The following is a 115,087-nucleotide window of genomic DNA, read 5'->3' as shown; positions in this document are numbered from 1 at the left end:
TGCACGGCAAAGCCTGGCGAAAATCACCGCACGCCCCGAATTCGCTCCGCTGCGGCCGATACAGGCTGGACAGGCGCATGGCTTGTGGCATGACTTCTACAACTCGCCATTCAACATCCTGGCAGTCGAAGCCATGGCGCGCTGGGTGCACCCGGCGCGCTTCAAGGATGTAGACCCGCAGGCGACCATGGGCGAAATCAACCGGATGCTCAAGGTGGGGCTGGACGGCCACTACTGGATCGACGCCCAGTGACCGCACAGGCTTTGCCAGGTGCTGCGCAGGCCGCGTGGCACTACCGACGGTTGCTATGGCGGCGCACCTGGCTGGTGGCGGGGCTGGCGCTGCTAGTGCTGTTGTCAGTATTGGGTGACCTGGCCAGCGGCGCCTCTGGCATGAGCCTGGGGCGGCTGCTGCAAGGGATTTTCGATCCGCAAACGCTCAGCGCCACCGAACGGGTGATCATCTGGAACGTGCGCCTGCCGTACACGCTGATGGCCGTGCTGGTGGGTGCGGCACTGTCGCTGGCGGGCGCCGAGATGCAGGCGATCCTTGATAACCCGTTGGCCAGCCCGTTTACCTTGGGCGTGTCGTCGTCTGCAGCGCTGGGCGCATCATTGGCGATTGCTTACCCGCTGGGCATCGCCTGGCTGGCACCCAGTGCGCAGGTGACGGTGATGGCGTTCGTTTTCGCCTGCCTGTCGGTGGTGCTGCTGCAGGCCATGTCGCGCTTGCGCGGCGCCGGGGTAGAAAGCCTCGTGCTGTTCGGCATTGCCTTGGTGTTCAGCTGCAACGCGCTGGTTTCGTTGTTGCAACTATTGGCCACCGAGGACGTGCTGCAGCAACTGGTGTTCTGGACATTGGGCAGCCTGGCGCGCGCCGACTGGCAGAAGCTCGGCATCCTGGCGCTGGTGCTGGCGCTGTCGCTGCCGTTCTCGCTACGGGCGGCACCGGCCATGACCTTGCTGCGCATGGGGGAGGACAGGGCACGCAGCTTTGGCGTGGATACCCGGCGCCTGCGTCTTGCTTCGCTGCTGCGTATCAGCCTGTTGTCGGCAACGGCGGTGGCGTTCGTTGGCACCATCGGTTTCGTTGGCCTGGTCGGGCCGCATATCGCCCGTCTGCTGGTGGGTGAAGACCAGCGTTTCCTGCTGCCGGCCAGTGCGCTGGTGGGGGCGTTGATGCTGTCGCTGTCGTCGATTGCCAGCAAGGTGATCTTGCCTGGGGTGATCGTGCCGGTTGGCATCGTCACTGCGTTGGTGGGTGTGCCGGTGTTCGTGGTGTTGGTGTTCCGCCGGGGGAGAAGGTTGTGAGCCTGTTGATCGAGGGTGTTTCGGTGGCATACGGCGCCCGGCAGATCCTGCATGGGGTGAGCCTGCCGGCATTGCCGGCGGGTAGTCTTGTGGCGCTGGTCGGGCCCAATGGCGCGGGCAAGTCCACGCTGCTACGCGCCCTGGCGGGGCTGGAACGGATGCGCGGCGGGCTGAGCCTGGATGGGCAGGACGTGACGCGGCTGGGCTTTGCCGAGCGCTCGCGGCGCTTGGCCTACATGCCTCAGCAATTGCCACCTGGCATTGCCTTGGGCGTGCTGGAAAGCATTGTCGCGGCCTTGCGCGTGAGCGGTAGCGACGACCTGCTGGGCAGCGCCTATGAGGCGTTGCGTCAGTTGGGCATCGAGGGCCTGGCCGAGCGCTCGCTGGACAGCCTGTCTGGCGGGCAGCGGCAGTTGGTGGCGCTGGCGCAATTGATGGCGCGCAACCCACAGGTGCTGTTGCTGGACGAGCCGACCAGTGCGCTGGACCTGCATTACCAGTTGCGGGTGATGGGCGCGGTGCGCGAGCGGGTACAGGCGCACCGGTTGCTGGCGGTGGCGGTGCTGCATGACATCAACCTGGCGGCCAGCCATGCCGATTGGCTTGTGGTGTTGCGTGAGGGCAGGGTGGTGGCCTGTGGGGCGCCTGGGGACGTGCTGCAGCCGGGGTTGCTGGCTGAGGTGTATGGCGTTGAGGCGCGGGTGGAGTGTTGCTCGCAGGGGCGTTTGCAGGTGTTGGTGGACCGGGCGTTGGCCTGATTTTTTGTTGGTACACGTTTCCTGGTGGGAGCGCATCAGGACGGATGGCAGTGCACTTCCTGTCAATCCGGCAACAGGCGATCACGGCTGTTGGACAGATGCAGGCAAATAGCCGCCCGCGCGGCATCCGGGTCTTGTCGGCGGATGGCATTGAGCACCGCCTCATGTTCAAGATTGGCCAGGTAGGCCTGACGCGCAAGCTTCGCCCCGCCACGTTCGGCCAGGGCCATGCGGTTGCGCGGGATCAGGCTGTTGCCCAGTTGCAGCAGCATCTCGGTGAAATACAGGTTGCCGGTGGCTTCGGCAATCAGCAGGTGGAAGCGCCGGTCTGCTTCGATGCAGCTGTCACCGGCGGCCGCCAGGTCCTGGTAGTCATCCAGTGCCTGGCGCATCCGTGCCAGGTGCCCCTCATCACGGCGCAACGCGGCCAGGGCAGCAGCTTGGCCTTCCAGTCCAATGCGCAGCTCCAGCAGGTCGCGCACATTGGCTGCGCTTTCCGCACCTATACGCAGCCCAGCCTGGGCCTGGCGCTCCATCACGAAAGTACCAATACCGTGGCGCGGCGCCACCAGCCCGGAGGCCTGCAACTTGGACAAGGCTTCGCGGACCACCGTGCGGCTGACCCCATGCTCGCGCACCAGGGTGTTTTCCGAGGGTAACTTGTCCCCAGGCCTGAAGGTGCCCAGCAAAATCTGTTGAGTCAGGCTGGAGACCAGGTCATGAGCGCGGCTATGACCGCGTTTGCGCGCGTGTTCGGGGTCCATGGTGTGATCCATTTCGTGTTGTGCTTGTACGACAAGTTAAACCATAAAAATATTCTTTGCGGATTTTTCCTGTGTTCAAGGCAACGCGTAGCTTGTCTGTTTTTGCAAGATCGCAGCATTTTGGCATTATGACAGCTTGTATTTTGCGCTTTTGCCGACATTGGTGATCTTGTCGTACAACCCTGTCAGGCATATGCTCATCCCCACTGCCATGTCAGACAACCAAGACCCGCACAAAAACAATTAGTGGGAGATCCGCAAGTGAACGACACCCTCGCTCCGTCTGCCCGGACTGAAGGCGACGCGTTGGCCAGTGCCGTGGCCAAGGTCAAGCGCCACGTCCTGCCGCTGTTCGTCATCATGTTCATCGTCAACTACCTCGACCGCGTCAATATCGGTTTCATCCGCCCGCACCTGGAAAGCGATCTGGGCATCAGCGCCGCGGCCTATGGCTTTGGTGCCGGCTTGTTCTTCATTGGCTACGCATTGTTCGAAGTGCCTTCGAACATGTTGCTGCAGAAGGTGGGGGCACGGCTTTGGCTGACCCGCATCATGTTCACCTGGGGGCTGGTGGCCACGGCCATGGCCTTTGTGCAGAACGAAACCCAGTTCTATGTGCTGCGCTTTCTGCTGGGTGTTGCCGAAGCGGGTTTCTTCCCTGGTGTGATCTACTACTTCACCCGCTGGCTGCCAGGTGCCGAGCGCGGCAAGGCGATTGCCATCTTCCTCAGCGGCTCGGCGCTGGCTTCGCTGATTTCCGGGCCGCTGGCCGGAGCATTGATGCAGATCCAGGGCCTGGGTATGCATGGCTGGCAGTGGATGCTGTTCATCGAAGGCATGGCCTCGGTCGCATTGTGCTTCTTCGTGTTTTTCTGGCTGGATTCCAAACCGCAGGATGCCAAGTGGTTGAGCCAGGCCGAGCAGGACGCGCTGGTGTCTACCATCGACCGCGAACAGCGTGAGCGTGAAGCCGTTGGCGCGGTCAAGACGTCGGCCTGGAGCCTGCTCAAGGATCGCCAGATCGTGCTGTTCTGTGTGATCTACTTCTGCATCCAGCTGACCATCTACGCTGCCACCTTCTGGCTGCCGAGCATCATCAAGCGCATGGGCGACCTCAGCGACCTGCAGGTCGGCTTCTTCAACTCGATCCCGTGGCTGATCTCGATCCTGGCCATGTATGCCTTCGCGGCAGGCTCTGCGCGCTGGAAGTTCCAGCAGGCGTGGGTGGCTGGGGCGCTGGTGGTCGCCGCCATCGGGATGTTCATGTCCACCACCGGCGGGCCAGTATTTGCCTTTGTCGCCGTGTGCTTCGCGGCCATCGGTTTCAAATCGGCATCGTCACTGTTCTGGCCGATTCCGCAGGGTTATCTGGATGCCCGCATCGCGGCGGCCGTGATCGCCCTGATCAACTCGGTCGGCAACCTCGGTGGCTTCGTCGCCCCTACCACCTTCGGCCTGCTGGAGCAGCAGACCGGGTCGATCCAGGGGGGGCTGTATGGCCTGGCCGTGACCTCGGTGCTGGCAGCCATTGCCATCTTCTTCGTACGCACTCGCCCAAAGGGCGCCCCTACTGACGACCTCAAGGCCCGTTCGGCCCTGGGCCAGACCCATTGATGACTGCGAGACAACAACCATGAATATGCAGACCAATCCCGCCGTTCACACCAGCACCCCAGTCGTCACCGACTTGCGCGTGATCCCCGTGGCTGGCCACGACAGCATGCTGCTCAACCTCAGTGGCGCCCATGGCCCGTTCTTCACCCGCAACGTGGTGGTGCTGCGCGACAGCGCTGGCAACACCGGGCTGGGTGAGGTGCCGGGTGGGGAAAAGATTCGCCAGACCCTCGAAGACGCCCGCAGCCTGGTGGTCGGCCAGCCGATCGGCCATTACCAGCGCGTGCTCAATGCCATGCGTCAGACCTTCGCCAATCGCGACGCGGCGGGTCGCGGCCTGCAGACGTTCGACCTGCGCATTACCGTGCATGCGGTAACGGCCATCGAGTCGGCGCTGCTCGACCTGCTCGGCCAGCACCTCAACGTGCCCATGGCGGCCTTGCTGGGTGAAGGGCAGCAACGCGATGCAGTGAAAATGCTGGGTTACCTGTTCTATATCGGCGACCGCCAGCAGACCGACCTGGCCTACCGCAACGAGGCCGATGCCGATGACGACTGGTTCCGCGTGCGCCACGAAAAGGCCCTGACCCCGGAAGCGGTGGTGCGCCTGGCCGAAGCCGCCAAGCAGCGTTATGGCTTCAGCGACTTCAAGCTCAAGGGCGGCGTGTTGCGCGGCGAAGAGGAGATGGAGGCGGTAACGGCCTTGGCCGAGCGCTTCCCCGAAGCGCGCATCACCCTCGACCCGAACGGTGCCTGGTCGTTGAAGGAAGCCATTGCCCTGTGCCGCGACAAGCACGATGTGCTGGCCTACGCCGAAGACCCGTGTGGTGCTGAAAACGGTTACTCGGGCCGTGAGGTGATGGCCGAGTTCCGCCGCGCTACCGGCTTGCCGACCGCCACCAACATGATCGCCACCGACTGGCGGCAGATGGGCCATGCAATCCAGTTGCAGTCGGTAGACATCCCGCTGGCCGACCCGCACTTCTGGACCTTGCAGGGTTCGGTACGGGTGGCGCAGATGTGCAATGACTGGGGGCTGACCTGGGGTTCACATTCCAACAACCACTTCGACATTTCGCTGGCGATGTTCACTCAGGTGGCGGCTGCGGCACCGGGTGAGATCACGGCGATCGACACCCACTGGATCTGGCAGGACGGGCAGCGCCTGACCCGCGAGCCGCTGCGCATTGTCGACGGGCATGTGCGGGTACCGGCACGGCCCGGGCTGGGGGTGGAGCTGGATGAGGACCAACTGGCCAAGGCGCATGAGTGCTACCGCAACATGGGCCTGGGCGCGCGGGATGACAGCGTGGCGATGCAGTTCCTGATTCCGGGGTGGAGCTTCGACAACAAGCGGCCTTGCCTGGTGCGTTAAAGCTGCCGGCCTCTTCGCGGGCAAGCCCGCTCCCACAGGATTGATGCAGGCCTGAGGCCTAGCGCAGTACCTGTGGGAGCGGGCTTGCCCGCGAAGAGGCCATCACCTTTTATCCTGCTTCAAAGAAGGCCCGCGCCATCTCTACAAATGCCCCCAGCACCGGGTTGGGATTGTCTCGGCAATACGCCAGGAAAATCTCCGCCTGCTGCTCCATCCCCACCAGCGGCCTGAACACCACCTGCTCCAGGCGCAGCGCCTGCGCCGAAGCCGGGACCACCGCACACCCCAGCCCGACATTGACCAGGCCCAGAATCGAATGGGTCTGCCCCAGCTGATGCAGGTACCTCGGCTGCACTTCATGCCGTGCAAACAGGTTGGCGATGCGGTCATGGAAGTAGCGCCCTTCGTTGGCGCTGTACATCACGAACGGCTGTCCATCGAAGTCGCTCGGCCTGATCCGCTCGCGCGATGCCAGTGCATGCCCGGCTGGCAGGGCGGCGACGAAGGGTTCATGGTGAATCGGCAGGTACTCCACGCGCGCACTGGGCAGCACCTGGCGCACCAGACCGACATCGATCAGGCCGGCTTCCAGGTCATGCACCTGGGTACTGGAAACCCGCTCGCTGAGTACCAGTTCGATATCCGGCAGCGTCTGTCCGGCATGCACCAGCAAGCGCGGGATCATGCTGTAGGCCCCCACCGCCGTGAAGCCCAGGGTCAGCCGGCCTGCTTCGCCATGGGCGATGCGCCGTGCCGAGTGGCTGGCCGAGTCGGCGATTTGCAGGATGCGCCGGGCGTCTTCAAGGAAGCTCTGGCCTGCCAGGGTCAGCCGCGCCTGGCGGTTGTTACGCTCAAGCAGCAGTACACCCAAGGAATGTTCGAGCAGTTGTATCTGACGGCTCAAGGGCGGTTGGGTCATGTGCAGGCGGGTGGCGGCGCGGCCGAAATGCAGCTCTTCGGCAACGGCCACGAAGCAGCGCAACTGGTGCAGCTCCATGATTCAATTCCTGAATTATTCGATCCAGTATCTATATTAGACCTGTATCAATTGGGGGCCTAGCATCGAGTCATGTCCTTGAACTGCCGGATGCTCAACATGAACGAAAACGCCATCGAAGTGCTGCTGACCCAGCCAGTCCCCGAGGCCATCGATGCCCAGCTGGTCAGCGCTTATCAGGTGCATCGACTGTATCAACAGCGTGACCCGCAACAGCTGATCAACGACGTTGGCCCACGTATTCGCGGTGTGGTCACTGGCGGTGCCAAAGGGCTGTCCAATGCGCTGATGGATCAGCTGCCCGCGCTGGAGATCATCGCCATCAGCGGCATCGGCACCGACGCCGTGGACCTTCGCCATGCAGCCAGCCGCAGCATCCATGTCACCACAACGCCAGGTGTGCTCACCGCCGATGTGGCTGACCTGGCGATGGGCCTGGTCATCAACACCTTGCGCCGTTTGGGCGAGGGCGAACGGCTGGTGCGCGATGGCTTGTGGGGCAAGGTCGACCTGCCGCTGGCGCGGCGGGTCAGTGGTATCGAGCTGGGCATTGTCGGGCTTGGCCAGGTGGGCAAGGCGATCGCCCGGCGTGCGGCGGCATTTGACATGTGCATTGCTTACAACGGGCGGCGTGAACAGCCGGAAACGGGCTACCGCTATGAAGCTGACCTGGTCGAGTTGGCGCGGTCGGTAGACGTGCTGGTGATCGCCGCTGCCGCCGATGGTGGGCAGGTGTTGGTAACGGCCGAGGTGCTGGAGGCACTGGGGCCGAATGGCTACCTGATCAACGTGGCGCGCGGCAAGTTGGTGGATGAAGACGCGCTGGTCGAGGCGTTGCGCGAGCAGCGTATCGCCGGTGCCGGGCTGGACGTGTTCGTCGATGAGCCGCATGTGCCGCCGGCCTTGTGGGACCTGAACCAGGTCAGCCTGCAGCCGCACCGGGGCAGCGCCACGTTGCAGACGCGGCTGGAGATGGGGCGCATGGTTTTGCGCAACCTCGAAGCCTGTTTTCAGGGTGAGTTACCGCCGAATCGTGTGGTTGACCGCTAGGGCCCTTTCGCGGGTTCACCCGCGAAGAGGCCGGTACAAGCAACACAAAGGCCCAAGGGCCACACCTTCTCTTCACAAGAACAATCGCTTCCATCGAGAAGCAAGAGGGTCCACATGAACAGCAAATCCGCCGTCGCCGCACCGCAGGCCGTGGCCGGGATCGGTCGCCATCGCTTCCTGGTCCTGGCGCTGATCTTCGTCATCACCGTTATCAACTACGCCGACCGCGCTACCCTGTCGATCACCGGCACGGAGGTGCTCAAGGACCTCGGCCTGGACCCCGTCATGCTGGGCATGATCTTCTCCGCTTTTGCCTGGGCCTACGCCTTGGGCCAGGTGCCCGGCGGTTGGCTGCTCGACCGCTTCGGTGCCCGCCGCGTGTACGGCATCAGCCTGATCCTCTGGTCGCTGTTCACGCTGTTGCAAGGGACTGTAGGCTGGATGGGCCTGGCCGGTGTGTCCGCTGCGGTGGCGCTGTTTTCCATGCGCTTCATGCTGGGCCTGGTGGAGTCGCCTGCGTTCCCGGCCAACTCACGCATCGTCAGTTGCTGGTTCCCCACCCGTGAGCGTGGTACCGCTTCGGCCCTGTTCAACTCGGCGCAGTATATGGCCGTGGTGGTGTTCGCCCCGCTGATGGCGTGGATGACCCATACGCTGAGTTGGGAGCAGGTGTTCATCTGGATGGGTGTGTTGGGGCTGGTACTGAGCGTGGTGTGGTTCCGCCTGTATCACGAGCCGCACAGTGCGCCAGGCTTGAGCCGCGAAGAGCTGGAATACATGCGTGAAGGCGGTGCGCTGGTCGATCTGGAAAAAGAACGCAAGGCGACCCAAAGCAAACCGACCCGTGCCGAAGTGATGCAACTGTTCACCAGCCGCAACCTGTGGGCGGTGTACCTGGGCCAGTACTGCATCACGGCGCTGACCTACTTCTTCATCACCTGGTTCCCGATCTACCTGATCAAGGGCCGTGGCATGACCATCATGGAGGCTGGCTGGGTGGCCGCGTTGCCCGCCATCTGTGGCTTCACGGGTGGCATCCTCGGCGGGTTCGTCTCCGATTGGCTGATCCGCCGTGGTGTGCATCCGTCCAGGGCGCGCAAGACCCCGTTCATCATCGGCATGGCGCTGTCCACCAGCCTGGTGCTGGCCAACTACATGGACAGCAACGCGGCGGTGATTGCCATGATGACCCTGGCCTTCTTCGGCAAGGGCCTGGCAGCGGTGGGGTGGGCGGTGCTGTCGGATGTAGCGCCGAAGAAGATGGTCGGCCTGTGCGGCGGTGTGTTCAATGGCATTGGCAACGTCGCCGGTATCGTCACCCCGCTGGTGATCGGCTATGTGGTGGCCAGCACCGGCTCGTTCCATAACGCACTCTGGTTCGTGGCCGCCCATGGCGTGCTGGGGATCCTCGCTTACCTGTTGCTGGCCCGACGCTTCGAGCGCACCGGGCAGGCGTAGGCAGACGCCTTGGCAACAGAGGCCCCGGGAGACCGGGGCTTTTTTGTATCTGGGCCAAGAGGTTTTTTGCCTGTGCGGGCCTCTTCGCGGGTAAACCCGCTCCCACAGGTTCACCACAGGCTTGCAGATTGTGCGGTCCCTGTGGGAGCGGGTTTACCCGCGAAGAGGCCAGTACAGGCGATACACATCCGAATGAAAAACAAAAGCTTCAGACGGCCCGATGGCGCGATCGGGCATGCCATTCGCGACATCTGGCGTTAATGGAATTGCCCTGTCGTGATCGAACAGTTCCGGGGCGTTCTCGTGTAATTTCCCACAGCCTTACGGGGCTTAAATGAAGCCCGAACCGCAATGACACCTTGCTCTGTGATGCGTGCCAAAGATCAACAACAGCGCGCGAGCAACCTGTCGACTTATTGATTTGAAAGGAGATATTTTCGCCTACGCCTGCCCGTCCATCCTTGTGTCAGCAAAAAGAGAACAACATCAATGAACACCGTGGGATCTGATGGCAACCTTGCACAAGGTTTCAAGCCTCGTCATGTAACGATGCTGTCCATCGCCGGCATTATCGGCGCCGGACTCTTCGTAGGTTCTGGTCATGCCATCGCGGCGGCCGGGCCAGCTACCATAGTTTCTTATTTCGTGGCCGGAACCCTGGTGGTGCTGGTCATGCGCATGCTCGGCGAAATGGCCGTGGCACACCCTGACACCGGATCGTTTTCCACCTATGCCGACCAGGCCATCGGCCGTTGGGCCGGCTACACCATCGGCTGGTTGTACTGGTGGTTCTGGGTGTTGGTAATCCCAATCGAAGCGCTGGCTGCCGGGCATGTGCTGAACGCCTGGTTCCCACAGGTGGACAGCTGGATCTTCGCCCTGGCCTCGGTGCTGCTGCTGGCCTGCACCAACCTGTTCAGCGTGGCCAAGTACGGTGAGTTCGAGTTCTGGTTCGCCATCCTCAAGGTGACAGCCATTCTGGGTTTCATCGGCCTGGGCTTTGCCGCGCTGATGGGCTGGTTGCCCAACCGCGAGGTCAGCGGCCTGAGCAGCCTGATGGCCGAGCACGGCGGCTTTGCGCCGAAGGGCTGGTCGGCAGTGGTGGGCGCGTTCATCACCGTGATGTTCAGCTTCATCGGCACCGAGGCGGTGACTATCGCCGCTTCCGAGTCCAGCGACCCGTCGCGCAACATCGCCAAAGCCACCCGCTCGGTGATCTGGCGTATCAGCACCTTCTACATCCTGTCGATCTTCGTGATCATCTCGGTGGTGCCGTGGAACGATCCGCAACTGGCCGTGGTGGGCTCGTACCAGCGTGCGCTGGAAATCATGAACATCCCCAACGCAGCGTTCATGGTCGACCTAGTGGTGCTGGTGGCCGTGACCAGCTGCATGAACTCGTCGATCTACATTGCTTCGCGGATGATGTATTCGCTGGCCAAGCGCGGTGACGCCCCGGCCTTCCTCAACAAGACCTCCAAGGTTGGCGTACCGCGCGCTGCAGTGTTTGGCAGCACCCTGATCGGCGCGGCCATCGCCATCCTCAACTACTTCGCGCCGAAGGGCGTGTTCGAGTTCCTGCTGGCCAGCTCTGGCGCCATTGCCCTGCTGGTGTACATGGTCATCGCCATTTCGCAGCTGCGCATGCGCCGCCGCCTGGAGCGGGAGAACACCGAGCTGAAGTTCCGTATGTGGCTGTTCCCGTACCTGACCTGGGCGGTGATCATCTTCATCGCCGGGGCGCTGGCGGTGATGATGTACACGCCCGAGCACCGGGCGGAAGTGAGTTCGACATTGGGCCTGGCGATCGTGATTTCCTTCCTGGGGATCGTGACTTCGCGCGGCCATGCGCAACCGGTGGGGGCGCGTTCGATGGGGTGATTGAGTTCACCTGGCGGTAGGGCAAAGGGCACCAGTGGATGGGTGCCCTTTGTTTTTTTGAAACACTTGTTTGGCGCCGCCAGCGGTTGGAAGGCGGCTTACCAGGCGTAGACTTCCTGTCGAATTCAAAAAGGGAGTCGAGGCATGAGCGCAGAACAACAATCCCAAGCGTCGGCGACCCTTCCTTCGGTCAAGGATGACCGGTTCGAGGAAGTGCTCGGGTTAATTAGGGACGCGAGGCAACGTGCGGTGCAGGCGGTCAACACCCAGTTGATCGAATTGTACTGGCAGGTGGGGGCCTACATCAGTCGCAAGCTGGAGAAGGCTGAATGGGGGGATTCGGTGGTCAGTCAGCTGGCGACTCACCTTGCTGAAACGCAGCCGGGGTTGCGTGGGTTTACCAAGCGAAACCTTTTCCGTATGCGGCAATTTTATGAGGCGTATCGAGGTGATGAGAAAGTGTCAGCACTGCTGACACAATTGCCTTGGACACATAACCTGACCATTCTGACCTTGAGCAAATTGCCAGAGGAGCGAGCGTTTTACCTGCGTTTAGCTATCCAGGAAAAATGGTCCAGCCGCGAATTGGAAAGGCAATTCAAGGCTTCGCTTTTCGAGCGGACCGTCGCAAGCCCGGCAAAGGTGTCAGAAAGCCTGAAGCAAAATTATCCAGCTGCCATGGATGTGTTTCGAGACGCCTACATGGTCGAGTTCCTCGGTCTCCCGGGTGGCCATGCCGAAGCGGATCTGCAAGGTGCATTGATGGATCGGCTTAAACAGTTCCTGATCGAATTAGGCCGGGACTTCTGTTTTGTCGGCTCTCAATACCTGCTCCAGGTCGGCGGCCGTGATTTCGCACTTGACCTGCTGTTCTTCCACCGTGGCCTCAACTGTCTGGTAGCGATAGAACTGAAAGTAGGCCGCTTCGAACCTGAGTACCTTGGCAAGCTCGATTTCTATCTGGAGGCACTGGATCGCAACGAGCGCAAGCCTCATGAAAACCCCGCCATCGGCGTGTTGCTATGCGCCAGCAGGGACGACGAGGTGGTCGAGTACGCGCTGAATCGCAGTTTGTCTCCAGCATTGATTGCAGAGTATCAAACGCGCCTGCCGGACAAGGCGCTGCTGCAAGCCAAATTGCATGAGTTCTATGCCTTGGGCGCTACCGCGCAAGAGGACACCTGAGCATCGATCATGCACCGCATTTCACGCCTTCCACATAGCGCTTCACCGCCGGTGCTTTTTCGAAACGCCTGTGCAGCAGACTGAGCCAAGAGCTGGCTTGGCAATCGACGATACGCCGGTAATTCACCTGTGGCAGGTTGATGCGCTGCACCACCGACTCCGGGACCACTGCGATACCTTGCCCGAGCGATACCAGCGTAATCACCGCCACCAGGCTGCCGGGCTGCGGGCCAAGCCGGGGAACGAACCCACCCTGTGCCGCCACTTCCAGGGTACCGGAAATCTGCTCCGGCAGGATGAAGGTTTCATTGGTCAGGCGCGCGGCCGGAACTTGCGGCACTTCGTTGATGCGTGAGCTGGCGGGCAGGGCGAGAACAAAGCCCTCCTGATGCAACGCGATGGCATCAAGCTCTTCCGGCAGCTCCATTGGCGAGCGCACATAGGCCAGGTCGAGCAGGCCATCGCGAACCATGCCGGGCAATTCGGCCATGGGCAGTTCGCGGATGTTCAGGCGCACGCCGGGGCAGGTTTCGCTGTAGCGGGCGACTTGCTGCTGGAGCATGCCAGAGTAGGCGGCTGAAGCCACATAACCCAGTTCGATGCGCCCGCTTTCACCACGGGCGGCCCGTTGTGCGCCCAATTGTGCGGCGTCGAACTGGCGCACGGCGTGCTCGGCCTCGATCAACAAGGCCTGGCCGGCAGCGGTCAGGTTGACCTCACGCTGGTTGCGTTCGAACAGGCGCACGCCCAGCTCGCGCTCCATGTCCTGGATCTGCCGGCTGAGGGTAGGCGGGGCGATGCCCAGTTGCTCGGCGGCACGGGTGAAATGGCCGTGGCGGGCAACGCAGAGAAAATAGCGGAAATGGCGGATTTCCATGGGTGTTACCTACAGGGTAATGACGCAGGCCCCTGGGGCTAACAAGGCCTGGGGTTGGCGGCGTTATGGTGAGGCCAACACTACAAGGCTGGCGCTGCGGCGACCAGCCCGCATCTGGAGCCTGCCATGCCTGCCCCCTCTGCACGCTTTACCCTGTTCACCGCCTCCCTGGTCTGCGCCCTGATCATCCTCGACACCAATATCGTCGCCGTCAGCCTGCCCAGTATCGCCCGTGACCTGTCCGGCTCGTTCGCCGACATCGAATGGGTAGTCAGTGCCTATCTGCTGGCCTTCGCTGCCTGCCTGCTGCCCGCCGGCAGCCTGGCCGACCGCTTTGGCCGGCGGCGAATGCTGCTGCTTGGCCTGGCCCTGTTCGGCCTCGCTTCGCTGGCCTGCGGTGCGGCGCCCAACCTGCTGTTCCTCGACCTGGCCAGGGCCGCCAAAGGTATTGGTGCCGCGTTGCTGCTGACTTCGGCCCTGGCTGCGATCGGCAACCGCTTTCATGAACCACAAGAACGCATGCGTGCCTGGGCCTTCTGGGGTGCTTGCATGGGGGCCACCATCACCTTTGCGCCGCTATTGGGCGGGGTGATTGCCAGTACCCTGGGCTGGCGCTGGATCTTCTACATCAACCTGCCGTTGGTGGCGTTGCTGGCGGTGATGGTCATGCGCAGTGTCGAGGAATCTCGCGACAGCGCAGCGGCGCGGCTCGACCCCTGGGGCAGCCTGACCTTCGCCAGCAGCCTGGGCTACCTGATCTGGGCGATGATCGATGCCAACCAGGTGGGTTGGGGCAGCGCGCAAACCCTCGGCCGACTGCTGATCAGCGCCTTCCTGTTTGGCCTGTTCATCATGGTGGAGCGCAGCCAGACGCGGCCGATGATCGACCTGCAACTGATGCGTAGCGGGCGTTTCGTTGGCGCCTTGCTGGGCATGTTCGCCTACGCTGCCTGCGCCCAGGTAATGATGACCCTGCTGCCGCTGTACTTGCAGAATGGTCTGCAACTGTCGGCCCTGGCCGCTGGCGCAGGCATGTTGCCGTTCGCCATCGCCATGTTGCTGACGCCGCGCTTGGGTATGCGCCTGGCTGCCCACATGAGCCCGGCGCAGGTATTTGCACTGGGCCTTGTGCTGGTGGGCACGGGCAACCTGCTGTGTGCATGGGCCACGCACCAAGGGGGTTACACGGCATTCGCCTTGGCCAGCCTGGTGCTGGGCGCAGGGGCCGGCCTGCTGAATGGCGATACGCAGAAGAACATCATGGCGTGTGTGCCGCGCGAGCGAACCGGCATGGCATCGGGGCTGAGTACCACCACTCGGTTTGGCGCGATCGTGCTGGCTATCGGCGTGCTCGGTGGTGTGCTGGCCGCCCGCAGCGGGCAGTTGCTTCACGCGTCCATGGCTGTTGTAGCGCCCGCGCAATCGGGCCAGGTTGCGGCGATGGCCGCGCGGGTTGCCGCAGGGGACCTGCAGGCGGCGCTGGCGTTGCTCGAGCCTGGTTTACATGAAACGGTAGCCCCCCTTGCGCGCGAGGCTTTCATGGGGGGCTTCCAGGCCGTGTTGCAGGTCGCGGGTGTTGCCGCGCTGCTGTTTGCGGTGGTGGTTGGCGTGTTGCTGAGCCGCCCGCTGCCCGCCCGGCAAGACGTGCTGATAGCATCGTAAAATAAATGAGGTGATTTCTCATTCTCGTCCGGCCTGTTGATAAGGCCGGATTACAGGCCACCCCGCCGACCCCCTCCACGGAGCGAGAGAATGAGTTCGACCCCGGTTTCACAGCGCCATCCATTGAGCCGTGCTGTGCACGCTGCTTTCCTGGGCCTGGTTGTCAGCAGCTATGCGCTGCCTTCACTTGCGCAGTCCGCAACCGCTGAGCACAACAACCAGCTCCAGCAATGGAACATTCCTGGTGGCCCACTGGCGCCGGCGCTTGACCACTTTGCGCGCCAGGCCGGTATCAGCCTGTCCTTCGATGCACAGAGCGTCGCCAACCGCAACACGGCGGGCGTGCAGGGTACGCTGGGCACCTCGGCTGCACTCTCGTCGTTGTTGCAGGGGACCGAACTCCAGGCCGAGCAGCAAGGCCCGGGTGCCTACCTGGTGGTACCGCAACCCAAACCTGCTGGCCCGCTGGAACTGGGCGCGACCGAGGACTATCGCCTGGCACCCGTTATCATCAATGCCAAGGTCAAGGCCAGTGCCGATGATGACACCAACTCGGTGGTTGCCAAGGAGCTGTGGGTAGGTGGCAAGGTGGCGACCAGCATCCTCAACACGCCAGCGTCGGTGTCTGTGGTCACCAACAAGGAAATGCAGCAGCGCAGTGTCAGCACCACGGAAGAGGCGCTGCTATACACCCCTGGCGTGGTCAGCGACTTCTACGGCTCGGACGACCGCAACGACTACTTCCAGATCCGCGGCTTCCAGGCCACCACTTACCGTGATGGCCTGACCTTGAGCTCGATGCGCGGGGTGCGCGAAGACCCTTACGCCTACGAGCGCATCGAGATTCTGCGAGGCGCCAACTCCACCCTGTTCGGCCCGGCAGACCCAGGCGGCTCGGTGAACTTCGTGACCAAACAGCCGCGCTTCGAAAAGTTTGGCCAGGGTTATGTGACCTATGGCTCCTATGACCATGCCGAGACCGGTATCGACGTGGGCGATGCGCTGAACGACGAACAAACGCTGGCGGGCCGCTTCACGGCCAAGATGCAGAACAGCGACCGTGAGTACGACCATTCGCAGGACGACAACCGCTTCGTGATGGGCGGCCTGACCTGGGCACCCACCGACTTCACCTCGGCCACGGTGATCCTCGACTACCTGAAGACCAACAGCTCGCCAAACAGCGGTGGCTACCCACTGGACAAGGAATACGACCGCAGCGACTTCTACGGCGAGCCCGGCTACAACTTCCACGATGTCGAGCGCACCAGCCTCAGCGGCAACATCACCCACGACTTCGATAACGGCTTCACGCTGCGCGGCAACCTGCGCTACAGCGAGTTGAGCGATGACTTTGGCTATGTCTATCTGAGCGACAGCGCTTCGCGGGTGGGTACCACCCTACCGCGCTATGTATTCGGAACTGACAGCGATGCCGATCAGCTCAACGGCAACCTGATGCTGCAGTACGATGCCCAGTTCGAGCACGTCGACAGCAGCACCCTGGTGGGTGTGGAATACCTCGACTCGACCACCAAACAGAGCTCCGTCTACAGCCTGGCGCCCTCCATCGATATCGCCAACCCGGTCTTCACCGGCGTGCCGGGCGGCATCACGCCCTATACCCGCAAGAAGAACGACGCCACCACCAAGGCCGTGTTCCTGCAGCAGAACCTGTCCTTCTATGACCGCCTGATCGCAACAGCGGGTGTGCGTAACGACGCCATGGACCTGTCCAGCACGGAGTACGTCGGCGGGGTGAGCAAGCAAAGCGACAACTTCTCTGAAACGTCCTACCGTGGCGCGCTGACGTACATCGTCAACGATGAAGTCTCCACTTATGTGAGCATGGTGGAATCGGTTTCGCCTCCGCAGGTTGGCGTAACGCCGCAGACCGGCAGGCAGTACGAAGTGGGCGTGAAGTACTCGCCACTGGGCATGGATGCGTTGTTCTCTGCTGCCGTTTATGACCTGACCCAGGAAAACGTCACCATCGCCGTCGTGCTGCCGAGCGGCATCATCGAGCAGCAGACGGTGGGTGAGTCACATGCACGTGGCCTGGACCTGGAAGCCAAGGCGCAAGTCACGCAAAACCTCAGCCTGATCGGTGCCTATTCCTACATGGAAACCGAGGTGCTACGCGGTGCGCTGTATGACGGCACTTCGCTCAAGGGCAAGGAATTCACCGTGGCGCCGAAGCATACGGCTTCGCTGTGGAGCTACTACGACATTGCCGACACGGATGTGAGCGTTGGTCTGGGGGCTCGGTATGTGGGGGGCTATTACATGGATGCTGCCAACACCAAGAAAAGCGACGGCACCACGCTGTTTGACGCGGCGCTGAACTACAAGATTGCCAAGGGGACGGACCTTGCGCTGAATGTGAGCAACCTGTTCGACGAGCAGCATGTGGTGGGGTCGGGGACGGCGAACTACTACAACCCAGGGCGGGAGGTTACGGCCAAGTTGAGTTATAGCTGGTAAGGCGAGGGGAAACCCTCGATTGTTATACCGATCTCCACAGTGAACTGAATGATCGCCAGGAAGGGCGTTACATCGAGTTCGCCGCCCCCTCCAACCTATCGAGGCACACAACTGGCATGGGTTACCCGCCAGTTGTGTGCTTCGGTTGTCACCTATAGCCCGCTAAAGATTATCGAACTCGCGCCGATAGCGGATTGCCATCGTGCTGCTTGCAGGCAGGCGAAGCTTTTCGACCAGCCAGCTTTTTTGCGGCTCGCTCACCTCTTCTGTACTTGACCTGCCAAAGGTTTTACCCGATGTCATCGAATGACTACTTGCGCAGCAAAATCCGGCCGCACTTTCTAGAAGGGCTAGACGAGCAACCTACCGCGAAGCCTGCGCCTGTCGAGGCGGAGTTTCGTTGCGTCGATCCGCGTTTCACGCTGGAGCGTGACGTCGTGATGTCGAGCGACTTGCAGCAACAGCTGGCAGAGGCGGTGGCCAAGATCGAGTGCTACCAGACCATCTATGTGGATTGGGGATTTGCTGCCGTGGACCCAAGCGGCAAGGGCACGATCCTCAACTTCTATGGCCCTCCTGGTACTGGCAAGACGCTCACTGCCGAAGCATTCGCTGGGAGCCTGGGCAAGAAGATCATGCTGGTCAGCATTGCCGACCTTGAAAGCAAGTTCATGGGTGATACCTCCAAGAACATCGCGGCCGTGTTCCGCAGTGCCCAGGCCAAAGATGCAGTGCTGTTCTTCGACGAAGCAGACACGCTGTTGGGCAAACGCCTTTCATCCGTCACTCAAGGCATCGACAACGAAGTCAATGCCATGCGTTCGACGTTGTTGATCGAGTTGGAGCGGCACGAAGGCGTGGTCATCTTCGCCACCAACTTCGCCAAGAACTATGACTCGGCATTTGTTAGCCGTATCTCCCAGCATGTGAGCTTCGAACTGCCAGGGGAGCAAGAGCGACAGGCCATCTGGGCAAAACTGCTGGTGCCAGGCATCCCGTTGGGCGCTGAGCGTGACCTGCTGCTGAGTGCTGCAGCGCAAGCTTCACAAGGGTTGTCGGGGCGTGAGATTCGCACCTGTATGCGCCTGGCTCTCGCCAAAGCGGTGAAAACCGTAGAAAGGCCCGCGTTGGCATTGGTCCACCTGCAGGACGCCATTGACCAGGTTGTCAGCGCCCTTGCGCATCTAAAAACCAACAACAGCAAAACCAACACACCATCATTGGACGCCGCGCGGAAATTACTGGGCGTTAGCTGAGGAGCAAGTCATGGGTTTATGGGATCGATTCAAGTCGGCAGCCTCCAGTGCCATCAACGCGGTAAAGAAAGCCGCCGTCGCCACGGTCAACTGGTTGGCAGACAAGGCTGAAACGTTCGTCGGCAACGTCAAGAAAGTCTGGAAGACAGTAAAGCCCTACATCAGCCATGTGCGAGTCGCCCTCACTGTGTTGGCCCAGTGTTCCCCTTGGCCCATCGTGACCAGCATGGCACTTGCCCTGGAGAAGGGCCTGGGGTTCCTTGAGAACCTCGACAAACACCCGATGATGGAAAAACTGCAAAAAGCCATCGACTGGGTCATCAAGACCGCGCGGGAAATTCGCGACAAAGTCCTCAACGATGTCGAAATCGCTGAGGCCGAAGCACGTGCCCGCACGTTCAAAGAAGCCATGGATAAAGTACCGGCGGCCGAACTGGCAGCCATCAGGGTGGCAGAGTTGATCAATGCCTACCTGCTGACCAAGGCCAAAATCCTGCGGGTGGTCGAGAATGAGCAATTCAAGGACTTCAACCACTACCTGCGTGTGCGCGCGGCTCAGAAGTTGCTGAAGTTCTACGAAAAACGCATGACCTCGATTGAAACACTGAGCGACATGGACTCGGACATGCTGGCGCTGATGGATATCTCGACCAGCCTGCTGGACGAAAACCCGACGCTGACCGTCGAGCAGACCGAAACCCTGAACGAGCTGACCACGCTGCACTTCGGCAAGCCGGTGGTGCCGTTCGTGTTCGAAGAAATGACCATCGCCTGGAACGTGGAGCTGGAGCTGCTTGAAGAGCAGTGGAAGCAGCTTAACCAAAGCCTTTCGCGTGACAAGGTATTGGCCAAACGCATGGCCATGGCCAGCCGTACCGAAGCGTTGACGGCGCAAGAGCAAGTGGTGCTCAACGATCTGGAGCGCAACCTGGGCCGTGATAGCGAGCGGCTGGACAACCTGGATATCAGCATTCGGGAAAAGCGTGCTTATGTGTATGCCTCCGAAGGCTTCCTTCAGTTGCTGGAAAAAGATGAGCAGCAGTTGATCGACGACGGCCAGGAATACCTCGCCGATCGCAGCGAGGAAGTGGGTGCGCTGATCGCCCGATGTGCTCAACAGGATGTGAAGTGGGAGGCGTTGAGCGAGGACGAGCAAGCCCTGTTGATCGACTTTGGCAACATCTTCGAGGATGACTGCCGCGCGCGCACCGAATCGTTCAAGGCTGTTGAGGTTAGCCTGTGAACAGCGAAATCATGAGTTTTCTGCTGCCGCAGCCTGAACTGCTGCAGATGAGCTTTTTTGCGTTCATCTGGAGCGCGACCATCCTGACCGCACTGATGGTGGCCTTGCACGCCAAGCCTAAGGGTTGGGAGAAAAAGTGGCGTGGCGGTAACCTGGAGTCATCGGCTCTGCAAGCGGACCATGGGTCGGTTCATGATTTGAGCGAAACGGTATCCACCACCGCTGAGAAAATTGCCGGCATCATGCCCGGCATGCTTTTGGTAGTGGGCTTGCTCGGCACGTTCCTGGGCTTGGGGATGGCCCTGGATCATGCCTCGACCATTCTGCAGAAGAGCGGCAATGCATCCGTCGGCGCCATGGGCGGTGCCATGCAAGACCTTACCGCCATGATGCAGGGCCTGGGTACCAAGTTCAAAACCTCTACCTGGGGCATCATGGCCTTCATACTGTTGAAGGTGTGGGACTTGCTTCTGGGCTACGAGAGCCGACGGTTGGCCTGGTGCATTGGCAAGGTGAAGGACCAGCTGCAGCAAAGCCAACAGCAACGCGAAGCGGCCAGTAAAGCGCACGACGTCTTCCTGCAGAACTGCATGGCCAGTGCCGCTAAGTTCCTGAGCGGCGCCATGGGCAAACAGGCCGATGCGCTGAGAGTGCAATGGCAGCAGCAACTGAAAATTCAGCAACGTACCGAGAGTGAGAAAAAACAGTTGCTGCAAGCTGGCATCAATGGCCTGAACACCCATATAGCGGGTGTAACGCAGGGCATCGCGGCGTTGATGCAAAGCAACACGGCTAACCAGCAAGCCATCATCAGCGAGATTGGCAGTGCTGCCGAGCGCAGCGAAAGGGCGCTGAGTGAGTTTGCCGACAGCAACAGCCGTCACTTGCAGGCCGGTTTCGAGGGGCTGAATACCGGCATCGCCGGCGTCACCCAAGGTATTGATGCGCTGCTGCAAGGCCAGGCTGACAGCCAACAGGCCGTAGTCGGTGAAGTGTCGCGCTCTGCTGAGCGTACCGAGCAGGCACTGAGCGCGTTTGCGGACAGTAACAGCAATAGCTTGCACATCGGCTTTGAGGGCCTGAACACCGGCATCGCCGGCGTCACCCAAGGTATCGATGCGCTGCTGCAAGGCCAGGCTGACAGCCAACAGGCCGTAGTCAGTGAAGTGTCGCGCTTTGCTGAGCGTACCGAGCAGGCATTGAGTGCGTTTGCGGACACCAACAGCAATAGCTTGCACATCGGCTTTGAGGGCCTGAACACCGGCATCGCTGGTGTCACCCAAGGTATTGATGCGTTGCTGCAAGGCCAGGCTAACCACCAGCAAAGCATTGTCAGCGAGCTGTCAAACGCTGCCGAACGCACCGAGCGGGCGATAGGTACGTTGGCCGACAGCCACCACAGCGACTTGTTGGCCGGTTTCGAAGGGCTGAACAGCAGCATTGCCGGTGTCACACAAGGCATCGACGAATTGCGGGAAGGTCAGGTTCAAAGCCAGCAGCTCGCTCGCGACGGGCAGGCGATTACGCGTGAAATTGCCAGCTTCAGCAAACGTAGCGAGCAGGCACTGACCGAGTTCACCGACAGCAGCCGTGACAATCTGCAAGCCTTGCAAGTGGCTGCGCAGACCATGGGTGAAGCGGGCAGCAAGGTGTCGAAATCCGCCTCTGAGCTGCAAGCGGTTGTGGATAACCTGAACGTGCGCATGACTGAAGTGATGGAGGGCGTGAAAGCCGACCTGAACGGCACGTTGACAGCCATGAACAGCGACTTCAGCCGTAACCTGAGCACCATGGGTGAGCAGCTGGAAATTGCCACGGGCAACCTGGGCAAGGTAATGGAGGCGGTCAAGGTCGATCTGGGCTCGACCATTGGCACCATGAACAAAGATTTTGGCACTAACCTCGTCAACATGACCACGAACCTGGACGTGGCAACCCAGAACATCTCCACGGCCATTGGCGAAATGTCGATTGCGGTGAACACTGCCATGCAGAACGTGGCCGGGAACATGAAGGCTACCGCCGACGCGCAGAAACGGACCACTGAAGAGTTCGAGATGGTCAGCTTGAACCTCAACACCAACATCATTGCGATTGAAGGTGTGGTAACGAAGTTGTCCAAGGACATCATGGCCGGCCTCAAAGCCGTGTCCGAGAGCGGGCAGCGCATGGTGTCGCTGGACAAGCGCTACGACAAGGTTTCGGAGATGCTCATCAAGGTGCCCGAATCACTCGACGCGCTGGCCACGGTTGCCGCCCGGCCACCCCTCGACCTTTCGACGCTGCAGCAGTCGCTCAAGCAATTGACGGATGTTGCCCACACCATCAATGAATCGGTGAAGGCCAGAAAAGCCGTAAACGCCTGAGTGTGACCATGAAAGAGAAACCAAGCGAGTGGGTATCGATCTCTGACCTGATGGCTGGCGTGATGGCTGTCGTGATGTTGCTGCTGGTCGTTTCGGTGTTGCAAAACCAGTTTGCGGAGCTCAAACGACAGGAAGAAAAGAATCAACGTGCGGTGACCGAGCAGGAGAAAGTGACCGGCCTGTTGCAAGAAATGAAAGCGGCACTGGATGAGCAGGGGGACACCGGGCTTGTGTCCTTCGACCTGGCGGGTAACAAAATGACCTTGGGTGACAAGATGTTCGCCCGGGGTAGTGCCTGTTTGACAGAGGAGGCGCAAAGGCAATTGCGCCTTGTCAGCCCACGGATTGCCCGTTTTTTCGAGAGTTCCAGCCAGGCGCAGGTACTGGTGGAGGGGCATACCGATAATGTTCAAGTGTCTCGGCCAGTCACTGACTTCGCCAAGTTTTGTACGGTGTATGACGATAACTTCACGCTGTCTGCCGCGCGGGCGCGGGAAGCTCGCAAGCTGCTGATTGAAGTGTTGGAGGCCGGGCAGGCTAAACGCGTGATTGTGGCGGGATATGGGGATTCGCAGCCGTTACCGAATGTGGACCCGGCGGATGAGCATAATCGGCGGGTAGAGGTGCAGTTCATCAACCGGGCGGAAGTCAAGACGCGTGGTTGAAGGAAGGAATAGCTACAGCCGCCGTTGAACGCGGCTGTGCCAACCACCGACCCGGGCATCAGGCCCCTCATCCCAAGCCCCGAGCGTCAGTACTTCATCAACCACGGCTCCAGTTCCTGGAGGTTGCTGACCACCAGTTGCTGGGCCTCGGGCAGTATCGCCATGTTGCGGTGGTCGATCTGATACCGCTGCAACACATACTTCACCAGCGCCCTGCGGCTGGACACCACCAACTGCCCCTGCGTCATGCCGAAGTCGGTTTCGATGATTGCCTTTTGCGCCGCGTTCAAGCGCCAATCAGGCTCGAAGATGATCGGCACTTCGACATTCCAGTCTTCATCCTGCTCGCGCGTGTTCGGCGAGGCGTCGAGCAAGTCCGGCTGCCCACGCAGGCGGCTGAGGACGAAGTCGCGGTACTGGCCGTTCTTTTCGCAGTAAGCCCGCACATGCCAGCGCATGCCGGTGTATACCAGCGTGTGCGGGGCGATCAGGCGCACCTCGACGTTGGGGGTGTTGAAGGACACATACTCGGTTTCCAGGCGCCGGCCTTCACGGCAGGCCTTGAGCAAAGGGCGCAGCACCTCGGGCCGAATGGGCCGATCCGGCACTTCCAGCACCCGGGTGTGCGCATAGGCCAGTGCCAGCCCATCGATGTGCGGGGCGCGCTCATTGTTCTGGTACAGCAGGTGCAGATAGGCGCTGGCGCTGTTGTCGATGAACAGCGGCTCGAACTGCTCGCTCGGGACATAGCCCTTGATCTGCTTGTCATACGTCAAGTTTTCGGGCGCATGTTCGGTGATGTAGGTGTTGATGTCTTTCGACGCCTGCTGGCGGCTGATGCCAAAGCTCTGCATCAGGTGGCCCGTGGTCAGCCGGCCTTCCCACCAGGCAACGGTTTCGATCAGGCGATAGCGAAGTGCCAGGTCCCAGCGTACCTGCTCGATGGATTGCTTGCGTTTCATACCCTCTCCATGTGCGCGATTACTTTACCTGTATGAGTCTACATTCTAGACGTGTAGTTTTGCATTACATATCTTTTGGTCGTCTTCGGAATACATCGGGGGCAGCAAAGGACATGAGCATGACGATGCCGGAAGTGGTTGCGACGGGGGCCCTGGTGGCGATGGGGGTCATTCTGCTGGTGCTGGTACAGCATGGGTTGAGGCTGGGTGAGCTTGGGAAGAAGGTCGAGCACTGCCAGCGGGATTTGCGCTGGTTGCAGATTTGGGAGATGGAGAACCGCGAGCTGAGGGCGGCGTTGCGGGCGGAGCAGGAGCATGTGGTGCAGTTGCGGCGCAAGGTGGTGATGCTGCAGGACCTGGCGGCTGCGGATGATCGTCAAGCATGAACAGAATTGAACGGATCAGAGGCTGCCTGCTTGGGGGCGCCGCCGGAGATGCACTGGGCTGCGCCGTGGACTTTCTTGAGTGGCCCGTGATCGAAGCCAGGTTCGGGACGCACGGTATCATTGATTTTGCCCCCGCTCATGGCACTGCGGGTGCAATCAGCGACAGCACACAGATGATGCTGTTCACGGCAGAAGGCTTGCTGCGGGCTTATGTGCTAGGCAGTTCACGACTGGCCTGTCATGTGCCCAGCATTATCCACCACGCGCTACTGCGCTGGCTGACGACCCAGGATTACCCCTCGCTGATACAGGTAGCCGCAGATGGCTGGCTGATCAGGCAAATGGAGCTCTGGTCGCGTCGCACCCCTGACACAACCTGCCTGAATGCGCTCAAGGTCAGCACGCGGTTGGGTGCAGTTGCCGAAAACTACAGCAAAGGCTGCGGCGCCCTGGTAAGGGTCGCACCCTGTGCATTCTTTGCCAATGCATTCGACTACGCATCGCAAAGCGGGCGGCTGACGCACGGGCACCCGACAGGTTACCTGGCGGCAGGGCTGTTCGCCGACATGCTTCAGCGTGTTGTCGACCGGCAATGCAGCCTGGAGCACGCCGTGACGCAAAGTCTGGCCAGGTATGGGCAAGTGCCTGGTATGGAGGAAACGCGCAGCCTGATCGAGCGGGTGATGTTCTTCTATTACGAGGGGTACGCACCCACCCCACAACGGATTGACGATTTTGCTGGCGGTTGGGGCGCTGAACAGGTGCTGGCGATTGGGCTGTGGTGTGCGTTGACTGCGCGGTCTGTTGAAGAAGGGGTGATTGCGGCAGTGAATCACAGTGGCGACAGCAGCAGTACAGGGCTGGTTGTTGGGTACTTGCTGGGCGCGATGTATGGCGCTGGCGCTATTCCTGATCGCTGGCTCGAGCGCTTGGAGCTGCAGCAGGTGATTGCGCAGGTGGCTGAAGATATCGAGCGTGTTCCGCGAGAGTATTGCGGGGTGGGTGGCGAGTTCGATGAGCAGATTGAACTGGCTTATCCCGCGAGTTGACGGGGTGGCGGTTTTGATCGGATGTTGGGTGAGTGCCGCGCCCATTCGATCGAGTAATCTTTCCGCACCGCGCGCGGTGAGGGCCTGAGTAGGGCTGGCAACAAAATGCAGACCTGGAGTCTTGGCTAAGCCCAGGCCCGCACCTGTTCAACGGCAGCGCCTCACACCGCCTGTGAGGCTTCTGCGTAGTGTGGGTCATAGTCCTTGGCGGGTTTTACGGTCACTTCAATCACATCGGCGCCATATTTCTGTGCCAGAAAGCGCTCGCGATAAAGGTAGAAAGCCGCGTCGCAGACTTTCATGGTGAAGTAGGCGTTGAAACCGCCGCCTACAGCCGCACCCACAGCGGGAATGGTTTGTGCGAGCTTTGCTTTTGTAAGGCGAATACCCAGGGCTTTTGCAATCTCCTGGATGATCTTCACGAAAACGCTTTTCTCCAGTTCCTGCCACGTCGCTTTCTTGGCGACATCCTGAGAAATCTTGATCAGCTGAGCCATGGCGAGCGCCTTGGAGCTATCGGTGGGAGAGGAGGCGAGGCCAAGCACGTTGAAGGCGAACAGTCGCTCCTCCTGACGTGAAGTATCAAAGCCGTAATAGGCCGCGTATTCGCCGATCGCCCGAAGGTTAAGCGTGATCAACGCCGGGATGTCGACTGCCAGCCCCGCGATGCCCACGGCTCCGGCCCCAGCGCCTTCTACCAGCGCGATGCCCTTGTATTTCGCGCCAAGGAAACCTACGACCTTGTCGATTTGTTCCAGATCAAGGTCGTGGATGTCTTTGTGCGTATTGATCGTGCTGTGCCCATCACCACGAAACTCTTGAAAAATGGCCTCTGGCCTTACGCTCCACTGGGCGGCGTCATGGCATACGCTGGTCAGACCTTCGATTGCATTCTGGATCACGGGGCCGACGCCCGGCGTTTTAAAGAGAAGATCGCCCGCTTTGTCCAGCGGCTGGTTTATCACTTTAAGCGCCTGGCCGAACCAGCCGATGTCTGGTTCCTTCCAGCTGTGAATCTCCTTGAGTGCGTGTTTCTCGTATTTGCTCAGCGCTGGCATGCAGAGTCCTTGGGGGTGATCGATCATCAGTGATTGTGAAATGCCATTATGCCGTGAGCGAAGCGATTTCTGTTGGCGGTGTACGAGTTTTTGCGCGTGTGATGCGCGCCAGGCATCCCTGTGCAGGTTCAGGGCAAGGCATGTCATGGGTGCGTGGCCAATTGCGTAGAGCCTGGTGCTTCGGTCTCACCGATTCAACGTGCCTAGGTGGTGTTCATTCGTGCGCGCCGACGGGATCAGGCTCATGATCGCCGCCGCCCGTTCGAGCGCCCGAGTACCCAGCGTTTCCCGAGCCTGGCGCTCAACCTGATACAAACCACCTGTACGGTCCCGGAATGAGATGGAGCGCTTTTGGGAGTATATTGCGTCAATCATTAGGGAAGGGCGGCATTTTGGCTGCAGGTACCCGGTTTCACTGGCCTACTGTGTTGGTGGCGGTGTAAGCACCTCATTGAGGTAGGTATGCAGATCACGCACATGCATGTGCGCCAATTGCTTCAGCGATGCTGAGCCCATTCGCTGAGGTTCGAAAAGCAGTCCATTGAAATTCAGCGACGCACAATGTAGACTATAAGTATCGATTTAGGGTGTGGATAATGAAATCTGTTAGTCTTTTTGCCTGTGGTGGGATTGGTGATCTAGGATTACGCCACGCTGGTTTTGATGTAATTGTTGCCAATGAATTAGTAACCGACCGTGCAGAAGTGTTTAAGCATAACTTCCCGGAAACCACTATGGTCGTTGGCGATATCTGGGAAAAGCAAGACGAAATACTGGCTGAAACCAGAAAGCTGTTAGGGTCGGATAATTTAGATTTAGTGTTTGCAACCCCGCCTTGTCAAGGGATGTCAAAGAATGGGCGCGGTAAATTATTAAATTTGTCGCGCGCTGGCTTACGTCCTGAAATTGACCCTCGTAATCTGCTCGTATTACCAACCATTGCGATTTTTAAGCGGAGTGGGGCACATACATTAATCATGGAAAATGTGCCGGAAATGGACAATACATTGATACCAGATCCTGAGCATGAAGGCGAATTAATCAACATCATTGATTTGATTGTTAGGTCCTTGGGGGCGGAGTTCGTTCATTCCGTAAATGTTGTGGAGTTTGCTGATTATGGTGTGCCCCAAAGTAGGCAGCGCCTTATCTCAATTTTCACAAAAAACGAAAACTTGAAATCGTATTTCGAAGCGCATAAAACATTGCTTCCGCCTACGACTCATAGCAAGCTTGGGGAAGGGAAGTTTAAGTGGGTAACGGTGCGTGATGTCATCTCTGATGTCCCGCCACTCGATGCCTCTTCTCTCGCGAAAGCAGAATGCAATAAAATACCCTATCACAGGGTGCCATTGCTTGATGAGGAGAAGTACCTTTGGGTCAGCAACACAGGTGCAGAGAAGAGTGCATTTGATAATCAATGCATAAATCCTGATTGCCGGTATGATAGCAACCCTACTCATAAAGCTTCAAAGAACCTTGAAGGTGTCAATCGTGCGAGTACCGAGACGCCTATTTACTGTTTGAATTGTTCTTCGTTACTTCCCCGCCCTTGGGTGAGGAAGGAAGGCGAATATCGATTGATGAAAGGGTTCACTAGCGCTTATAAGCGAATGAGTTGGGACGCGCCTGCGAGTACCTTGACACGGAACCTCTCGTACGCGTGCAGTGATAACAAGTTGCACCCTGAGCAAAATAGAGTTTTGTCTCTTTATGAGGCAATGAAGTTGCACACAGTTGCCGACTACTCATTTGAATGGCAGCGGGCTGATGGGAAAAAGGTGTCTGATAAGCTCATAAGAGAGCTCATTGGAGAAAGTATTCCGCCTAAAGGGCTCGAGCAGATATTCTCGTTTATTGCTTCTATTTCCAAAAAGGAAAAAACAACAGGCGAGGATTCCAAAAAAGCTCTTACTGAGAATTGTCAACAAGAGCTGGTTTTTTAGCGTTAGATGAGATGGTCGCGATTATAGTTGTTGATATAGTCAATGTATCTGCGGTCGTTTTCGATCGCAATCCAATTTCGATACATTTTCGTTACTCCGCCGCGATTCATGATCGAGACGCTCGTGGTTCTTCCTCCACCCTCACGGGGTTGGACGATAGCTCCCCACTCTTCAGTCGTAAGGTCTGAGCTGAAAAATACAGCTACGATTTTAGGGGCGCCATTGATAAAATCCCAAAGAATCCCAACTAAATTGTTTGTTTCTCTGTGATGCGCTTTCCAATTGTAGCCGGTCATGACGTCTATTCGAGTATCCCCTATGTGTGGTTTAGGGATTTTCAGTCTTGAACATTGTGCCGGCGTTGGTACTGAGCCACATGTTGCTTTTACTTCCAGCCCCCCATTGGCAAATGGGCTAAAAGGAAGTTTGTCTCTTAATCCGTTATTGTTCTTTATGGTTTCCCATAACTGCTTTCCATGATCGTCCATGAGTAACAGGTCAGGGTACCCATCTTGATGCGGGTTTCCAACATATCGCCCATTGGATTCTTTTACAAGGCTTTTGGCAAAGAGCTCGCCGATGAATGCTGATAAGTTTCGCATTCCGAGGATTGCAAAGATATCAATCGGAATATCTTTCATTGAATCTATAACCAGGTGGACGTCAGCCAGCGCTCTTTCAAATATCTCAGTCCCAACGGTTTCGGTTTGTCCGGATGCGGTTGTGAATCGGGTGTTGGCTTCCGGGTTAATTAGATAGGTCACTGTTTGCCTCCTGCAATACATGCTTGAAGAAAATATTGATATCTATATCAAGTGCTGTGATTATTTTATCTAGCGACTCTAGCGTGATGTTTCTTCGCCCTCGCTCTATTCCTGATATATATGTTCTGTCCAGGCCTGCTTTTTCGGCAAGTCTCTCTTGGCTAAGGTTGCTTATGGTTCTGAAGTGTTTTATTGCTTTTGAAGTTCTTAAAACAAGAGTTTCGCTCATGGTATTAGCTCAATTTTTATGAATTATCATATGCTTGATGACTATAAGTACACGGACTATAAGTCACATTTTGAAATTGTTTAGCTTGGGATAATTGCCGATTTGATCATTTACTTAAGCGTTTCCTATTCGAAAATAAGAAGCCTGCTATAGAAATGTTAATTCATGCGTTAGTGCGGCATGGTCATCTCCAGGCTCTGTACGAAAAGAGATGTCGAAAACACTGCATGGAACAAGCCAGTGAAACCATGGCGGCGTAGCTTTTCGCGCGCTTGTCGAAGCGCGTCACGATGCGGCGGTTCTCTTTCAGCCAACCGAACATGTGCTCGATGATGTTGCGTTGTCGGTATTCGGACCGATCAAACAGCCTGGGTAAGCCAGGCTTGGGTTTGCGCTTCATTGAGCGCATCGAAATGACGGGTTGCATTCGATATTGGTCGCAGTAGCGGCGCAGCGCTTCGGCGTCGTAGCCCGTGTCGGTAAGTAACCACTTGCAGCGTTTACGCGGGCGGCCACGTTGGTTCGATGAAATGCCGACTTCATCCAGCAGTGGTTGCGCGTAGCTGATGTCACTGGCTTGACCGCCAGAGAGGAGGAAGCGCAACGGTGTCCTGTTGGCGTCGCAGAGCATGTGAATCTTGGTTGTCAGGCCACCGCGACTGCGGCCTAGAGGGTGATCGGCAGGCTCGTCAGGCCCCCTTTTTCCCGGCGCCAGAGGAGACTCGGGTTGCGCGTACAGCGGTTGAGTCGATCATCCAAGTTTGCAAATCGATCAAGCCTTGCTCATTCAATCTCAGGTGCAAGCGTTTAAGCATCTGATCGAATGTCCCCTGGTTTCGCCAACCCCGAAAGCGTTGATACACCGTTGACCACGGGCCAAAGCGCTCGGGCATATCTCGCCACGCAGCACCCGAGCAAAGCACCCAGTATCACACCATCAAGCATCAGGCGGTCGTTCAGCTGGGGTCGCCCCCGACCATGGGTTTCAATGAAGAGATCAGCAACCACAATCCAGGCCTCATCCGAGAGTTCGTAACGCTTTGCCATCACAGAGTCCCTTTCCGTAGATGGCGGGGAACCTTACAGAATTTCAGCTTCCGAGGGGCGCCGATTCAGTTTCTCGGAATTTCGTACAGCACCTAGGCGAGGACGACGTTTTCACACAGTCTGGACCCATTGTTGCCTGTCGGTATGACAGAAGCCGACCAGGGGCGGACACTAACGTGGAAAATAACCGGCCCGCTTTAGCGGGTCCGGTTAATTGACTTGTTAGCCACCTGCTTCATTGTTTTGTTGCCGGAGTTTGTACGGCTAAGATGTGTGGGGTGAGCTTGGTGTCTGCGTCATAAAGTTTTGCTCTAATCGAGGCAACAGCTTGTAGCGCATTTTGAAGGGATGTGTCATTGATCTCGGTTGGCGGAGGAAGGACAAGGTTGAAGGATGGAGAATCCAGCCCGATTTTTAATACTTCTATTTGTCCCTTTAAGTACCCTGCTTTCGCAGCGAAGGCAATTGCAAATATGCTGCCCAGGTCGATGTCGGCCTTTGTTGTTGTGATGTCAGCGACAATTCGGACTCCAACCCCAACTCGCACCGGGGTGTTCTTATCCCCCATTACGTCATCGCGGAATTTGGCGTAGTCCAATGAGGTTTTATATCGTCCAGCGGCTGCTGAATACTTTGAGGAGACAAATCCAGCATTTACAGATCCATCAACTTTTAGTACGGAAACAAACGATCTCTCAAGCGGTAGGTTTGCGTTCGCATCAGAGTTCTTAAAGTCGTCCCAGTAATATTTCTTGGTGCCTGCAGACGTGTCTTTCTCAAACCACGGCGATGAGCGTGGCTCAATCGAAACGTATATTGGCCCTGGCTCGCTATAGCCTGGGGGTCTGCTAATGGCGCCAAGAGTAGTTTCTATTCCGGGAGGCTGAGGTATTCCGGCGCATCCTGCTAGTACAGAAAGCACAACTACAGTAGCCAACACTCTCATTCTGAATCTCCTTTTGGTTGTGGACATTTGCAGACTGCAAAAACTGCTAACTATAAGTAGGCGAAGAAGTGGCGCAATAATTTCAGCTGCTTGTATCTGATTACGCTCCTTGCCCGTGCGTAACTCCCTGCTTTGTCTGAATTTCGCGCCAGAAACACGACATGCGGCGAGGAGGAAAGGTGATATGGCTTTTGGCCGTATCGCGTAGCGTAGCAGCGTATCCATGGTCTGCAATTGGCCGGTTAGCGGCCATTGCTATTGCTGGCCACCCTTGCCCTCCATCAAGTGGATCACCGGTAGCCAACAGCTCCCCTCGGCAAAGTGCTCCGACTCGCTGCCAGATCGCCTTTCTTCAGCGCGGCCAGACTTGGCACTTCAGTCGGTGCGGTCTGAAAAGAAAGCTCCTACTGAGGGGCTTTCGGTGGTGTAGTTATGCTGCGTTGGGCAATTCAGCGGATAAGAGGCTTAGAATCAGTTAGAAGCTTCCTCCAAGTGAGGCACAGACGTTGTCGATATCCAGAGTTCGTAGTGGCGAGGGCGAATAGCCGCGGATGCCTCGTGTCCAGGAATATATTTGACGACCGCGTCAGGCCAGATACTTCGAATTATAGCAGTGAGCCCCTCAGCCTCAGCCTGTTCGGTAGACTTGAAATAGCGTACCTCTGTTCTTCGAGGGCTATTCGAACGTAGTTCAATCCCCGGTACAGCCACTGAGTCGGAGCGAAGTGTTGCAGCTGTTTGCTCGGCGGCTAGTCTTTGCCCGTCGGAGCCAATGTGCATATATATTCGGGCTTTAGATGGCGTTAAATTGGTTGCCGGCTTAGGGCTTAATTGGCGCTCTAATTCACTGATGCGCTGTTGAAGCCGATCTCTTTCTATGGCATTTAGTGACGAGTTGCTGGCTTCTTTTTGTAATCTTTGTTTTTCGCTTAGTGTTTCTTGATATTCGGTTTCAACGAGTTTTGCATATTCTTTCCAGCGCTCGCGAAGCTCCGTTGAACGCGTGACATTAGCAAAGTATTGCGAAAGTCGACGTCGAACGCCGACGTCTTCTTGTAGTGCCTGCTCAAGAAATTTTGCGTTAGATTCTTGCTCCTTTATTTCTACTTCCCGAGTTTGTATCTGGTGGCTGATTACGGCAGAGAAAATTCCTACTACTACGGTGCCGAGCATAAACTGCCAGAAAGTTAGCCATGCTTTGAACCTTTCTTCTGACATGAATTATTCTCCACGCTGGTGGCCTCGGATGGCATGGCTGCTTCTCAGGCTCATCTTATTCCTCTAGGCCGTCGAGCCATACGATGATTGATTCTTTTTTTATTTGCCAAATTTCTGAGCCTGTAATTTGAATGGCATCACCAAGCTTGGTATAAGCGCCATTTGAGCAGTGGACTATTTTTGTAACTCCCTTAACTCCTTTGCCGCCATTCACTTCAAGAACTATACCCATGTGTCCATCGTGGCTGTTTCCGTCGGATCCGGTATAGTCAGGATAGACTAGTATCGCTCCTGGTTTTGCATTTTCAATTCGTGAAAAATAGCCTGTAGATGCTAGGCCATCTGCATGGATTCCTGAGGTCTCAAACCAACCTCCATTGATTTTTTTATAGAGCGGGTGGTCAACTTTTCTATTGGGGCTAAACCGCAAGCACCAATCTACATATCCACTGCAGTCATTCTGGGAGTTGTATGGCCACACAGATGCATCGAATGATGGCATTTTCCCTGGGCTTTTGTAGATGGTTTTTTTTCCAGCTCCAGAAGTGGCTCGTGCTATCAGTGTTGATATATTCATTGGGTTATCCTCGGTATCGGAGGGTAATGTGTTGAGGTACTTATCCAAGTCCGACGGTATTGGTAAATTTTATTTTATCAAGGCAGGCATGTAGTCAGTAAGCTCTTTCTCTGCTGGTTTAATTTCCTTCCTCTCTGCGTCGCTTTTTATGGCTCTTCTTGATAATAAGTTGCTGCTGGTGCTTACTAGGGTTGACTTCTGGTTGGCTGCCTCTTTGAATGTTCTTTCAAGTTGTTCTAGGTCTGGGGTGGGTAGCGTTATGCTGGTTTGCGCATTTCGTAATCTGAGGCGTGTTTCTTTAATTTTCACATTTATAAAGTGTGTGCTGGGTACAGTATTTAGATTGCTTTGTAGTGGTATCAGGTAGTCATGCATGCAGCTCATTGTGTCGGAAGGTTTTTCGTGGTTGGAAACATGTACTGTTATTTGGTGTCTATCGCTTTGGATAGTGGAGTCACTTGCCAATAGAGCTCCTGCTGCAGCACCTCCAGCTATTAGGCTGAAAACTCCAAGTCCGAGAGAGGTGTCACCCAAGCTGGGTTGATGTTTTTTTAAGTGGGCTGGCTTTTTTAAATGCCAATCGGAATGCTTGTTAAGGTTTGATATTGCACCGGTTTGATCAGGCGCTGCAGGCAATCCATGTATTGTGTTGTCTTCATTTAGACTGGGCTCTATGTTTTTCTCATCAACGGGAAGTGGATGATATTGCACGCAACCGTTTATTCCTATGAAGAGCAGGGCAGCAAGGAATCTAGGATATCTCATGGCTATTTCCTTGAGGGCTTTTAGGGCTGCCGTGGACTTTGATGTTTGAGTGTTTTAGTCGATAGATATTTCTAGATGAATGTGAGTGACATAGTGCTATTTTGGACAGACTAGACGGACTGGCCGGCTTGTCGAGCCTGTATGTGGGGAGATATCGAAAATGTATCGAAATCACTAAGCCGGACAGCGACTCAATGAGCTTGTCAGCGCCTTGAACTGAGCGGGTCTGCGACGCAACAGCGCGGCAAGAACAGAGTGTTCGACTCACACTGTTTTCCGCGAGGCCCGTGCTTGCTGCGGCCCGCTTATGTCTGCATCCAGGTTGAGATATCTCTCATTTCATGCAGCACATGGCGTTTCGTACTCGGCTGGGGCAATCGGCTCGTGCTGGGGAGACTGGATCAGCGTTGTGCGTCTCTGATCATGCACAGCCGAGAGTTGGCGACCTAGTCGCCTGTGCCTGGGGTAAGACATGCCTGGTTCGCCACGCTCCGATACCAGCCCTAGAGGGGCTTCCGTCTGGCTATCACTGCCGCTGAGAAGGCCGGCCAGGCTGTCCTAAGGCTATTCCACTGCGCTTTAGCGGTTATGAGAAAACGTACTAGCAAATGGCCTTGAGTGCCGTTGGGCACCCACTAGTCTCGACAACAGGTTCCTCGCTACTTGGAGTACTCGTAAGGAAGGCATCTATGACAGTCACTGTTACGCTGGCTCAGCTCAGGCAACTGGCGCCGAACCTTCGCTCCAGCTACAGCATGGCTTTTGATGTGGGGCAACCGATCCTGGATCACTACGGGATCAGCGATAACCCGCTGCGCGTCGCCCACTTCATGGCTCAGGTGCTCCATGAAAGCGGTGCCCTAAAGATCCAATGGGAATCGCTCTACTACACACCCAAACGTCTCCCGGTAGTGTGGCCAAAGCGTTTCAAGCCAAAGGGGAAACTCGAGCCCGCGGAGTACGCCTATAACGAAGAAAAACTGGGCGAAGCGGTATACGGCGGGCGGATGGGTAACGATCAGCCCGGCGACGGCTTCAAGTACCGCGGGCGAGGATTGCTGCAACTCACCGGAAAGGAAGGTTATCGCGATATCACGGTCTGGCTGCGCCAGTGGATGCCAGCTGCCCCGGATTTTGTTATGGATCCGGACGCGGTGCTCAGCCCTTATTGGTGCTTGCACGTTGCCGCGGCGAAGTGGAGCGCGAGCGGTTGTAACAAGTACGCGGACCGAGACAGCGTCACCGAAGTGACCGAAGCCATCAACGGTGGAACGGTCGGCTTGGATGATCGCAAGGACTGGACAAAGAAGACGCGGAAAATCTGGCTCTGAACCACCGGCGCGCACCACGATTAGGACAGGAGAGAACTCATGAGCGACCGAAGTAATGCTGCGATGCTGAGCTTTGATGCGGCGTTTCCGTCGTTACGCGACGGCCTTTCGGTCGCTCAGCAGATTGGCGACACACTTTGGGTGGCTAACGACGAAACCACGAACTTAGAACGCCTGAAAATTCAGAACGCTGCGCCCGGCGACGTTGTGATGTGTGATGAGCACCAATCGTTCCAACTCTTGGAATACCTGAACCTGCCCATACAGGAGCAAGATGCCGAGATCGATATCGAGGGACTGGCCTACGCCCATGACAGCGGTTATCTCTGGGTGGTGGGCTCTCATAGTTTGAGGCGCAAGAAGGCCGAGGTCGACAGGCCGGCGCAGAATAATATCAATCGGCTATCGAAGGTAGAGGCGGGCGGCAATCGCTTTCTGCTGGCCCGCATCCCCGTGGTACGGCAGAACGACGGCTATGCACTCGCAAGGACGGTGGACGCCGATGGACGTACTGCGGCGCAGCTACATGGTAATGAGATCGGTAATGACCTGACCACAGCAATTGCTGAAGATGCTCAGCTACGCGACTTCCTGCGTATCCCGGGTAAAGACAACGGCTTCGATATCGAAGGGTTGGCGGTGATCGGCTCGCGCCTTTTGCTGGGGCTGCGTGGACCGGTCCTTCGCGGCTGGGCTGTGCTGCTGGAGATCGAGATCGAGCCGGATGACGACTCGACTGACACGCTGGTGCTCAAGAAGATCGGCCCAGATGGGCGCCCCTTCCGGAAGCACTTCTTCGCGCTGAACGGCTTGGGTGTGCGTGACCTGTGCACGAGCGGCTACGATCTGCTGATCCTGGCGGGTCCCACCATGGACCTGGACGGTCCGGTAACGGTCTTCCGCTGGCGCGGCGGTTTCGCGTCCGACGAGGAACTCGTGGTCTTTACGGATCAATTGGAGAGGGTACTGGAGGTGCCTTTCGGACAAGGCAACGATCACGCTGAGGGCATGTGTCTGTTCGAGTTGGGGGAGCAGCAACTAGGGGAGGTTCTGCTGATCGTCTACGACTCCGCGGCGGAGAGCCGTAAACACGGCGAAATGGATGTGGAGGGGGACCTGTTCATCCTGAGTTAAGCACGCACCTCGACGTCATTGCAGGCTGTAGATCAGCTTGCGTCGTTCACACGTTCCCAATATGCACAACTGTTCGCTTTGGCCGGGTGCTAGATGACGACGAGCTTAATGCTAGCCACCAGATGATCATTGTCGCCAGGGAGCTGGATGCGAGCAGTGAGCGAATTGTGCAGTACCCTAGCAAACGAGACATTCCAATCAACGTGCTCTGCTTTCAAGTGTTTCAGGCTGGCGAGCAACAATTGCTGAGTCGATCCTGGTTGCTCGACCCCATTCAGACTCAAGTGAATGCGGCCTCGGTCAGTGAGGGGCAAAGCGAACCTTGGAATGGTGAGTGTTAATGCTCATTCGGGGATTCCGGCTCGCGCTCATGGGCAGATGCTGTGGAGTTCGGCTTCATTTCCGGGGGGGGGGGGAGGCTCTTGGTACAGCAAAGCTCTCCAGCTGTTGTCCCCAGGGGACCGTGTGTGGATCAATACTCCCCAGCAAGGTTATGTGGGCGTTGGGCGTGTGCTCGGTGCTGCCACGCCAGCAAATGAATTTACGGTGACGAAAGATGGCGACGAGCGACCGATATTGGGCGTCGCAATCCGTGCTAACTACCACGCAGCATTCGCTGACGACCCCGACCGTCGTGAGTATTTTGTGCCGGTGCAATGGTTACAAACCGTTCAGGTAGGCCAGGCAGTTCGTGAAATTGGAATGTTTGGCAATCAAAATACGGTGTGTCGGCCTAGAACGCCGAAGTGGCGATCAACGATTGAGCGGCTGAAAGAGCACTTTCCGCATTCCGATGATATGACCGCCACCTAAATTGAGTGGCGGCGGCCGGGAGGCGTAGCGGTTTGGGTTTCAGCGCATCATGCCCAGTTCGGCATCATCCAGCAGTGCTTTGCCCAAGGCGCACAGGTAATGCGCGGCCCAGATCAGCTTTGGCTTGTCTTCCATCAGCCCGTCAATGGTCAGGTCCCGCGCGTAGCCCATTAGCTCAGAAGCCTGTTCGCGTGCGTTCTGGCAAGGAATGCCAGCCTCGATGCGGAACAGTGGGTGAGTCTGGTTTTCACCTTGAAAGAAGATGGTTTTACCGACAGTGCATTGGGTGTCTTCGGTGGTCATTGATCAATCTCCCTGGTCTTGTAATTGCCTGGGCTGGCCCTCTCGCCGGCAAGCCGGGCTCCCACAGGTTTCTCGCTCGGTATGCGAATCAATGCATCGGTTGCGGGTTCGCGGGCGTCTGTATTTGTGCCAGCGCTGATTCGAGTAATCGCCGCAGTGCTTCAAGCTCGTGCATCGAGGCCATGATCAAAACCGATGCGGGCGACCTGGGCTGCATCAGCATCGCCTGCTGGGCTACGGCTTCTGCACAGAGTGCGTAGTCCGAGGCCATCATGATCGTGTCTTCCAGGGAGTGGATGTGATGGGGTGGATCGGGGACTATCTTCAACATGATTGCTTCCATTTCAGGGCCGTCACCATCTGCTGTCAAACAGAGGGTGGCAGCTGTACGCGGGTTGACAGACCGGCGGAAACAACAAGTTCCGGCGCACGCAAGCGTGCCCGCACGTACAGCCGCCATAACGACGAGCCGTTTTGTTGTTTACCGTCGCGACCTGTCAAAGTCATGCCGTTGATGAGCAACGACCCACCGAGACTAAAACCCTGAAATAATCACCGCAACGGAAAACAGGCGCTGGGAGTATCTTTGGGAAACGCCCTACACGGAAGGGGCTAAATCCGATTTTTCGGCCCGCAGATCGTAAATTTCTGACACAAAAAAAGACGCCCGAGGGCGTCTTCTTCTTTGGATTTGGTGGAGCCGGGGGGATTTGAACCCCCGTCCGCCAGTACTCCGCTGTCGGTACTACATGCGTAGCCGTGTCTACTGATTTAATCCGCAGCCGCCCGACGGGCAGGGTGCTTTGGATGAGTTGTGTAAGTTTTAGTCACTTCGCCCACAACGTGCTACGCGACGATCCTGTTCTGTATGACAATCAGTTCGGGTTTACAGGCATCCCCTAGTGATTGCTGGAGCCGAAGCTACCAGAAGCAACGGGTCAAGAGGGCCGCTTACGCAGCCAGCTTGAACTCCGCGCCGTAGTTTTCGTCATTGGCAACTATAAAAGTTGCAACAGTGGATTTACGAGTTCTGTTACCAACTCGGCATGCACCTAGAGTTTCGCTACCAGCGTCGAATCCTAATCGGCCCCACACTAGCATAACGCTAACGCACCTTACGGCGCGTGGGGTGGAGTATACGCCATTGCGCGGGCGACGTCGACAGCCGGTCCTGTCGCCCGCTTTCAGGCTCACGCACCGCCGCTGCCGGTGCCGCTGCCTTTCTCGGTTTTCTCCAGGCGCTCCAGCACTTTGCTGGTGATGGCGATGCATTCCTTGGTGTCGCCCGAGGCCTGGGCGGCCTTGGCTTTGTCGACGTGCTCGGTGATGGCCTTGTCCAGGCCTTCGGAGGTGGCGCCGGCGGTGGCCATGCTGTCGTCGATCTTTTGCAGGTTGGTGGTGCAGAGGTCATCGGCGGCAAACACCGGCGAAGCCAGCAGGGTGGCGGCCGCGAACAGGGCCGAAAGCGCGGTACCTTTCATGGGTGTCTCCTCTGGGGCCTCTGGAAGATGGGCCTGTAAGGTGGACTGTGGAGGATTGGCGGGGGTTCAATCAGGATGGTGGTGGGGATGGCACCGGCTTTGCCGGTGTTCGCGGCTGCAGCCGCTCCCACAGGGTACGCGCATGGCTCAAGGCATACGCTGTACCTGTGGGAGTGGTCAGATGCTGCGTGGGCGGGTGACGCGGTCTACCAGGTAGACCAGGCCGTGGTAGTCGATGCCGCTGTGGCTCGACAGGCCGATCTCGCAGGTGCGGCTGGTGGAGATGCCTTCGCTGCAATACTGCACCGCATCCTTCAGGCTGCGCAGCGAGTGGGCGTTGAGCTCGGGGGTGGTGAAGCCTTTGTCACCGGCAAACCCGCAGCAATGAATGCCTTCCGGGATCACCACCTGTTTGCTGCAGCGCCGCGCCAGGTCGATCAAGGCTTGGCTTTCGCCCAAATGCTGGGTGCTGCAGGTGACATGCACGGCTACCGGCGCGTCCTGGGGGGTGAACTCCAGGCGGTCGAGCAGGTGGGTGCGGATGAAGCGCACGGGGTCGTACAGGTCCAGCCGGGTCTCGCCGAGGTCTTGCACCAGGCGCAGGGTGCAGGGGCTGGTGTCGCAGTAGATCGGGTCAAGGCCGCCGCGGCTGGCGTGCAGCAGGGCGTTGATCAGTTCCTGACGCTTGTGTTCGGCCTGTTCGGGGTAACCCTTGGAGGCGAACGGCTGGCCGCAGCACAGGCTGTCGGCGTTGTCGGGGAACACCACCTGGTAGCCGGCTTTCTCCAACAGGGCGCGGGTTTTATCCAGCAGCGAACTTTGCTCGCGGTCGGCATAGGCCGGGCCCATCACTCGCGAGACGCAGGCGGCCAGGTACACCACGCGGGGGCGGGCGTCGTTGCTGGCCGGGCCGAAGTCCAGCGGGCGCAGCGGCTGTGGCATCGCAGGTGTCCACTGGGGCAGGCGGCCTTTGCTGGCTTTGCTCAACGAGGCGGTCAGGCGGCCCAGGCGGGGGGCGCCGAGCAACTTGCGTGCGGTGTTGGCGGCGGTCAGGGTCAGGCGGGCGCCGCCCAGTGCGGTGTGGAAGTGTTCGGCCAGCCAGTCGGCAGTCTTTTCGTGGTTGGCGGCCTGGCTGCGCAGTTTCTTCACCAGCTCACCGGTGTTGATGCCGACCGGGCAGCGCTGGGCGCACAGGCCGGTGGCGGCGCAGGTGTCGATGCCCTGGTACTGATAGGTCTGCATCAGTTCGCGGGTGTCGATGCCCGCGCGCTGCTTGGCCTGGATGTCACGCCACATGACGATGCGTTGGCGAGGGCTGAGGGTCAGTCCTTTGGACGGGCACACCGGTTCGCAGAAGCCGCACTCGATACATTTGTCGACGATTTCGTCGGCGGCAGGCAGCGGCTTGAGGTTCTTCAGGTGGATGTCCGGGTCTTCACTCAGCACCACGTCGGGGTTGAGGATGCCGTTGGGGTCGAGCAGGCGCTTGAGTGTCCACATGAGCTGGTAGGCGTCATGGCCCCACTCCAGCTCCACGAACGGCGCCATGTTGCGACCGGTGCCGTGCTCGGCCTTGAGCGAACCGCCAAACTCCACCGCCACCAGCTGCGCCACGTCGTCCATGAAGGCCTGGTAGCGGGCGACTTCCTCGGCGCTGTTGAAGCCTTGGGTGAAGACGAAGTGCAGGTTGCCTTCCAGCGCGTGGCCGAAAATGATCGCTTCGTCGTAGCGGTGTTTGTCGAACAGCAGGATCAGGCGGTTGACGCCTTCGGCCAGTTGCTCGACGGGGAAGGTCACGTCTTCGATGATCACCGTGGTGCCGGTCTGGCGCACGGCGCCGACAGCGGGGAAGGTGTCCTTGCGGATTTTCCACAGCTGGTTGTACACGGCCGGGTCTTCGCTGAAGTCCACCTGTTGCTCCAGCGGGAAGTCGGCGATGGAGGCCATTACCTGTTGCAGTTGCTCGTGCAGCAGGCTCTGGCTGGCGGCGCGGGACTCGATCAGCAGGGCGCAGGCATTGTCCGACAGGCCTTTTACCCACAGTGGCATGCCGGGCATGTTCTGCACTGAGCGCAGGCTACGGCGGTCGAGCAGCTCCACGGCAGAAACCGGCTGGCGCTTGAGCACGGTTACCGCGCGGCAGCAGCTTTCGACGCTGGGGAACACCAGCAGGGCGCTGGCCTTGTGCGGGTGGTCGGGCACGGTGTTGTAGGTGACGGCGCTGATGAAGCCTAGGGTGCCTTCGGAGCCGACCAGCAGGTGCTGCAGGATGTCCAGCGGCTGGTCGTAGTCCACCAGTGCGTTCAGCGACAGGCCGGTGGTGTTCTTCAGCCGGTATTTGTGCCGAATGCGGTCAGCCAGTGCCGTGTTGGCGCGGGTTTCGCGGCCCAGGCGGGTCAGCGACTCCAGCAGGTCGGCGTGGCTGCGTTCAAAGGCGGCAACGCTGGCGGGGTCTTCGCTGTCCAGGCGGGTGCCGTCGGCCAGCACCAGGCGCAGGCCGGCCAGGGTGTGGTAAGTGTTCTGCGCGGTGCCGCAGCACATGCCGCTGGCGTTGTTGGCGACGATGCCGCCGATCTTGCAGGCGTTGATCGAGGCAGGGTCCGGGCCGATCTTGCGCCCGAACGGGGCCAGCCAGGCGTTGGCCTGAGCGCCGATGACGCCGGGCTGCAGGCGGATCTGCTCGCCTTGGCCACGGATTTCGCGGCCGTTCCAGTTATCGCCAAGCACGATCAGCACCGAGTCGCTGATGGCCTGGCCAGACAGGCTGGTGCCAGCGGCGCGGAAGGTGACCGGCACCTGCTCGCGCTGGGCCAGTTTGATCAGGCCGACCACTTCATCCTCGGACTCGACGCGCACCACCAGCTTGGGGATCAGCCGGTAGAAGCTGGCGTCGGTGCCGAAGGCCAGGGTGGACGTGGGGTCGTCGAAGCGGCGTTCGGCGGGTATCAGGTGCTCGGCATCACGCAGGAACGCGGCGGGCAAGCTCATGCAGTCTCCTCGCGGGGCTGTGGCGTCTGTGCGGCACATGCCCCGGGTCAATCAGGCGGTCGTTCTTGCAGGCGGTCAGGCGCCCAGTTCGCGTACCAGCGAGTCGCGGGTGATCTCGCTGATCGACTTGGCGCCGGTCAGCACCATGGCTACGCGCATTTCCTTCTCGAACAGCTCCAGCAGGTTTTTCACGCCGGCCTGGCCATGTACGGCAAGGGCGTAGAGGAAGGCGCGGCCGATCAGTACGGTGTCGGCGCCCAGGGCGATCATGCGTACCACGTCGAGGCCGCTGCGGATGCCGGAGTCGGCGAGAATCTTCAGGTCGCCTTTGACCGCGTCGGCAATCGCTGGCAGGGCACGAGCGCTGGACAGCACGCCATCGAGCTGGCGGCCGCCGTGGTTGGAGACCACGATGCCGTCGGCGCCGAACTTGACCGCATCGCGGGCGTCATCGGCGTCGAGGATGCCCTTGATGATCATCGGGCCGTCCCAGTAGTCGCGGATCCACTCAAGGTCTTTCCAGGAGATGGACGGGTCGAAGTTGTTGCCCAGCCAGCCGATGTAGTCGGCCAGGCCCGTGGGATTGCCCCGGTACTTGGAGATGTTGCCCAGGTCGTGCGGGCGGCCCATCACCCCTACATCCCACGCCCACTCGGGATGGGTCATGGCTTGCAGCACACGGCGCAGCGGGCCGTTGCGGCCGCTCATGCCCGAGTGGGCATCGCGGTAGCGGGCGCCGGGGACGGGCATGTCGACGGTAAACACCAGGGTCTTGACCCCGGCGGCCTTGGCCCGCTCCAGGGCATTGCGCATGAAGCCGCGGTCTTTCAGCACATACAGCTGGAACCACATCGGCCGGTCGATGGCCGGGGCCACTTCTTCGATCGGGCACACCGACACGGTGGACATGGTGAACGGGATGCCGTGGGCCGCTGCCGCGCGGGCTGCCTGCACTTCGCCACGGCGGGCATACATGCCAGTGAGGCCGACCGGGGCCAGGGCCACGGGCATGCTCAGCGTTTCGTCGAACAGCTTGGTTTCGAGGCTGAGCTCGGACATGTTGTTCAGCACGCGCTGGCGCAGGGCAATGCCGGCCAGGTCCGACACGTTGTGGCGCAGGGTGTGCTCGGCGTAGGCGCCGCCGTCGGCGTAGTGGAACAGGAAAGGAGGCAGCTTGCGTTGGGCCGCGGCGCGATAGTCGGTAGAGGCAGAAATGATCATGGATTCTCGCAGCGTTGCTTGTGGGGAATGCCGGGCGCGCGATGGCGCCCGGCCCCTTTCACTTTAGTGATGAACCAGCATGCCGGTCAGCCAGTAAGCCTGGATCAGGGTGATCAGGCCGACGATGGTGGCGAAGAACAGGCTGTGCTTGACGGTGAAGCGGAACAGGTCGGATTCCTTGCCCACCAGACCCGTGGCGGCGCAGGCCACGGCGATCGATTGCGGCGAGATCATCTTGCCGGTCACGCCGCCGCTGGTGTTGGCGGCTACCAGCAAGGTGTCGTTGACCCCGATCTGGTGCGCGGTGGTGGCCTGCAGCGAGCTGAACAGGGCGTTGGACGAAGTGTCCGAGCCGGTCAGGAACACGCCCAGCCAGCCGAGGAACGGCGAGAAGAACGGGAACGCGGCGCCGGTGCCGGCCAGTACCAGGGCCATGGTCGAAGACATGCCCGAGTAGTTGGTGACGAACGCGAAGGCCAGCACCATGCCGATCGACAGGATGGGCCAGCGCAGTTCCCAGAAGGTCTCTTTGAAAGTGGTCAGACCAGTTTTAAAGTTGATCTTCAACACCGCCATGGAGATCAGCGCCGAGAGGAAGATCGCGGTGCCGGTGGCGGAGATCGGGTCGAGCTTGAATACCGCTGGCATGGCAGTTGGCGCGGCAACGATCGGTGCGGTCTTGATGACCAGCTGGTCGAGGTGCGGGATGGCGAAGTTGAACACGAAGTTGTACATCGCGCCGCCCGGGGCGAACGCTGCCTTGAACGGTTTCAGGGTCCAGATGGTGACCAGCACGGTGAGGATCAGGAACGGCGACCAGGCCTTGAAGATTTCGCCAAAGCTGTAAGGGCTAGGTTGGCTGCCGCTTGGCTGCACAACGGCCGCACCGACGCTGCCTTTGGCTTCGCTGAACGAACGCTTGGGCTGCCAGACTTTCAGGAACAGGGTGAGGCAGATCAGGCTGGCCAGGGCCGAGGTGATGTCTGGCAGTTCCGGGCCGATGAAGTTCGAGGTGAAGTACTGGGTGACGGCGAAGCTCAGGCCGGCGACCAGGGCGGCAGGCCAGGTTTCTTTCACGCCACGCAGGCCGTCCATCATGAACACCAGCCAGAACGGCACGAACAGCGACAGCAGCGGCAGCTGGCGGCCGGTCATGGCGCCAATGTGGAAGGCGTCGATGCCAGTCACTTGGCCGGCCACGATGATCGGGATGCCCAAGGCGCCGAAGGCCACCGGCGCGGTGTTGGCGATCAGGCACAGGCCGGCGGCGTACAGCGGGTTGAAGCCCAGGCCCACCAGCAGCGCGGCAGTGATTGCCACCGGTGCACCAAAGCCCGCCGCACCTTCCAGGAAGGCGCCGAAGCAGAAGCCGATCAGCAGCACTTGCAGGCGCTGGTCGTCGGTAATCGACAGCACCGAGCTGCGGATCACTTCGAACTGGCCGCTCTTGACCGTGAGTTTGTACAGGAACACCGCGGCAACGATGATCCAGGCAATTGGCCAGAGGCCATAGAGGAAGCCATAACCTGCGGCGGCGAAGGCCATGTCGACAGGCATCTGGAAGGCGAAGATGGCCACCAGGATCGACAGCGCGAGGGTGATGCTGCCGGCTACATGGCCTTTGAGGCGGAAGACGGCGAGGGCAAGGAAGAAGAACACGATGGGAATGACCGCCGCCAGTGCGGACAGGCCAAGACTACCAAGCGGGCTATAGAGTTGTTGCCAGGTTTGCATATGGGGTGGCCCCTAATTGTTGTTGGTCAGCACTGGCATTGGATAATTGGTAAGACCAATTTACAATGACTAGGCGCTAGGTTAAAAGCGCTGTCGTGGGTGTGTCAATTTGTCCCGTGCAAAACTTTGGTCGCGTGCCGATGAGCGGGCGCCTGATGCGCTGGGAAAATCGTGGCTTGATGGGTGTTTGCGCGGCCTGGATCGGCGAGAATAGGCGCCCCCTGAAATCTGCCGGGGGTTTGTGGAGAGCATGTGATGGTTTTTGATCAGGTCCGCCAACGGCGCCTGTCCGACGACATTGTCGATCGTCTGGAAGGGATGATTCTGGAGGGTACGCTGACCTCGGGGCAGCGGTTGCCGGCCGAGCGCGTCCTTGCCGAACAGTTCGGCGTGTCCCGCCCGTCACTGCGTGAGGCGATCCAGAAGCTGGTAGCCAAGGGGCTGCTGGTCAGTCGTCAGGGCGGGGGCAATTTTGTCGCCGAGTCACTGGGTTCTACCTTCAGCGATCCGCTGCTGCAGTTGCTCGAGCACAGTGCCGAGGCGCAGCGTGACTTGCTCGAATTTCGCCATACCCTGGAGGCCTCCTGCGCCTATTACGCTGCACAGCGCGCCACCGAGCCGGATCGGGCGCGATTGAAGGCGGCTTTCGATGTGTTGCAGGACTGCTATGCCCGGGTTGATGAAGTGACCCGCGCGGAAGAGGGCGCGGCGGATGCGCGCTTCCACCTGGCGATTGCGGAGGCCAGTCACAACGCGGTGTTGCTGCATACCATCCGGGGGTTGTTCGACCTGCTCAAGCGCAACGTGGTGACCAACATTGGTGGCATGTATCAGCAACGCACCGAGACCCGGGACATGCTGATCGGTCAGCACCGGGAGTTGTACCTGGCGATTGTCGAGGGCAGGGCGGAGGATGCGCGGGAGGTGTCCAGCCGGCACATTCTGTATGTGCAGGAGGTGTTGCAAGAGGCGCACGAAGAGGCGCAGCGGGTGGCGCGGGCAGAGCGGCGCAGCGGGCGCTGAGATTTGTATTGATAGTGCCGGCCTCTTCGCGGGTGAACCCGCGAAGAGGCCGGCACAGGCCGAAGAAGATCTAGTCTTCTTTGCCTTTGTTCCGCACGACCCGCTGCAGCTCGCGGTTGGAATCGCGTTCGCGCACGGTGTCGCGCTTGTCGAATTCCTTCTTGCCCTTGCCCAGTGCGATTTCGCACTTGATCAGGTGCTTGCTCCAGTACAGCGACAACGCTACGCAGGTGTAGCCTTTTTGCGCTACAGCCGCTTCCAGCCGTTCGAGCTCGCGCTTGTTCAGCAGCAGCTTGCGGGTGCGGATAGGGTCGGCGATGACGTGGGTGCTGGCAGTGGTCAGCGGGGTGATGTGGCTGCCGAACAGCCAGGCCTCACCGTCCTTGAGCAGCACATAACTGTCAACGAGGTGCGCCTTGCCAGCTCGCAGGCTTTTTACTTCCCAGCCGGACAGGACCAGCCCGGCCTCGAACTTGTGTTCGATGAAGTAATCGTGTCGCGCTTTTTTATTCTGCGCGATGGTCCCGGTCGGATGTTTTTTTTGCTTAGCCATAGGGGCGGCATTATAGGCAAGTCCGTGCGTCGTCCGCTATGGGATTTCGGTGTGCTTGAGCCACTGCAATGAATACCGGACAATACGGGCCTGTCTTGGTGACAGAACCTGTTTTCGGCACGCTGCGAAGCGCCGCCACCCAGCCTTGGAAGTGACGCCTGGATGACTACCCATATTCAACGCTCCGCCCTGCTGCCATACCCCGCCCAGGCGCTCTACGATCTGGTCAACGATGTGGCCAGCTACCCAGAGTTTCTGCCGTGGTGCTCGGCCTCGACGGTGATCGACGCCAGCGATACGCACATGCACGCCAAGCTCGAGGTGGCCAAGGGCGGCATGAGCCAGTACTTCGTCACGCGTAACGTACTGGTGCCGGGGCAGTCCATCGAGATGAACCTCGAAGAAGGGCCGTTCACCCAGTTGCATGGCGTGTGGGTGTTCAAGCCGCTGGGTGAAAAGGCCTGCAAGATCAGCCTGGACCTGTCCTTCGATTATGCCGGGCCGATTGTGCGCGCCACGTTGGGTCCGCTGTTCAATCAGGCGGCCAACACACTGGTCGATGCTTTCTGCCAGCGTGCCAAGCAATTGCATGCCTGACAGATAAGGCGTAAACAAAAAGCCCGGACCAGGTCCGGGCTTTTTTGCGACTGCTGTTCCCGCTTAGCGGGTTTCCAGCGGAGCCGGCGTCGGGACCGGGGTGGCCTCGATGGTGTCGATTTCGCGCTGGATGGATTCTTCCACCGAGCCTGGCTTGGCTGGTTTTTCTTCAGGCTGAGCCGCTGGCTGCTCTGTCTGGCCTGGCTCGGTAGCCGGGCTGACCGAGGTGTCGCCGCTGCCGCCGAGGATTTCCTGATCGCGGCTGACGCCCGGCATGAAGTCGCCAGACAGGCTGACCAGTTGGTCGCTTTCGTTGAAGAAGATGCTCATGCGCTCTTGCTGGCGTTTACCGCCACCTGGCTGCAAGCTGTACAGGTAATCCCAACGATTGGTGTTGAAAGTATCCTGAATCAGCGGGTTGCCCATGATAAACCTTACTTGCCGTCGGGTCATTCCCGGGCGTAATTGGTCTATCATATCCTGCGTGACGACATTGCCCTGCTGGATGTCGATTTTGTAAACCCCGGGAAACGAGCAACCGGCGAGTGCGAGCAGTCCCGCGAGGGCGAGGCTGTTTAGCAAGAGCTTGGTGTTTTGCATCGGTGGGCGACTTCCACTATCTTGGCTGGACAACGTAAACCCCGATCATACCCGTATTAAGAGAAGCTGCGAAGCAGCATCGGCGAGAAAGCTGACCATGGTTGAAAATAGCGAATTGCGCAAAGCCGGTCTCAAGGTGACCCTGCCTCGAGTCAAGATTCTTCAGATGCTCGACTCTACCGAGCAGCGTCACATGAGTGCCGAGGATGTCTACAAGGCACTGATGGAAGCAGGCGAGGACGTAGGCCTTGCCACCGTCTATCGCGTACTGACCCAGTTCGAAGCGGCGGGTCTGGTGGTTCGCCACAACTTCGACGGCGGCCACGCAGTGTTCGAGCTGGCTGATGGCGGTCATCACGACCATATGGTGAACGTGGATACCAGTGAAGTCATCGAGTTCATGGACGCCGAAATCGAGAAGCGCCAGCGCGAAATCGTGGCCGAGCATGGCTATGAGCTGGTGGACCACAACCTGGTCCTGTATGTGCGTAAGAAAAAGTAACGGTTTTTAATCGTTATGAATGGCAAAGGCGACCTTAGGGTCGCCTTTGTGCTTTCTGGAATGGGCCTGAAAAAGGAGGGGTCAAGCCTTGCCGCTTACGACCATCTTGCGCGCATGCGCCAACGACTCCTTGGTCAGGTCAATGCCGCCTAGCATTCGCGCCACTTCCTCGACCCGTTCACGCTTGCCCAGGCTGGCCACGGCGGTGTGGGTGGTGTCGCTGTTACGCACCTTGTGCACGAACAGATGGTGATGCCCTTGTGCTGCCACCTGCGGCAGGTGAGTCACGGTCAGTACCTGGCCACGCTCGCCCAGGCGGCGCAGCAACTGCCCAACGATTTCAGCGGTGGGCCCGCCGATACCCACGTCGACTTCATCAAATACCAGGGTGGGGATGCGTGAGGTCTGCGCAGTGATCACCTGGATCGCCAGGCTGATACGCGACAGTTCGCCGCCCGAGGCTACCTTTGCCAGCCCCTTGAGCGGTTGGCCGGGGTTGGCGCTGACCAGCAGTTCGATCTGTTCCAGGCCATGAGGTGACAGGTCTGCCCCTTCGGTGGGCGTCAGCTCGATGCGGAAGCGCCCGCCGGGCATGCCCAGGCGCTGGATTTCCTGCTCGACGGCGCCTGCCAGCTGCTGGGCCGCTTGCTGGCGCAGGGCGCTGAGTTCACGGGCCCGCTCTTTATAGTGGTGTGCGAAAGCGGCCAGTTCCTCGCCCAGCCGCTCGATAGACTCGTCACTGGCATTCAGGCCTTCGATCTCTTCCATCAACTGCTGTTGCAGGTGAGGCAGTTCGGTGGGGTGCACGCGATGTTTGCGCGCCAGTGTATAGATGGTGTCGAGGCGTTCTTCCAAGGCTTGCAGGCGCATGGGGTCGGCGTCGAAGTTGTCGAGGAAGCGGTTGAGTTCGCCCACGGCTTCCTCCACCTGGATCTGCGCGCTCGCGATCAGGTTGGCTGCCTCGCCCAGAGCCTTGGGTGAGTGGGTGGCAGCCCCCAGCCGGTTGAGGCTGGAGGTAAGGGCGCTGAGCACATTGCCCGAATCGCTTTCGCTGCACTGGTCAATGACCTGCCGGCAGATGCCGAACAGCGCTTCGGCACTGGTCAGGTTCTTGTGCTCCTGTTCCAGATGCTCCAGTTCGTGCTCGCCCAGGCCAAGGTTGTCCAGCTCTTCCAACTGGTAGCTCAGCAGTTGATGGCGAGCGCGCTGCTCGTCGCCAGAGTTGGACAGGCGCTCCAGCTCAAGGCGTGTCTGGTTCCAGCGTTTGGCCGCCAGCTGCACCTGGCGGGCCAGGTCGACGGCGCCGGCGTATTCGTCGAGCAGGCGGCGGTGAGTATCGGTCTTGAGCAGCGACTGGTGTTCATGTTGGCTGTGGATATCGATCAGCAGTTCGCCCAGCGCCTTGAGGTCGCCGAGCGGGCAGGGCGTGCCGTTGATGTAGCCGCGGCTGCGGCCTTCGGCGGTGATGACCCGGCGCAGGATGCACAGGCCGTCGTTGTCCAGGTCACGCTCGGCCAGCCAGGCATGGGCCTCGGGAATATCCACCAGGTCGAAGGTGGCGAGGATGTCTGCCTTGTCGGTGCCGGGGCGCACCACGCCGCTGTCGGCCCGGTCGCCCAGGGCAAGGCCGAGGGCGTCGAGCATGATCGATTTGCCGGCACCGGTCTCGCCGGTGATGACGGACATGCCGCGGGCAATTTCGAGGTCGAGGTGCTCGACGATGGCGTAGTTGTGAATGGACAGGTGCACCAGCATGTGGGCGGCTCCCGAAAGTCATGTCTGGTTATTTATACAGTACTTTTTTCAGGCCTGCCAATGTCCCTTGGCAGATTCTGTTGCTACCCGGAAGCCACCTTGCCCCTTGAAGCTGGTTTTTCCGGCCCCATATAGCCGACATCAAAGGCGAGCCTGGCTCGCAGTCCACAAAATTGCGCAGGAGAGACCCCATGGCTGACGAACAGCTGAACGAGAAAGACCTTAACGTTGAAGAAGCTGGTGCAGAAACCACTGCTGACGCCCGTGTTCTGGAACTCGAGGAACAGCTGGCCGCCGCCAAGGATCAGTCGCTGCGCGCTGTAGCCGACTTGCAGAACGTGCGCCGTCGCGCCGAGCAGGATGTCGAGAAAGCCCACAAGTTCGCCCTGGAGAAGTTCTCCAACGACCTGCTGCCGGTCATCGACAGCCTGGAGCTGGCCTTGGCGCACTCCAATGACGAAGACGAGCAGGTCAAGGCCATCCGCGAAGGTGTCAAGCTGACCCTCAAGATGTTCCAGGACACGCTCAAGCGCTACAACCTTGAGGCTGTAGACCCGCATGGTGAGCCGTTCAACCCTGAGCACCATCAGGCCATGGCCATGCAGGAAAGCGCTGACGTCGAGCCAAACAGCGTGCTGAATGTGTTCCAGAAGGGTTACCTGCTGAACGGTCGCCTGCTGCGCCCCGCCATGGTGGTGGTCAGCAAGGCGCCGAGCGCGGCGCAACCCTCGATCAATGAAAAGGCTTGAAATCCGTCAGGGCATCCCCATCTAGGTGTCAAGCCTTCAAGTATTACCGCAGTTGGCCAAAGTAGTCGCTGCTACCAAATTCAAGTTTCGGGAGAGTTAACATGGGCAAAATCATCGGTATCGACCTGGGGACCACCAACTCGTGCGTCTCCATTCTGGAAAACGGTAACGTCAAAGTCATCGAAAACGCCGAAGGTGCGCGTACTACCCCTTCGATCGTGGCCTACGCCAACGATGGCGAAATCCTGGTGGGTCAGTCGGCCAAGCGCCAGGCTGTCACCAACCCGCACAACACCTTGTTCGCGGTAAAACGCCTGATCGGCCGTCGCTTCGAAGAGCAGGTCGTGCAGAAAGACATCGAGCTGGTTCCGTACAAAATCGCCAAGGCCGACAACGGTGACGCCTGGGTTGAAGTGAACGGCCAGAAAATGGCTCCGCCGCAAATTAGCGCCGAAGTCCTGAAGAAGATGAAGAAAACCGCCGAAGACTACCTCGGCGAGCCAGTGACCGAAGCGGTCATCACCGTGCCGGCCTACTTCAACGACAGCCAGCGTCAGGCAACCAAAGACGCCGGCCGCATCGCGGGCCTGGACGTAAAACGCATCATCAACGAACCGACTGCTGCTGCGCTGGCCTACGGCATGGACAAGGCCAAGGGCGACCACACTGTCATCGTTTATGACCTGGGTGGCGGTACCTTCGACGTTTCGGTCATCGAAATCGCCGAAGTTGACGGTGAGCACCAGTTCGAAGTACTGGCTACCAACGGCGACACCTTCCTGGGTGGCGAAGACTTCGACATGCTGCTGATCGACTACCTGGTCGAAGAGTTCAAGAAAGAGTCCGGCATGAACCTGAAGGGCGACCCGCTGGCCATGCAGCGCCTGAAGGAAGCCGCTGAAAAGGCCAAGATCGAGCTGTCGTCTGCCCAGTCGACCGACGTCAACCTGCCGTACATCACTGCAGATGCCACCGGTCCTAAGCACCTGAACGTGAAAATCTCCCGCGCCAAGCTGGAGTCGCTGGTTGAAGGCCTGGTGCAGCGCACCATCGAGCCTTGCCGCATTGCTTTGAAAGATGCTGGCATCGACGCCAGCAAGATCGACGACGTGATCCTGGTCGGCGGCCAGACCCGTATGCCGCTGGTTCAGAAAACCGTTGCTGACTTCTTCGGTAAAGAAGCCCGCAAAGACGTCAACCCGGACGAAGCCGTCGCCATGGGTGCTGCCATCCAGGGTGCTGTTCTGGCTGGTGACGTGAAAGACGTACTGCTGCTGGACGTCAGCCCGCTGACCCTGGGTATCGAAACCATGGGTGGCGTGATGACTGCGCTGATCGAGAAAAACACCACCATCCCGACCAAGAAGTCGCAGGTGTTCTCGACTGCCGATGACAACCAGGGCGCCGTGACCATTCATGTGCTGCAAGGTGAGCGTAAGCAGGCCGCGCAGAACAAATCGCTGGGCAAGTTCGACCTGGCTGACATTCCGCCAGCTCCGCGTGGCGTGCCGCAAATCGAAGTAACCTTCGACATCGACGCCAACGGTATCCTGCACGTCAGCGCCAAAGACAAGGCCACTGGCAAGTCGCAGTCGATCGTGATCAAGGCCAACTCCGGCCTGTCGGACGAAGAAATCGAGCGCATGGTGCGTGACGCCGAGGCCAATGCCGAGGAAGACCGCAAGTTCGAAGAGCTGGCCGCTGCCCGTAACCAGGGTGATGCGCTGGTTCACTCGACCCGCAAGATGGTCGCTGACGCAGGTGACAAGGTTACTGCCGAAGAGAAAACCGCCATCGAGGCCGCTGTTGTTGCCCTGGAAGCCGCTGTCAAAGGCGACGACAAGGCTGCAATCGATGCCAAGGTCGAAGAGCTGTCCAAGGTCTCTGCCCCGGTTGCCCAGAAGATGTACGCCGAGCAGTCGGCTGAACAACCTCAGGGTGGCGCGCAGCAGGCCGAGCCGGAAGCCAAGCACGATGACGTGGTTGACGCCGAGTTCGAAGAAGTGAAAGACAACAACAAGCAGTAATCCCTGCATGTTGTCGGCCAGTTCACCGCCGTTTGGCGGTGAGCTGGTAGGATGTCGCCGCGCGGGGGCTTGCTCCCGCGTTGGCGTATCTGGAATTCGAGAATTTTTACAGCATCTGTCGGCGGCCCTTGGTGGGACAGGCAGGTGCTGACGGCGCGGCGCAGATGCCAGACGCCCAACAAGGTGCAAATGACCTATGTCCAAGCGTGATTATTATGAGGTCCTGGGTGTCGAGCGCGGCGCCAGCGAAGCTGACCTCAAGAAGGCTTACCGCCGACTGGCGATGAAGTACCACCCGGACCGCAACCCGGGCGACAAAGAGTCGGAAGACATGTTCAAGGAGGCCAACGAGGCCTACGAAGTGCTGTCGGATGCGAGCAAGCGTGCGGCGTTCGACCAGTACGGTCATGCCGGCGTGGACCCAAGCATGGGCGGCGGCGGTGCAGGCTTCGGTGGTGCCAACTTCTCCGACATCTTCGGCGATGTATTCAGCGACTTCTTCGGTGGTGGTCGTGGTGGTGGTCGTGGCGGTGCCCAGCGCGGCAGCGACCTTCGCTATACCCTGGAGCTGAACCTGGAAGAAGCGGTGCGTGGTACTACGGTCAGCATCCGCGTGCCTACCCTGGTCAACTGCCAGCCTTGTGATGGCTCCGGTGCCAAGAAGGGCTCGACCCCTTCGACCTGTCCGACCTGCGGCGGCATCGGCCAGGTGCGCATGCAGCAAGGCTTCTTCTCGGTGCAGCAGACCTGTCCGCGCTGCCATGGCCAGGGCAAGATCATCACCGACCCCTGCACCTCGTGCCATGGCGAAGGCCGTGTCGAAGAGTACAAGACGCTGTCGGTCAAGGTGCCGGCAGGCGTGGATACCGGTGACCGCATTCGCCTGTCGGGCGAAGGCGAAGCGGGTACCCATGGGGGGCCGACGGGCGACCTGTATGTGGTGATCAGCGTGCGAGAGCACGAGATCTTCCAGCGTGATGGCAAGCACCTGTATTGCGAAGTGCCGATCAGCTACACCGATGCAGCCTTGGGCGGCGAGCTGGAAGTGCCGACCCTTGATGGTCGCGTGAAGCTGAAAATTCCGGAAGGCACCCAGACGGGCAAGCAGTTCCGTCTGCGTGGCAAGGGTGTGGCGCCGGTGCGTGGTGGTGGGGCGGGAGATCTGCTCTGCCGTGTGGCGGTGGAAACCCCGGTCAACCTCAGTCGTCGCCAGCGCGAGCTGCTCGAAGAGCTGCGTGATTCGCTGGAAGGTGACAGCTCCCACTCGCCCAAGGCCAGTGGCTGGTTCGATGGCGTGAAGCGCTTCTTCGGCGATCTCTGACAAGGAACAAGCTATGCGACGTATTGCGGTAATGGGCGCGGCAGGGCGCATGGGCAAGGTGCTGATCGAGGCTGTGCAGCAGCAGGCGCCAAAGGCAGGCCTGACGGCGGCCATCCATCGCCCGGATAGCACCTTGGTAGGTGCCGATGCTGGTGAGCTGGCTGGCCTGGGGCGTATCGGTGTGCCGATTTCCGACGACCTGGCCAAGGTGGTTGATGAGTTCGACGTGCTGATCGACTTCACCCATCCTTCGGTGACCCTGAAGAACCTGGCGTTCTGCCGCAAGGCGGGTAAGGCCATGGTGATTGGTACCACCGGTTTCACGGCAGAAGAGAAAGCGCTGCTGGTGGAGGCGGGCAAGGAAATCCCGATCGTGTTCGCGGCCAACTTCAGCGTTGGCGTCAACCTGTGCCTGAAGCTGCTGGATACCGCGGCGCGCGTGCTGGGTGATGACGTGGATATCGAAATCCTCGAAGCGCACCACCGGCACAAAGTCGATGCTCCGTCGGGCACTGCGCTGCGCATGGGTGAAGTGGTTGCCCAGGCGCTGGGCCGTGATCTGCAGGAAGTGGCCGTTTATGGTCGCGAAGGGCAGACCGGCGCGCGTGATCGTCAGACCATCGGTTTTGCCACGGTGCGTGCCGGCGATGTGGTGGGTGACCATACCGTGCTGTTTGCCGCCGAGGGCGAGCGCGTGGAGATTACCCACAAGGCCTCCAGCCGCATGACCTTTGCCAAGGGTGCCGTGCGTGCGGCGCTGTGGCTGGATGGGCGTGAGCCGGCCTTGTACGACATGCAGGATGTGCTTGAGCTGCGCTAAGCGGCTAAAGTCGTGCTGGCTTCTACGAGGGCAAGCCCGCGAAGGGGTCAGCACAAATGTCAGTCTGTCGCATTCATGTGTTTTAGAGGCACATATGCGGTAGACCCAAAACGCACTTTTCTGTAAGCTACAGCTTTAGTGTGTCCACTAAAAGCGCGCAGCGAATTGAATTCAGCACATGAAAGCGGGGTGACGTGTCCATACGTCACTCCGCTTTTTTGCAACCTGCGATCGCCCTTTCATGCTTGATTTACGGGAGGTCTTCTTGACAAAGCCAGCCATACTCGCCCTTGCCGACGGCAGTATTTTTCGCGGTGAAGCCATTGGTGCCGACGGTCAGACCGTTGGCGAGGTGGTATTCAACACCGCTATGACCGGCTACCAGGAAATCCTTACAGACCCTTCCTACGCGCAGCAAATCGTTACCCTGACCTACCCGCACATTGGCAACACCGGTACTACCCCGGAAGATGCCGAGTCGAACCGCGTCTGGTCCGCTGGCCTGGTCATCCGTGACCTGCCGCTGCTGGCCAGCAACTGGCGTAACACCCAGTCGCTGCCTGAGTACCTCAAGGCCAACAACGTCGTTGCCATCGCCGGCATCGACACCCGTCGCCTGACCCGAATCCTGCGTGAAAAGGGCGCTCAGAACGGTTGCATCCTCGCCGGTGACAACATCAGCGAAGAAGCCGCCATCGCCGCCGCTCGCGGCTTCCCGGGCCTGAAGGGCATGGACCTGGCCAAGGTCGTTTCCACCAAGGAACGCTACGAGTGGCGCTCCAGCGTGTGGGAGCTGAAAACCGACAGCCACCCGACGATCGAAGCTGCCGACCTGCCGTACCATGTGGTTGCCTTCGACTACGGCGTCAAGCTGAACATCCTGCGCATGCTGGTAGCCCGTGGCTGCCGCGTGACCGTGGTGCCAGCCCAGACTCCGGCCAGCGAAGTGCTGGCACTCAATCCGGACGGCGTGTTCCTGTCCAACGGCCCTGGTGACCCCGAGCCGTGCGACTACGCCATCCAGGCGATCAAGGAAATCCTCGAAACCGAGATTCCGGTCTTCGGCATCTGCCTTGGCCACCAGCTGCTGGCCCTGGCCTCCGGCGCCAAGACCGTGAAAATGGGCCACGGCCACCACGGTGCCAACCACCCGGTTCAGGACCTGGACACTGGCGTGGTCATGATCACCAGCCAGAACCACGGCTTTGCCGTTGACGAAGCCACCCTGCCGAGCAACGTCCGCGCCATTCACAAGTCGCTGTTCGACGGCACCCTGCAAGGTATCGAGCGCACCGACAAGAGCGCGTTCAGCTTCCAGGGCCACCCTGAAGCGAGCCCAGGCCCGACCGACGTCGCGCCACTGTTCGATCGTTTCACCGATGCCATGGCCAAGCGCCGCTGAGCATCCTGCTTCAAGGCCCCGGGCCGGCTTGCGCCGCGCCCGGAAGCGCCTGACCCAGATTGTTCAAAGCGGCTTGCCGACTGACCCCGGATTTGAGTGACAACCATGCCAAAACGTACAGACATTAAAAGCATCCTGATTCTCGGCGCTGGCCCGATCGTGATCGGCCAGGCCTGCGAATTCGACTACTCCGGCGCCCAGGCCTGTAAAGCCCTGCGCGAGGAAGGTTTCCGCGTCATCCTGGTGAACTCCAACCCAGCCACCATCATGACCGACCCGGCCATGGCCGACGCCACCTACATCGAGCCGATCAAGTGGCAGTCGGTGGCCAAGATCATCGAGAAAGAGCGCCCGGACGCCGTCCTGCCGACCATGGGTGGCCAGACCGCACTGAACTGCGCCCTGGACCTGGAGCGCCACGGCGTTCTGGAGAAGTTCGGCGTGGAGATGATCGGTGCCAACGCCGACACCATCGACAAGGCCGAAGACCGTTCGCGCTTCGACAAAGCGATGAAGGACATTGGCCTTGAGTGCCCGCGCTCGGGTATCGCCCACAGCATGGAAGAGGCCAATGCGGTTCTCGAGAAGCTCGGCTTCCCATGCATCATTCGCCCGTCGTTCACCATGGGTGGCACTGGCGGTGGTATCGCTTACAACCGTGAAGAGTTCGAAGAAATCTGCACGCGTGGTCTGGACCTGTCGCCGACCAAAGAGCTGCTGATCGACGAATCGCTGATCGGCTGGAAAGAGTACGAGATGGAAGTGGTCCGCGACAAAAAGGACAACTGCATCATCGTCTGCTCGATCGAAAACTTCGACCCGATGGGCGTGCACACCGGTGACTCGATCACCGTTGCTCCGGCGCAGACCCTGACCGACAAGGAATACCAGATCATGCGCAACGCCTCGCTGGCGGTGCTGCGTGAAATTGGTGTTGAAACCGGCGGTTCCAACGTGCAGTTCGGTATCTGCCCGGACACCGGCCGCATGGTCGTCATCGAGATGAACCCGCGCGTATCGCGTTCGTCCGCCCTGGCTTCCAAGGCCACCGGCTTCCCGATCGCCAAGATCGCTGCCAAGCTGGCCATCGGTTACACCCTCGACGAACTGCAGAACGACATCACTGGCGGCCGCACCCCGGCGTCCTTCGAGCCGTCGATCGACTACGTCGTCACCAAGCTGCCACGCTTCGCGTTCGAGAAATTCCCGAAAGCCGACGCCCGCCTGACCACCCAGATGAAATCCGTGGGTGAAGTCATGGCCATCGGCCGTACCTTCCAGGAATCCCTGCAGAAAGCCCTGCGCGGCCTGGAAGTCGGTGCTTGCGGCCTCGACCCGAAAGTCGACCTGGCCAGCCCAGAAGCCGCCAGCATCCTCAAGCGCGAGCTCACCGTGCCGGGTGCCGAGCGTATCTGGTACGTCGCTGACGCCATGCGTTCGGGCATGACCTGTGAAGAAATCTTTGCCCTGACCGGCATCGACATGTGGTTCCTGGTGCAGATGGAAGATCTGATCAAGGAAGAAGAGAAGGTCAAGACCCTGGCCCTGTCGTCGATCGACAAGAACCTGATGCTGCGCCTCAAGCGCAAAGGGTTCTCGGATCAGCGCCTGGCCGTGCTGCTGGGTATCACCGACAAGAACCTGCGCCGCCACCGCCACAAGCTGGAAGTGTTCCCGGTGTACAAGCGCGTCGACACCTGCGCCGCTGAGTTCGCCACCGACACCGCCTACCTGTACTCCACCTACGAGGAAGAGTGCGAGGCCAACCCGTCTACCCGCGACAAGATCATGATCCTGGGTGGCGGCCCGAACCGTATCGGCCAAGGTATCGAGTTCGACTACTGCTGCGTACACGCCGCCTTGGCGCTGCGTGAAGACGGTTACGAGACCATCATGGTCAACTGCAACCCGGAAACCGTCTCCACCGACTACGACACTTCTGACCGCCTGTACTTCGAGCCGCTGACCCTGGAAGACGTGCTGGAAGTGTGCCGCGTCGAGAAGCCGAAAGGCGTGATCGTCCACTACGGCGGCCAGACCCCGCTGAAATTGGCGCGCGCCCTGGAAGAAGCCGGCGTACCGATCATCGGTACCAGCCCGGATGCCATCGACCGCGCCGAAGACCGTGAGCGCTTCCAGCAGATGGTTCAGCGTCTGAACCTGCTGCAGCCGCCAAACGCCACTGTGCGCAGCGAAGAAGAAGCTATCCGCGCTGCGGGCGGCATCGGTTACCCCCTGGTGGTGCGCCCGTCGTATGTACTGGGCGGCCGCGCCATGGAGATCGTCTACGAACTGGACGAGCTCAAGCGCTACCTGCGTGAAGCCGTACAAGTATCGAACGACAGCCCGGTACTGCTCGACCACTTCCTTAACTGCGCCATCGAGATGGACGTGGATGCCGTGTGCGACGGCACCGACGTGGTCATTGGCGCCATCATGCAGCACATCGAACAAGCTGGCGTTCACTCTGGTGACTCGGCGTGCTCGCTGCCACCTTACTCGCTGAGCAAGGAAGTGCAGGACGAAGTCCGCGTACAGGTCAAGAAGATGGCCCTGGAGTTGGGTGTTGTCGGCCTGATGAACGTGCAGCTGGCCCTGCAGGGTGACAAGATCTATGTGATCGAAGTCAACCCGCGCGCCTCGCGTACCGTGCCGTTCGTGTCCAAGTGCATCGGCACTTCCCTGGCCATGATCGCCGCCCGCGTAATGGCCGGCAAAACCCTGAAAGAGCTGGGCTTCACTCAGGAAATCATCCCGAACTTCTACAGCGTCAAGGAAGCTGTCTTCCCGTTCGCCAAGTTCCCAGGGGTTGACCCGATCCTCGGCCCTGAGATGAAATCGACCGGTGAAGTCATGGGCGTGGGTGACAGCTTCGGTGAAGCCTTCGCCAAAGCCCAGATGGGTGCCAGCGAAGTGCTGCCGACCGGCGGTACCGCGTTCATCAGTGTGCGTGACGACGACAAGCCACAAGTGGCTGGCGTTGCCCGCGACCTGATCGCCCTGGGCTTCGAAGTGGTTGCTACTGCAGGCACCGCCAAGGTTATCGAAGCGGCTGGCCTGAAAGTGCGCCGTGTGAACAAGGTGACCGAAGGTCGCCCGCATGTGGTCGACATGATCAAGAACGACGAAGTGTCGCTGATCATCAACACCACCGAAGGCCGCCAGTCGATCGCTGATTCCTACTCGATTCGTCGCAATGCGCTGCAGCACAAGATTTACTGCACCACTACCATTGCGGCTGGTGAAGCCATCTGCGAGGCGCTGAAGTTTGGTCCTGAAAAGACCGTTCGTCGCCTGCAAGATCTGCATGCAGGACTGAAAGCATGAGCATTACCAAGTACCCGATGACCGTCCAGGGCGCTCGCGCCCTGGAAGAGGAGCACCTGTTCCTGAGCAAGACCGAGCGCCCGCGCCTGAGCCAGGCGATCGGTGAAGCACGTGAGCTGGGCGACCTCAAGGAAAACGCCGAATACCATGCTGCGCGTGAAGAGCAGGGCATGGTCGAGGCGCGTATCCGCGATATCGAAGGCCGTCTGCAGAACTCGGTCGTGATCGATGTGGCCACGATCCCTCACACCGGCAAGGTGATTTTCGGTACCACCGTGGTACTGGCCAACACCGAAACCGATGAAGAGGTGACCTACCAGATCGTCGGCGAGGATGAAGCCGACGTGAAACAGGGCAAGCTCTCGAGCGGTGCGCCGATTGCCCGTGCCATCATCGGCAAGGAAGAAGGTGATACTGTCGTCGTCAAGACGCCTAGCGGCACGGTCGAGTACGAGATTGTCGAAGTCAAGCACATCTGACCGGCGCCTGCGGGCGCCATCCCTCGAGGGGATCCTCTGGCAACTGGCCCAGGTTTTCTGGGTCGGTGGCCTGTGGGTGTTTCATGTAGGGTTGGTGCCTGCGCTCAAGGTCAGTGGCCTGGCGCCGCTATTGGTGCAGGATATCGCCGGGCAGATCGACCGCTGGTTGATTGGCGTGGCGTTGCTTGGCTTGTTGACCCAGCTGGCGGTGCTGGCGAGGGTGGACGGCCTGGCAGCCTGGTGGCGGCAGTTCCGTGGCCAGATGCTGCTGCTCGGCTTCGGTGCCTGCGTGGGGTATTACACCTTGCGCTACGGTATTTCCGTGGGCGAGCGTTGGCAGATGTTCTGCTTCCTGGTGCTGGGCTTTTCCGGCATCGTGCTGGTAGCCCAGCCGGTCCCGGTCAGGGCGCGTAAAACGCGCCACTGATCGGAGCCACCATTACTTGTAACGGTGGATGTTGGACAGCTGCTTGTTCGGCTGTGGGTTCTTGCGGTAGATCAGGGCTTTCTTGCCGATGGTCTGCACCAGCTCGGCACGGCCAGCCTTGCACAGCTCGGCAATGGTTTCGGCGCGTTCTTCGCGGTCTTCCGAGCGAATTTCGACCTTGATCAGCTCATGGTCGACCAGCGCGCGTTCCAGTTCGGCGATGACGCCTTCATTCAAACCGTTGCCAGCGACGATCAGGACCGGCTTCAGGTCATGACCAATGGACTTGTATTGCTTCTTCTGCTCGTTATTGAGCGGCATAATCTGACCCTTTCCGTCTGATTCTGTAAAATTGACCGGCATTTTACCCGAGGGCCACCGGCTCCGCCCAGTCAATCACGACGCATATCATCGAGGTGCCCCGTGGTACAACGTTCCAAAAGCAGCGCAAACTGGCTGCGAGAGCATTTTAACGACCCTTTTGTGAAGCAGGCGCAGAAGGATGGCTACCGCTCGCGTGCGAGCTACAAGCTGCTGGAGATCCAGGAGAAGGACCGTCTGATCCGTCCAGGCATGAGCGTGATCGACCTTGGTGCGGCCCCGGGTGGCTGGTCGCAGGTGACCAGTCGTCTGATAGGTGGCCAGGGCCGGTTGATCGCTTCCGACATTCTGGAAATGGACTCGATCGCCGATGTGACCTTCATCCAGGGCGATTTCACCCACGACGAAGTGCTGCAGCGCATTCTCGAAGCGGTCGGTGATTCGCATGTAGACCTTGTGATTTCCGACATGGCCCCCAATATGAGTGGTACGCCTGCGGTGGACATACCGCGTGCCATGTTCCTCTGCGAGCTGGCCCTCGATCTGGCGACCCGCGTGCTCAAGCCCGGCGGCGACTTCCTGATCAAGATTTTCCAGGGCGAAGGTTTTGACGTGTACCTGAAGGACGTGCGCAGCAAGTTCGACAAGGTTCAGATGCGCAAGCCATCGTCGTCGCGAGACCGTTCCCGCGAGCAGTACCTGTTGGGCAGGGGCTTCAAAGGGGCATGAAAGGCGTGAAGCGCGTTGGCCGATAGTTAATTCCAATCGGCCACTGCGTCAGGATTGTCCGAACTTCGTGTAGTCTAGCTTTCACAAAGGGTTACAGACGGTGCCTGCGGCTGCGTAGGTAATGTAGTAAGTTAGGGCGATGAATATCATGCGAGGCACGGCTGCGTCGTGCGCCGGCCTCAGAGGGTAGCGAATTGAACGACATGGCAAAGAATCTGATCCTGTGGTTGATCATCGCAGCTGTCCTGGTGACAGTGATGAACAACTTCTCCAGCCCTAACGAGCCGCAGACCCTCAACTACTCCGACTTCATCCAGCAGGTCAAGGATGGCAAGGTCGAGCGTGTGACCGTCGACGGCTACATCATTACCGGCAAGCGCGCCGACGGTGACAACTTCAAGACTGTTCGCCCGGCCATTACCGACAATGGCCTGATCGGCGATCTGGTCGACAACCACGTCGTTGTCGAAGGTAAGCAGCCTGAGCAGCAGAGCATCTGGACGCAATTGCTGGTAGCCAGCTTCCCGATCCTGGTAATCATTGCCGTGTTCATGTTCTTCATGCGCCAGATGCAAGGCGGTGCGGGCGGCAAGGGTGGGCCGATGAGCTTTGGCAAGAGCAAGGCGCGCCTGTTGTCCGAAGACCAGGTCAAGACCACGCTGGCCGACGTTGCTGGCTGCGACGAGGCCAAAGAAGAGGTTGGTGAGCTGGTCGAGTTCCTGCGCGATCCGGGCAAGTTCCAGCGCCTGGGTGGTCGTATTCCGCGCGGTGTTCTGATGGTTGGCCCGCCCGGTACCGGTAAGACCTTGCTGGCCAAGGCTATCGCCGGTGAGGCGAAGGTGCCGTTCTTCACCATTTCCGGTTCGGACTTCGTGGAAATGTTCGTGGGTGTCGGCGCCAGCCGTGTGCGCGACATGTTCGAGCAGGCCAAGAAGCACGCCCCATGCATCATCTTCATCGACGAGATCGACGCCGTGGGTCGCCACCGTGGCGCCGGCATGGGCGGCGGTCACGACGAGCGTGAGCAAACCCTCAACCAGTTGCTGGTAGAGATGGATGGCTTCGAGATGAACGATGGCATCATCGTGATCGCTGCCACCAACCGTCCGGACGTGCTGGACCCGGCACTGCTGCGCCCTGGTCGTTTCGACCGCCAGGTGGTGGTCGGCCTGCCGGACATTCGCGGCCGCGAACAGATCCTCAAGGTGCACATGCGCAAGGTGCCGGTTGGTGAGAACGTCAACCCGGCAGTCATCGCTCGTGGTACGCCAGGTTTCTCCGGTGCCGATCTGGCCAACCTGGTCAACGAAGCTTCGCTGTTTGCTGCGCGCTCCAACAAACGCCTGGTCGAAATGAAAGAGTTCGAACTGGCCAAGGACAAGATCATGATGGGCGCCGAGCGCAAGACCATGGTCATGTCCGAGAAAGAGAAGCGGAACACGGCCTACCACGAGGCGGGTCATGCCATCGTTGGTCGCCTGGTGCCTGAGCACGACCCGGTCTACAAGGTTTCGATCATTCCGCGTGGCCGTGCCTTGGGTGTGACCATGTTCCTGCCTGAAGAAGACCGCTACAGCCTGTCCAAGCGTGCGCTGATCAGCCAGATCTGCTCGCTGTACGGCGGCCGTATCGCCGAAGAAATGACCCTGGGCTTCGATGGCGTAACTACCGGCGCATCCAACGACATCATGCGTGCCAGCCAGATCGCGCGTAACATGGTGACCAAGTGGGGCCTGTCCGAGAAGCTTGGCCCGCTGATGTATGCAGAGGAAGAGGGCGAAGTGTTCCTCGGCCGTAGTGCTGGTAGCCAGCACGCCAGTGTATCCGGCGAGACTGCCAAGCTGATCGACTCCGAGGTGCGTAGCATCATCGATCAGTGCTATGCCACTGCCAAGCAGCTGCTGGTCGACAACCGCGACAAGCTCGAGGCGATGACGGAAGCGCTGATGAAGTATGAAACCATTGATGCCGATCAGATCGACGACATCATGGCAGGTCGTACGCCCCGCGAGCCGCGTGATTGGGACGATGACAAGAACTCGGGCACGCCCGCGGCCCAGGATGATCGTCCAGAATCGCCAATCGGCGGCCCGGCAGCTCAACACTAAGGGCATCTATGAGCTCAGTGCAGTACCCAACCCGGTTGCCTTGCGGCAACCGGGTTCTTGATTTGTCGCGTACCCATGTCATGGGTATTCTCAATATCACACCTGATTCCTTCTCTGATGGCGGGCGTTTCAGTCAGCGTGATGAGGCGCTGCGCCACGCCGAAGCGATGGTTACCGCCGGCGCCACGCTGATCGACATCGGTGGCGAGTCCACGCGCCCTGGTGCCCGAGCGGTATCGGTGACCGAGGAGCTGGAGCGTGTGGCGCCGATGGTCGAGGCAATCAACAGCCGTCTCGACGTGGTCATCTCGGTCGACACCTCCACACCTGCTGTCATGCGTGAGTCGGCCCGCCTCGGTGCCGGGCTCATCAATGACGTGCGCGCCTTGGAACGCGATGGCGCTCTGGACGCTGCAGCGGATACTGGCCTGCCGGTGTGCCTCATGCACATGCGCGGCGAGCCGGGTAACATGCAGGACGATCCACATTACGATGATGTGACCGCTGACGTTACGCGTTATCTTGAGCAGCGGATGACCGCCTGTGCTGCGGCGGGCATCGATGCGAACAGAATCATCCTTGACCCAGGCTTTGGTTTCGCCAAGACACTGGCGCACAATCTGAGCCTGTTCAAGCACATGGAAGCGCTCTATCGCCTTGGGCGCCCACTGCTGGTGGGTGTTTCACGAAAGAGCATGATCGGCCTGACGCTGGAACGTCCGGTCGGCGAGCGGTTGTACGGTAGCCTTGCGCTGGCGGCGTTGGCCATGACCAAGGGGGCGAGCATCCTTCGTGTCCATGACGTGGCTGAAACTGTCGATGTGGTACGCATGATTGCTGCGGTGCAAAACGCCGAATAAGAACATTGGAGTCCCTATGAGCAGAAAATACTTTGGTACCGACGGCATTCGTGGCCGCGTCGGCGAATTCCCGATCACGCCGGACTTCATGCTGAAGCTTGGCTGGGCGGCAGGCATGGCTTTCCGCAAGCAAGGGCATTGCCGTGTGCTGGTGGGCAAGGACACGCGTATCTCCGGCTACATGTTCGAGTCCGCACTCGAAGCTGGTCTGGCCGCGGCGGGTGCTGACGTCATGCTGCTGGGGCCAATGCCTACGCCGGCTATCGCCTACCTGACGCGCACCTTCCATGCCCAGGCGGGCATTGTCATCAGTGCCTCGCACAACCCGCACGAAGACAACGGCATCAAGTTCTTCTCGGGCCAGGGCACCAAGCTGCCGGACGAAGTCGAGCTGATGATCGAAGAGCTGCTCGATCAGCCGATGACCGTTGTCGACTCGGGCAAGCTGGGCAAGGTTTCGCGCATCAACGATGCTGCCGGCCGCTACATTGAGTTCTGCAAGAGCAGCGTGCCGAGCAGCACCAGCTTCGACGGTCTCAAGCTGGTGGTCGATTGTGCCCACGGTGCCACTTACAAGGTCGCGCCAAGCGTGTTCCGTGAACTGGGTGCCGACGTGACCGTGCTGCATGCGCAGCCGGATGGCCTGAACATCAACGAAGGCTGCGGCTCGACTCACATCGAATCGTTGCAGGCTGCCGTGCTGGTAGGCCATGCCGACCTTGGTATTGCCTTCGACGGTGACGGCGACCGCGTGCTGATGGTCGACCACACCGGTGCCATCGTCGACGGCGACGAACTGTTGTTCATCATTGCGCGTGACCTGCAGGATCGTGGCAAGCTGCAAGGCGGGGTGGTAGGCACGCTGATGAGCAACCTGGGCCTGGAGCTGGCGCTGAAGGACCTGGATGTCCCGTTCGTGCGGGCCAAGGTGGGTGACCGTTACGTCATGGCTGAGCTGCTGGAGCGAGAGTGGCTGGTCGGTGGTGAAAACTCCGGTCACGTCGTGTGCTGCAACCACACCACCACCGGCGACGCGATCATTGCTGCGCTGCAGGTGCTGATGGCGCTCAAACGTCGTGGCGAAACCCTGGCCCAGGCCCGCCAGGCGCTGCGCAAGTGCCCGCAGGTGCTGATCAATGTGCGCTTTGGTGCCAGCAAGGTCGACCCGCTGGAGCATCCAGCCGTCAAAGAGGCCAGTGCCAAGGTTACCGAAGCGCTGGCTGGTCGTGGCCGCGTGTTGTTGCGCAAGTCCGGTACCGAGCCGTTGGTGCGGGTCATGGTCGAAGGTGAAGACGAAAGCCAGGTGCGTGCCCATGCTGAGGCACTGGCGAAACTGGTCGGCGAAGTTTGTGTCTGAAGGCGCTTGCCAGCGCAGATCTGGTTGGGTAAGATCTGCGCCCACTTTGACCGACGAGGTAAAGCATGCGTCGCCCTATGGTAGCTGGTAACTGGAAGATGCACGGTACCCGCGCTAGCGTCGCTGAGCTGACCGAAGGCTTGAGTAATCTCGCCTTGCCGAGCGGAGTGGAAGTCGCGGTATTTCCGCCAGCCTTGTTCATCAATCAAGTGGTTGATGGCCTGGCAGGTAAAGAAATTACTGTCGGCGCACAGAATTCTGCTGTACAACCCGAACAGGGTGCGCTGACCGGGGAAGTTGCTCCCGAGCAGCTGGTTGAAGCGGGTTGCAAGTTGGTGTTGATTGGTCATTCGGAGCGTCGCCAGATCATTGGTGAAACCGACGAAGTGCTCAATCGCAAGTTTGCAGCAGCGCAGGCCAAAGGTTTGAAGCCAGTGCTTTGTATCGGGGAAACCCTTGAAGAGCGCGAGGCTGGCAAGACGCTTGAAGTTGTCGGGCGTCAACTAAGCAGTATCATCGAAGCATTCGGTGTTAAGGCTTTTGCCAATGCAATAATTGCCTATGAGCCTGTATGGGCCATCGGCACCGGCCTAACGGCCACGCCACAGCAGGCCCAGGATGTGCACGCCGCCATCCGCGGCCAGCTGGCGGCAGAAGATGCTGAAGTAGCTGCGAAGGTGCAGTTGCTCTACGGCGGCAGCGTGAAGGCGGCCAATGCGGCCGAACTGTTCGGCATGCCGGATATCGATGGGGGGCTCATTGGTGGGGCTTCCCTGAACGCAGACGAATTCGGTGCAATTTGTCGCGCCGCAGGAAACTGAACAAATGCTGGAAACAGTCATCGTTGTTTTTCATCTGTTGGCAGCGCTGTCGCTAGTAGTGCTGGTTCTGTTGCAACAGGGTAAAGGTGCTGAAGCAGGTGCATCTTTCGGCGCGGGGGCCTCAAACACCGTGTTCGGAAGCCAGGGCTCTGCAACGTTCCTAAGTAAATTTACTGCTATACTCGCTGCCACTTTCTTTTTGACAGCACTTGGGTTAGGATACTTCGCGAAGCAACAAGCTCACCAGCTTAGCCAAGCAGGTCTTCCAGATCCAGCAGTGCTAGAAGTGAAAGAGCAGCAAAAGCCGGCAGTTAATGATGATGTACCGGTGCTCCAGCAGCAGAAGAGTGAAACCACCACTAACACGGGTGATGTACCTCCTCCGGCACAAGAGCAGAAGTAACGGGTTTCAAGTAGTAGTATTGCCGAGGTGGTGGAATTGGTAGACACGCAACCTTGAGGTGGTTGTGCCCATAGGGTGTAGGGGTTCGAGTCCCCTTCTCGGTACCAATTGAAGCTTGAGAGCCCGCTTTAGCGGGCTTTCTTGCAGGTGAAGGTTCGGATTTGACCCTCAATGGGGTTCGGTCTTATACTTTCGCCCCAGCTTTGTCGCGGGGTGGAGCAGCTTGGTAGCTCGTCGGGCTCATAACCCGAAGGTCGTTGGTTCAAATCCAGCCCCCGCAACCAGCTTCAGCGGAGCCCCTTTTCAGGGGCTTTTTGCTAACCGAACAGTATTCGGCGTCGTTGTCCTACGGCGCTTTCAGGGATGGGCGCTTCGCCCATTTTTTATTTGCACAGCATGCACGAGGGGGTTCAGGTGTCGAGCAAGCTAGAACAGTTGCAGGCCTTGTTGGCCCCGGTTGTCGAGGGTCTGGGCTATCAGTGCTGGGGGATCGAATACGTTTCCCAGGGTAAGCATTCGGTACTGCGCATCTACATCGACAAGGAAGGCGGCATCCTGGTGGAAGACTGCGAAGCGGTCAGCCGTCAGGCCAGCGCAATCCTGGATGTGGAAGATCCAATCAGCAGTGAGTACACCCTCGAGGTGTCTTCTCCAGGCATGGATCGCCCACTGTTCACTCTGGAACAGTTTGCCTCGCATGCCGGCGAACAAGTGAAGATCAAGCTGCGCTCACCCTTCGAGGGTCGTCGTAACTTCCAGGGCCTTCTCCGCGGTGTGGAGGAGCAGGATGTGGTGGTCCAGGTGGACAATCAGGAGTTCCTGTTGCCGATCGACTCGATCGACAAGGCCAATATTATTCCCAGTTTTGACTGAGACGTGCCGGGCCCGGCGGACTATCCGGGCCCAATGGCTTGCGCAAGGCGAGGCGTACGATGAGCAAAGAAGTACTGCTGGTTGTTGAATCGGTATCCAACGAAAAAGGTGTACCGCCAGGCGTCATTTTCGAAGCGCTGGAAGTGGCCTTGGCCACTGCAACCAAAAAACGTTTTGAAGATGAAGTCGACCTGCGTGTGGAAATCAACCGCCACACCGGTAGCTACGAGACTTTCCGTCGCTGGACTGTGGTCGATGAAGCCGATCTTGATGATCCGGCGATCGAGACCTGGTTGGACAAGATCAAGGACACCCACCCTGAAGCCAAGGTAGGTGACGTGATCGAAGAGAAGATCGAGTCCATCGAATTCGGTCGTATCGCCGCCCAGACCGCCAAGCAGGTCATCGTGCAGAAGGTCCGTGAGGCCGAGCGCGCCCAGGTGGTCGATGCCTACCGTGAACGCGTTGGCGAGATCATCTCCGGTACCGTCAAGAAGGTTACCCGCGACAACGTCATCGTTGATCTGGGCAACAACGCCGAGGCCCTGCTGGCCCGCGAAGACATCATTCCACGCGAAACCTTCCGTGTTGGCGTGCGCCTGCGTGCGCTGCTCAAGGAAATTCGCACTGAAAACCGTGGCCCACAGCTGATCCTGTCGCGCACCGCGCCGCAGATGCTGATCGAGCTTTTCCGCATTGAAGTGCCGGAAATTGCCGAGGGCCTCATCGAAGTCATGGCTGCCTCCCGTGATCCGGGTTCGCGAGCCAAGATCGCCGTCCGCTCCAAGGACAAGCGCATCGACCCGCAAGGCGCCTGTATCGGCATGCGTGGTTCGCGCGTCCAAGCTGTATCCGGGGAGTTGGGTGGTGAGCGTGTGGATATCGTCCTGTGGGACGATAACCCGGCGCAGTTCGTCATCAACGCCATGTCGCCGGCTGAAGTCGCGGCGATCATCGTTGATGAAGATGCCCATGCCATGGACATCGCCGTCGCCGAGGACAACCTGGCCCAGGCCATTGGCCGTGGCGGTCAGAACGTTCGCCTGGCCAGTCAGTTGACCGGCTGGACCCTGAACGTGATGACCGAGAAGGACATCCAGGCCAAGCAACAGGCCGAAACCGGTGACATCCTGCGCAATTTCATCGATGAACTGGAAGTCGACGAGGAGCTGGCCCAAGTGCTGGTCGACGAAGGCTTCACCAGCCTCGAAGAAATTGCCTACGTACCGTTGGAAGAAATGCTCAACATCGATGGCTTTGACGAAGATATCGTCAATGAGCTCCGCGCTCGAGCCAAGGACCGTTTGTTGACCAAGGCCATCGCTACCGAAGAAAAACTGGCAGACGCCCACCCGGCCGAAGACCTGCTCTCCCTTGAGGGCATGGACAAGGACCTGGCGGCTGAACTGGCGGTGCGCGGCGTGGTTAACCGCGAAGACCTGGCCGAGCAGTCGATCGACGATCTGCTCGACATCGACGGCATCGACGAAGAGCGTGCCGGCAAGTTGATCATGGCCGCCCGAGCCCATTGGTTCGAGTAATTAGGCGCGGCCTGAGGAGAGAAGTGCATGACGCAAGTCACGGTGAAAGAACTGGCCCAAGAGGTCGAGGCACCGGTAGAGCGCCTGCTGCAGCAGATGCGTGAGGCAGGTCTGCCGCACACCGACGCCGGTCAGGTAGTGACCGACAATGAGAAGCAGACCCTGCTGACTCATTTGAAGAGCAGCCACAAGAGCAAGGCGGAAGAGCCGCGCAAGATTACCTTGCAGCGCAAAACCACCAGCACCCTGCGTGTCGCCGGTAGCAAAAGCATCAGCGTAGAAGTACGCAAGAAGAAAGTATTCGTGCAGCGCAGCCCGGAGGAGATCCAGGCTGAGCAGAAGCGTGAACAGGACGAGCGCCGCGCGGCTGAAAACGCCGCTCGCGACAAGGTTGACGCCGAAGTTCGCCAGCGCAACGAAGATCAGGCTCGCCGTCAGGCCGCCGAAGCGCCTGCAGCCGCCCCAGCGCCTGCCGCCAAGCCAGAGCCGGCACCAGCCGCTGCCCCGGCCCCGGTAGTCGCCGACGCCCCGGCGTCCGAAGACGCCGCCGCCCGTGCTGCCGAGCGCAAGAAGGACGAGACCCGTCGCAACGAAAGCCGCACTCGCGATGACGACCGTCGTCGTGGCGAGGCTCCGCGTGTGTCGATCAAGGTCAAGGTCAAGGAGAAGGAAAAGGCGCCGACTCCACGTGCCGCTCCGCGCACCACCGACGAAGAGAGCGATGGCGCTCGTCGTGGTCGTGGTGGCAAGAGCAAGCTGAAGAAGCGTAACCAGCACGGCTTCCAGAACCCGACCGGCCCCGTCATCCGTGACGTGACCATCGGCGAGACCATCACGGTTTCTGAACTGGCCAACCAGATGTCCGTCAAGGGCGCTGAAGTCGTCAAGTTCATGTTCAAGATGGGCACCCCGGTTACCATCAACCAGGTGCTCGACCAGGAAACCGCTCAACTGATCGCAGAAGAGCTGGGCCACAAGGTCACCCTGGTCAGCGACACCGCCCTGGAAGACTCCCTGGCCGAATCGCTGAAATTCGAAGGCCAGACCGAGTCGCGTGCGCCGGTGGTTACCGTCATGGGTCACGTTGACCATGGCAAGACCTCGCTGCTCGACTACATCCGTCGTGCCAAGGTTGCTGCTGGCGAAGCCGGTGGTATCACCCAGCACATCGGCGCCTACCATGTGGAAACCGACCGCGGCATGGTCACCTTCCTCGATACCCCAGGCCACGCTGCGTTCACCCAGATGCGTGCCCGTGGTGCCAAGGCGACCGACATCGTCATCCTGGTGGTGGCGGCGGACGACGGCGTGATGCCGCAAACCCGCGAAGCCGTTCAGCATGCCAAGGCTGCTGGCGTTCCGCTGGTCGTTGCAGTGAACAAGATCGACAAGCCGGGTGCCGACCTCGATCGCATCCGTAACGAGCTGGCCGTCGAAGGCGTTACTTCCGAGGACTGGGGTGGTGACACGCCGTTCGTCAAGGTTTCGGCGAAGATGGGTACTGGTGTCGACGAACTGCTCGAAGCTGTCCTGCTGCAGGCCGAGATTCTCGAACTGACCGCTACCCCGACCGCTCCAGGTCGTGGCGTGGTCGTCGAATCGCGCCTGGACAAGGGCCGTGGCCCGGTGGCGACCATCCTGGTTCAGGACGGTACCCTGCGTCAGGGCGACATGGTCCTGTGCGGTTCCAACTATGGCCGCGTGCGTGCCATGCTCGACGAGAACGGCAAGCCTGTGAAGGAAGCTGGCCCGTCGATCCCGGTCGAGATCCTCGGCCTGGACGGTACCCCGGAAGCCGGTGACGAGCTGTCCGTGGTGGCCGACGAGAAGAAGGCCCGCGAAGTTGCCCTGTTCCGTCAAGGCAAGTACCGCGAGGTCAAGCTGGCCCGTGCTCACGCCGGCAAGCTGGAAAACATCTTCGAGACCATGGGTCAGGAAGAGAAGAAGACCCTCAACATCGTCCTCAAGACCGATGTACGGGGTTCCCTGGAAGCGTTGAACGGCTCGCTCGGCAGCCTGGGCAACGATGAAGTCCAGGTGCGCGTGATCGGTGGCGGCGTGGGTGGTATCACCGAAAGCGACGCCAACCTGGCGCTGGCTTCGAATGCAGTACTGTTCGGCTTCAACGTGCGTGCCGATGCCGGCGCGCGCAAGATCGTCGAGCAGGAAGGTCTGGATATGCGTTACTACAACGTGATCTACGACATCATCGAAGACGTCAAGAAGGCCCTGACCGGCATGCTCGGCAGCGATGTTCGCGAGAACATCCTGGGTGTCGCCGAAGTGCGTGACGTGTTCCGTTCGCCGAAGTTCGGCGCCATCGCTGGCTGTATGGTCATCGAGGGTACCGTGTACCGTAACCGTCCGATCCGCGTACTGCGCGAAGACGTGGTTATCTTCGAAGGCGAACTGGAATCGCTGCGTCGCTTCAAGGACGACGCCGCCGAAGTGCGTAACGGCATGGAGTGCGGTATTGGCGTCAAGAGCTACAACGACGTCAAGGTCGGCGACAAGATCGAGGTCTTCGAGAAAGTCCAGGTGGCTCGTACCCTCTAAGGGTGAGCAAGCCGCAAATCCCCGCTACAGGGTGGTTTGCGGCACCTCTTCAGGTAGCGCCCGGTCAGGCATTCGTCTGACCGGGCGTTTGCCGCTTTAAGTTACAGGTAGCAAGAATGGCCAAAGAATATAGCCGTACCCAACGTATTGGCGATCAGATGCAGCGCGAGCTGGCCGAACTGATCCGTCGCGAAGTCAAGGACCCCCGTGTCGGCCTGGTGACCATCACCGCCGTGGACGTCAGCCGTGACCTCGGCCATGCCAAGGTGTTCATCACCGTCATGGGCGAGGAAACCCCGGATGCCGTGCAGCAGTCGCTCAAAGCACTGAACAGCGCTGCCAGCTTCCTGCGTTTGCACCTGGGCCGCTCGATGCAACTGCGCAGCGTGCCGCAGCTGCACTTCCACTTCGATGAAAGTGTCAGCCGTGGTGTGCACCTGTCGGCGCTGATCGAGCGTGCAGTGGCTGAAGACCGCCTGCACAAGGATACCGACGAGTCGGACACCAAGGAGTAAGCGGTGGCCCAGGTCAAACGTATCCGCCGCAATGTCAGCGGCATCATTCTGCTCGACAAGCCGTTGGGCTTCACCTCCAACGCGGCCCTGCAAAAGGTGCGCTGGCTGCTCAACGCGGAAAAGGCCGGCCATACAGGTAGCCTCGACCCGCTGGCAACCGGCGTGCTGCCGCTGTGCTTTGGTGAAGCAACCAAGTTTTCGCAGTACTTGCTCGATTCCGACAAGGGCTACGAAACCGTCATGCAGATGGGGCAGACTACCAACACCGGCGATGCCGAGGGTGAGGTGCTGCAGACCCGCGACGTGACCGTTGGTCGCGCCGACATCGAGGCGCTGTTGCCACGTTTTCGTGGACCGATCAGCCAGATACCGCCGATGTACTCGGCGCTCAAGCGTGACGGCCAGCCGCTGTACAAACTGGCTCGTGCAGGAGAGGTAGTGGAGCGTGAGGCGCGTTCTGTTACTATTAACCGCTTGGAGTTGCTGGAGTGCGAAGGCACCCGTGCACGGTTGACCGTAGGATGCAGTAAAGGCACCTATATCCGTACCCTGGTGGAGGATATCGGCGAGGCCCTTGGCTGTGGCGCCTATGTTGCCGAGCTGCGCAGGACCCAGGCCGGGCCCTTCGCGTTGGCACAAACGGTCACCCTCGAGGAACTCGAACAGGCCCATGCCGAAGGTGGCAACGAAGCGCTCGACCGCTTCCTGATGCCGTCGGACAGCGGTCTGCAGGACTGGCCGATGGTTTGCCTGTCCGAACATAGCGCATTCTACTGGCTGCATGGGCAGGCGGTACGCGCTCCGGACGCGCCACAATTTGGCATGGTTCGGGTACAGGATCATAATGCGCGCTTCATCGGTATCGGTGAAGTGAGCGAAGACGGGCGCATTGCGCCACGTCGGCTGATTCGGTCGGAATGACCGAAACCGCGGGGTGAGGCTTTGGCCGAGCCCTACGGAACCAAGGGTGGCTGTCAGTAGGCACGGTCACACCTTTCTTATTAATACAGGGATTTGTCCCTGGCCTATTGGACCCCGCTTGCGGGATCCGTTATCAGGAGAAGCCAAATGGCCCTCAGCGTTGAAGAAAAAGCTCAAATCGTTACCGACTTCCAGCAAGCCGCTGGCGACACTGGTAGCCCGGAAGTTCAGGTTGCTCTGCTGACCGCGAACATCAACAAGCTGCAAGGCCACTTCAAGGCCAACGGTAAAGACCACCACTCGCGTCGTGGCCTGATCCGTATGGTTAACCAGCGTCGTAAGCTGCTGGACTACCTGAAGGGCAAAGACACCACTCGTTACAGCGCCCTGATCGGTCGCCTGGGCCTGCGTCGCTAATAGCGGCCTGGTCAGTGGTGTGCATGGCGTGTCTCATGCATTGGCAGCGCTGCCTGGCAGCGTTGTCTATGGGCACGCCATGCGTATCTCCGAGGTTGGCAGCCTGGTGAAGTTGAGCGGTTTTCCGCTCTTCAGCCAGGCTCCCAGCCTCGTGTTGTATCTGGACGGTCAATGGGGCCGATTCCCCGTTCTGCCCAAGAATTCGCAAGAAACCAGTTCCCCCAAGAGCCACTGAAAAAGGTAGGAAACCGTGAACCCGGTAATCAAGACTTTCCAGTTCGGTCAATCGACCGTTACTCTCGAAACGGGCCGTATTGCCCGTCAGGCAACCGGCGCTGTGCTGGTGACCGTGGACAACGATGTCACCGTGCTGGTGACCGTGGTAGGCGCCAAACAGGCTGATCCAGGCAAGGGCTTCTTCCCGCTGTCGGTTCACTACCAGGAAAAGACCTACGCCGCCGGCAAGATCCCGGGTGGCTTCTTCAAGCGTGAAGGCCGTCCTTCCGAGAAAGAGACCCTGACATCGCGCCTGATCGACCGTCCGATCCGTCCGCTGTTCCCGGAAGGCTTCATGAACGAAGTGCAGGTCGTCTGCACCGTGGTTTCCACCAGCAAGAAGACCGACCCGGACATCGCTGCGATGATCGGTACCTCGGCTGCCCTGGCCATTTCCGGTATTCCGTTCGAAGGCCCGATCGGTGCCGCGCGCGTTGCCTTCCACGAAAGCACTGGCTACCTGCTGAACCCGACCTATGAGCAACTGGCTGCCTCCAGCCTGGACATGGTCGTTGCCGGTACCTCCGACGCGGTGCTGATGGTTGAATCGGAAGCTCAAGAGCTGACCGAAGACCAGATGCTGGGCGCCGTACTGTTCGCCCACGACGAATTCCAGGCTGTTATCCAGGCTGTCAAAGAGCTGGCTGCTGAAGCCGGCAAGCCAACCTGGGACTGGAAACCTGCTGTTGCCAACACTGAACTGTTCAACGCCATCCGCGCCGAATTCGGCGAAGGCGTTTCGCAGGGCTACACCATCACCGTCAAGGCTGACCGCTATGCGCGCCTGGGCGAGCTGCGCGATCAGGCGATCGCCAAGTTCTCCGGTGAAGAAGGCCAGCCTTCGGCTTCCGAAGTCAAAGAAATCTTCGGCGAAATCGAATACCGCACCGTTCGCGAAAACATCGTCAACGGCAAACCGCGTATCGACGGCCGCGACACCAAGACCGTTCGTCCGCTGAACATCGAAGTAGGTGTTCTGCCGAAGACCCACGGTTCGGCACTGTTCACGCGTGGCGAAACCCAGGCACTGGTCGTTGCGACCCTGGGTACTGCCCGTGACGCCCAGCTGCTGGATACCCTCGAAGGCGAGAAGAAAGACCCCTTCATGCTGCACTACAACTTCCCACCGTTCTCGGTAGGCGAGTGTGGTCGTATGGGTGGTGCTGGCCGTCGCGAAATCGGCCACGGTCGTCTGGCCCGTCGTTCGGTTCAGGCCATGCTGCCGGCTGCTGACGTGTTCCCGTACACCATCCGCGTGGTTTCGGAAATCACCGAGTCGAACGGTTCCAGCTCCATGGCTTCGGTCTGCGGTGCTTCCCTGGCCCTGATGGACGCCGGTGTGCCGATGAAGGCGCCGGTTGCCGGTATCGCCATGGGCCTGGTCAAGGAAGGCGAGAAATTCGCCGTTCTGACCGACATCCTGGGTGATGAAGACCACCTGGGCGACATGGACTTCAAGGTAGCCGGCACCGCCAAAGGCGTCACCGCGCTGCAGATGGACATCAAGATCAACGGCATCACCGAAGAGATCATGGAAATCGCCCTGGGCCAGGCCCTGGAAGCGCGCCTGAACATCCTCGGCCAGATGAACCAGATCATTGGTCAGTCGCGTACCGAGCTGTCGGCCAACGCCCCGACCATGATCGCGATGAAGATCGACACCGACAAGATCCGTGACGTCATCGGTAAAGGCGGCGCCACCATTCGCGCGATCTGCGAAGAGACCAAGGCTTCGATCGATATCGAAGACGACGGCTCGATCAAGATCTTCGGCGAAACCAAGGAAGCGGCGGATGCTGCCAAGCAGCGCATCCTGGGCATCACCGCCGAGGCCGAAATCGGCAAGATCTACGTCGGTAAGGTTGAGCGTATCGTCGACTTCGGCGCCTTCGTCAACATCCTGCCTGGCAAGGACGGCCTGGTGCACATCTCCATGCTGAGCGATGCTCGCGTCGAGAAAGTCACCGACATCCTGAAAGAAGGCCAGGAAGTTGAAGTACTGGTACTGGACGTGGACAACCGCGGCCGTATCAAGCTGTCGATCAAGGACGTTGCCGCGGCCAAGGCCTCGGGCGTCTAAGCGACTGCCACGCAACAGGAAAAGGGCCCTTCGGGGCCCTTTTTTCATGGGTGACGGGAACCTTTTGCGGACTTGCATCTTGCATGCAGGTTTACCGCGCTGATTGCAAAATGCACGACCCTGAAAGTAATGGGTGTTTGCTAAATTATTGATTTATAAAAGTTAAATAGAAACGGAAAAGCTGGCACAGCACATGCAACTACCTTCATACCTGCCGCCAGGACATACGGCGCAGACCTTTCGAAAAACAGGAGTGACCCACATGAAGAAGTTCGCCATTGCTGCCGCTACTGCTACCGCTCTGACCCTGACCATGGCTAACGCGGCATTCGCCCAACAGTCCACCCAGGCCCCCATGACGCTGGCGGCCGGTGAGGTGACCAAAGCCAAGGAAGCTACCTCTGATACCTGGATCACCACCAAGGTCAAGGCTGACCTGATGACCGAGAAAGGCGTGCCAGGCAGCGACATTAAAGTCGAGACCAACAAAGGTGTGGTGTCGCTGTCGTCTGAAGTGGCCATTACCGATGCGCAGAAGGAAATGGCTGTTGCCATCGCCAAGAAGATCAAAGGCGTTCAGGCCGTTTCGGCTGATGGCCTGAAGTCTGAATAAGGGATGTTCCGTCGGCCAAACGGATTTGGCCACCTCTACCGAAGCCCCGGCCTGTGCCGGGGCTTTACTTTTGCGCTCAGTAGCCGGGGTTTAGGGCGATCACATCGCTTTCGAAGCATTCCTGCTCAATGATCAGCGGCTCCACCCGTGGGCGGCTGTCGCGAAAGTGTGCGGTCTGGGTATGTGCGTCATACGCTGCGTCATCGCGATAGATCTCGTACAGGTAGATAACCTCCGGGTCGGCCCGGTCCTGCGACACATCGAAGACCAGGCAGCCTGGTTCGTTGGCGACGGAAGCTGCGGCATTGACCTTGATCGCTTCGAGAAAGTCCTCGGCACAACCGGGTTTTACACGCGTCTTGATAAACAGGCTATACACAAGGCTCTCCTTTTGTTTTAAATTCTAATGTGAATTGTATACAAAAATGGAGCTTCGCCAATGTCCGAATTGCCTGCACGCCCTGGCCGCCTGAATGGCCTGCGTCACATCGCCTTGCTGGTACCCAATCTGGAGGAGTGCGAACGCTTTTATGTCGATGTGCTGGGTATGGAGGTGTTGAACCGTGCCAACGAAGACTTGGTGTACCTCACCTGTGGTAACGACAACCTTTCGCTGGGACGTGGGGCAGGGGCGTCCAATGGGTTGCAGACCCTGGACCATTACGGGTTCATTGTGGACAGCGTGGAGGAGCTGGAGGCGTGGTACCAGTACTTCAAGGCCCACGGTGTGACGCTGCTGGACCGGCCGTTCAACCACGGTGACGGGGCGCGTAGCTTCCACCTGCTGGACCCGGCGGGGAACAAGGTGCAGCCGCTGTATCACCCGGCAGTGTCGGGGCAGCGGCTGGTGTGAAGCCTGTACTGGCCTCTTCGCGGGTGAACCCGCTCCCACAGGTACTGCACAGGCCTTGAGCTGCGCACGCACCCTGTGGGAGCGGGTTTACCCGCGAAGAGGCCGGGCCTGCTTTTAGAGATTACTCTGCGTCTAGGTGCATCGGCGTCACCACCCGCCCATCGCTTTCAGGCTGCCCCAGGCTGGTATCGATGAAGTACACCCGGTCATCTTCCAGCTTGCCCTTGTCCACCAGGTAATCCTTGATACTGCTGGCCCGCTCCTGGCCCAGCGTGCGCAGCAAGGCGGTGCTCTCGGCCCACGACTTGATTACTGCCTCACGCAGCTTGGCAGTACGTTCGTCGCGGTCCAGTTGCTCCCATTCGGCAGGTGGCTGCTGCTTCAGGCGGGTGCGGTAGATGCCTTCGAGCATCGCCGGCTTGTCGCTGTCGTCCACCACCAGCATCGAGGCATTGGCCGGCACCTTGTCGCCCCTGCGCTGCAGGATCTTGTACCAGGTGGCCTGGTATTCACGCTCCAGGCGCTGCTGGGCGATCAGAGGGCCATCGCTGGCCTGGGCACTGGTGCCTTCGATTTCCAGACGCAGTTCCGGGCGCTCTTTCAGCGCGGATGCCAGCTTGTCGAGGGATGACTGGGCATCGCCACTGAGCTCGCTGGAGCCGGGGGCGAAGGCCACGTTGCCCAGGTCTTCCGAGCCACCGCCGGTAATCAGCCCGCCAATGAACTTGAACGGCGCCTGTGCTGCGCGCAGTACCAGATTGCGCAGGGTTTGCCAGACAATCGGCATCACGCTGAATTGCGGGTTGTTGAGGTCGCCAGACACTGGCAGCTCGATCGAGATCTTGCCCTCGGTATCTTTCAGCAGCGCCACCGCCAGGCGGATTGGCAGATCGACCGCGTCCGGGCTATCGACTTTTTCGCCCAGCTGCAGCTGTTCGACCACTACCTTGTTTTCGGCTTTGAGCTGGCCGTTGGTAATCAGGTAGTGCAGGTCGAGGTTGAGCCGGCCCTTGCGAATGCGGAAGCCAGCGAACTTGCCGGAATAGGGTGTCAGGGTGGTCAGCTCGACGCGTTTGAAGCTGGTGGCGATGTCCAGGCTGGCCAGCGGGTTGAAGGGGTTGAGTGCGCCTTTGATGGTGACCGGTGCGTAGCGGTCGACCTTGCCTTTGACATCGACCTTGGCCGGCACCGGTTTGCGGTTGTCGATGGTGCCGATCTGGCCGTTGAGCTGCTGGACGGCGGTGGCGAAGTTGGGGGTGAGGGACAGGTCGGCGAAGTTGGCCGAGCCATCGTTGATGTCGATCTGGCCAATGTGGATACCCAGCGGCTTGTCGCTGCTGGTTGCGGCCGGTTTGGTCTGGCTTTGCGCCGGGGTGCCTGCCGGTTGCGGGATCAACAGGTCGTTGATGTTGGTGGTGCGGTCTTCGTTGATGATGAACCGCGCATAGGGCTGCAGCAGGGTTACCTTGTCGATCGACAACGCATCGCCGTGTACATAGGACAAGCCATCGACGTTCACCTGCTGCCATTTGACGAAATCGCGGCTCTTGATGGTGTCGAGGGTGTGCAGCTGGTTCACCTGGGCCTTGCCAGTGACATTGAAGGCCAGCGGTGCGGTGTTCTTCAGGTCGACCTTGAGGTCGCTGGAGAGCATGCCGCTGCGCAGCTCCAGCAGGATGAACGGGCTGATGTAGGCTTGGGCTACGCGCAGGTCAATGTCGCGGGTGCTTACATCCAGTTTGGCCCATATCGGCGCCAGGTTGACCTGACCGGCCGCCTGCAGCTTGCCTTGCTTGCCTACGCCCGTATCGAGTTTGAGCGTGAAGGGCGACTGGTTGAGGCTATCGAAGCCTTGCAGGTCGGCGTTGAGCGGGCCGATGTCCAAGGCTACCGGTTCTTTCTGGCTGCGGTCTGCCAGGTGCACCAGGTAGTTGCGCAATTGCACGTCCTTGAGCAGCACTTGCCAAGGCTTGCTCGGCTCTTTGGCGGCTTGCTGCTCAGGTGTCGTCTCGGCGGCAGCCGGCTCTGCCTTTTCCTTCGGCGTGGCTTTGGTAGGCTGGCTGGCAAACAGCTTTTGCCAATCGAGCTGGCCGTCTTTTTCCAGCGCAGCCCAGGTTTCGAGTTTCTCGCTGCGGATTTTGCCTACGGTGACCTGTTGCTTGACCAGGTCAACGGAGGTTTCGCTCACCTCCAGGCTGGCCAGGCGTGCCAAGGGGCGGCCATCCGGCGCCTTGATGGCGAACGGTGCAATGCGTACGGAGGCGTTGTCCAGCAACAGCTCGGTCTGTTTGGCGAGGTTAAGCTTGTATTGCGTGTCGAGGCTGACCACGCCGTCTTCCAGCACCAGTGGCACAACATCACGCACATACGGCCAGAAGGCCTTCATCTTGCCTTCCGTGATCTTCAGCGTGCCTTCAGAGGCGATCGGTGACAGGCTCAGGGTCCCGTTCCAATCAATGCGCCCGCCATTGGGGCCGTTGGCCACCAAGGTCATGTCGGCACTGTCGTCGGGCAAGGTGCTGAGGTTTTTCAGCTCCAGGTTCATATTGTCGTAGAGGAACTCGATCGGCTCGCTGGGGCGCAAGTCCTCGAAATGCAGGTAGCCGTCGATGAGCTTGATGCTACCGATGCGCAGCGGGAACGGCTCGCTGGGCGGTTCGTCAGGTTTGGCCTCACTGGCTGGCAGCTTGAACAGACCGGTCAGGTTGAGGGTGCCGTCCTTGGCGAACAGCACCTCGTTACGCGGCTTGTCGAGTTCTACTGCCTCCAGGTGCAGCGCTTTGGTCCACAGGCTGTCGAGCGAGAGGTTGGCGTACAGCCGTTCGAAACCGACCTGTTCCTTGCCGGGTTCGCCGATTTGCAGGCCCCATAATGTCAGCTCCAGGCTGAACGGGTTGAGTTCGATCCGTTCGAGGTGGGCAGGCACCGTCGCGTATTGGGCCAACTGCTGGTTGGCGATACGCAGTGCGACACCGGGAAGAATGAGAAAGCCAAGCAGGCTGTAGAGGGCCACCAGGGCCACGATTGCGCCAGCGGCGCGAGTCAATCCTTTGTACATGTGTCGCTTCGTCTGTCTAAGCAGGAGTGCTTGGAGTATGGCACGTTAAATCAGTTCCGCAGGGGCGACCATTTGACCTCATTCGATGCCCATGCGCCGTTTGGCCCGGTGCGCCGAGCCGTCTCGCATGGCCCAGCGCAATACCGGCGCGGTGCGTCGCAGGCCCAGACGGATCAAACGCCGCTGCAAGGGGCCGTGCTGCAGGCCGAGCATGGCCTGGGCCCAATCCGGCAGCAGGTCGATGCCGGCATGCAGCATCAGCTTGCCTACCGGTTGTGCCAGGCGGCTGGGAGCCGGGGCGGCGAGCAGGATATCGACCACCTCATGGCTGCGGGTGTCGCAATACAGTTGCGGGCGCATACGTTGCAGGTAATCCTCGACCTGCTGGCATGAACGCGGCACGTCACGAGCGCCAAGGCGCTCGGCGATCAGGGCGATCTCATTGTAGTAGGCATCCTGTTCGGTGCGAGGGAGGTGCGGGTTGCGGTAACGGAGGTGGGCGGCAAGGAAGCTGCTGACTTCCGCTACATGGACCCAGGTCAGCAAGTCTGGGTCGCTGGCCGCATAAGGGCGGCCATCCAGCGCGGTGCCGGTGACTTGCAGGTGAATGGTGCGCACTTTGTCGATCAGCCATTCGGCATCGCGGGTGGCGCCGAAGGTAGTACCGGAGATGAACTGGCTGGTGCGGCGCAGGCGGCCGAGCAGGTCTTCGCGGAAGTTGGAGTGGTCCCACACGCCGGCCAAGGCCAGTGGATGCAGCAACTGGAGCATGAGGGCACTGATGCCGCCGACCAGCATGCTCGGGAAGTCGCCATGTACCCGCCAACTGATGCTGTGCGGGCCGAACAGTCCGGGATCGCCCTTGGGCGATTCCAGGTCGAGCTGGCCGAGGGCCAGCCCGGTAAGGCTCATGACCTGGGTTTCGATGCGGCGGCGAAGGGCTTCCATGGCGACCTGTGGTTCAGGGCGGCCATGGGCAATGGCCACCGGTTACTGGTTGAGACGCTTGTCGATCAGGCCCTGCACCACGCTGGGGTCGGCCAGGGTCGAGGTATCGCCGAGATTGTCCAGCTCATTGCAGGCGATTTTGCGCAGTATACGCCGCATGATCTTGCCTGAGCGGGTCTTGGGCAGTGCCGGGGCCCACTGGATGAGTTCGGGCTTGGCAAAGCTGCCGATTTCCTTGCTGACCAGGGCCAGCAGCTCGGCCTTTAGCGCGTCGTCTGGCGTCACGCCGTTCATGGGCGTGACGAAGGCGTAGACGCCCTGGCCTTTGAGGTCGTGGGGATAACCGACCACCGCGGCTTCGGCAACACTGTCATGCAGTACCAGCGCGCTTTCCACTTCGGCGGTGCCGATACGGTGCCCGGACACGTTGATTACATCGTCGATGCGCCCGGTGATCCAGTAGTCGCCATCGGCATCGCGGCGGGCACCGTCGCCGGTGAAGTAATAGCCGGGCATGGGTTTGAAGTAGGTGTCGATCATGCGCTGGTGGTCGCCGTAGACGCTGCGGATCTGCCCAGGCCAGCTGGCCTTGATCACCAGCAGGCCGGCGCCAGGGCCTTCGATCAGCTTGCCTTTTTCGTCCAGCAGTACCGGTTGCACACCGAACATGGGCTGGGTGGCGCAACCGGGCTTGAGTGACTGCGAGCCGGGAAGCGGGGTGAGCATGATGCCGCCGGTTTCGGTCTGCCACCAGGTATCGACGATGGGGCAGCGCTTTTGCCCGACTTCCTCGAAATACCATTCCCAGGCTTCGGGGTTGATTGGCTCGCCGACGCTGCCCAGCAGGCGAAGGCTTTTGCGCGAAGTGCTCTGCAGTGGTGCGGAGCCCTCGCGCATCAGCGCGCGCAGGGCGGTTGGGGCGGTGTAGAAGATGTGCACCTGATGCTTGTCCACCACTTGCCAGAAGCGCGAGGTGTCCGGGTAGTTGGGCACGCCTTCGAACATCAGTGAGACCGCGCCATTGGCCAGCGGGCCATAGACGATGTAGCTGTGGCCGGTGACCCAACCGACGTCGGCGGTGCACCAGAACACCTCGCCGTCGCGGTAATCGAACACCACCTTGAAGGTCATCGCCGCCTGCAGCAGGTAGCCACCCGTGGTATGCAGCACGCCTTTGGGTTTGCCGGTGCTGCCGGAGGTGTAAAGGATGAACAGCGGGTCTTCGGCTTCCATCGGTTCGGGGGCGCAGCCGTCGTCGGCTTTTTCTGTTACCTCGTGGTACCAGAGGTCGCGGCCGTCGGCCCAGGTAACATCGCCGCCGGTGCGGCGCACCACGATCACGCTGCTGACCGCTGGGCAGCTGGCCAGCGCTTTGTCGACGTTCTGTTTCAGCGGAATGCACTTGCCGCCGCGCACGCCTTCATCGGCGGTGATCACGGTGCGGCAGTCGGCATCGAGAATACGGTCACGCAGGGCATCGGGGGAGAAGCCGCCAAACACCACCGAGTGGATGGCACCGATGCGGGTACAGGCGAGCATGGCGAAGGCGGCTTCGGGGATCATCGGCATGTAGATGCATACCCGGTCGCCTTTTTTCACCCCGCGTGCTTTCAGTGCGTTGGCCAGGCGGCAGACCTGGCGGTGTAGCTCGCGGTAGGTGATGGCCTTGGAGTCGTTGGGGTCGTCACCTTCCCAGAGCAGGGCAGTCTGCTCACCGCGCTTGGCCAAGTGGCGGTCGATGCAGTTGTAGCTGACGTTGAGCTGGCCGCCGTCGAACCAACGGGCACTGCCGGTGTTCAGGTCGCATTGCTGCACGCTGGACCAAGGTTTGATCCAGTCAAGGCGCTTGGCCTGTTCTGCCCAGAAGGTGTCAGGGTCGTCTACCGACTGGCGGTAGAGACGGCGGTATTCATCGGGGGTGAGGGCGGCAGACTGGCTGACGGCCAGGGCCTGGGGATACTGCTTGATATCGAACATGGCGGGTGGTCCTGCTCTTGTAAGGGGCGATGGACTGCAACGGCTATTCGATAGGACAGTGTAGCTGGGAGAGGTGTTCAACCTGTGCCGGCCTCTTCGCGGGTAAACCCGCTCCCACAGGTACTGCACAATTCTTCAAACTTGTGCAGTACCTGTGGGAGCGGGTTTACCCGCGAAGGGGCCGGTGCAGGTATCGGATTACCCGCGGTGACGGCCGCGGAAGTAGTTGATCAGGCCTTGGGTGGAGCCATCTTCGGCGCTGTCTTCCAGGCTGCCGACCAAGCGCTGGTAAACACCTTTGCCCAGCTCCTTGCCCAGCTCAACGCCCCACTGGTCGAAGGCGTTGATACCCCAGATCACGCTCTGCACGAATACCTTGTGCTCGTACATCGCCACCAGCGCACCCAGGCGGCGCGGGCTGATGCGCTCGACCACCAGGGTGTTGCTCGGGCGGTTGCCCGGGATCACCTTGTGCGGGGCCAGCTTTTCGATGTCCGCTTCGTTCAGGCCTTTGCTGCGCAGCTCGGTTTCGGCTTCTTCGCGGGTCTTGCCCAACATCAGCGCCTGGCTCTGTGACAGGCAGTTGGCGTACAGCCACTGGTGATGGTCGGCCACCGGGTTGAAGCTCACCACCGGCACGATGAAGTCGGCAGGAATCAGCTGAGTGCCCTGGTGCAGCAACTGGTGGTAGGCGTGCTGGCCGTTACAGCCGACGCCGCCCCAGATCACAGGGCCGGTGTCTGTCTTCACAGGGGTACCGTCCTGCAGCACGCTCTTGCCGTTGGACTCCATGTCCAGCTGCTGCAGGTGCTTGGTGATGTTGCGCAAGTAGTGGTCGTACGGCAGGATCGCGTGGCTGTTCGCGCCCCAGAAATTGCCGTACCACACGCCCAACAGGGCCAGCAGCACTGGCATGTTCTTGTCGAACGGTGCGGTCTGGAAGTGCTGGTCCATGGTGTAGGCACCCGACAGCAGTTCCTTGAAGTTGGCTGTGCCGATGGCCAAGGCAATCGGCAGGCCGATGGCCGACCACAGCGAATAGCGGCCGCCCACCCAGTCCCACATCGGGAAGATGTTCTCTTCGCGGATACCAAAGGCCACGGCGGCGGCCTTGTTGCTGGAGACGGCGATGAAGTGGCGGTACAGCTCGGCTTCCGAGCCGCCCTGGGCCAGGTACCAGGTACGCGCGGCCATGGCGTTTTTCAGCGTCTCGAGGGTGTTGAACGACTTGGAGGAGACAATGAACAGGGTGGTTTCGGCGCGCAGGTTGGCCGACAGCTCGTGGAACTCACTGCCGTCGATGTTGGCCAAGTAGTGGCAGCGTACGCCGCGCTGGGCATAGGGCAGCAGCGCTTCAGAAACCAGCTCGGGGCCGAGGAACGAGCCGCCGATGCCGATGTTGACCACGTCGGTGATCGGCTTTTCGCTGTAGCCGCGCCACAGGCCGTCGTGGATGCGCCCGACCAGTTCGGTGATCTGGTTGAGCACCTTGTGTACTTCCGGCATGACGTTCACGCCGTTGACGCTGAGCTTGTCGCCTACCGGCCGGCGCAGGGCGGTGTGCAGCACTGGGCGGCCTTCGGAGGCGTTGATGATTTCGCCGCCGAACATCGACTTGATGGCGTCCTGAAGGCCGACTTCGTTGGCCAGATTGACCAGCAGGTCGCGGCTTTGTTCGGTGATCAGGTTTTTCGAGTAGTCCAGGAACAGGCCGCAGCAGCTCAGGGAGAACTGGTCGAAGCGCTTGGCGTCGGCGGCGAACGCTTCGCGCATGCTGAAGTCTTGCATGGCGTCGCGGTGTTGCTGAAGCGCCTGCCAGGCGGGCAGGGCCGTCACATCGTGGGGAGTACGGTAATACGCCATTGCGCGGGGTTCCCTTGGTGCGTGGTGATGCCTTGGACACGGCAGTCATTGCCGGGTTCAGGCAGGCATCATTATAGGCAAAGGCCACGCGCTGGGAATGGGTATGGCAGGGTGATTTTGGGGGCGCCTGTGGGAGCGGGCTTGCCCGCGAATGGGCTGCAAAGCAGCCCCTTGCTGTTACGCGGTTTTTTCTTCTACATGCAGGTACAGGTTGTCGATAAGCCGCGTGTTACCCAGATAAGCCGCTGCAATCACCACCAAATCGCGATCATCGATCATTGCCGGGCGCAGGCTCACGGCATGGCGCACTTCCAGGTAGTCCGGGCGCAAGCCCGCGGCACTCAGCTGGGCCTGGCCTTCGGCAACCAGCGCGGCAAAGTCGCGCTGGCCATGAGCGATGGCAGCCGCGATGTGCTGCAGCGTGCGGTACAGCACTGGCGCAGTCGCACGCTGCTCAGGCGTCAGGTAACCATTGCGCGACGACAGCGCCAGGCCATCTTCGGCGCGCACAGTAGGCTCGCCAATGATCTGGACCGGCATGTTCAGGTCGCGCACCATGGCGCGGATGACCGCCAGTTGCTGGAAGTCCTTCTCACCGAACACGGCAAGGTCGGGTTGGACCATGTTGAACAGCTTGCTGACCACGGTAGCCACGCCTTCGAAGTGGCCGGGCCGGCTGGCGCCGCACAGGCCTTCGGAAAGGTGGGGCACGCTGACGCGGGTTTGCACACTCATGCCGTCGGGATACATCTCTTCGGCGCTAGGTGCGAACAGCAGGTTGCAGCCGGCCTGCAGCAGGCGCTCCTGGTCTGCGGCCAGGGTGCGCGGGTATGTGTCGAGGTCTTCGTTGGCGCCGAACTGCAGCGGGTTGACGAAGATGCTGGCCACCACGAAGTCGGCGCGCTGTGCAGCCTTGGTCACCAGGGCTGCGTGGCCGCTGTGCAGGTTGCCCATGGTCGGCACGAAGCCGATGCGCTTGCCTTCACCGCGGGCGCGGGCAACGGCTGCACGCAGCTCACGAACGGTTTTGACTGTATTCATGCACTGAACCCGTGTTCGCTACCAGGGAAGCTGACTTGCTTGACGGCCTCGACATAGGCGACAAGGGCACCTTGAATGTCTGTCTGGCCTTCCATGAAGTTCTTCACGAACTTCGGTACCCGGCCGCTCAGCGACAGGCCGAGCATGTCGTGCAGCACCAGCACCTGGCCATCGGTGGCGCTGCCGGCGCCAATGCCGATCACCGGAATGCCCACGGCATTGGTGATTTCCGCCGCCAGTTCACTGGGTACGCATTCGAGCAGCAGCATGGCCGCACCGGCCTGTTCGAGGGCGATGGCATCGGCGCGCATCTGCCGTGCCTGGGCTTCCTGGCGGCCTTGCACCTTGTAGCCACCCAGCACGTTGACGGTTTGCGGGGTCAGGCCCATGTGCGCGCACACCGGCACGCCACGTTCTGCCAGCAGGCGAATGGTTTCGGCCAGCCAGGCAGCGCCTTCGATCTTGATCATGTGGGCGCCGGCCTGCATCAGCGTGGCGCTGTTGGCAAAGGCCAGTTCCGGGGTGGCGTGCGCCATGAACGGCAGGTCGGCGAGGATCAGCGCGCCGTCATTGCCGCGTTTGACGCAGGCGGTGTGGTAGGCCATGTCCGCCGTGGTTACCGGCAAGGTGCTGTCGTGGCCCTGCAGGACCATCCCCAGCGAGTCGCCCACCAGCAACACTTCGACGCCGGCCTGGCTGGCGGCCTTGGCGAAGGTCGCGTCGTAGCAGGTCAGCATGGTGATTTTTTCACCCTTGGCCTTGAGGCCATTGAGGGTGGTCAGGGTTACTTCAGGCATGTAGGAAAATCCTCGTTCAGGCGCTGTAAAAAACGACTGCATTCAACGCGTGTAGTCATCTTCCGGAGCGGCACATCATCGCGCGTGATGTTCGGGCACAGGTCCGTCCGGGCCTAAATACGGGTATGCGGCACTTTGGTGCCACACGGGACGCCTATAGTCGTGAGCGAGGTGGGGGAAGTCAATCACCCTGTTACCGCATTGTTACGATCAGGGTGTTACTGGCGTTACCGAGGTGGCATGGCAGGCTGGAACGCCCGGTTTACAGGCGTTCCAGACCGACGAACGGGCAGTCGTCGAGTAGCTGCGCGAGGGCGCGGCCATCGGCCAGGCGGAAATCGTCCGGTACCAGTTCGGCCAGTGGGTAGAGCACGAAGGGTCGGGCATGCATGTGGTAATGCGGCACTTTCAGGCGTGGCTCATCGAGTACCTGATCACCGAACAGCAGGATGTCCAGGTCCAGCGTGCGCGGGCCCCAGCGCTCCTTGCGCACGCGGCCCTGGTCGTTCTCGATGGCCTGCAGCGCATCGAGCAGGGCCAGGGGGGGCAGTGCGGTGTCCAGGGCAGCGACAGCGTTGGTGTAGCGTGGTTGGCCGGGCAGCAGTGAATCGCTGGTGTACAGGGCCGAGGCCGCTACCAGACGGGTACCCTCGACCTGGTCAAGCGCCTGAAAGGCACTGCGCAGTTGCGCGGCAGGTGCGTCCAGGTTGCTGCCCAGGCCAACGTAGGCGCGGGTCTTCACTCGACCGCCTCGTCGCCACCGCGCTTGCGTTTGCTGCTGCTGCGCTTGCGTTTGCGCGGGCCGGCACCGGTGCCTTCGTCACGGCTGCCCAGCTCGCGAATCATCTCGCGGCGTTCGCTGTCGTTGGCATCCTGGTAGTCAGTCCACCACTGGCCGAGGTCGTCGGTTTCTTCGCCTGCGCTTTCACGCAGTAGCAGGAAGTCATAACCGGCGCGGAAGCGTGGGTTGTCCAGGAGCATGTCGGCGCGCTTGCCGCTACGGCGTGGCAGACGCTCCTGCATGTCCCAGATCTCGCGGATCGGCAAGGTGAAGCGTTTGGGAATGGCGATGCGTGCGCATTGCTCGGCGATCAGGTCGTGAGCAGCACCGTTCATGGCCGGGATCGGCGGTACGCCCTGGTTCTGCAGGTGCAGCACGCGGGCCGGCAGGGCTGGCCACAGCAGCGCGGCGAACAGGAACGCCGGGGTTACCGGCTTGCCCTGCTTCACGCGCAGGTCGGTGTTGTTCAGTGCCTGACTGATCAGCGTGTGGGCGTAGGTCGGGCGCTCGTCCAGGGCGTGTGCGCTGGCCGGGAACAGCGGCTCGAAGAGCTGCAGGTCGACCAGCATTTCGAAGGCGATGGCGCCTTGGCCGGAGAGGAACAGTTTCAGGCTTTCCTCGAACAGGCGCGCTGGCGGGATCTCGCGCAGCAACGGGGCCAGTTCGCGAATCGGCTGGACCGTGTGCTTCTCGATGCCGAAGTCCAGCTTGGCAGCGAAACGCACCGCGCGCAGCATGCGCACCGGATCTTCCTGGTAACGGTGGGTCGGGTCACCGATCAGCCGCAGCAGGCGGTTGCGCACGTCATGCACGCCATTGGCGTAATCGAGAATGCGCTCGCTGACCGGGTCGTAGTACAGGGCGTTGATGGTGAAGTCGCGGCGTTGTGCGTCTTCTTCCAGGGTGCCGTACACGTTGTCACGCAGGATGCGGCCACTGGAGTTGTGCGACGAACGGTGGCTATCACCCTGGTCGTCTTCCGAGTGAGGCGCGCGGAAAGTGGCGACTTCGATGATCTCACGGCCGAAATGCACATGGACCAGCTTGAAGCGGCGACCAATGATGCGCGCGTTGCGGAATTCGGCACGGACCTGTTCGGGAGTGGCGCTGGTGGCGACGTCGAAATCTTTCGGCGTGATGCCCAGCATCAGGTCGCGGACGCAGCCACCGACCAGGTAAGCCTGGTAGCCAGCGCTTTGCAGGCGTTCCACGATGTTCACCGCATGGCGGCTGAACTGGTGGCGCTGCAGCGAGTGCTGGCTCTTGTTGATCACCTCAGGCGTGGTGCGCCTGTGGTGCGGGCCCGGTACGGGCGGGCGGAAAGACTGGAACAGCTTCTTCAGCATGGGATGCACTGTGTGAAGGAATGTTCGGCCAAGAATAGGAGAATGGCCGCATGATGGGCGGGGATTCTAGCATTTACTCGAGGAATGGTGTAGGCGGGTAGCAGGATGCCTGCCAGAAGGGTAGAAACGACAAGGGGAGCCTAAGCTCCCCAAGAAGTCGTTGCGTGCTCTTATTGTTTTTTTGCTGGGCTTCTTGTTTTTGTTGAGTGCCCTGTCCACAAATCTCGAAGCTTGTGGACGACCCCCAATCCAGGGGTTAAGAGCAAACGGATTGCTTTGGCCGCTGATGTCACGTTGATCTCTCGATCCAACCAGTTCAGGCGCTGCTTTTTAGTGCAGTTTTTGTTGTTCTCTGCCTGGTCGTGGGGCAAGCCCCAAACACGCATCCTCTCCAAAAGAATCAGTTAGCTGCGCCTCCGCCGTCTTGTTTTTATTGTGCGTGAGCCGTTTCGTCTTGTTCTTATTTTAGATTGCAGTGCTTGTTATTGTTTTTGTACTAAGCATATAGCAGGTGCCGTGCCAACTTTTGCAAACCCAGTAAAATCAAGGGTTTGAGCCGTTTGCGCGATTTGCGCGGGGCTGAAAATGTCGGAATTTCGTTACCGTACGCCTCGGGAACTGTTACGGCGGAAAGGTTGGGTAACAGATTTTTGCGGGGACTGGTGTGTTACCGGGCGCCGGGGGCTGGTAGAGAAGGGGCAGGAGGAACCTCCCGCCCGGGCGTATCAGTTATTCGCTGGTAGCGTTGCTCTTGCGGCGTGGGATACCCAGGCGCTGACGGCGTTCCCACAGGCACTTGCGGCTGACACCGAGCTTGCGTGCCAGCTCGGTCTCGGTCATGTGGTCCTGGTGTTCGAGCACGAAGTGCTGGAAGTAGTCTTCCAGCGACAGGTCTTCGGTCGGCTCGTGGCTGGCATTGGCAGCACTGGCTGCAACCAGGGCGTTGTTGAGGATCTCATCCTCCTCCAGGTCGCCCAGCTCGATGTCGATGCCCAGCAGGTCGGCCGAAATTTCTGCGCTCTCGCTAAGGATCACCGCGCGCTCCACGGCGTTTTCCAGCTCACGCACGTTACCTGGCCAGCTGTAATGACGAATGGCTTGCTCGGCTTCGGCCGAGAAGTGCAGGTCGTCGCGGCCGATACGCGCGCGCTGGCGGGCGAGGAAGGCGCTGGCGATCTCGTTCACGTCGCTGCCGCGTTCACGCAGGGCAGGCAGCTTCAGGGCGATGACGTGCAGGCGATAGTAAAGGTCTTCGCGGAACTGGCCGGCCTTGGCCAGGTTCTTCAGGTCGCGGTGGGTTGCGGCGATCAGGCGCACATCAACCTTTTGCGACTGCACCGAACCCACCCGGCGAATTTCGCCTTCCTGCAGCACGCGCAGCAGGCGGGCCTGGGCTTCCAGTGGCAGTTCACCGATTTCGTCGAGGAACAGCGTGCCGCCGTCGGCGGCCTCTACCAGACCAGCACGCCCGGCGCTGGCGCCCGTGAACGCCCCTTTTTCGTGGCCGAACAGTTCGGACTCGATCAGGGTCTCGGGGATGGCGGCGCAGTTCACCGAGATCATCGGTGCCTTGGCCCGGCGTGACAGGTTGTGCAGGGCGCGGGCCACCAGCTCTTTACCGGTACCCGACTCACCCTGGATCAGCACATTGGAGTCGGTGGGCGCCACCTTGCGGATCTTGCTGTACATGTCCTGCATTGGCGGGCATGAGCCGATGATGCCGATTTCGCCATTGGCCGCAGCCGGGCTGCCTTTGTCGGCTGGGGTGGCCTTGCCATTGGTGGCGCGTGGCTCGGCAACCGGTGCGGCGGCCGGTGCGTTCTGCCGGTCGCGCAGGATACGCGCCACGGCCTGCAGCATTTCGTCGTGGTCGAAGGGCTTGGCGATGTAGTCCACCGCGCCCATTTTCATCGAGTCCACCGCCGAGCGCAGGCTGGCGTAGCTGGTCATGATCAGCACCGGGGTACCTTGGCCGAGCTTGATCAGCTCGGTGCCGGGTGCGCCTGGCAGGCGCAGGTCGCTGACGATGAGGTCGAAGGTGGCAATGCTGAAGCGTTCCTGGGCTTCCTGCACCGAGCCGGCTTCGCTGACCTGGTACTGGTTCCGCTCAAGCAGGCGACGCAAGGCCGAGCGGATGATGGTTTCGTCTTCGACGATCAGAATGTGCGGCATTGATTCAATTCTCTCGACGGTCTCGAATTTCAGGGGACGTCGCTACGACATGCCGGGGCAGGGTCACGCGGATCCGGGTGCCACGTTGCCGTTCGATATCGGCCGGGCTGTCGATGGTGATTTGCCCATAATGCTCTTCCACGATGGAATAGACCAGAGCGAGCCCCAGTCCGGTTCCTTCGCCCGGGTCCTTGGTGGTGAAGAAGGGTTCGAACAGGCGGTCCATGATGTTCTTCGGTATCCCGCTGCCCTCGTCCTCGACGATCAGGTCGACGGTGTGCTCGCTCACTTCGCTGCGCACGCGCACGGCACTGCCGGGCGGCGAGGCATCGCGGGCGTTGGAGAGCAGGTTGATCAGCACCTGGGCCAGGCGCTGCGGGTCCCCTTCGGCCCAGTGGTCCGGGTCGCAGAGGTTGAAGAACTGTACTTCGAAATTGCGCCGGTTCAACGCCAGCAGACCGATGGCATCCTGCGCCACTTCGGCCAGGCACACCGGCTCTTCGCTGTTCTGGTGGCTGCCGCCGGCATGGGCGAAGCTCATCAGCGACTGGACAATGCGCGACACGCGCTTGGTCTGGTCGAGGATCTGGCTGGACAGCTCGATAATCTCACCATCGCCTTCGCGTTCTTCGCGCAGGTTCTGTGCCAGGCAGGCGATGCCGGTGATCGGGTTACCGATTTCGTGGGCCACGCCGGCGGCCAGCCGACCGATGCTGGCCAGGCGCTCGGAATGCACCAGCTTGTCTTCCAGTGCCTGGGTTTCGGTAAGGTCTTCCACCAGCAGCACCAGGCCACTGTTACCAGGCGCCAATGGTTCGTCGATGGCTGCCTTGTGCAGGTTCAGCCAGCGCGGCTGGCCGTCCAGTGCCAGGCGCTGCTTGTGCAGGTGCTCGTCGGGCACGTTGATGAAGCCTTGCAGCAGGCCGCGCCAAGGCTCGTCGATAGTGACCAGGCGCGAGCCGACCACATGCTTGGCGGCGATGCCGGTGAGCTCTTCCATGGCCTTGTTCCACATCAGGATTTCCTGATCCTTGGCCAGCGAGCACACGCCCACGGGCAGCTCTTGCAGGGTCTGGCGGTGGTAGCGGCGTAGGGCATCGAGCTCGGCAGCCAGGCCAGTCAGGCGCGAGTGGTAGTCTTCCAGGCGGCTTTCGATGAAGTGGATGTCTTCGGTCACATAGTTTTCGTTACCTGACTTGTACGGCAAGAAGGTCTCGACCATGTCCTGGGCCACGCTCGGCCCCATCAGGCCGGACAGGTTGGCCTCGATGCGGTCGCGCAGGCGGCGCAGGGCATAGGGGCGGCGCTCGTCGAACGGCAGGTAGAGGTCGCGCAGGGCCTGTTCCACTTCCTTTTGTGCGGCCTTGGCGCCCAGCGGCTTGGCCAGTTGGGTGGCGAACTCCTGCGGTGAGGCGGCATGCAACTCGCGGCGCTGCGGGCGGCGTACGTTGTCCACGGCGCAGGCTTCGGCGGCGCTGACCTCTTCGGTGCTGGCGTTGGTGAACAGCGAGATCAGGGTGAACAGCAGCACGTTGGCCGCCAGCGAAGCGATGGCCGCCATGTGCCAGCTGGTATCGTCCAGCACATAGATCATGTCCAGCAGTGGGATGTAGAAGCCCTGCAGGTTGCCCAACAGCGGCAGGAGCATGGTCACCATCCAGACCAGGGTGCCGGCCAGCAGCCCGGCGATGAAGCCGCGGCGGTTGGCGGTGGGCCAGTACAGCACCGACAGTACGCCGGGCAGGAACTGCAGGGTGGCGACGAAGGCGACGATGCCCAGGTTGGCCAGGCTCTGGTGGTTGTTCTGGGTGAGGTAGAACATGAAGCCGGCGGTGATGATGGCAACGATCAGCGCGCGGCGGGTCCACTTCAGCCAGCGGTAGATATTGCCCTCGGCCGGGGGCTGATACAGCGGCAGCACCAGGTGGTTGAGGGCCATGCCCGACAGCGCCAGGGTGGTGACGATGATCAGGCCGCTGGCGGCCGACAAGCCGCCGACGTAGGCCAGCAGTGCCAGCGCCTCGTTGTTGGCGGCAATCCCCAGGCCCAGGGTGAAGTACTCGGGGTTGGTGCTGGCGCCCAGGCGCAGGCCGGCCCACAGCACCAGCGGCACGGCCAGGCTCATCAGCAGCAGGAACAGCGGCAGGCCCCAGCTGGCGCTGACCAGCGAGCGCGGGTTGAGGTTTTCGGTGAAGGCCATGTGGTACATGTGCGGCATGACGATGGCCGAGGCGAAGAACACCAGCAGCAGGGTGCGCCAGGGGCCTTCCTGGAGCGGGGTGTGCAGGGCGGCCAGGGCGGTCTGGTTCTGGAGCAGCCAGACTTCCAGTTCGTGCGGGCCGCCGAATACGCCATACAAGGCGTACAGGCCGATACCGCCCAGGGCCAGCAGTTTGATCACCGATTCGAAGGCGATGGCGAACACCAGCCCTTCGTGCTTCTCCCGCGTGGCGATGTGCCGCGAGCCGAAGAAGATGGTGAACAGGATGATCAGCGCACAGAAAGCAAAGGCTACCCGGGCCTTGACCGGCTCACCGGTGAGGATGCTGATCGAGTCGGCCACCGCCTGGATCTGCAGGGCCAGCAACGGCAGCACGCCGATCAGCATGATGATGGTCGTCAGCGCCCCCGCCCAGGTACTGCGGAAGCGGAACGCCAGCAGGTCGGCCAGTGATGACAGCTGGTAGGTGCGGGTGATCTTGAGGATCGGGTAGAGCAATACCGGTGCCAGCAGGAACGCGCCGGACACTCCCAGATAGCAGGCAAGGAAACCGTAGCCGTACTGGTAGGCCAGGCCCACTGAACCATAGAAGGCCCAGGCACTGGCGTACACGCCCAGCGACAGGGTGTAGGTAAGCGGGTGGCGAATGATCGAACGCGGGATCAACCCTCGCTCGCTGATCCAGGCCACGCCGAACAGCACCATGAGGTACCCGGCGCTGATCAGGATCATCTGGGTCAGGCTAAAGCTCATCGGCATCTCGTTGGCTCTGCAGGATGAAGGTGACGACGATCAGGATCAGCCAGAGCAGGTAGGGGCGGTACCAGGCTCCGGTCGGCTCGATCCACCAGTCCATGATGGCCGGGGAGAACAGGTAGATCCCCACGACCAGAAGCAGGACCAAACGATAGATGTACATGCTGGCCTCGATGGTTGGGCGCTGCGGGCTTGGACTTATTATTGGCGCAAATGGCTGGGGGGATGCTAGCGGGAATCCATAGTGTTCGCCAAGAGGTTGAATTTATTGGGCTTTTGTTTTGGAGGGGTGGGTTGCCTGTGCCGGCCTCAGCGCAAATCAGCCTCTGGCACCGTGGTCCGCTGCGCAATCGCCTCGGGCCGCCATTGCTTGCGCGCTACCGCCAATACCTCCGCCGGCGTTGCCAGCAGCAACTCGGGGTCTGCTTCCTGCCCCAGCGCCCGCAAAGCCCTTAGCAGCAGCGGCGTAGCATGCTCCGCCTGCAACGGCGGCGAGCGGTAGGACTTGCCCAGCTTGTGCCCATCCGGTTGCACGATCAGCGGTATATGCAGGTAACGCGGTTGCGAGAAGCCCAGCAGCTCTTGCAGGTACAGCTGACGCGGGGTGTTGTCGAGCAGGTCGGCGCCACGCACGATATCGGTAACACCCTGCCAGGCATCGTCCAGCACCACCGCCAGCTGGTACGCATACAGCCCGTCACGGCGCTGGATGACGAAGTCGCCCACCTCACGCCCCAGGTGTTGCTGGTACTCGCCCTGCACCCGGTCGGTAAAGCGGTAGATCAGCTCGGGCACGCGCAAGCGGATCGCCGCGCCTTCACGGGCATGCCCGGCGTTGCGGCACAGGCCTGGATAGATGCCGTTGTAACCTTCCAGTTGCTTGCGCGAGCAGGTGCAGGCGTAGGCCAGGCCCATGTTGAACAGGCGGTCGACCACCGCGGCATAAGCGTCGTGCCGCTGGCTCTGGAACACGACCTCGCCATCCCATTCCAGCCCGTAGCGTTCCAGGGTTTGCAGGATGGCATCACGGGCCCCGGGCATCTCCCGGGGTGGGTCGGTGTCTTCCATGCGCAGTAGCCAGCGGCCGTTGACGGCGCGGGCATCGAGCCAGGAGGCGAGGGCGGCAACCAGCGAGCCAAAGTGCAGGAAGCCGCTGGGGGTCGGGGCGAATCGCCCAATGTAGCTGGAGTCGGTCATGGTCAGGCTGGGCATATAAATGAAACGGGGCGCATCGAGCGCCCCGTTCAGGTGGAAGAAAGATCAGCCTTTGCCGACCGTTTTTTCCTTTTTCTCGGCGATTTCCTTGCAGTCGAAGCACAGGTCCGCAGTCGGACGTGCTTCCAGGCGGCGCAGGCCGATTTCGATACCGCACGACTCACACCAGCCGTATTCGTCGGCCTTGATCTTGTCGAGGGTCTTGTCGATTTTCTTGATCAGCTTGCGCTCGCGGTCGCGGTTGCGCAGTTCCAGGGCGAATTCTTCTTCCTGGCTGGCGCGGTCGGCCGGGTCGGGGAAGTTGGCTGCTTCGTCCTTCATATGGTCCACAGTGCGGTCCACACTGGTCATCAGCTCTTGCTTCCAGGCGCCGAGAAGCTTGGTGAAGTGCTTCTTCATGGGCTCGCCCATGTACTCTTCACCTTTGGTTTCTACGTAGGGCTCGACACCGTACATGGTCTGGGCTTTTTGCTTTTCTACGGTGGACATGAATAGACCGCCTCTCACTCATCTGATCCAATGCGCAGGCTGCTCCATCTCCGGCACCCGCCGGCCCTGCGACTGCGAGCCGCCGAACTTACCAGATAGATCGGGGGTGCGCTACCCCGCCTGTTACTGGCAATTGACAGCGGCCTGAGCCGCACGTTCGGTGGCGTGCAGAGGTAGAATCTCCAGTTTAGACCCAATTGAGAGAAGGTCATGGCCCACCCCTACAGTGCGCGCAGCCGCGCCATCGAACCCTTCCACGTCATGGCGCTGCTGGCCCGGGCCAACGAGCTGCAAGCGGCCGGGCACGACGTGATCCACCTGGAAATCGGCGAACCGGACTTCACCACGGCCGCGCCTATCGTCGCGGCCGGCCAGGCGGCACTGGCCGCCGGCCACACCCGCTACACCGCCGCACGCGGACTGCCTGCCCTGCGCGAAGCCATCGCTGGCTTTTATGGCCAGCGGTATGGCCTGAGTATCGACCCGGAGCGTATCCTCATTACCCCGGGAGGCTCTGGCGCACTGCTGCTGGCCAGCAGCCTGCTGGTCGACCCAGGCAAGCACTGGCTGCTGGCCGACCCGGGTTACCCGTGCAACCGCCATTTCCTGCGCCTGGTCGAGGGCGGGGCACAGTTGGTGCCGGTGGGCCCGGACGTGAACTACCAACTGACCGCCGACCTGGTCGAGCGCTACTGGGACAAGGACACCGTCGGTGCCCTGGTCGCTTCGCCGGCCAACCCGACCGGTACAGTGCTGGGGCGCGACGAATTGGCCAGCCTTGCCAAAGCCACTCATGAGCGGCACGGTCACCTGGTGGTGGACGAGATCTACCATGGCCTCACCTATGGCATGGACGCGCCGAGCGTGCTGGAAGTAGACGACTCGGCGTTCGTCCTGAATAGTTTTTCCAAGTATTTCGGCATGACCGGTTGGCGCCTCGGCTGGCTGGTGGCGCCGCCTGGCGCCGTGGCCGACCTGGAGAAGCTGGCGCAGAACTTGTACATCAGTGCACCGAGCATGGCCCAGCATGCCGCGCTGGCCTGTTTCCAGCCCGAGACCCTGGCCATTTTCGAGGAGCGCCGCGCCGAGTTCGCCCGCCGTCGCGACTATCTGCTACCGGCCCTGCGTGAACTGGGCTTCCGTATTGCCGTCGAGCCGCAGGGCGCGTTCTACCTGTACGCCGATATCAGCGCCTTTGGCGGTGATGCGTTCGCCTTCTGCCGGCATTTCCTGGAAACCGAGCACCTGGCCTTTACCCCGGGCCTGGACTTCGGTCGCCACCTGGCCGGGCACCATGTGCGCTTTGCCTACACCCAGAGCCTGCCGCGTCTGGAAGAGGCGGTGCAGCGCATTGCGCGTGGCTTGCGGAGCTGGCAAGGCTGATGCGTTTCTCTCCTTCACTGGAGCAGGGCCGCCTGCTGCGCCGTTACAAGCGCTTTCTGGCCGATATCGAACTGGCCAGCGGCGAACAGATGACCATTCACTGCCCGAACACCGGCTCCATGCTCAACTGCATGCGTGAAGGCGGGCAGGTGTGGTTCAGCCGCTCCAACGACCCCAAGCGCAAACTGCCGGGCACCTGGGAAATCAGCGAAACCCCGCAAGGGCGGTTGGCCTGCGTGAATACTGGACGGGCCAATGCGCTGGTCGAAGAGGCCCTGCGCGCTGGCATCATCGCCGAACTGGCCGGCTTCACCGCACTCAAGCGTGAAGTGGCCTACGGTGAGGAAGGCAGCCGCATCGATTTTCGCCTGGAGTTCGACGGGGCTCCGGCCTATGTCGAGGTCAAGAGTGTAACGCTGGGCTACCCTGACAGCTCGGTCGCGGCCTTCCCCGATGCGGTTACCCAGCGCGGCGCCAAGCACCTGCGCGAGCTGGCGAAGCTGGCCCGACAGGGTGTGCGGGCGGTGCAGCTGTATTGCGTGAACCTGACCGGTGTCGACGCCGTGCGCCCGGCCGAGGAAATCGATGCGGCTTATGCCCAGGCGCTGCGTGCTGCCGTAGCCGACGGGGTGGAGGTGTTGGCCTATGGAACCCGGCTGGACGCTGAAAGCATCGTCATCGACCGCCGCTTGCCGGTGCTGCTTACCCCTTGAGCCAGATGCCTTGGCTGTCTTCGTGGCAGCCCAGGGCTTGCAGTTGCTCACCCTCGCAGGGTCCGGCCACGCATTCACCGCTTTCTATCAGGAACAGCGCACCATGATGGGTGCAGTGGATGAGGCTGGCGCTGTCATCGAGAAACACGTCATCCGCCCAGTTCAGCGGGATGCTGCGGTGCGGGCAGCGATTGCGGTACAGGTACACCTGGCCCAGGCGGCGCACGCCGAACAGTGCGAGGCCGTCTACGCTGAAGGCGCGGCTTTGGCCTTCGGCCAAAGCGTGGGAGGTACAAAGGAAGTGCATGGCAAGGACGACTCGTGAAACAGAAGATGGCTTGACGCCTCAATGCGAATAATTATCAAATTGCCCGCATTCGCTGCGCCTGCCCATCTATGGTGCGCAGTTCTGCCGTCCGCCACAAGGCGCGCGGCCCGCCTTCAGAAGGAACCCGATGATGCGCCGTCCAGTCGCCTTGCTCGCCCTGTGCGCAAGCCTTGTGCTCTCCACCCAGGCCTTGGCGGCCGAGCTACCTCAGCGTTGGGTCAGCGCCGGTGGTGCGCTGAGCGAGTGGATAACCGCCTTGGGTGGTGAAGCGCGCCTGGTCGGCGTGGACACCACCAGCCAGCATCCGGCCTCCTTGAAAACGTTACCGAGCGTCGGCTACCAGCGGCAGCTGTCCGCCGAAGGCATTCTCAGCTTGCGCCCTGATGTACTGGTGGGCACCGAGGAAATGGGCCCGCCACCTGTACTGGCGCAAATCCGCAAGGCTGGTGTGCGGGTCGAGTTGTTCTCCAGCAAGGCCGAGCTGGCGGCGGTGGATGAAAACCTCAAGCACCTGGGGCAATTGCTTGGCGCGCAACAACAGGCTTCGGTATTGTCCGCTGGCTACCACCAGCAGCTTGAATCCCTGCAGGTCAAGGTCAGGCAGGCCCAGGCCGGGCACAAGGCGCCGGGCGTGTTGCTGCTGGTCGGGCATGCCGGGGCCAAGCCGCTGATCGCCGGTCGAGGCACGGCAGGTGACTGGTTGCTGAGCCAGGCAGGCGGGCGCAATCTGGCAGAGCACCAGGGCTACAAGAATTTCTCTAACGAAGCATTGGCGGCGCTGGACCCGGATGTGATCGTGTTCTCCGATCGGGCGTTGGCTGATGAGCAGGCGTTGCAGGCGCTGCTGAAAGAAAACCCCGCACTGGCGGCTTCGCGTGCCGCACATGAAAAACGCCTGGTATCGCTTGATCCGACGCTGTTGGTTGGCGGACTTGGTCCGCGTCTGCCGGCAACCTTGACGTCGTTGGCAGCCAGCTTCTACCCGGCCGCCAAGGCCAGCTTCGCGCAATGAAACAGCGGGTCCAGCCACGTACGTTGTTCATGAGTCTGAGCCTGCTGTGCCTGTTGGCGGTCTGGTTGTCACTGGCACTCGGGCCGGTCAGCCTGCCACTGTTCGATACCCTGCGCGCTGGCCTGCGCCTGTTGGGGGTGCCCATCAATTCCGACGGCCTGCAACAGGCAGAGATGATCCTCGGGCAGATCCGCCTGCCTCGCACTCTGCTGGGGCTGGCGGTGGGCGCGGTGCTGGCGCTGTCCGGGGTGGCCATGCAGGGGCTGTTCCGCAACCCGTTGGCCGACCCTGGGCTGGTAGGGGTTGCCGCCGGGGCGGCGATGGGGGCTGCGGTCGCCATTGTCGGTGGTGCGTGGTTTGGCGGTATGCCGGAATTTTTTGCGCCCTATCTGCTGTCCTTCTGTGCTTTTGTCGGGGGGCTTGGGGTAACCGCGCTGGTCTACCGCCTGGGGCGCCGCGATGGCCAGACCAACGTCGCCACGATGCTGCTGGCTGGCGTGGCCATGACCGCGCTGGGTGGCGCGGCCGTCGGGTTGTTCTCTTACCTGGCCGACGACGCCACCCTGCGCACGCTGACGTTCTGGAACCTTGGTAGCCTGAACGGTGCCAGCTACGAGCGGCTGTGGCCGTTGCTGCTGGTGGCTGTCGGGGTGGCGGTGTGGCTGCCACGCAGGGCCAAGGCGCTGAATGCCTTGCTGTTGGGGGAGTCGGAGGCGCGCCACCTGGGCGTTGATGTGGAGCGACTCAAGCGTGAGCTGGTGTTCTGCACGGCGTTAGGCGTAGGTGCGGCAGTGGCTGCCGCAGGCCTGATCGGTTTCATCGGCCTGGTAGTTCCGCACTTGGTACGCCTGCTGGCCGGGCCCGACCACCGTGTGGTGCTGCCGGCCTCGCTGCTGGCCGGGGGCGTGCTGATGTTGTTCGCCGACCTGGCGGCGCGGCTGCTGCTGGCGCCTGCCGAGCTGCCGATCGGTATTGTCACGGCCTTTATCGGTGCGCCGTTCTTTCTGTTCCTGCTGATACGAGGGCGCAGTTGATGTTGCAAGTCGAAGGCCTGCACCTGCGGCGGGGAAGCAATGAGGTGCTGCACGACATTCACTTGCAGCTGAGCCCGGGGCAGGTGGTGGGTGTGCTCGGCCCCAACGGCGCTGGCAAAAGCAGCCTGCTGGGGGTGTTGTGTGGCGAGCTGGCGCCCGACCGTGGCCGGGTGACGCTGCAGGGCCGCCCCCTGACCGACTGGCCTGGGCAGGAGCGGGCCAGGCGCCTGGCCGTATTGCCACAGGTGTCCAGCCTGGGCTTCTCGTTCCGGGTCGAGGAAGTGGTGGGCATGGGGCGTATGCCCCATGGCACCGGGCAGCGGCGCGACGCGGAAATTGTCGAAGCGGCGTTGCAGGCGGCGGATGCCTGGCACTTGGTGGAGCGCAGTTACCTGGCGCTATCCGGTGGCGAGCGGCAGCGGGTGCACCTGGCCCGTGTGCTGGCGCAGCTATGGCCGGGCGAGGAGGGCACTACGCTGCTGCTCGACGAACCGACCTCGATGCTCGACCCACTGCACCAGCACACCACCCTGGAATCCGTGCGCCGCTTCGCCGACCGCGGCGCCGCGGTGCTGGTCATCCTGCATGACCTGAACCTGGCAGCGCGCTACTGTGACCGTATCCTGTTGCTGGAGCAGGGGCGCAGTCATGCGTTTGCCTCGCCCGAGGCCGTGCTGACGCCGACGGCATTGAAAGCGGTGTACGGTATTGACGTGCTGGTGCAGGCGCACCCGGAGCGCGGGCATCCGCTGATCATCGCCCGTTAGGAGGGATTGCCGATGCGTCATCTGCTGCTGTGCGGTTTCTCGCTTTGCCTGATGTTGTCACTGGGTGGCTGCCAGGCCAGCCTGCCGCCGTTGCCCCCTTGGCAGAGCAGTGAGGGGCGCACGCATGCCGAGTTGGGGCACATCATCGACCTTGCCAGCAGCCAGGCGATCAGCCCTGAGCAACTGGTGCAGCGTCTGGCAGGCGTCCCCCGTGTGCTGGTGGGCGAAAAGCACGACAACCCGGATCATCATGCGCTGCAACTTTGGCTGCTGCGTGCATTGCAGGGGCAGCGTGTGCAAGGCAGCCTCTTGCTGGAAATGCTGCAGCCCGAGCAGCAAGCGCTGGTCGACAAGGTTCAGGGGCAGCCCATACCGGCAGGCTTGCCCAAGGCGCTGGCCTGGCAGGAGGGTTGGGATTGGCAGCTGTACGGGCCGATCGTGCGTGAGGCCTTGCAGCAACGAGTGCCACTGTTGGCGGCCAACCTGTCGCCTGGCGAGATGCGCCAGGCCTATCGGCAGCCTGCTTCGTTAAAGGGCGACAAGTCCAATGCTCCGGCGGTAAAGGCTGCCTTGCTGGAGCAGGTACGCGCCGGGCATTGCGGGATGCTGCCTGAAAGCCAGTTGCCGGCGATGCTGGCCGTGCAGCAACAGCGCGACCGGCGTATGGCCGAGCGCCTGCTGGCGGCACCGCAACCGGCGTTGCTGTTTGCCGGGGCCTATCACGCACGCAAGGATCTGGGCGTGCCGTTGCACCTGGCTGACCTGGGCGCAGCGGGGGAGAGCAAGGTACTGCTGCTTGCCGAGGTGGGCGAGCAGGTTGGGCCAGGCGAGGCTGATTATGTGTGGTACACGGCGGCGATGCCGGAGCAGGATTATTGCGCGCAGTTTCGCCAGTAAAGTGAGCGCTGATATGGCCGGGCAAGGCGGCACAAAACCTACAGGCAAAAAAAGACCCGGCAAGTTGCCGGGTCAATAACCGTGATTAGCCTGATGAGGAGATAATCTGAGAGTCCGAACCAGGGGCTCTTAGTTTATCCAACCAGTCTCGCGACCAGTTGTGATAATCATAACAATTCTCATTTAGACGTCAATCCCCTTTCCACGATTATTTTGGATTTTTCTGCGTAGGGCTTTTCGCGTCCAATTGTTGATTGAGCGCTTCTTTGCGTTCGAGCGGCAAATCGTTCCAGTGCATGTCCAGCAGGGCGCCTTCAATGGCATACAACAGCACCTTGGATGCGCGGAACCCTCGTGTCTTTACGGCCTGGTATGCACCCACCGCACCGAGGCGACGCAGATCCGATGCACTGTGGATGCCGGCTGCATGCAGCCACTGCGCAGAGGTCTTGCCAAGGTTCTTCAGGTGCTGCAATTCATCGTTCATCTAGCCTCCTTGCGATGGCTGAACGGGTCTTGGGGATAAATCGCGAGCAGGTCAGAGAGGAGTGTAGCGGGGGTTGGAAAATGCGCGGCCTTTTGCCATCGGGGGTGACGAGATGCCCGGTAGGGGGCCTTCAGCGCCCTACCGGATATCGATTTGCTTACAGGCCAGGCAGGCGCTGACGAACCTGCTCGATCACCTGGTCCATGCTGCCAGCGTCCTGGGTATCGACCCGGGTGCTCTGCACCAGCTCTTGCGCATCCAGTGGCTCACGGCTGGCTTGCTGAGCCTTGACCACTTCCAGCGTGGCATCCGATGGGTCGCTTTTTTCAGCCTGGCGCTGTTCCAGCCAGCTGGCAATCACTGCCTCCGGCGCGTGGCAGTCGAGGATCAGGAACGGTACACCAGTCTGGTTGGCAACTTCCGCCGCAGCCCGGCGCTGTTCATGCTTGAGGTAGGTGGCATCCAGCGCCACCGGGAAGCCGGCTCGCAAAATGGTTGCTGCTATTTCGTGCAACCGTTGGTAAGTGGCCGCACTGGCGCTCTGGTCATAAATGCCGGTAGTCAGTTGACCGGCGTTCTCTTGCGGCTGTTCGCCGAACAGGCGCTTGCGCTCGACATCGGAGCGCACGCGAATGGCGCCCAAGGCCTCCACCAGGCGCATCGCTACATGGCTCTTGCCCACTGCCGAGACGCCATGGGTGATGGCCAGGAGACGCGAAGGAATGGCGCTATAGCTTTCTGCCAAGTTGGCGTAGTTGCGGTAGGTGCGCAGGGTGGTGGCCCGTTGCACGCCATCGGCATTGGCCGGCATGCTGAACAGCGCGACTTTGGCCCGTACCAGGGCGCGATAGGCTTTGTAGAAATTGAGCACTTCCAGGCCTTCATAATCGCCGGTCAGCTCCAGGTACTGGCTGATGAAGCGTCGTGCCAGGCATTTGAGGCCGCGGTCTTCCAGGTCCATGGCGAGGAAGCCGGTGTCGGCCCAAACGTCGGTCATGCGGAACGGTTCGTTGAACTCGATGCAGTCGAAGATCACTACTTGGCCGTTGATCAGGGTGGCGTTGCCCAGGTGGATGTCGCCATGACACTCGCGGGTAAAGCCATTGGCCTTGCGCGAGGCGAACAGGCCCTGCAGCCGCTCGAAGCTGCTGCGTGCCCAGGCCTGCAGGTTGTCCAGTTGCAGCAGGTCGGCCTTGTCGCTGAGGAATGGGCGGATCTGCTCGAAGTTCTGCTCGACCGGGGCCATGACGCTTTCAGGCGAGCCGTAGGGCTGCTCGGCCGAAACCTTGGGGGTCTGCAGGTGGAACTCGGCGATTTGCCGGGCCATCTGGTCGATGTGCGCGGCATTCAGTTCGCCATTGGCCTGCAGGGTGCTGAGCATCTGCCCCTGAGGGAACTGGCGCATCTTCAGTGCGTATTCGATGGCCTCGCCTTCGCCACCGATCTGCGGCGCTTCAACGCTACCGGTGACCGGCAGTACTTCCAGGTAAAGGCCGTCGGTCATGCGTTGGTTCAGGCGCAACTCTTCGTTACAGAAATGCGCGCGCTGGTCCAGGCTGGTGAAGTCGAGGAAGCCGAAGTTCATTGGCTTCTTGATCTTGTAGGCGTACTCGCCGGTGAGCAGTACCCAGGAGATATGCGTTTCGATGAGCTGGAACCCATCCACAGGGTGAGGGTACAGGGCTGGGTTCTGCAACGCAGTGATAAGGGCTTGGCTCACGGGAAATCCATCCGGGGCAGGGAATTCGAATGCGCCATTATGGTCAATGGTGCCGTCCCTGCCTACCGCCGGGCCGTCTGCCCAGCCTTTATAAAGTGCGTATAATCCGCCGCCATGACCCGAACCCGAAATCCCCGTACCCCTCAGAAACGCCCGACCGGCCGCTCCCGCGCCTGGCTGGGCTGGGCTTTGAAGCTCAGCCTGGTAGGCTTGGTGATCGTTGCCGGCTTCGCGGTTTACCTCGATGCCGTTGTGCAGGAGAAGTTCTCCGGCAAGCGCTGGACCATCCCGGCCAAGGTGTATGCCCGGCCGCTGGAGCTGTTCACCGGCCAGAAACTGAGCAAGAACGACTTCCTCACCGAGCTCGATGCGCTTGGCTACCGCCGTGAAAGCGCGGCCAACGGCCCGGGCGCTGCGGCGATCAACGGTAATACCGTCGACCTCAATACGCGTGGCTTCCAGTTCTACGAGGGCATGGAGCCGGCGCAGTTCGTGCGCGTGCGCTTCTCGGGCGATTATGTGGCGGGCCTTTCCGGTGCCAACGGCAAGACGCTCGACGTGGTGCGGCTTGAACCGCTGATGATCGGCGGCATCTACCCGAAAAACCTCGAAGACCGCATTCTGATCAAGATCGACCAGGTGCCCAAATACCTGCTCGAAACCCTGGTAGCGACCGAAGACCGCGACTTTTACAGTCACTACGGCGTGTCGCCCAAGTCCATCGCCCGGGCTATGTGGGTCAACACCTCGTCTGGCTCGATGCGCCAGGGCGGTAGCACCCTGACCCAGCAGTTGGTGAAGAACTTCTACCTCAGCAGTGAGCGCAGCCTCAGCCGCAAGCTGACCGAGGCGATGATGGCCATGCTGCTTGAGTTGCATTACGACAAGCGTGAGATCCTCGAGGCCTACCTCAACGAGGTGTTCGTAGGTCAGGATGGCCAGCGTGCTGTGCATGGCTTTGGCCTGGCCAGCCAGTTCTTCTTCAGCCAGCCGCTGTCGGAGCTGAAACTGCACCAGATCGCTTTGCTGGTGGGCATGGTCAAAGGGCCGTCCTACTACAACCCGCGGCGTTACCCTGACCGCGCCTTGGCTCGCCGCAACCTGGTGCTCGACCTGGTGGCCGAGCAGGGCGTGGCCAGCCAGGCGGAAGTCGATGCTGCGAAGAAGATGCCGCTGGGCGTGACCAAGCGTGGCAGCCTGGCTGACAGCTCGTTCCCGGCCTTCCTCGACCTGGTCAAGCGTCAGCTACGCCAGGACTACCGTGACGAAGACTTGACCGAAGAAGGTCTGCGTATTTTCACCAGCTTCGACCCGATCCTGCAGATGAAGGCTGAAACCTCGATGAGCGAGACCTTCAAGCGCCTGTCGGGGCGCAAGGGGGCTGACGAGGTGGAGTCGGCAATGGTCGTGACCAACCCGGAAACCGGTGAGGTACAGGCGCTGATCGGTAGCCGCCAGGCTGGCTTCGCCGGCTTCAACCGGGCCATCGACGCCGTGCGGCCGATTGGTTCTCTGGTCAAGCCGTCGGTGTACCTGACCGCGCTGGAGCAACCGAGCAAATACACCTTGACCAGCTGGGTGCAGGACGAGCCATTTTCGGTCAAGGGGGCTGATGGTCAAGTCTGGCGCCCGCAAAACTATGACCGCCGCCCGCATGGCACCATTTACCTGTATCAGGGGCTGGCCAACTCTTACAACCTGTCGACTGCCAAGCTCGGTTTGGAAGTGGGCGTACCTAACGTGATCAAGACCATCGGCCGGCTGGGGGTGAATGTCGACTGGCCAGCATTCCCGGCCATGTTGCTGGGCGCTGGTGGCATGTCGCCGATGCAGGTTGCGACCATGTACCAGACCATCGCCAATGGCGGCTTCAACACACCGATGCGCGGTATCCGCAGCGTGCTCACCGCTGAGGGTGAGCCGCTCAAGCGCTACCCGTTCCAGATCCAGCAAACCTTCGACCCGGGTGCCATTTACCTGGTGCAGAACGCCATGCAACGGGTAATGCGCGAAGGTACCGGGCGCTCGGTGTACAACACCCTGCCACGTTCGTTGACCCTGGCGGGCAAGACCGGTACCAGTAACGACTCGCGCGACAGCTGGTTCTCCGGCTTCAGCCAGGACTTGCTGGCCGTGGTGTGGATGGGCCGCGACGATAACGGCAAGACGCCGTTTACCGGCGCCACGGGTGCCCTGCAGGTGTGGACCAGCTTCATGAAGAAGGCCGACCCGTTGCCGCTGGACATGCCGCAGCCGGACAACGTGGTGCAGGCCTGGATCGACCCGTACACTGGCCATGGGTCCGATGGCAGCTGTCCGGGAGCGGTGCAGATGCCGTATATTCGCGGCAGTGAACCACCCGCCGGCGCGACCTGTGGCGGCGAGCAGGACCCAGTCGAATCGGTCATGGACTGGGTCAAGGGCTGGATGAACTAAGCACAGGCTGCATTGATGAGGTGTGACGTGAACAAGTGGCTGTTTCCTGCCGTGACGGCGCTGGCTGTGCTCCAGGGGTGCTCCAGCGTCCCGCGCGGCAATATTCCGGTGGTCGATTCGAGCACCCGCGTGTCCAATAGCGAACGCGTGACAGCCAACCGCTCGGCGGGTGGCTATAACACGGGCACCGCGCAAGCGCAGACGCTGCCTGAGGATTCCGGCGTGACCGTTATGATCCCGCAGGGCGCTGGCGCCTCGGGCATCCAGACGTTCCCGGCGGCCAATGGCGCGGCGCCGATCAGCACTTCGCCGATCACCCCAGGGCCGATCAGTACAGGCCCTGTCAGTTCGGCACCGATGACCACCAATCCAAACCCGATCGCCGACGAACCGTTCGACATCGCCGCGATGAGCAGTGCCCCGCAAAGCACCAGCGCACCAACCGGCATTCCGCGTAGCAGTGCTACTGGTGGCCTGTCGGCTGACGAGCAGCTGGATGGCCCGGTACTGGCACTGCTGACCACCGCCAAGACCCAGCAGGGCAGTGGTGACTTCAACGGCGCTGCTTCGAGCCTGGAACGTGCCCAGCGCATTGCTCCGCGTGAGCCGCAAGTGCTGTACCGCCTGGCTCAGGTGCGCCTGTCGCAAGGTGACGCGGCGCAGGCCGAGCAATTGGCGCGCCGCGCGCTCACTTACGCCAATGGCCGCCCAAGCCTGCAAGCCGAGCTGTGGAACACCATCGCCCAAGCCCGTGAAAAGCAGGGTGACAGCGCTGGCGCCGCACTGGCCCGGCAAAAGGCGCGGGTCAATTCGTGATGATCGAACAACGCATACTGGATATTGCCGACCACCTGCTGCTGATCGAGCGTGAGCTGCAGGTGCAAGGCTGGTGGGATGACGAGCCGCCAAGCGACGAAGCACTGGCCAGTACCGTGCCGTTCGCCGTCGATACCCTTGGTTTCGAGCAATGGCTGCAATGGATCTTCCTGCCGCGCATGAAGATCATCATCGAGCTGGGCCACCCGCTGCCCAATGCCTCGAGCATTCTGGTCATGGCCGAAACCGTGTTTACCGACCGCCCGGAGCAAAGTCGTGAGCTACGCCGCCTGTTGGCAGCTTTTGACCAATTGATCGCTCCTTCCGCCTGATTTCTTCAGTTTTTCCTTCAAGGGCCGCAGATTGTGGCCCTTTTTTTTGGAAATCTTATTAATTCTGCTGCTGAAGCGATTTTTAGTGGTGGCAGGAATTCATCTTCGTGAAAAATTGGCAATAATTTTTCTTGACTTGTTGGCGCCGAATCACAAGAATCCAACTTCCGCTTTAGAGGGACTGCCAGAAGCAGACCCGCTAAGCAGATCATGAGGTGCACACCCGCGCCGACCTGTTACACCCCGCAACGCGTTACCTCGCGCTGGGTGGGAAAACCCCGCAACACTCTGGGGCGCTCCCAATACTTGCTCAGTCAGTGCTGACGTTCGCTCATGCTCTGCTTGGCAGTAAACCTATTAAGACCCGTCCAGTGAGGGCGGTATTCTGGCGTTTTAGAGGTGAACAACGTGGAGCTTTTATCTGGCGCTGAGATGGTCGTCCGCTTCTTGCGTGACGAAGGCGTTAAGCACATCTACGGGTACCCTGGTGGTGCTCTCCTGCATGTTTACGACGCACTGTTCAAAGAACCGGAAGTGGAACACATCCTGGTTCGTCACGAGCAGGCGGCAACCCATATGGCGGACGGCTACGCCCGCGCCACCGGCAAGGCCGGTGTGGTGCTGGTAACCTCCGGCCCGGGTGCGACCAATGCCATTACCGGTATTGCCACCGCCTACATGGATTCGATTCCGATGGTCATCCTGTCCGGCCAGGTGCCTAGCACCATGGTAGGTACCGATGCCTTCCAGGAAACCGACATGATTGGTATCTCGCGGCCGATCGTGAAGCACAGCTTCATGATCAAGAACCCGACCGAGATCCCGGAAGTTCTGAAAAAAGCGTTCTACCTGGCGCAATCCGGTCGCCCAGGTCCAGTCGTGGTCGACATTCCAAAAGATATGACCAACCCGGCTGAGAAGTTCGAATACGTCTATCCGAAAAAGGTCAAGCTGCGTTCCTACAGCCCGGCGGTCCGTGGTCACTCCGGCCAGATCCGCAAAGCTGCCGAGATGCTGCTGGCTGCCAAGCGCCCGATCGTTTACTCCGGCGGCGGCGTGATCCTCGGCGGTGGCTCCGAAGCCCTGACCGAAATCGCCAAGTCGCTGAACCTGCCGGTCACCAATACCCTGATGGGCCTCGGTGGCTTCCCGGGTACCGACCGCCAGTTCCTCGGCATGCTCGGCATGCACGGCAGCTACACCGCCAACATGGCCATGCATAATGCCGACGTGATCTTCGCAGTGGGTGCCCGTTTCGACGACCGCGTTGTAAACGGCCCGGCCAAGTTCTGCCCGAATGCCAAGATCATCCATGTCGATATCGACCCGGCGTCGATCTCGAAGATGATCAAGGCCGACGTGCCAATCGTCGGCCCGGTCGACAGCGTGCTCAGCGAGATGCTCGGTATCCTCAAGGAAATCGGTGAGCAGCCTGACAAGGCGGCGCTGGATGCCTGGTGGAAGCAGATCGACGAATGGCGTGGCAATGGCGAGATGTTCCCTTACGACAAGGGCGACGGCAATGTCATCAAGCCGCAAAAAGTCATCGAAACCCTGTGCGAAGTGACTAATGGCGATGCCTTCGTCACCTCCGACGTGGGTCAGCACCAGATGTTCGCGGCGCAGTACTACCGCTTCAACAAGCCGAACCGCTGGATCAACTCCGGTGGCCTGGGCACCATGGGCTTCGGCTTCCCGGCGGCGATGGGCGTCAAGCTCAACTTCCCGGACCAGGATGTGGCCTGCGTGACCGGCGAAGGCAGCATCCAGATGAATATCCAGGAGCTGTCCACCTGCATGCAGTACGGCCTGCCGGTGAAGATCGTCAACCTGAACAACGGTGTGTTGGGCATGGTCCGCCAGTGGCAGGACATGGCCTACAACGGTCGTCACTCGCACTCGTACGTCGAGTCGCTGCCTGACTTCATCAAGCTGGCCGAGGCCTATGGCCATGTGGGTATCCGCATCACCAGCCTGAAGGACCTCAAGCCGAAGCTGGAAGAAGCGTTTGCGATGAAAGACCGTCTGGTGTTCATCGACATCGCGGTTGACCGCAGTGAGCACGTCTATCCGATGCAGATCAAGGATGGCTCGATGCGTGACATGTGGCTGAGCAAGACGGAGCGTACCTGATATGCGGCACATCATTTCCCTGCTGCTGGAAAACGAACCGGGTGCTCTGTCCCGCGTGGTCGGCCTGTTCTCCCAGCGCAACTACAACATTGAAAGCCTGACCGTGGCGCCGACCGAAGACCCGACCCTGTCGCGTCTGACGCTGACCACCGTTGGCCATGACGAAGTGATCGAACAGATCACCAAGAACCTGAACAAGCTGGTCGAAGTGGTCAAGCTTGTCGACCTGTCGGAAAGCGCTCACATCGAGCGTGAACTGATGTTGGTCAAGGTCAAGGCCACCGGTGCCCAGCGCGCCGAGATCAAGCGCACCACGGATATCTTCCGTGGCCAGATCGTCGACGTGACCGCCAGCGTGTACACCGTGCAGCTGAGCGGTACCAGCGACAAACTGGACAGCTTCATCCAGGCGATCGGCACTGCATCGATTCTCGAAACCGTGCGCAGCGGCGTTACCGGCATTGCCCGTGGCGACAAAGTGCTCAGCATCTAAATTCAAAAATTAGCGATGGCTCCGCAGGGGCCGAGATATAACCAGGGGTATTTTCATGAAAGTTTTCTACGATAAAGACTGCGACCTTTCCATCATCCAGGGCAAGAAAGTCGCCATCATCGGTTACGGCTCCCAAGGCCACGCTCAGGCGTGCAACCTGAAAGACTCCGGTGTAGACGTTACCGTCGGTCTGCGTAAAGGTTCGGCTACCGTTGCCAAGGCTGAAGCCCACGGCCTGAAAGTTGCTGACGTTGCTACCGCTGTCGCTGCGGCTGACCTGGTCATGATCCTGACCCCGGACGAGTTCCAGGGCGCTCTGTACAAGAACGAAATCGAGCCGAACATCAAGAAGGGCGCTACCCTGGCCTTCTCCCACGGCTTCTCGATTCACTACAACCAGGTTGTTCCGCGTGCCGACCTCGACGTGATCATGATCGCGCCGAAGGCCCCGGGCCACACCGTTCGCTCCGAGTTCGTCAAAGGCGGCGGTATCCCTGACCTGATCGCTATCTACCAGGACGCTTCGGGCAACGCCAAGAACGTCGCCCTGTCCTACGCTTCGGGCGTTGGCGGCGGCCGTACCGGTATCATCGAAACCACCTTCAAGGACGAGACCGAAACCGACCTGTTCGGTGAGCAAGCCGTTCTGTGCGGCGGTACTGTCGAGCTGGTAAAAGCCGGTTTCGAAACCCTGGTCGAAGCTGGCTACGCGCCAGAAATGGCCTACTTCGAGTGCTTGCACGAGCTGAAGTTGATCGTTGACCTCATGTACGAAGGCGGCATCGCCAACATGAACTACTCGATCTCCAACAACGCCGAGTACGGTGAGTACGTCACGGGTCCGGAAGTCATCAACGAAGAATCCCGCAAGGCCATGCGCAACGCTCTGAAGCGCATCCAGGACGGCGAGTACGCGAAGATGTTCATCTCCGAAGGTGCTACCAACTACCCATCGATGACCGCCAAGCGCCGCAACAACGCCGCTCACGGCATCGAAATCATCGGCGAGCAACTGCGTTCGATGATGCCGTGGATCTCGGCTAACAAAATCGTCGACAAGACCAAGAACTAAGTCTTATCGATAGATGAAAAACGCGGCTTCGGCCGCGTTTTTTCGTTCTGGCAGTCTGCTTCTGGTATAAAGCAGACCAGTGGCCTGCTGTCAGAACCTGTTTCGCGGGCCCGTGTCGAACATTTTCCATCCTGTTGCAAGGTACCCTCCATGAGCGAACGTCCCGAAGAGCCGAACAAGCCCTCCGACGCCGAAAGCCTGCTACCTGTCGATGAGCACGTTGAAGAAGGGCATGACGCCGAAGGCCGCAAGGTGCGCCACCGCGGCATCTACCTGCTGCCCAACCTGTTTACCACCGCCAACCTGTTTGCCGGCTTTTATTCCATCATCAACTCGATGAGCGCGCAGAGCGCCCTGAGTGCCGGTGACCCGCGCGAGGCGAGCAAGTACTTTGCCTTTGCCGCCATCGCCATCTTCGTGGCCATGGTGCTCGACGGCCTGGATGGCCGTGTCGCGCGCATGACCAATACCCAGAGTGCCTTTGGCGCCGAGTACGACTCGCTGTCGGACATGGTTGCCTTCGGCGTGGCCCCGGCCCTGCTGGCCTTCGGTTGGGCGCTGGGTGACATGGGCAAGGTCGGCTGGATGGTGGCCTTCATCTATGTGGCCGGTGCAGCACTGCGCCTGGCACGCTTCAATACCCAGGTCGGCACCGCCGACAAGCGCTACTTCATCGGCCTGGCCAGCCCGGCTGCCGCAGGTGTGGTGGCGGGTACCGTGTGGGCGTTCAGCGACTACGGCATCCAGGGCTCCAAGCTGTCGTTCCTGGTGGCGCTGTTGGTAGCGGCTGCCGGCATGCTGATGGTCAGTAACATCAAGTACAACAGCTTCAAGGAGCTGGACCTCAAAGGGCGCGTACCGTTCGTGGCCATCCTGGCGGTGGTGCTGGTGTTTGCCGTGGTGTTCAGCGATCCGCCGCGCATCCTGCTGCTGATCTTCCTCGCCTATGCTGCATCGGGGCCGATCCAGTTCCTGTTGAAGGCGCGCCGGCGCAAAGCGTAAAAAACGCTTAATGCTGGAATAACCCTCCGGCTCCATAGTCTTACTGGTACATCCGTTATCCAGTGCTGTGGAGCCGCCCATGCTCATCAAGCTTCCCAGGTCTTCCGAGTGCAAGGCGTCGGAGATCACCCCCGAAGGCATCTACCTTTCCCGTCGCACCCTGCTGGGTGGCTCGTTGGCCGGCCTGGCGCTGGGTGCATTGCCGCGCATGGGGCTGGCGGCAGAGCCCAGTCGATATGCCGAAGTCGAGGCGGGCAAGGCGCCAGGCTGGTTCAGTGACAAGCTTTCTTCTGCTCACTGGCAGGCTGTTACGGTACAGGGGGAGGCGATCACGCCTTTCAAGGATGCCACCCACTACAACAACTTCTATGAATTCGGCCCCGACAAGGGCGACCCGGCGGCTAATGGCGACAGCCTGCAGACCGAGCCGTGGTCGGTTGTAGTGGATGGTGAGGTAGGTAAGCCAGGCCGCTATGCGCTGGAAGACTTCGTTAAACCCTATCAGCTTGAAGAGCGCATCTACCGGTTGCGTTGCGTCGAAGCCTGGTCGATGGTCATCCCTTGGCTGGGCATTCCCTTGGCGCAGGTGCTCAAACAGGTCGAGCCGACTTCGAAGGCGCGCTATGTGCGTTTCGAGACATTGAAGGACCCGCAGCATATGCCGGGTCAGCGCTCCGGGTTCGCCCTGATCGACTGGCCTTATAGAGAGGGGTTGCGACTGGACGAGGCAATGCACCCGCTGGCGATCCTGGCGGTGGGCATGTATGGGCGGGCGTTACCCAACCAGAATGGTGCACCGTTGCGGTTGGTGGTGCCCTGGAAGTATGGCTTCAAGAGTATCAAGTCGATCGTGCGCATCAGCCTGGTGGCTGAACAGCCCGGTACCACTTGGCAAGGGCTGGCGCCGGATGAGTATGGCTTTTATGCCAACGTGAACCCGACGGTCGACCACCCGCGCTGGACCCAGGCGCGTGAGCGGCGGTTGCCCAGCGGGTTGTTCAGCCCCAATGTGCGCGAAACACAGATGTTCAATGGCTACGCTGATGAAGTGGCCTCACTGTACAGCGGGCTAGATCTGCGGAAGAACTATTGATGCGCTATCCCTGGTTTCGCCTGGCCATCTTCGTCGTGGGCTGCCTGTTCCCGGCGTGGTGGTTGTATGAGGCGGCGATGAACCTGCTGGGGCCGGACCCTGGCAAGATCATGATGGATCGTCTTGGGCTCGGGGCGCTCACTTTCCTGCTGGTGACCTTGAGCATGACGCCGCTACAGAAACTGACAGGCTGGTCGGGCTGGGTCGTGGTGCGTCGGCAGTTGGGGCTGTGGGTGTTTGCTTACATCGTGCTGCACATCCTGGCCTACCTGTTCTTTATTCTGGGGCTGGATTGGGGGCAGTTGGCGGTGGAGCTGCGTAAGCGGCCTTACATTATTGTGGGGGCGCTGGGGTTCCTCGGCTTGCTGGCCTTGGCGGTGACCTCGAATCGCTATAGCCAGAGGCGGTTGGGGGCCAGGTGGAAGAAGTTGCACCGGTTGGTGTATGTGATTCTTGGCTTGGGGTTGTTGCACTTTTTGTGGATCGTGCGCTCGGACCTCAGGGAGTGGGCAATCTATGCAGGGGTTGGCGCTTTACTGATGTTGCTGCGTATTCCAGCTGTTACGCGTGCTCTGCCCAAGGTTGCCCGTGGGCGTGGGAGGGCGGTTTGAAACATTTCTGAAATTAAGGGTTGACGCGCTTTCGAATCCCCTTATAATGCGCCCCACTTCCAGCGACATCGGAACGACAAACTCCTTGAGATTCAATGAGTTAGGTGGTTCAGGTGGAGTTGAAAGGGCTACGATCGAATGATCGCAAGCGGTTGAAATGGTGGTTGACAGCGCTTCTAAACGCTGTATGATTCGCCTCCCGCTACGAGAGATCGCAGCGAGCCAAGTGTTTGAAGCTAAACGAGTTTCTCGCAAAAAACTTCAAAATAAACGCTTGACAGGCTCTGAGGAAAGCGTAGAATGCGCGCCTCGGTTGAGACGAAAAGCTCTTAACCAAACGCTCTTTAACAAATTGAATCAAGCAATTCGT

General features: G+C 60.3%; 100 protein-coding genes, 2 tRNA genes, 1 other RNA gene and 2 pseudogenes (1 of these 105 cut by a window edge). 65 read left to right on the top strand and 40 right to left on the bottom strand.

Annotation, left to right across the window (positions count from 1 at the left end):
* The 3 genes in view from QQL85_RS04825 to QQL85_RS04815 are tightly spaced (each overlapping or abutting the next) and all read left to right on the top strand, a layout consistent with a single transcriptional unit that may run on beyond the window.
* Positions 1-253: the 3' end of an ABC transporter substrate-binding protein gene (locus QQL85_RS04825; RefSeq protein WP_284353377.1), read on the top strand. It extends 863 nt beyond the left edge of the window; 253 of the gene's 1,116 nt are visible here — the last part of the coding sequence; the start codon falls outside the window, past its left edge; it ends in the stop codon at positions 251-253.
* Positions 250-1,311: a FecCD family ABC transporter permease gene (locus QQL85_RS04820; RefSeq protein ID WP_284353378.1), complete on the top strand. Its 1,062-nt coding sequence runs from the start codon at positions 250-252 to the stop codon at positions 1,309-1,311. The genes QQL85_RS04825 and QQL85_RS04820 overlap by 4 nt, the downstream gene beginning before the upstream one ends.
* Positions 1,308-2,069, top strand: a complete 762-nt coding sequence (locus QQL85_RS04815; RefSeq protein ID WP_274080257.1) for an ABC transporter ATP-binding protein — start codon at positions 1,308-1,310, stop codon at positions 2,067-2,069. The genes QQL85_RS04820 and QQL85_RS04815 overlap by 4 nt, the downstream gene beginning before the upstream one ends.
* Positions 2,070-2,131: 62 nt before the next feature.
* Here the strand turns inward: QQL85_RS04815 and QQL85_RS04810 are convergent, their stop codons facing one another.
* Positions 2,132-2,833, bottom strand: coding sequence for a FadR/GntR family transcriptional regulator (locus QQL85_RS04810; RefSeq protein WP_284353379.1), 702 nt, complete (start codon positions 2,831-2,833; stop codon positions 2,132-2,134).
* Between the two features lie 261 nt (positions 2,834-3,094).
* Here QQL85_RS04810 and QQL85_RS04805 point away from each other — a divergent pair, with 261 nt between their 5' ends.
* Both QQL85_RS04805 and gudD read left to right on the top strand, forming a co-directional pair.
* Positions 3,095-4,447 carry an MFS transporter gene (locus QQL85_RS04805; RefSeq protein WP_284353380.1) on the top strand — a complete coding sequence of 451 codons (1,353 nt, stop codon included), beginning with the start codon at positions 3,095-3,097 and terminating at the stop codon, positions 4,445-4,447.
* Between the two features lie 19 nt (positions 4,448-4,466).
* Entirely contained in the window at positions 4,467-5,822 is a 1,356-nt protein-coding gene (gene gudD / locus QQL85_RS04800) for a glucarate dehydratase (protein WP_284353381.1), read from the top strand.
* A gap of 109 nt (positions 5,823-5,931) precedes the next feature.
* Here the strand turns inward: gudD and QQL85_RS04795 are convergent, their stop codons facing one another.
* Positions 5,932-6,819: a LysR substrate-binding domain-containing protein gene (locus QQL85_RS04795; RefSeq protein WP_284353382.1), complete on the bottom strand. Its 888-nt coding sequence runs from the start codon at positions 6,817-6,819 to the stop codon at positions 5,932-5,934.
* Between the two features lie 99 nt (positions 6,820-6,918).
* Between QQL85_RS04795 and QQL85_RS04790 the strand changes: the two genes are divergently transcribed.
* The 4 genes from QQL85_RS04790 to QQL85_RS04775 all read left to right on the top strand — a co-directional run bounded on the left by QQL85_RS04790 (position 6,919) and on the right by QQL85_RS04775 (position 12,393).
* Positions 6,919-7,869, top strand: coding sequence for a 2-hydroxyacid dehydrogenase (locus QQL85_RS04790; protein WP_284353383.1), 951 nt, complete (start codon positions 6,919-6,921; stop codon positions 7,867-7,869).
* A gap of 114 nt (positions 7,870-7,983) precedes the next feature.
* Positions 7,984-9,327: an MFS transporter gene (locus QQL85_RS04785; RefSeq protein WP_284353384.1), complete on the top strand. Its 1,344-nt coding sequence runs from the start codon at positions 7,984-7,986 to the stop codon at positions 9,325-9,327.
* Between the two features lie 489 nt (positions 9,328-9,816).
* Positions 9,817-11,208: a GABA permease gene (gabP, locus tag QQL85_RS04780; protein WP_284353385.1), complete on the top strand. Its 1,392-nt coding sequence runs from the start codon at positions 9,817-9,819 to the stop codon at positions 11,206-11,208.
* Between the two features lie 144 nt (positions 11,209-11,352).
* Positions 11,353-12,393, top strand: coding sequence for a PDDEXK nuclease domain-containing protein (locus QQL85_RS04775; RefSeq protein ID WP_284353386.1), 1,041 nt, complete (start codon positions 11,353-11,355; stop codon positions 12,391-12,393).
* Positions 12,394-12,400: 7 nt separating this feature from the next.
* Here QQL85_RS04775 and QQL85_RS04770 read toward each other — a convergent pair whose 3' ends face one another.
* Entirely contained in the window at positions 12,401-13,270 is an 870-nt protein-coding gene (locus QQL85_RS04770; RefSeq protein WP_284353387.1) for a LysR family transcriptional regulator, read from the bottom strand.
* Positions 13,271-13,396: 126 nt separating this feature from the next.
* Between QQL85_RS04770 and QQL85_RS04765 the strand changes: the two genes are divergently transcribed.
* The 6 genes from QQL85_RS04765 to QQL85_RS04740 all read left to right on the top strand — a co-directional run bounded on the left by QQL85_RS04765 (position 13,397) and on the right by QQL85_RS04740 (position 22,946).
* On the top strand, positions 13,397-14,932 hold the full coding sequence (locus QQL85_RS04765) for an MFS transporter (protein ID WP_284353388.1): 1,536 nt from the start codon (positions 13,397-13,399) through the stop codon (positions 14,930-14,932).
* A gap of 90 nt (positions 14,933-15,022) precedes the next feature.
* The gene (locus QQL85_RS04760) at positions 15,023-17,416 is read left to right on the top strand and encodes a TonB-dependent siderophore receptor (protein WP_284353389.1); all 2,394 of its coding nucleotides are present in this window, start codon (positions 15,023-15,025) and stop codon (positions 17,414-17,416) included.
* Positions 17,417-17,712: 296 nt separating this feature from the next.
* A complete protein-coding gene (locus QQL85_RS04755; RefSeq protein WP_284353390.1) occupies positions 17,713-18,672 on the top strand; it encodes an ATP-binding protein in 960 nt (319 codons plus the stop codon).
* Between the two features lie 10 nt (positions 18,673-18,682).
* Positions 18,683-19,915: a hypothetical protein gene (locus QQL85_RS04750; RefSeq protein ID WP_284353391.1), complete on the top strand. Its 1,233-nt coding sequence runs from the start codon at positions 18,683-18,685 to the stop codon at positions 19,913-19,915.
* Positions 19,916-19,926: 11 nt separating this feature from the next.
* The gene (locus QQL85_RS04745) at positions 19,927-22,281 is read left to right on the top strand and encodes a hypothetical protein (RefSeq protein ID WP_284353392.1); all 2,355 of its coding nucleotides are present in this window, start codon (positions 19,927-19,929) and stop codon (positions 22,279-22,281) included.
* 8 nt (positions 22,282-22,289) lie between these two features.
* Positions 22,290-22,946 carry an OmpA/MotB family protein gene (locus tag QQL85_RS04740; RefSeq protein ID WP_284353393.1) on the top strand — a complete coding sequence of 219 codons (657 nt, stop codon included), beginning with the start codon at positions 22,290-22,292 and terminating at the stop codon, positions 22,944-22,946.
* 86 nt (positions 22,947-23,032) lie between these two features.
* Here the strand turns inward: QQL85_RS04740 and QQL85_RS04735 are convergent, their stop codons facing one another.
* Complete coding sequence (locus QQL85_RS04735; RefSeq protein ID WP_284353394.1) at positions 23,033-23,908, bottom strand: WYL domain-containing protein; 876 nt, start codon at positions 23,906-23,908, stop codon at positions 23,033-23,035.
* A 119-nt stretch (positions 23,909-24,027) separates the two neighbouring features.
* Here QQL85_RS04735 and QQL85_RS04730 point away from each other — a divergent pair, with 119 nt between their 5' ends.
* Positions 24,028-24,294, top strand: a complete 267-nt coding sequence (locus tag QQL85_RS04730) for a hypothetical protein (RefSeq protein ID WP_284353395.1) — start codon at positions 24,028-24,030, stop codon at positions 24,292-24,294.
* Positions 24,291-25,343: an ADP-ribosylglycohydrolase family protein gene (locus QQL85_RS04725; protein ID WP_284353396.1), complete on the top strand. Its 1,053-nt coding sequence runs from the start codon at positions 24,291-24,293 to the stop codon at positions 25,341-25,343. The genes QQL85_RS04730 and QQL85_RS04725 overlap by 4 nt, the downstream gene beginning before the upstream one ends.
* Before the next feature lie 161 nt (positions 25,344-25,504).
* Here the strand turns inward: QQL85_RS04725 and QQL85_RS04720 are convergent, their stop codons facing one another.
* Complete coding sequence (locus tag QQL85_RS04720; protein WP_284353397.1) at positions 25,505-26,401, bottom strand: EcsC family protein; 897 nt, start codon at positions 26,399-26,401, stop codon at positions 25,505-25,507.
* A gap of 596 nt (positions 26,402-26,997) precedes the next feature.
* Here QQL85_RS04720 and QQL85_RS04715 point away from each other — a divergent pair.
* Positions 26,998-28,347: a DNA cytosine methyltransferase gene (locus tag QQL85_RS04715; protein ID WP_284353398.1), complete on the top strand. Its 1,350-nt coding sequence runs from the start codon at positions 26,998-27,000 to the stop codon at positions 28,345-28,347.
* 2 nt (positions 28,348-28,349) lie between these two features.
* Here QQL85_RS04715 and QQL85_RS04710 read toward each other — a convergent pair whose 3' ends face one another.
* The 7 genes and pseudogenes from QQL85_RS04710 to QQL85_RS04680 form a co-directional block, all read right to left on the bottom strand.
* Positions 28,350-29,111: a hypothetical protein gene (locus QQL85_RS04710; RefSeq protein ID WP_284353399.1), complete on the bottom strand. Its 762-nt coding sequence runs from the start codon at positions 29,109-29,111 to the stop codon at positions 28,350-28,352.
* Positions 29,095-29,340: a helix-turn-helix domain-containing protein gene (locus QQL85_RS04705; RefSeq protein ID WP_284353400.1), complete on the bottom strand. Its 246-nt coding sequence runs from the start codon at positions 29,338-29,340 to the stop codon at positions 29,095-29,097. Before QQL85_RS04705 ends, QQL85_RS04710 begins: the two co-directional genes overlap by 17 nt.
* A 184-nt stretch (positions 29,341-29,524) precedes the next feature.
* Positions 29,525-30,387: pseudogene (locus QQL85_RS04700) on the bottom strand (IS5 family transposase).
* A 235-nt stretch (positions 30,388-30,622) separates the two neighbouring features.
* Positions 30,623-31,333: a hypothetical protein gene (locus tag QQL85_RS04695; RefSeq protein WP_284353401.1), complete on the bottom strand. Its 711-nt coding sequence runs from the start codon at positions 31,331-31,333 to the stop codon at positions 30,623-30,625.
* A gap of 471 nt (positions 31,334-31,804) precedes the next feature.
* Complete coding sequence (locus QQL85_RS04690; RefSeq protein ID WP_284353402.1) at positions 31,805-32,551, bottom strand: hypothetical protein; 747 nt, start codon at positions 32,549-32,551, stop codon at positions 31,805-31,807.
* Between the two features lie 55 nt (positions 32,552-32,606).
* On the bottom strand, positions 32,607-33,128 hold the full coding sequence (locus tag QQL85_RS04685) for a CHAP domain-containing protein (RefSeq protein ID WP_284353403.1): 522 nt from the start codon (positions 33,126-33,128) through the stop codon (positions 32,607-32,609).
* A 69-nt stretch (positions 33,129-33,197) separates the two neighbouring features.
* Positions 33,198-33,893 (bottom strand): hypothetical protein, encoded by a 696-nt coding sequence (locus QQL85_RS04680; RefSeq protein WP_284353404.1) that lies wholly within the window; start codon positions 33,891-33,893, stop codon positions 33,198-33,200.
* Positions 33,894-34,582: 689 nt separating this feature from the next.
* On the opposite strand from QQL85_RS04680, the gene QQL85_RS04675 reads away from it, so the two are divergent.
* The 3 genes and pseudogenes from QQL85_RS04675 to QQL85_RS04665 all read left to right on the top strand — a co-directional run.
* Positions 34,583-35,224 carry a glycoside hydrolase family 19 protein gene (locus QQL85_RS04675; protein WP_284353405.1) on the top strand — a complete coding sequence of 214 codons (642 nt, stop codon included), beginning with the start codon at positions 34,583-34,585 and terminating at the stop codon, positions 35,222-35,224.
* 39 nt (positions 35,225-35,263) lie between these two features.
* Complete coding sequence (locus QQL85_RS04670; RefSeq protein WP_284353406.1) at positions 35,264-36,358, top strand: DUF3616 domain-containing protein; 1,095 nt, start codon at positions 35,264-35,266, stop codon at positions 36,356-36,358.
* A gap of 74 nt (positions 36,359-36,432) precedes the next feature.
* Positions 36,433-37,171: pseudogene (locus tag QQL85_RS04665) on the top strand (nuclease); the annotation flags it as partial.
* Positions 37,172-37,210: 39 nt separating this feature from the next.
* Here the strand turns inward: QQL85_RS04665 and QQL85_RS04660 are convergent.
* The 7 genes from QQL85_RS04660 to QQL85_RS04630 form a co-directional block, all read right to left on the bottom strand.
* Entirely contained in the window at positions 37,211-37,474 is a 264-nt protein-coding gene (locus tag QQL85_RS04660) for a DUF3077 domain-containing protein (protein WP_003249898.1), read from the bottom strand.
* Between the two features lie 88 nt (positions 37,475-37,562).
* Positions 37,563-37,805, bottom strand: coding sequence for a hypothetical protein (locus QQL85_RS04655; RefSeq protein ID WP_198750599.1), 243 nt, complete (start codon positions 37,803-37,805; stop codon positions 37,563-37,565).
* 361 nt (positions 37,806-38,166) lie between these two features.
* Positions 38,167-38,565: a transfer-messenger RNA gene (gene ssrA, locus QQL85_RS04650) on the bottom strand.
* 99 nt (positions 38,566-38,664) lie between these two features.
* Complete coding sequence (locus tag QQL85_RS04645) at positions 38,665-38,955, bottom strand: hypothetical protein (protein WP_025754271.1); 291 nt, start codon at positions 38,953-38,955, stop codon at positions 38,665-38,667.
* A gap of 177 nt (positions 38,956-39,132) precedes the next feature.
* Positions 39,133-41,943 (bottom strand): FAD-binding and (Fe-S)-binding domain-containing protein, encoded by a 2,811-nt coding sequence (locus QQL85_RS04640; RefSeq protein WP_284353407.1) that lies wholly within the window; start codon positions 41,941-41,943, stop codon positions 39,133-39,135.
* Positions 41,944-42,018: 75 nt separating this feature from the next.
* The gene (lldD, locus tag QQL85_RS04635) at positions 42,019-43,164 is read right to left on the bottom strand and encodes an FMN-dependent L-lactate dehydrogenase LldD (protein WP_284353408.1); all 1,146 of its coding nucleotides are present in this window, start codon (positions 43,162-43,164) and stop codon (positions 42,019-42,021) included.
* A gap of 63 nt (positions 43,165-43,227) precedes the next feature.
* Positions 43,228-44,898, bottom strand: coding sequence for a lactate permease LctP family transporter (locus QQL85_RS04630; protein WP_012274263.1), 1,671 nt, complete (start codon positions 44,896-44,898; stop codon positions 43,228-43,230).
* A gap of 255 nt (positions 44,899-45,153) precedes the next feature.
* Here QQL85_RS04630 and QQL85_RS04625 point away from each other — a divergent pair, with 255 nt between their 5' ends.
* Positions 45,154-45,921 carry an FCD domain-containing protein gene (locus QQL85_RS04625; protein WP_284353409.1) on the top strand — a complete coding sequence of 256 codons (768 nt, stop codon included), beginning with the start codon at positions 45,154-45,156 and terminating at the stop codon, positions 45,919-45,921.
* Positions 45,922-45,991: 70 nt separating this feature from the next.
* Here the strand turns inward: QQL85_RS04625 and smpB are convergent, their stop codons facing one another.
* The gene (gene smpB, locus QQL85_RS04620; RefSeq protein WP_016489183.1) at positions 45,992-46,474 is read right to left on the bottom strand and encodes an SsrA-binding protein SmpB; all 483 of its coding nucleotides are present in this window, start codon (positions 46,472-46,474) and stop codon (positions 45,992-45,994) included.
* A 162-nt stretch (positions 46,475-46,636) separates the two neighbouring features.
* Here smpB and QQL85_RS04615 point away from each other — a divergent pair, with 162 nt between their 5' ends.
* On the top strand, positions 46,637-47,071 hold the full coding sequence (locus QQL85_RS04615) for a type II toxin-antitoxin system RatA family toxin (protein ID WP_016501654.1): 435 nt from the start codon (positions 46,637-46,639) through the stop codon (positions 47,069-47,071).
* Between the two features lie 63 nt (positions 47,072-47,134).
* On the opposite strand, the gene QQL85_RS04610 is transcribed toward QQL85_RS04615, so the two are convergent.
* On the bottom strand, positions 47,135-47,671 hold the full coding sequence (locus tag QQL85_RS04610) for an outer membrane protein assembly factor BamE (protein WP_284353410.1): 537 nt from the start codon (positions 47,669-47,671) through the stop codon (positions 47,135-47,137).
* Between the two features lie 97 nt (positions 47,672-47,768).
* Here QQL85_RS04610 and fur point away from each other — a divergent pair, with 97 nt between their 5' ends.
* A complete protein-coding gene (fur, locus tag QQL85_RS04605) occupies positions 47,769-48,173 on the top strand; it encodes a ferric iron uptake transcriptional regulator (protein WP_012274258.1) in 405 nt (134 codons plus the stop codon).
* 81 nt (positions 48,174-48,254) lie between these two features.
* Here fur and recN read toward each other — a convergent pair whose 3' ends face one another.
* Entirely contained in the window at positions 48,255-49,928 is a 1,674-nt protein-coding gene (gene recN / locus QQL85_RS04600; RefSeq protein WP_284353411.1) for a DNA repair protein RecN, read from the bottom strand.
* Positions 49,929-50,119: 191 nt separating this feature from the next.
* Between recN and grpE the strand changes: the two genes are divergently transcribed.
* From grpE to QQL85_RS04560, 8 genes are all read left to right on the top strand, one after another.
* Positions 50,120-50,677 carry a nucleotide exchange factor GrpE gene (grpE, locus tag QQL85_RS04595; protein WP_284353412.1) on the top strand — a complete coding sequence of 186 codons (558 nt, stop codon included), beginning with the start codon at positions 50,120-50,122 and terminating at the stop codon, positions 50,675-50,677.
* A 101-nt stretch (positions 50,678-50,778) separates the two neighbouring features.
* The gene (gene dnaK, locus QQL85_RS04590) at positions 50,779-52,704 is read left to right on the top strand and encodes a molecular chaperone DnaK (RefSeq protein WP_284353413.1); all 1,926 of its coding nucleotides are present in this window, start codon (positions 50,779-50,781) and stop codon (positions 52,702-52,704) included.
* 196 nt (positions 52,705-52,900) lie between these two features.
* Positions 52,901-54,025, top strand: coding sequence for a molecular chaperone DnaJ (gene dnaJ, locus QQL85_RS04585; protein ID WP_016501649.1), 1,125 nt, complete (start codon positions 52,901-52,903; stop codon positions 54,023-54,025).
* A 13-nt stretch (positions 54,026-54,038) separates the two neighbouring features.
* Positions 54,039-54,845: a 4-hydroxy-tetrahydrodipicolinate reductase gene (dapB, locus tag QQL85_RS04580; protein WP_284353414.1), complete on the top strand. Its 807-nt coding sequence runs from the start codon at positions 54,039-54,041 to the stop codon at positions 54,843-54,845.
* Between the two features lie 265 nt (positions 54,846-55,110).
* A complete protein-coding gene (carA, locus tag QQL85_RS04575) occupies positions 55,111-56,247 on the top strand; it encodes a glutamine-hydrolyzing carbamoyl-phosphate synthase small subunit (RefSeq protein WP_284353415.1) in 1,137 nt (378 codons plus the stop codon).
* A 105-nt stretch (positions 56,248-56,352) separates the two neighbouring features.
* Entirely contained in the window at positions 56,353-59,574 is a 3,222-nt protein-coding gene (carB, locus tag QQL85_RS04570) for a carbamoyl-phosphate synthase large subunit (RefSeq protein ID WP_284353416.1), read from the top strand.
* Positions 59,571-60,053, top strand: a complete 483-nt coding sequence (gene greA, locus QQL85_RS04565; protein WP_284353417.1) for a transcription elongation factor GreA — start codon at positions 59,571-59,573, stop codon at positions 60,051-60,053. Before carB ends, greA begins: the two co-directional genes overlap by 4 nt.
* Positions 60,031-60,480, top strand: a complete 450-nt coding sequence (locus QQL85_RS04560) for an MFS transporter (RefSeq protein WP_284353418.1) — start codon at positions 60,031-60,033, stop codon at positions 60,478-60,480. The genes greA and QQL85_RS04560 overlap by 23 nt, the downstream gene beginning before the upstream one ends.
* Positions 60,481-60,492: 12 nt before the next feature.
* Here the strand turns inward: QQL85_RS04560 and yhbY are convergent, their stop codons facing one another.
* The gene (gene yhbY, locus QQL85_RS04555; protein ID WP_003249945.1) at positions 60,493-60,801 is read right to left on the bottom strand and encodes a ribosome assembly RNA-binding protein YhbY; all 309 of its coding nucleotides are present in this window, start codon (positions 60,799-60,801) and stop codon (positions 60,493-60,495) included.
* A gap of 102 nt (positions 60,802-60,903) precedes the next feature.
* Between yhbY and rlmE the strand changes: the two genes are divergently transcribed.
* From rlmE to QQL85_RS04475, 16 genes are all read left to right on the top strand, one after another.
* On the top strand, positions 60,904-61,530 hold the full coding sequence (gene rlmE / locus QQL85_RS04550) for a 23S rRNA (uridine(2552)-2'-O)-methyltransferase RlmE (protein WP_012274251.1): 627 nt from the start codon (positions 60,904-60,906) through the stop codon (positions 61,528-61,530).
* 203 nt (positions 61,531-61,733) lie between these two features.
* Complete coding sequence (gene ftsH, locus QQL85_RS04545; RefSeq protein WP_284353419.1) at positions 61,734-63,638, top strand: ATP-dependent zinc metalloprotease FtsH; 1,905 nt, start codon at positions 61,734-61,736, stop codon at positions 63,636-63,638.
* Positions 63,639-63,646: 8 nt separating this feature from the next.
* Positions 63,647-64,498 carry a dihydropteroate synthase gene (gene folP, locus QQL85_RS04540; protein ID WP_284353420.1) on the top strand — a complete coding sequence of 284 codons (852 nt, stop codon included), beginning with the start codon at positions 63,647-63,649 and terminating at the stop codon, positions 64,496-64,498.
* A 16-nt stretch (positions 64,499-64,514) separates the two neighbouring features.
* On the top strand, positions 64,515-65,855 hold the full coding sequence (gene glmM, locus QQL85_RS04535) for a phosphoglucosamine mutase (RefSeq protein WP_284353421.1): 1,341 nt from the start codon (positions 64,515-64,517) through the stop codon (positions 65,853-65,855).
* Positions 65,856-65,920: 65 nt separating this feature from the next.
* Positions 65,921-66,676: a triose-phosphate isomerase gene (tpiA, locus tag QQL85_RS04530; protein WP_284353422.1), complete on the top strand. Its 756-nt coding sequence runs from the start codon at positions 65,921-65,923 to the stop codon at positions 66,674-66,676.
* A 4-nt stretch (positions 66,677-66,680) separates the two neighbouring features.
* Complete coding sequence (secG, locus tag QQL85_RS04525) at positions 66,681-67,079, top strand: preprotein translocase subunit SecG (protein ID WP_284353423.1); 399 nt, start codon at positions 66,681-66,683, stop codon at positions 67,077-67,079.
* Between the two features lie 21 nt (positions 67,080-67,100).
* Positions 67,101-67,186: transfer RNA gene (locus QQL85_RS04520), tRNA-Leu, on the top strand.
* Positions 67,187-67,286: 100 nt separating this feature from the next.
* A tRNA-Met gene (locus tag QQL85_RS04515) sits at positions 67,287-67,363 on the top strand.
* 130 nt (positions 67,364-67,493) lie between these two features.
* Positions 67,494-67,952 (top strand): ribosome maturation factor RimP, encoded by a 459-nt coding sequence (rimP, locus tag QQL85_RS04510; protein WP_012274245.1) that lies wholly within the window; start codon positions 67,494-67,496, stop codon positions 67,950-67,952.
* A gap of 59 nt (positions 67,953-68,011) precedes the next feature.
* Positions 68,012-69,493, top strand: a complete 1,482-nt coding sequence (gene nusA, locus QQL85_RS04505) for a transcription termination factor NusA (protein ID WP_009685349.1) — start codon at positions 68,012-68,014, stop codon at positions 69,491-69,493.
* A 27-nt stretch (positions 69,494-69,520) separates the two neighbouring features.
* Positions 69,521-72,049, top strand: coding sequence for a translation initiation factor IF-2 (gene infB / locus QQL85_RS04500; protein WP_284353424.1), 2,529 nt, complete (start codon positions 69,521-69,523; stop codon positions 72,047-72,049).
* A 116-nt stretch (positions 72,050-72,165) separates the two neighbouring features.
* Positions 72,166-72,564: a 30S ribosome-binding factor RbfA gene (rbfA, locus tag QQL85_RS04495; RefSeq protein WP_284353425.1), complete on the top strand. Its 399-nt coding sequence runs from the start codon at positions 72,166-72,168 to the stop codon at positions 72,562-72,564.
* Positions 72,565-72,567: 3 nt separating this feature from the next.
* Complete coding sequence (gene truB, locus QQL85_RS04490) at positions 72,568-73,485, top strand: tRNA pseudouridine(55) synthase TruB (RefSeq protein ID WP_284353426.1); 918 nt, start codon at positions 72,568-72,570, stop codon at positions 73,483-73,485.
* 147 nt (positions 73,486-73,632) lie between these two features.
* Entirely contained in the window at positions 73,633-73,902 is a 270-nt protein-coding gene (rpsO, locus tag QQL85_RS04485; protein ID WP_012274241.1) for a 30S ribosomal protein S15, read from the top strand.
* 250 nt (positions 73,903-74,152) lie between these two features.
* Complete coding sequence (gene pnp / locus QQL85_RS04480; protein ID WP_284353427.1) at positions 74,153-76,258, top strand: polyribonucleotide nucleotidyltransferase; 2,106 nt, start codon at positions 74,153-74,155, stop codon at positions 76,256-76,258.
* 262 nt (positions 76,259-76,520) lie between these two features.
* The gene (locus QQL85_RS04475) at positions 76,521-76,871 is read left to right on the top strand and encodes a BON domain-containing protein (RefSeq protein WP_105948687.1); all 351 of its coding nucleotides are present in this window, start codon (positions 76,521-76,523) and stop codon (positions 76,869-76,871) included.
* Between the two features lie 76 nt (positions 76,872-76,947).
* Here the strand turns inward: QQL85_RS04475 and QQL85_RS04470 are convergent, their stop codons facing one another.
* Positions 76,948-77,250, bottom strand: a complete 303-nt coding sequence (locus tag QQL85_RS04470) for a putative quinol monooxygenase (RefSeq protein ID WP_284353428.1) — start codon at positions 77,248-77,250, stop codon at positions 76,948-76,950.
* 60 nt (positions 77,251-77,310) lie between these two features.
* Here QQL85_RS04470 and QQL85_RS04465 point away from each other — a divergent pair, with 60 nt between their 5' ends.
* On the top strand, positions 77,311-77,724 hold the full coding sequence (locus QQL85_RS04465; RefSeq protein ID WP_016391800.1) for a VOC family protein: 414 nt from the start codon (positions 77,311-77,313) through the stop codon (positions 77,722-77,724).
* Positions 77,725-77,845: 121 nt separating this feature from the next.
* On the opposite strand, the gene QQL85_RS04460 is transcribed toward QQL85_RS04465, so the two are convergent.
* The 13 genes from QQL85_RS04460 to dksA form a co-directional block, all read right to left on the bottom strand.
* Complete coding sequence (locus tag QQL85_RS04460; RefSeq protein WP_284353429.1) at positions 77,846-80,782, bottom strand: DUF748 domain-containing protein; 2,937 nt, start codon at positions 80,780-80,782, stop codon at positions 77,846-77,848.
* A 78-nt stretch (positions 80,783-80,860) separates the two neighbouring features.
* A complete protein-coding gene (locus tag QQL85_RS04455; protein WP_284353430.1) occupies positions 80,861-81,730 on the bottom strand; it encodes an oxygenase MpaB family protein in 870 nt (289 codons plus the stop codon).
* Positions 81,731-81,772: 42 nt separating this feature from the next.
* On the bottom strand, positions 81,773-83,707 hold the full coding sequence (acs, locus tag QQL85_RS04450; protein ID WP_284353431.1) for an acetate--CoA ligase: 1,935 nt from the start codon (positions 83,705-83,707) through the stop codon (positions 81,773-81,775).
* A 198-nt stretch (positions 83,708-83,905) separates the two neighbouring features.
* Positions 83,906-85,570, bottom strand: coding sequence for a glucose-6-phosphate isomerase (gene pgi, locus QQL85_RS04445; RefSeq protein WP_284353432.1), 1,665 nt, complete (start codon positions 85,568-85,570; stop codon positions 83,906-83,908).
* Positions 85,571-85,747: 177 nt separating this feature from the next.
* On the bottom strand, positions 85,748-86,611 hold the full coding sequence (gene panC / locus QQL85_RS04440; protein WP_284353433.1) for a pantoate--beta-alanine ligase: 864 nt from the start codon (positions 86,609-86,611) through the stop codon (positions 85,748-85,750).
* Complete coding sequence (gene panB / locus QQL85_RS04435; protein ID WP_284353434.1) at positions 86,608-87,408, bottom strand: 3-methyl-2-oxobutanoate hydroxymethyltransferase; 801 nt, start codon at positions 87,406-87,408, stop codon at positions 86,608-86,610. The genes panC and panB overlap by 4 nt, the downstream gene beginning before the upstream one ends.
* A gap of 262 nt (positions 87,409-87,670) precedes the next feature.
* Positions 87,671-88,150, bottom strand: a complete 480-nt coding sequence (gene folK, locus QQL85_RS04430) for a 2-amino-4-hydroxy-6-hydroxymethyldihydropteridine diphosphokinase (protein WP_284353435.1) — start codon at positions 88,148-88,150, stop codon at positions 87,671-87,673.
* The gene (locus QQL85_RS04425) at positions 88,147-89,535 is read right to left on the bottom strand and encodes a polynucleotide adenylyltransferase PcnB (protein ID WP_284353436.1); all 1,389 of its coding nucleotides are present in this window, start codon (positions 89,533-89,535) and stop codon (positions 88,147-88,149) included. The genes folK and QQL85_RS04425 overlap by 4 nt, the downstream gene beginning before the upstream one ends.
* 729 nt (positions 89,536-90,264) lie before the next feature.
* Positions 90,265-91,707 carry a sigma-54-dependent transcriptional regulator gene (locus QQL85_RS04420; protein WP_284353437.1) on the bottom strand — a complete coding sequence of 481 codons (1,443 nt, stop codon included), beginning with the start codon at positions 91,705-91,707 and terminating at the stop codon, positions 90,265-90,267.
* Between the two features lie 4 nt (positions 91,708-91,711).
* Entirely contained in the window at positions 91,712-94,687 is a 2,976-nt protein-coding gene (locus QQL85_RS04415) for a sensor histidine kinase (RefSeq protein WP_284353438.1), read from the bottom strand.
* Complete coding sequence (locus tag QQL85_RS04410; protein WP_003250005.1) at positions 94,671-94,847, bottom strand: hypothetical protein; 177 nt, start codon at positions 94,845-94,847, stop codon at positions 94,671-94,673. Before QQL85_RS04410 ends, QQL85_RS04415 begins: the two co-directional genes overlap by 17 nt.
* A gap of 146 nt (positions 94,848-94,993) precedes the next feature.
* On the bottom strand, positions 94,994-95,881 hold the full coding sequence (gene gluQRS, locus QQL85_RS04405; RefSeq protein WP_177410905.1) for a tRNA glutamyl-Q(34) synthetase GluQRS: 888 nt from the start codon (positions 95,879-95,881) through the stop codon (positions 94,994-94,996).
* A 63-nt stretch (positions 95,882-95,944) separates the two neighbouring features.
* Positions 95,945-96,388 (bottom strand): RNA polymerase-binding protein DksA, encoded by a 444-nt coding sequence (gene dksA / locus QQL85_RS04400; protein WP_012274224.1) that lies wholly within the window; start codon positions 96,386-96,388, stop codon positions 95,945-95,947.
* 210 nt (positions 96,389-96,598) lie between these two features.
* On the opposite strand from dksA, the gene QQL85_RS04395 reads away from it, so the two are divergent.
* Complete coding sequence (locus QQL85_RS04395; protein ID WP_284353439.1) at positions 96,599-97,771, top strand: pyridoxal phosphate-dependent aminotransferase; 1,173 nt, start codon at positions 96,599-96,601, stop codon at positions 97,769-97,771.
* Positions 97,771-98,484, top strand: coding sequence for a DNA/RNA nuclease SfsA (gene sfsA / locus QQL85_RS04390; protein ID WP_284353440.1), 714 nt, complete (start codon positions 97,771-97,773; stop codon positions 98,482-98,484). The genes QQL85_RS04395 and sfsA overlap by 1 nt, the downstream gene beginning before the upstream one ends.
* On the opposite strand, the gene QQL85_RS04385 is transcribed toward sfsA, so the two are convergent.
* Entirely contained in the window at positions 98,474-98,791 is a 318-nt protein-coding gene (locus QQL85_RS04385) for a Rieske (2Fe-2S) protein (protein WP_284353441.1), read from the bottom strand. The genes sfsA and QQL85_RS04385 overlap by 11 nt on opposite strands.
* A gap of 148 nt (positions 98,792-98,939) precedes the next feature.
* Here QQL85_RS04385 and QQL85_RS04380 point away from each other — a divergent pair, with 148 nt between their 5' ends.
* The 4 genes from QQL85_RS04380 to QQL85_RS04365 are packed head-to-tail and all read left to right on the top strand — an operon-like array spanning position 98,940 to position 102,522.
* Positions 98,940-99,824: a heme/hemin ABC transporter substrate-binding protein gene (locus QQL85_RS04380; protein ID WP_284353442.1), complete on the top strand. Its 885-nt coding sequence runs from the start codon at positions 98,940-98,942 to the stop codon at positions 99,822-99,824.
* Positions 99,825-99,874: 50 nt separating this feature from the next.
* Positions 99,875-100,858: a FecCD family ABC transporter permease gene (locus QQL85_RS04375; RefSeq protein WP_284353466.1), complete on the top strand. Its 984-nt coding sequence runs from the start codon at positions 99,875-99,877 to the stop codon at positions 100,856-100,858.
* Positions 100,858-101,625, top strand: a complete 768-nt coding sequence (locus tag QQL85_RS04370; RefSeq protein ID WP_284353443.1) for a heme ABC transporter ATP-binding protein — start codon at positions 100,858-100,860, stop codon at positions 101,623-101,625. The genes QQL85_RS04375 and QQL85_RS04370 overlap by 1 nt, the downstream gene beginning before the upstream one ends.
* Positions 101,626-101,637: 12 nt before the next feature.
* Positions 101,638-102,522, top strand: coding sequence for a ChaN family lipoprotein (locus QQL85_RS04365; RefSeq protein WP_284353444.1), 885 nt, complete (start codon positions 101,638-101,640; stop codon positions 102,520-102,522).
* A gap of 208 nt (positions 102,523-102,730) precedes the next feature.
* On the opposite strand, the gene QQL85_RS04360 is transcribed toward QQL85_RS04365, so the two are convergent.
* Positions 102,731-103,009, bottom strand: coding sequence for a TfoX/Sxy family protein (locus QQL85_RS04360; protein ID WP_012274216.1), 279 nt, complete (start codon positions 103,007-103,009; stop codon positions 102,731-102,733).
* A gap of 157 nt (positions 103,010-103,166) precedes the next feature.
* On the bottom strand, positions 103,167-104,729 hold the full coding sequence (locus QQL85_RS04355; RefSeq protein ID WP_284353445.1) for an AAA family ATPase: 1,563 nt from the start codon (positions 104,727-104,729) through the stop codon (positions 103,167-103,169).
* A gap of 114 nt (positions 104,730-104,843) precedes the next feature.
* On the opposite strand from QQL85_RS04355, the gene mrcB reads away from it, so the two are divergent.
* The 10 genes from mrcB to QQL85_RS04305 all read left to right on the top strand — a co-directional run.
* Positions 104,844-107,165: a penicillin-binding protein 1B gene (gene mrcB / locus QQL85_RS04350; protein ID WP_284353446.1), complete on the top strand. Its 2,322-nt coding sequence runs from the start codon at positions 104,844-104,846 to the stop codon at positions 107,163-107,165.
* A gap of 15 nt (positions 107,166-107,180) precedes the next feature.
* Positions 107,181-107,981, top strand: a complete 801-nt coding sequence (locus QQL85_RS04345) for a tetratricopeptide repeat protein (RefSeq protein WP_284353447.1) — start codon at positions 107,181-107,183, stop codon at positions 107,979-107,981.
* Complete coding sequence (locus QQL85_RS04340) at positions 107,981-108,313, top strand: YqcC family protein (RefSeq protein WP_284353448.1); 333 nt, start codon at positions 107,981-107,983, stop codon at positions 108,311-108,313. Before QQL85_RS04345 ends, QQL85_RS04340 begins: the two co-directional genes overlap by 1 nt.
* Positions 108,314-108,721: 408 nt before the next feature.
* Positions 108,722-110,446 (top strand): acetolactate synthase 3 large subunit, encoded by a 1,725-nt coding sequence (locus QQL85_RS04335; protein WP_284353449.1) that lies wholly within the window; start codon positions 108,722-108,724, stop codon positions 110,444-110,446.
* A gap of 1 nt (position 110,447) precedes the next feature.
* Positions 110,448-110,939: an acetolactate synthase small subunit gene (ilvN, locus tag QQL85_RS04330; RefSeq protein ID WP_003250040.1), complete on the top strand. Its 492-nt coding sequence runs from the start codon at positions 110,448-110,450 to the stop codon at positions 110,937-110,939.
* A gap of 55 nt (positions 110,940-110,994) precedes the next feature.
* A complete protein-coding gene (gene ilvC / locus QQL85_RS04325) occupies positions 110,995-112,011 on the top strand; it encodes a ketol-acid reductoisomerase (RefSeq protein ID WP_003250043.1) in 1,017 nt (338 codons plus the stop codon).
* 150 nt (positions 112,012-112,161) lie between these two features.
* Complete coding sequence (gene pssA, locus QQL85_RS04320; RefSeq protein WP_264360806.1) at positions 112,162-113,013, top strand: CDP-diacylglycerol--serine O-phosphatidyltransferase; 852 nt, start codon at positions 112,162-112,164, stop codon at positions 113,011-113,013.
* Between the two features lie 79 nt (positions 113,014-113,092).
* Positions 113,093-114,106, top strand: a complete 1,014-nt coding sequence (msrP, locus tag QQL85_RS04315) for a protein-methionine-sulfoxide reductase catalytic subunit MsrP (RefSeq protein ID WP_284353450.1) — start codon at positions 113,093-113,095, stop codon at positions 114,104-114,106.
* Positions 114,106-114,717 carry a protein-methionine-sulfoxide reductase heme-binding subunit MsrQ gene (gene msrQ, locus QQL85_RS04310; RefSeq protein WP_284353451.1) on the top strand — a complete coding sequence of 204 codons (612 nt, stop codon included), beginning with the start codon at positions 114,106-114,108 and terminating at the stop codon, positions 114,715-114,717. The genes msrP and msrQ overlap by 1 nt, the downstream gene beginning before the upstream one ends.
* Positions 114,718-114,874: 157 nt before the next feature.
* A partial coding sequence (locus tag QQL85_RS04305; RefSeq protein ID WP_284353452.1) for a hypothetical protein occupies positions 114,875-115,087 on the top strand: 213 nt, incomplete at its 3' end.

The organism is Pseudomonas putida (assembly GCF_030159595.1).
Lineage (GTDB): Bacteria > Pseudomonadota > Gammaproteobacteria > Pseudomonadales > Pseudomonadaceae > Aquipseudomonas > Aquipseudomonas putida_AC.
The sequence above is the reverse complement of the archived record's forward strand: the minus strand, read 5'-3'. Positions and strand labels throughout refer to the sequence as shown.

Bases quoted from the DNA above. Each gene is read 5' to 3' on its own strand.
- QQL85_RS04810 (WP_284353379.1), bottom strand. From the start codon at position 2,833: ATGGACCCCGAACACGCGCGCAAACGCGGTCATAGCCGCGCTCATGAC.
- gudD (WP_284353381.1), top strand. From the start codon at position 4,467: ATGAATATGCAGACCAATCCCGCCGTTCACACCAGCACCCCAGTCGTC.
- QQL85_RS04795 (WP_284353382.1), bottom strand. From the start codon at position 6,819: ATGGAGCTGCACCAGTTGCGCTGCTTCGTGGCCGTTGCCGAAGAGCTG.
- QQL85_RS04790 (WP_284353383.1), top strand. From the start codon at position 6,919: ATGAACGAAAACGCCATCGAAGTGCTGCTGACCCAGCCAGTCCCCGAG.
- QQL85_RS04785 (WP_284353384.1), top strand. From the start codon at position 7,984: ATGAACAGCAAATCCGCCGTCGCCGCACCGCAGGCCGTGGCCGGGATC.
- gabP (WP_284353385.1), top strand. From the start codon at position 9,817: ATGAACACCGTGGGATCTGATGGCAACCTTGCACAAGGTTTCAAGCCT.
- QQL85_RS04775 (WP_284353386.1), top strand. From the start codon at position 11,353: ATGAGCGCAGAACAACAATCCCAAGCGTCGGCGACCCTTCCTTCGGTC.
- QQL85_RS04770 (WP_284353387.1), bottom strand. From the start codon at position 13,270: ATGGAAATCCGCCATTTCCGCTATTTTCTCTGCGTTGCCCGCCACGGC.
- QQL85_RS04765 (WP_284353388.1), top strand. From the start codon at position 13,397: ATGCCTGCCCCCTCTGCACGCTTTACCCTGTTCACCGCCTCCCTGGTC.
- QQL85_RS04760 (WP_284353389.1), top strand. From the start codon at position 15,023: ATGAGTTCGACCCCGGTTTCACAGCGCCATCCATTGAGCCGTGCTGTG.
- QQL85_RS04755 (WP_284353390.1), top strand. From the start codon at position 17,713: ATGTCATCGAATGACTACTTGCGCAGCAAAATCCGGCCGCACTTTCTA.
- QQL85_RS04750 (WP_284353391.1), top strand. From the start codon at position 18,683: ATGGGTTTATGGGATCGATTCAAGTCGGCAGCCTCCAGTGCCATCAAC.
- QQL85_RS04745 (WP_284353392.1), top strand. From the start codon at position 19,927: ATGAGTTTTCTGCTGCCGCAGCCTGAACTGCTGCAGATGAGCTTTTTT.
- QQL85_RS04740 (WP_284353393.1), top strand. From the start codon at position 22,290: ATGAAAGAGAAACCAAGCGAGTGGGTATCGATCTCTGACCTGATGGCT.
- QQL85_RS04735 (WP_284353394.1), bottom strand. From the start codon at position 23,908: ATGAAACGCAAGCAATCCATCGAGCAGGTACGCTGGGACCTGGCACTT.
- QQL85_RS04730 (WP_284353395.1), top strand. From the start codon at position 24,028: ATGACGATGCCGGAAGTGGTTGCGACGGGGGCCCTGGTGGCGATGGGG.
- QQL85_RS04725 (WP_284353396.1), top strand. From the start codon at position 24,291: ATGAACAGAATTGAACGGATCAGAGGCTGCCTGCTTGGGGGCGCCGCC.
- QQL85_RS04720 (WP_284353397.1), bottom strand. From the start codon at position 26,401: ATGCCAGCGCTGAGCAAATACGAGAAACACGCACTCAAGGAGATTCAC.
- QQL85_RS04715 (WP_284353398.1), top strand. From the start codon at position 26,998: ATGAAATCTGTTAGTCTTTTTGCCTGTGGTGGGATTGGTGATCTAGGA.
- QQL85_RS04705 (WP_284353400.1), bottom strand. From the start codon at position 29,340: ATGAGCGAAACTCTTGTTTTAAGAACTTCAAAAGCAATAAAACACTTC.
- QQL85_RS04695 (WP_284353401.1), bottom strand. From the start codon at position 31,333: ATGAGAGTGTTGGCTACTGTAGTTGTGCTTTCTGTACTAGCAGGATGC.
- QQL85_RS04690 (WP_284353402.1), bottom strand. From the start codon at position 32,551: ATGTCAGAAGAAAGGTTCAAAGCATGGCTAACTTTCTGGCAGTTTATG.
- QQL85_RS04685 (WP_284353403.1), bottom strand. From the start codon at position 33,128: ATGAATATATCAACACTGATAGCACGAGCCACTTCTGGAGCTGGAAAA.
- QQL85_RS04680 (WP_284353404.1), bottom strand. From the start codon at position 33,893: ATGAGATATCCTAGATTCCTTGCTGCCCTGCTCTTCATAGGAATAAAC.
- QQL85_RS04675 (WP_284353405.1), top strand. From the start codon at position 34,583: ATGACAGTCACTGTTACGCTGGCTCAGCTCAGGCAACTGGCGCCGAAC.
- QQL85_RS04670 (WP_284353406.1), top strand. From the start codon at position 35,264: ATGAGCGACCGAAGTAATGCTGCGATGCTGAGCTTTGATGCGGCGTTT.
- QQL85_RS04660 (WP_003249898.1), bottom strand. From the start codon at position 37,474: ATGACCACCGAAGACACCCAATGCACTGTCGGTAAAACCATCTTCTTT.
- QQL85_RS04655 (WP_198750599.1), bottom strand. From the start codon at position 37,805: ATGTTGAAGATAGTCCCCGATCCACCCCATCACATCCACTCCCTGGAA.
- QQL85_RS04645 (WP_025754271.1), bottom strand. From the start codon at position 38,955: ATGAAAGGTACCGCGCTTTCGGCCCTGTTCGCGGCCGCCACCCTGCTG.
- QQL85_RS04640 (WP_284353407.1), bottom strand. From the start codon at position 41,943: ATGAGCTTGCCCGCCGCGTTCCTGCGTGATGCCGAGCACCTGATACCC.
- lldD (WP_284353408.1), bottom strand. From the start codon at position 43,164: ATGATCATTTCTGCCTCTACCGACTATCGCGCCGCGGCCCAACGCAAG.
- QQL85_RS04630 (WP_012274263.1), bottom strand. From the start codon at position 44,898: ATGCAAACCTGGCAACAACTCTATAGCCCGCTTGGTAGTCTTGGCCTG.
- QQL85_RS04625 (WP_284353409.1), top strand. From the start codon at position 45,154: ATGGTTTTTGATCAGGTCCGCCAACGGCGCCTGTCCGACGACATTGTC.
- smpB (WP_016489183.1), bottom strand. From the start codon at position 46,474: ATGGCTAAGCAAAAAAAACATCCGACCGGGACCATCGCGCAGAATAAA.
- QQL85_RS04615 (WP_016501654.1), top strand. From the start codon at position 46,637: ATGACTACCCATATTCAACGCTCCGCCCTGCTGCCATACCCCGCCCAG.
- QQL85_RS04610 (WP_284353410.1), bottom strand. From the start codon at position 47,671: ATGCAAAACACCAAGCTCTTGCTAAACAGCCTCGCCCTCGCGGGACTG.
- fur (WP_012274258.1), top strand. From the start codon at position 47,769: ATGGTTGAAAATAGCGAATTGCGCAAAGCCGGTCTCAAGGTGACCCTG.
- recN (WP_284353411.1), bottom strand. From the start codon at position 49,928: ATGCTGGTGCACCTGTCCATTCACAACTACGCCATCGTCGAGCACCTC.
- grpE (WP_284353412.1), top strand. From the start codon at position 50,120: ATGGCTGACGAACAGCTGAACGAGAAAGACCTTAACGTTGAAGAAGCT.
- dnaK (WP_284353413.1), top strand. From the start codon at position 50,779: ATGGGCAAAATCATCGGTATCGACCTGGGGACCACCAACTCGTGCGTC.
- dnaJ (WP_016501649.1), top strand. From the start codon at position 52,901: ATGTCCAAGCGTGATTATTATGAGGTCCTGGGTGTCGAGCGCGGCGCC.
- dapB (WP_284353414.1), top strand. From the start codon at position 54,039: ATGCGACGTATTGCGGTAATGGGCGCGGCAGGGCGCATGGGCAAGGTG.
- carB (WP_284353416.1), top strand. From the start codon at position 56,353: ATGCCAAAACGTACAGACATTAAAAGCATCCTGATTCTCGGCGCTGGC.
- greA (WP_284353417.1), top strand. From the start codon at position 59,571: ATGAGCATTACCAAGTACCCGATGACCGTCCAGGGCGCTCGCGCCCTG.
- yhbY (WP_003249945.1), bottom strand. From the start codon at position 60,801: ATGCCGCTCAATAACGAGCAGAAGAAGCAATACAAGTCCATTGGTCAT.
- ftsH (WP_284353419.1), top strand. From the start codon at position 61,734: ATGGCAAAGAATCTGATCCTGTGGTTGATCATCGCAGCTGTCCTGGTG.
- folP (WP_284353420.1), top strand. From the start codon at position 63,647: ATGAGCTCAGTGCAGTACCCAACCCGGTTGCCTTGCGGCAACCGGGTT.
- glmM (WP_284353421.1), top strand. From the start codon at position 64,515: ATGAGCAGAAAATACTTTGGTACCGACGGCATTCGTGGCCGCGTCGGC.
- tpiA (WP_284353422.1), top strand. From the start codon at position 65,921: ATGCGTCGCCCTATGGTAGCTGGTAACTGGAAGATGCACGGTACCCGC.
- secG (WP_284353423.1), top strand. From the start codon at position 66,681: ATGCTGGAAACAGTCATCGTTGTTTTTCATCTGTTGGCAGCGCTGTCG.
- nusA (WP_009685349.1), top strand. From the start codon at position 68,012: ATGAGCAAAGAAGTACTGCTGGTTGTTGAATCGGTATCCAACGAAAAA.
- infB (WP_284353424.1), top strand. From the start codon at position 69,521: ATGACGCAAGTCACGGTGAAAGAACTGGCCCAAGAGGTCGAGGCACCG.
- rbfA (WP_284353425.1), top strand. From the start codon at position 72,166: ATGGCCAAAGAATATAGCCGTACCCAACGTATTGGCGATCAGATGCAG.
- rpsO (WP_012274241.1), top strand. From the start codon at position 73,633: ATGGCCCTCAGCGTTGAAGAAAAAGCTCAAATCGTTACCGACTTCCAG.
- QQL85_RS04475 (WP_105948687.1), top strand. From the start codon at position 76,521: ATGAAGAAGTTCGCCATTGCTGCCGCTACTGCTACCGCTCTGACCCTG.
- QQL85_RS04465 (WP_016391800.1), top strand. From the start codon at position 77,311: ATGTCCGAATTGCCTGCACGCCCTGGCCGCCTGAATGGCCTGCGTCAC.
- QQL85_RS04460 (WP_284353429.1), bottom strand. From the start codon at position 80,782: ATGTACAAAGGATTGACTCGCGCCGCTGGCGCAATCGTGGCCCTGGTG.
- QQL85_RS04455 (WP_284353430.1), bottom strand. From the start codon at position 81,730: ATGGAAGCCCTTCGCCGCCGCATCGAAACCCAGGTCATGAGCCTTACC.
- acs (WP_284353431.1), bottom strand. From the start codon at position 83,707: ATGTTCGATATCAAGCAGTATCCCCAGGCCCTGGCCGTCAGCCAGTCT.
- pgi (WP_284353432.1), bottom strand. From the start codon at position 85,570: ATGGCGTATTACCGTACTCCCCACGATGTGACGGCCCTGCCCGCCTGG.
- panC (WP_284353433.1), bottom strand. From the start codon at position 86,611: ATGAATACAGTCAAAACCGTTCGTGAGCTGCGTGCAGCCGTTGCCCGC.
- panB (WP_284353434.1), bottom strand. From the start codon at position 87,408: ATGCCTGAAGTAACCCTGACCACCCTCAATGGCCTCAAGGCCAAGGGT.
- QQL85_RS04425 (WP_284353436.1), bottom strand. From the start codon at position 89,535: ATGCTGAAGAAGCTGTTCCAGTCTTTCCGCCCGCCCGTACCGGGCCCG.
- QQL85_RS04420 (WP_284353437.1), bottom strand. From the start codon at position 91,707: ATGCCGCACATTCTGATCGTCGAAGACGAAACCATCATCCGCTCGGCC.
- QQL85_RS04415 (WP_284353438.1), bottom strand. From the start codon at position 94,687: ATGCCGATGAGCTTTAGCCTGACCCAGATGATCCTGATCAGCGCCGGG.
- QQL85_RS04410 (WP_003250005.1), bottom strand. From the start codon at position 94,847: ATGTACATCTATCGTTTGGTCCTGCTTCTGGTCGTGGGGATCTACCTG.
- gluQRS (WP_177410905.1), bottom strand. From the start codon at position 95,881: ATGACCGACTCCAGCTACATTGGGCGATTCGCCCCGACCCCCAGCGGC.
- dksA (WP_012274224.1), bottom strand. From the start codon at position 96,388: ATGTCCACCGTAGAAAAGCAAAAAGCCCAGACCATGTACGGTGTCGAG.
- QQL85_RS04395 (WP_284353439.1), top strand. From the start codon at position 96,599: ATGGCCCACCCCTACAGTGCGCGCAGCCGCGCCATCGAACCCTTCCAC.
- sfsA (WP_284353440.1), top strand. From the start codon at position 97,771: ATGCGTTTCTCTCCTTCACTGGAGCAGGGCCGCCTGCTGCGCCGTTAC.
- QQL85_RS04385 (WP_284353441.1), bottom strand. From the start codon at position 98,791: ATGCACTTCCTTTGTACCTCCCACGCTTTGGCCGAAGGCCAAAGCCGC.
- QQL85_RS04380 (WP_284353442.1), top strand. From the start codon at position 98,940: ATGATGCGCCGTCCAGTCGCCTTGCTCGCCCTGTGCGCAAGCCTTGTG.
- QQL85_RS04370 (WP_284353443.1), top strand. From the start codon at position 100,858: ATGTTGCAAGTCGAAGGCCTGCACCTGCGGCGGGGAAGCAATGAGGTG.
- QQL85_RS04365 (WP_284353444.1), top strand. From the start codon at position 101,638: ATGCGTCATCTGCTGCTGTGCGGTTTCTCGCTTTGCCTGATGTTGTCA.
- QQL85_RS04360 (WP_012274216.1), bottom strand. From the start codon at position 103,009: ATGAACGATGAATTGCAGCACCTGAAGAACCTTGGCAAGACCTCTGCG.
- mrcB (WP_284353446.1), top strand. From the start codon at position 104,844: ATGACCCGAACCCGAAATCCCCGTACCCCTCAGAAACGCCCGACCGGC.
- QQL85_RS04345 (WP_284353447.1), top strand. From the start codon at position 107,181: ATGAGGTGTGACGTGAACAAGTGGCTGTTTCCTGCCGTGACGGCGCTG.
- QQL85_RS04340 (WP_284353448.1), top strand. From the start codon at position 107,981: ATGATCGAACAACGCATACTGGATATTGCCGACCACCTGCTGCTGATC.
- ilvN (WP_003250040.1), top strand. From the start codon at position 110,448: ATGCGGCACATCATTTCCCTGCTGCTGGAAAACGAACCGGGTGCTCTG.
- ilvC (WP_003250043.1), top strand. From the start codon at position 110,995: ATGAAAGTTTTCTACGATAAAGACTGCGACCTTTCCATCATCCAGGGC.
- pssA (WP_264360806.1), top strand. From the start codon at position 112,162: ATGAGCGAACGTCCCGAAGAGCCGAACAAGCCCTCCGACGCCGAAAGC.
- msrP (WP_284353450.1), top strand. From the start codon at position 113,093: ATGCTCATCAAGCTTCCCAGGTCTTCCGAGTGCAAGGCGTCGGAGATC.
- msrQ (WP_284353451.1), top strand. From the start codon at position 114,106: ATGCGCTATCCCTGGTTTCGCCTGGCCATCTTCGTCGTGGGCTGCCTG.